Here is a 113,914-nt window from a genome sequence, read left to right as displayed (position 1 = left end):
ACACCGTCGTCGTGTTGCTGCCTCCCGTTGAGGTTACACCTGTATCCTGATCCAGCACCCATTCCGCTGCTGTCGGACCGCTCACATACGTCTCAAAGCCTCCGTTGCGCAGTACTTCTCCTATTGCCCGTACATTTACCGAGTCGCTAGCTGGAGAAGTGCTGCCTAACGCATTTTTTGCTTTTACCGTAAAGGTATACGTCTCCCCTCCGGTCAGTCCATTTACCATATAGCCGGTTTCTGTCGACGTACCCGCTAATGAGTTTCCGTTGTAAATCTCGTAGCTGGTAACCCCTCCGTCTGTCACGGCGTCCCATGCCAAGCTCACGCTTGTACCCGTAACACCCGTTGCTTTCACGTTCGTCGGTTTAACGGGAGCTGCGGTTAAATCCAATACTTGAAAATGCATATCATCGACAAGCATGCTTCCCGTCCATGCATTGTTCACGCCACGCAGCCCCACATACACACGTACCTTTGCCGTGTTGGCCGGTGTTGTACCAATCAGTTGCGCATTCTGGTAACCGCTAGTGACTTCTGTATAATCCACATAGGTCCAATCCAAGAAATTCTCGTTCGCATCCAAAAAGAATGCATAGAATCTGGCCTTCGCCTGCGTCAAGGAATCTATCTTTATTCGCCCACTCATCTTGTACGATTGATTTGCTGCCACGTTGGCAGTCTGCCAGATCCAGGTCGAGCTGTCCGTCACGGTTCCACTCGCGCTGATCTGCTGTGCATACGTTCCTTCCCACACCGTCGTCGTGTTGCTGCCTCCCGTTGAGGTTACACCTGTATCCTGATCCAGCACCCATTCCGCTGCTGTCGGACCGCTCACATACGTCTCAAAGCCTCCGTTGCGCAGTACTTCTCCTATTGCTCGTGCACTTATCGGGTCGCTGGCTGGCGAAGTGTTGCCCGCTGTATTTTTTGCTTTTACCGTAAAGGTATACGTCTCCCCTCCGGTCAGTCCATTTACCATATAGCCGGTTTCTGTCGACGTACCCGCTAATGAATTTCCGTTGTAAACCTCGTAGCTGGTAACCCCTCCGTCTGTCACGGCATCCCATGCCAAGCTCACGCTCGTACCCGTAACACCCGTTGCTTTCACGTTCGTCGGTTTAACGGGAGCTGCGGTTAAATCCATTACTTGAAAATGCATATCATCGACAAGCATGTTTCCCGTCCATGCATTGTTCACGCCACGCAGCCCCACATACACACGTACCTTTGCCGTGTTGGCTGGTGTTGTACCAATCAGTTGCGCATTCTGGTAACCGCTAGTGACTTCTGTATAATCCACATAGGTCCAATCCAAGAAATTCTCGTTCGCATCCAAAAAGAATGCATAGAATCTGGCCTTCGCCTGCGTCAAGGAATCTATCTTTATTCGCCCACTCATCTTGTACGATTGATTTGCTGCCACGTTGGCAGTCTGCCAGATCCAGGTCGAGCTGTCCGTCACGGTTCCACTCGCGCTGATCTGCTGTGCATACGTTCCTTCCCACACCGTCGTCGTGTTGCTGCCTCCCGTTGAGGTTACACCTGTATCCTGATCCAGCACCCATTCCGCTGCTGTCGGACCGCTCACATACGTCTCAAAGCCTCCGTTGCGCAGTACTTCTCCTATTGCTCGTGCACTTATCGGGTCGCTAGCTGGAGAAGTGCTGCCTAACGCATTTTTTGCTTTTACCGTAAAGGTATACGTCTCCCCTCCGGTCAATCCACTTGCCGTATAGCCGGTTTCTGTCGACGTACCCGCTAATGAGTTTCCGTTGTAAATCTCGTAGCTGGTAACCCCTCCGTCTGTCACGGCGTCCCATGCCAAGCTCACGCTTGTACCCGTAACACCCGTTGCTTTCACGTTCGTCGGTTTAACCGGAGCTGCGGTTAAATCCAATACTTGAAAATGCATATCATCGACAAGCATGCTTCCCGTCCATGCATTGTTCACGCCACGCAGCCCCACATACACACGTACCTTTGCCGTGTTGGCCGGTGTTGTACCAATCAGTTGCGCATTCTGGTAACCGCTAGTGACTTCTGTATAATCCACATAGGTCCAATCCAAGAAATTCTCGTTCGCATCCAAAAAGAATGCATAGAATCTGGCCTTCGCCTGCGTCAAGGACTCTATCTTTATTCGCCCACTCATCTTGTACGATTGGTTTGCTGCCACGTTCGCGGTCTGCCAGATCCAGCTCGAGCTGTCCGTCACGGTTCCACTCGCACTGATCTGCTGTGCACGCGTTCCTTCCCACACCGTCGTCGTGTTGCTGCCTCCCGTTGAGGTTACACCTGTATCCTGATCCAGCACCCATTCTGCTGCTGTCGGACCGCTCACATACGTCTCAAAGCCTCCGTTGCGCAGTACTTCTCCTATTGCCCGTACATTTACCGAGTCGCTGGCTGGCGAAGTGTTGCCCGCTGTATTTTTTGCTTTTACCGTAAAGGTATACGTCTCCCCTCCGGTCAGTCCATTTACCATATAGCCGGTTTCTGTCGACGTACCCGCTAATGAATTTCCGTTGTAAACCTCGTAGCTGGTAACCCCTCCGTCTGTCACGGCATCCCATGCCAAGCTCACGCTCGTACCTGAATGATTTAATACTCTTACATTTTGCGGAGCCATTACAGATCCCAATAAAGCTAAAGGTTGAGAAACAGGTAACGTTGTGAAAGATACAAGATCACTGGGTACAGAAACATTACCTGCTGCATCTCGGGCTTTAATCGTAATATTGTAAGTAGCATTAGGAATGAGTTCATACACGGAGTACGTCACGCTAGACACCGTGCCCAACAGACCGTTCCCGTTATATACGTCATAACTTACCACACCAATATTATCAATAGAGGGGGACCAGTTAAGTTTTACACTGTTGTAGCTCACATCCTGATAGTGAACGTTAGCAGGCTTACTCGGTGGGATCACGTCATTTGTGTAACCCTCAGCCGTTAAAGAATTACTGAAAAATGGAGAAACAATACTGAACATTACAAAAAACACAAGCAAACCCGCTAACTTTTTCATCATAAAAACCCCTTCATGATTTAAACTTTCACTAATGCATGGTTAATAGACATTTCCAAAAGAATATTAGTCATTATTTCCTATAATTAAAAATAACATATTAATATTACATGTATTAGTTCTTGTGGTATAGAGGTGTAATTTGTAGAATAATGTTGAAATATGTCGATTCGTCAAAACTAAAATACCTGAATCCAAGGAGATTGAGTTTAGTACAACTCCGTAATGGTTTTGGGAAATTGCTGTAGCAATAGATTACACTTCAAATTAACAATGGATGCTGACGGATCTACCTTTTCGATGAAGTCTTAATCTTGAAACAGTTCCAAGCTTACCTTGCTCCAAAGTTTTCAGCTAATAACGCTTCTGTATCACACTCGATGCAAACAAAAGCCTACAAACCACTTTGTAGAATGTGGATTTGCAGGCTTTTTCATTGTTCAAGTTTGATATACAACTATAACTGATAGCTCAATTACTGTATCTTCATTTAAAGGTGTCGCAGTACGCAACGGAACCAGCATGACAAAGGATCAAAGCAAAGGAAAGAATAGCCAAAATCTATTGAAGATGAATCAGCAGCAGTGATCCATCATCTAGCTTCATCCCCCCTCCTTAATCCTAAGCACCCTCCAAATTTTTGAACTGATTGTTAAACATGCGATTATAGGCGCCCTGTTCGTTGATCAAACGGTCATGGCTGCCTTGCTCCACAATCTCACCATGATCGATAACTGTGATTGTATCCGCATCGCGAATGGTGTTCAATCGGTGAGCAATGATAAAGCTGGTGCGCCCCTGCATAATACTTAACAAAGCATCCTGGATGTGAAGCTCAGTTCGCGTGTCAATGCTGCTTGTAGCTTCATCAAGAATCAGGATAGACGGCTTCGCTAATATTACCCGGGCAATAGCCAGAAGCTGCCGCTGTCCCTGGCTTAAATTACCGCCATTCTCCGAAAGCAGCGATTCGTACTGATTGGGCAGCCGTTTAATAAAAGCATCTGCATTGGCCATTACCGCCGCAGCCTCGATTTCCTCATCCGTCGCATCCGATTTGCCATATTTGATATTTTCCTTGATTGTTCCTGAAAATAAATATGTATCCTGCAGCACGATCCCAAAGGCTTTTCTTAAGCTGTCCCTCGTATACTCCTTGATATCTCTGCCATCAATCAGGATTCTTCCACCTGTTACATCATAAAACCTCGTTACCAGATTGACGATTGTCGTTTTTCCAGCTCCTGTTGGTCCTACAAATGCGGTGCTGCTGCCTTCCTGCGATTCAAAGCTGATATTTTTCAGAATAGGAACATCTGGACGGTACCCAAAGCTGACATTTTCAAATACGACATGTCCTTTGGCGTTTTCCAATGGGATGGCGTTCGGTGCATCGGCCGTTTCCTCCAGCTCGTCAAGCACCTCAAATACACGTTCCGCTCCGGCAACACCAGATTGCAGCACGTTAAATATGTTGGCGATCTCATTGAGCGGTCTGACAAACTGCCTGGAGTAGCTCAGAAAGCTGGCAATAATACCAACAGTGATCAAACCTTTGACAGCAAGCACGCCACCCACTACAGCAACCGCAGCAAAACCAATGTTGTTAATCACGGCGAGCAGCGGCATCAAAAAACCTGACCATATTTGCGCCTTCAGGCCCACCTCGCACAGCTTGGCATTTACGGCATCAAATTCTTCTATCGCTTTGTCTTCCCGGTTGAAAGCTTTGACCACCTCAATACCGGATATGGTCTCCTCGACATGACCATTCAGCTTGCCGAGCTGAACCTGCTGATCCTTGAAAAGCACACTCGTTCTCTTGGTAATCGTACGGGCCAATAAATAGACGAGTGGCACTGTAATCATACTGGCTAAGGTTAGTAATGGACTTAAGATCAGCATCATCACCAAGGAACCGATAATCGCGATCGAACCGCCCATCAGCTGTGTGATCGATTGCGATAAGCTGCTGCTCACATTTTCAATATCGTTGGACAACCGGCTCATAATTTCACCGTGCCTGCGGGAATCGAAATAGGCGAGCGGCAGCTTTTGCAGCTTTTCAAATAAGGCGGTTCGCAGCTTCATCACGATCCGTTGGGAAATCCCCGCCATCAACCAGCCCTGCAAAAAGGTAAGCAGCCCATCAGCCACATAAGCAGCTATTAAAGCTATAATGACCAGTTCCAGCAGCTTGAAATTGACGGTTCCCGCGCTGCCGCTGGTCATCGTATCTACAGAGACACCAATTAGATAAGGTGCGGATAATGTGAGTGCTGAATCGATAATGACAAACATAAACACAACTATCAACAGCTTTTTTTCACTGCCTACATATTGCCACAGCCGCCGCATGGTAGCTTTAAAGTTTTTGGGCTTGACTACAGCTCTCCCACGGTTCATCATTCCCGGTCTTCCCGCACCTGCCATCATGGGAATATCCGGCTGCAGGGCTGCTGGCTTCTGTTCATTTTTCTCCGGCATTTTTGAGTGTCTCCTTTCCCATCTGGGATTGGAATATTTCCCGATAAACCTCGCAGCTTTTCATCAGCTCATCATGCTTGCCTGTACCGACAATCTGACCTTGATCAAGCACAACAATCGTGTCAGCATCCATGACAGAGGTAATCCGCTGCGCAATAATGAGACAGGTGAGATCCTTGGCATACAATTTCAAAGCACGCTTGATGTTGGCCTCAGTCGTGACGTCGACCGCGCTGGTACAGTCATCCAGAATCAAAATTTCCGGCTGCCGGACCAAGGCACGGGCTATGGAGACACGCTGCTTTTGCCCACCGGAGAAGTTAACGCCATGCTGTCCCAGTACGGTATCATAGCCCTCGGCAAAAGAACTGACAAAATCATGAGCATCGGCCATTCGCGCCGCTCTCTCAACCTCTTCCATCGTGGCATCCTCTTTGCCAAATCGAATATTTTCGAGTACAGTGCCTGTAAACAGCATCGTTTTTTGCGGAACAATGGCAATCTTTTCACGTAGCTGCTTGGGATCCATGTCCCTGACATCCTGCCCATTAACCCGAATCACACCTGCGCTTACATCGTAAAAACGCGGAATGAGCGACACCAGGCTGCTTTTCCCAGAGCCCGTAGACCCGATAATACCTACGGTTTCACCAGGCAAACAGGTCATTGTCAAATTTTTAATCACAGGCGGTCCGGACGTTCCAGCGTAAGAGAAGCTTACGTTCTCAAAATCGACTCTTCCCTTTATAGCTGTCGCGTTCATGGCTCCGTAATTTCCTGCCATCCCATTCTCCTGAATAAACACTTCATTAATACGTCCAGCTGAAGCCTTGGCTCTGACAAACATATTAAATACCATCGTAATCGTCATCAATGCAAACAATATCTGCGTCATATAGTTGACAAAAGCAATAATATGCCCGACCTGCATACTGCCAGAGCTGACTCGTATTCCTCCAAGCCAGATCACGGTTACGATTCCGAGATTCACCGTCAAGGTTATTGCGGGACTGAACACAGCCATAGCCCGCATCGCTATCGTGGAACGAGACTGATATTCCTGATTGGCTTGATCGAATTTATTAACCTCATAATCAAAACGGTTGAACGCTCTGACCACTCTGATGCCGGACAAATATTCTCTCATCACACTGTTAACACGATCGAGCGCCTTTTGCACCTTGATAAAAAAAGGAAAGCCTATCTTCATATTAATAAAGATTAATATGCCGACAATCGGTACAACGACAACCAGCACCAGCGATAGATGAGGATTCAGGCGGACAGCCATAATAAGTGCACCGATACAGAGCAAGGGCGCCTTGGCAAAAATCCGCATCAGTCCGTTCGCAAAATTTTGTACCTGAGTGACATCGCTGGTCAATCGGGTGATCAACGCAGCACGATCAAATTTGTCGATATTCTCAAATGAAAGCGATTGAATTTTACGAAATAAGTCGGAGCGCAGCTCGGCAGCAAACCTTTGGGATACATGGGTCGCTAGGATGTTCCGCATGGAAGCGGATACTGCACCGACTGCCGTAATTAGCAGCATAAGACCACCCATGCGAAGGACAAAATCCAGCTGCTGTTTGGCTACGCCTACATCGATAATTTCAGCCATAACGCTTGGCAGCAGTAAATCGCATATGGCCTCTAAAGTCAGAAATGCAAAGGCAACACTGAAAAGCTTCCAATACTTACCTGCATAGCTATGTAAAAATTGCATGGAGTTACTCTCCTCCAATCGCCACAGTGTGAAGCTTTTCTTTTCATGCTAGCTGTTCAGAGCTCCTACCGTCTGCAGCCAGGCTTTAGCGATCAGTGCGTGTCCCCCTGGAGATGGATGCACACCGTCCGGTGCCCAGAAAGCAGCAGCCGCACGTGTAGAAGCCTGCGCAAATAAACCGTCCAGACAAACCAGTCTGGCTCCGAACTCAACAGCCAATTCACGAACAACCGTAATTTTCGGATCCAAATCTTCTCTCCAGCGCTTACGATCCTCCGGTACCGGCAGCAAGAATGGTTCGATCAGAACAAGTCTAGCTCCTGTCGCAGCCACCGTTTCCGTCAGCAGCTTACGATAACCTTCAGCGAATTGCTCTGTGGAGGTCGGATCATTGCGGTCATATCGACGCCATGTATCATTAATTCCAATATAGATCGATACCACATTAGGCTTCAACTCGATACAATCCTGCTGCCAGCGCTGCTGCAAATCGACAACGCGGTTGCCACTAATGCCTCGGTTTATAAATGTCGCTTGCTTTTCTGGATATAGGGCCGAAAATTGCGCAGCTGCCATTAACGCATAACCTTTGCCGAGATCATCCGATTTGTCGCGGTTCCGACCTGCATCGGTAATACTATCTCCTTGAAATAACACTACATCTCCCTGCTGAATCCATGCTTCCATCGGCTACTTCCTCCTAAGGTTCAATACGAGTAGGTATAAAAAAAGCTTTGATTATTATACCATATTTTTGAAAAGCAACAGCTACTAAATATGACTTTGATGTCGTTGTTACAAATTAAAGTTTGTCCTCTTGATTACCGTCCGTTAGTGAACCCGTTTCTGTTGGCTGAACAGCTTTGTCATCCATACTGGGATTCGGGACAGAAACCAACAATTGTTTCAAATCGTTTTGAAAATTGGTCATTATTTCTTGAAACTGAGCTGCATGCTTGGAGGCGGGTTTTTCCTGCACAGCTTCTGCTGCTCTCGCCATTAAATAAATGACTTCAGACCATTCCTTCATAAAACCTCGCAAATCACGCCTTCTATGACCACCACCGGAATGCCTATGTCGTCCGGGACGTTCCCAGTGATCCTCTGGCTGTTTGTTCTCTTTACTTTTTCTTTCGCGAAGAGCTGCCAGTCCCTCATCCGTTATTCGGTAAAGCTTCTTACCATCAGCTTCATCAATGAAGCCTACAATAAGCTTCATGTCTTCCAGCAGCTGTAAATTGGGGTAGATAGAACCTGCACTTGGGGTGTACAAGCCACCTGTCTTCTCTTCCATAGCCTTGATCAGCTGATAACCGTGCATCGGCTCCAAGGCCAACAACTCCAGTAAAGCGAATTTGAACTCCCCGCGCTCAAAAAAACGACGTTTGCCTTCCCCACGTCCACCAAAACCACCCTGCGAACCGCCATGACGGTACCTCAAAAACTTCTCTTCATGAGCAACACCTTTTCGTCCATAATGACGTCCATGGTTAAATCTCATCACAGCTTCACCCCTCAATACGATATATCGCAATAGTATAACGATATATCGTATTTGTCAACAACCTTTTGTATTCTATTTTCTTTCATACCGATATGAGCACAAAAAAGGAGATCTAAGATCTCCTTTTTTCTGTAATTCCGATGAACAAGTCAAGCTCCACAGGCGAGATTAGAACACTCTCTGATCCTCACTATGTGTGTCCTCACCGTACAATTGGCTTCTTAGGCCATATTCTCCCACATCGCCTGAGTCACTTCCATGCTTGTTTTTTCCTGCTTAAGACCTTTCAATATATCCTCGACAACACCCTCCATCAGCGCCAAATGACCTTGAACCGTAGCTCCGGCGACATGAGAAGAAAGCAGCACATTATCCAGCTTCGTGAGAGGACTGTCCGCAGGCAGCGGCTCCTTGGTAAACACATCAAGCGCAGCGAAAAACCGGCCCTTTTGCAGCTCTTCTATGAGTGCTTCCTCATCAATCACATCGGCTCGGGAAGAATTGATCAGAATGGCGCCATCCGGAATCGAAGCGATCATCTCTTTCGTCACCATTTTATATGTTGCCGGAAGCTTTGGCGCATGAATCGATATAATCGAGCAGCGCATGACCTCCTCCAGACTGGCTTTGGTAATCTGCAGCTGAGCTGCTGCTTCATCCTTTAAATACGGGTCATACACAAGCACGTTGACATGAAAGGGCGCCAGCAGCTTAAGAAATGCCCTTGCCGTCGAGCTGGCCGACACGATGCCTATCGTCTGTCCCGCTAATTCTCTGCCCTTTAAAGAACTGACACGCCATTGCCCTGCTTTCACCTGCTTATCAAAGGTTGGCATATAACGAAGTGATGACATCAACACAGTTAAACAATACTCGCCTACACTATGAGCAATTCTTGGTGCTGCCGAGAAGACACGTACCTGCTTGGAAAAAGCAGTTGGGGGGATCCGTCCTTTAACGGTACCTGCAGCGTGTCCGATCACCCGCAGCTTTGGCGCCTGCTCCAGCATGGCTTCAGTAATTGCTGGAGAACCCCAGCTGGTGAGAATGATCTCAGCCGATTCGATTAAAGCAGCGAGCTCTGCTTCGGTGTAATCAACACCCGTTTCATTCCATACTGGATCAAAATGCTCGTTGATCAAGCTTCTGCAAGTATCTGAGCATACCTCATCTAATCTGGACTTCGGTGGTAGTATAAGTGCCTTCGGTTTTCCCATTCTCCTGTTCCTTCTTTCTATAAGTTTAAGTCATAATGGCAAGCTGCGACTCCTTCACTTCAAAGCGCAGCGGTCCGTTGTTATAAAATTGCTGCAGCTCCTGTACCATCAGCGTGCCTATTCGTAAGCGTGAATCCGGATTAACTCCGGCCAAGTGCGGTCTTACGATAACGTTGTCCATGTGGCGAAGCTCGCTGTCAGCAGACAGCGGCTCCACAATAAATACATCCAGTCCGGCATAAAACCGTTTCTTCCTCAGTTCCTCAATTAATGCAGTCTCGTCAATCAAATCTCCACGCGCTGTATTAATGAGCAGAGCTCCATCTCGGAGCAGCGACAATTCCTTGTGCCCGATCATTTGATACGTTTCCGGTACCTTAGGGGCATGCAGCGACACAATATGGGATTCAGCTATCACCTCATGCAAAGGTTTTAGCTCGACATTCCATTCCTGAGCCTGTTCTGCCGACACAAAGGGATCGCAGCCAAGCAGCTTGACGCCGAACGGTTGAAGCAGCTTAATCACCTCGCGGGCAACCATGCCCAAGCCAATCAAACCAACGGTTCTTCCTCTTAATTCATAGGTTTCATATACCGCGCTTTTGGCATTTCTACCCGTTCCCATCTCTTTGTTCACAGGAATGATCTTATGTCCCAATGCCAAAATTAACGCCAGCACGGATTCACTAACCGACACGCCGATCGCGTAGTTGCTGTTCAACACCCGAATTCCACGGCGATAAACGTCTAGTGTAGGCAGAATCGGCTTCACGGAGCCAGCCATGTGAGCAATCAGCTTAAGCTGATCGGCATGCTTTAGTACCTCTTCACTGATAGGTGCGCTTCTCCAGGTTGTGATGACAGTATCCACTCCCTTGATGTGCTCGCATAGCTCCTGCTCGGTAAAAGGACGATGATGCGGGTTCCAAATGATATTGCCGAGCTGATGGATACGTTCAAGGCTTTCATCAGTGAAAAAGAGTTCGATCTGATCATGTGGAATTTGCACCAGAATGGTCCGCATTCAATCCACGCCCCCTTCCGGCCACTTATTTCTTGACGTTTTTCCCGTCGAGAGCCTTTTGGTAAATTTCCAAATATTTTTTAAGATTCATTTTATCCAGTGTGGCTACATAGTTGGTCCACTCTTTCTCAATGTCCAGATCTCCGGTAACAAAACGCGCAATGCTTGTTTTAACGTAGTCATTGATCGTTTTGTCCAACTCAGCTAGCTGTTGAGAATCGGCAGGAGAGAAAAATAAAGGTGGAATGATCTCATCGATTTTCGGTTTATAAGGATCGTAATTTTTCTTCGTAATGTCGTAATACATTTTTTCTTTATCTGGAAGCTTCAGCACCGCTTGACCTGCATAGTAGTCTTTGTCGGTACGGTAGTTCAGGCCGTATTGTGCCCAGTTCTCATTTTGTACGCGCCCGAAAGGGATAAGCAATCTGTAGCTTGCCGGGTTGCCGTCTCGACCCAAATCACCCGGTTTTGCTTTTTCCCATGCAGAGCCTTCCACACCAAAGTTCGAATACAAGGAGGCTTCAAACGTATACATCGCATCCGCCCACCGCATCGTGGCTTCCGGATATTTATTGGCATTCGTCATAATAAATTGGCCTTTACCGTTAGAAATCTTGTCGTAAGCCAGCCATGTCGTTTTTTGTACGCCGTTGGGTCCTTTGAGTGGTGCAATCGGTTGATACTCCAGCCATCTTCCGCTTTTACCTTCAACAATTGTAATATCCGAAGGAGAGTGGGCAGGAATAGCTCCGCCGATCGCAATATCCGGATTTTCGGCAATCTTTTTCAAGCCTTCCTTATCGATCGTGAATGATTGGCGGTCAAGCAAGCCGTCTTTATACAGCTTATTCAGGTACTTGAGTCCTTCCTTCCATTCAGGCTTATTGTAAGCCACATCCACTTTCCCATTATTGACAATCATCCGTTTGTTGCCATCATCATAAATGAAGGAATTCATCAAAAATACGTCAATGTCCGATTTGGAAACGCCTTTGGCTGTGCCGCCGATCAGGGCAATTTCATCCGCCTTGCCATTACCGTTCGGGTCTTTTTCTTTGAAGGCCTTCAGCATGTTATAAAATTCATCAAGGGTAGTCGGCTCCTTCAAGCCCAGCTTATCCAGCCATGGCTTGTAAACGTACATTTTGTAATCCAAGGAACAATGGAAGCAATCATTAATGTAGGGCAGTGTGTAAATTTTATTGCCAGGGGCCGTGACCGCACTCTTGGCTTCAGGCATTTCCGCAAAAATTTTCTTCGTGTTATCCCCATATTTTTCGATCAAATCCGTAAAGGAAACGAAGGTACCCTGCTCTCCATAAATCATTTGCTGTTCAGGAGAAACATCGAGATTCATCAGCACATCCGGTAAATTACCTCCGGCCAGCAATAAATTCAGCTGCTCCTGGTAGCTTTTTTCATCCAAAATCGTCCAATCGACATGGACATTCGTTTTATTTTCAAGCCATTTGGTATATCCATTTGTCTTCATGTCTTCAACCAGACTGCTGCCTCTAATCGCAACCTTCAGCGTAATTTTGTCCTTTACAACAGGGAATTGCCCCACTGGCGTTACATTAGAAGCGGTAGCGCTCTCTTTGGGCGCAGTCGTAGTGCCTGCTGCCGGGGCAGCCTGATCTTTCGTGCATGCAGATAAAATCAATGAGGCGCACATCGGTACCGCCAGCATCATGTACAGCTTTTTTCTCATACAGTCAACCTCCCTTTTCTTATCCATCATAATTGTTCGTCAATCAACATTACGACTTAGCCCTTAATGGAGCCTATCATCACCCCTTTGACAAAATGCCTTTGCACAAAAGGATAAACAATCAGCATGGGAGCGGTGGCGACGACAATTAATGAATATTTGAGCAAATCGGCAAGACCCTGCCGGGCAATTAAATCCTCTTCGCTCGTGACCATGCTGGGATCAATCTGATTCTGAATCAGGATCGTACGCAGCACGATCTGTATCGGGTATAGGCTGCGTTCCTTCAAATACAGTAAAGCGCTGAAGTACGTATTCCAATGACTGACTGCATAAAAAAGTGCAAGAACCGCAATAATCGGTCCTGATAAAGGAATCACGATCTTCCACAAAAACTTCCAATCCGTGCAGCCGTCTACCTGCGCCGCCTCAAGCATCTCACTTGGCAGTGTCGTTTGAAAATACGTTCTGGCGATAATCACATTGAACACGCTCAGTGCCGCCGGCAGCAGCATCGCCCAACGCGTATCGAGTATGCCTAAATCTTTGACCAGCAAATAATTCGGGATAATCCCTCCCGAGAACATAATCGTAAACACGAAAATAAACATAATGGCGTTACGCCCGATAAAATCTTTGCGCGATAACGGATAGGCTGCCGCAATAGTTAAGGCAACGTTAATTATCGTGCCAATTGCTGTATAAAACAGCGAGTTACCAAACCCCGTCCAGATTGCTTTATATTCAAATACGGCCTTATAGCCCTTGATTCCGGGTTCCACCGGCCACAGCCAGACCCTTCCCGAAATCACTGCATCCGTTGAGCTAAAAGAAGCGCTTACAATATAAACGAGCGGGTACAGCACAGCCAGAAAAAACAGGCTAAGTATCGTGTAATTGACAACATTAAACAACCTGTCAACGCCGGCTTCTTTCACTGTCGCATTCATTTTGTCGCCATCCTCCTTTCTACCACAGGCTGCTTTGGCCCATTTTTTTGGCAAGGCGGTTCACGGTAAGCAGTAAAATCAGATTGATCACATTTTTAAATAAACCGATTGCTGAAGAATAAGAAAAGTTCACGACTGTCGAGGCAAGACCAACTTTGTATACGTAGGTGTCAATAATCTCAGAGGCTTGAAGATTTAGTGGATTTTGCATTAAAAACGCTTTTTCAAAACCGATTTCCAGCATGCGCCCGACTTCCAGAATTAACAAAATCATCGCTATTGGTACAATTCCCGGCAGATCAACATGCCATACTCTTCGTAATTTGGTCGCACCGTCAACAACGGCTGCCTCATGCAGTGCAGGATCGATTCCCGCCAATGCGGCCAAATAAATGATGCAGCTGAAGCCAACATTTTGCCAGACGCCTGACCATACATAAATGCTTTTGAAATATTCAGCCTGACCCAGCAAGTTAACAGAGCCAAAGCCCAGAACTTTAAGCAGCTCGCTCACAAGTCCGATACGAGGGTCCAGCACCTGAAAAATGATACCGACCATAACAACCACTGAAATAAAATGCGGCGCATAGGTGACCATTTGGACCATTTTTTTGAATTTATCGTGCATCACATAGTTCAAACTCAAAGCCAGTATAATTGGAAAAGGAAACCCGGCAGCAAGCTGATAGAAGCTTAAACCGATTGTATTACCCATAATGGTCCAAAATTCATAGGATTCAAAAAAGCGAACAAAATTATCCAAACCAATCCAGGGACTTCCCCAGATTCCTTTCGTTGCCACGAAATTTTTAAAGGCAATTTGAGCCCCATACATCGGGACATATTTAAATATGACAATGTAGGCAAAAGGCAGTGCCATTAACACATATAGCTGCCACACCTTGGCCATATCCCTGATTACACTGCGACTTTTTCTTGTGTGCTTCACTGAAGACACCTCTTCAACACTTACCGATTCCACGGCCATTAGCTCACCTCCTCCAATTCACTGCCTGCTGCCTGAAGCTGAAGTGGAACCGAAACTCTACAGTCCCACCCAGCCATTCTCTTATTATCATTTACCGTTAAGCAGTGCTTGAGCAAGAATAACTTCGGCGATCTCCATCGTTTTCAAGGCATCCTTGAAATTCGATGAGGGCTGTGTTCCTGCCTTCAGACAGTCAATAAATTCACGATGTTTGGCTTGAAATCCGCCATATTGAAACAGCTCCGTGCCCCCGGCTTCTTCACGCGCATCGTATTCAATACCTGTAGTATCCCCGTCTGCATACAAGTAGCCTTTGGTTTCATGCTCAGCCTCAACACAAATATTAGGGGCATGCATTTCTACCGAAAATATTCTTCGGCCGCTTGACCAGCTATTAATTAAATATCCGGTTGCTCCCGTATCAAATTCTATTGTCGCTGAAATAAAGTTAATATCGGGAACACCTATACGTTTGGTGGTGCTCTCAATCTTGATGGCTTCGCCTCCACACATCCAGCGAATGGTGTCGATCGAATGAACCGTATCATCCATCATCCGATCACGAGCCCCAAGAAATGGTTCAATCTCCGATTTATAAAATTTGCATACCGCATGGGTAATCGGTCCACGCTTAAGACACTCGTCACGCAGCTTTGAAACCATCGGTGAACTGCGTCTTTGAAAGCTTACCTGCGTGATGCAATTATGCTGCTCTGCCGTATACACCAAAGCTCTGGCCTGATGAATCGTAATGCCGAGCGGCTTTTCAATATACAGATTCAACCCCTGTCTCAGGCACCACATCCACACATCGTACATGATGTGCGGCTGCCCGATCGCATACACAGCATCCGGCTTGGTCTCTTCAATCATCGCTTTATAATCCGTATATCGATTCTCTATTCCATACCTATCGGCAGTTTTCTTCAGTGATTCCGGATATACATCACAAATCCCGACAATATCGACTTCTTCGCGGAAAGAAGCAAGTGAAGGATAATGAACACTGTTAGCCATCCTGCCCGCTCCAATAAACACAACTCTTAGCTTGTCATTCATCTGTGCTTCCTCCCCCTCAGGCAAATAATGACTTCGCATAGGCGATATCCTCTTTGATTAAACGATCTACATCGGCTTCATTCGTATATTCGGCACTTAAGCAGATCACTCCGCTGTAATTGCGTTTTTGCAGATAAGCTGCTGCACGGGGCCAGGAAGCAAGTCCTTGACGACCTGAGGTGAAATATCTTTTCCATTCTGCCGATTCGGCTTCAGGTCCGCTCAACAGCTTATAATAAGCATTTTTAAAATTGACCATGCACAGATGCGACCATACGATATCCAGTCCAAATTCAGGCTGCTGTCCAGCTAGCGCGTCATGCGCTGTATCCCAGATCGCCCCTACATGCTCAGCATTGTAAGCTTCCAGCAAGTGAAGCAGACCCATCGAATCAACTACATTATTTCCGTAATGCTGCTGGCAGCCTATCTTCACCCCATACTTTTCACAAAGCGGCAGCAGCTTCTCGATCTGCTCACGCGCCAACTGCTCAGAAGCCAGATACCCTTGCTCATGTTTGATGACAGGCATCGTACGAATCATCGGTATACCAGCCTCTGCACATCCGGCAAACACACTTTCAGTCGGTTCACTCGCAACACTGAATATTTTCAAGCCATGATCAGCGAATTGTTGTACCAATTGGGGCAGTTGATCTGCGTTAGCAGGTTCCAGCTGGTAGCCGTCACGAAGAGGAAATTCAATACCGTCAAAACCCAAATCACTTACAAATTTCCCAAGCTCCCAAACCGTCGCCGCTTTCCAAGGCTTCGTAAATACAGAAAATGAGATCGAATCGATTGTCATATAGGGCACTTCCTTTACGTTGTAGGTTAGTTTAAAGCAGCTCAATTTGATAACGCTTTCATTGGTTGTATAACCATTTTATATTATATTTCTCAATTACGTCAATAATTAAATTATGTTTAGATCGAACTAAATATGACCTGTAATTATCTGTTAAAATAAAGTCAAATAAGCACATTTTACTCTAATTCTATTGTATTAACGAAAATTTTATAGCATGCTTCATATTCTTATGTCTATTTTTAAACTTTAATAAATTCTGCTATTGAGACGGCTCTCGTAGTAATCTGGGTTACTGCCCAGCCTTAGCAGTACAGGCTCCGTAATCTCATTCAGACGCTGAATCGTTGCCTGCGACAGCTCATAGGACGCACCCTGAATATTCAATTCCAGCTGCTTGACATTACGTGAACCTACTATCGTCGTACATACAGCTTCATTGGAAATCGCCCAGGCTAATGCAAGCGTAATGATAGGTGTGCCAAGGGTATGGGCCAGCAGACGAATTTCCTGAAGTGCCTGCTCGATCTCTGCCTCTGCCCCCTCCTCACCATGCCTTGTCCCTTCTCCTCTGCTGTGATGGAAATGGCGGGACCTGGCTTGCAGCGGTCTAAGCTCATCCAGACTTGTGACTTTATCTGTCAGCAAGCCCTGCAGCAGCGGCATATAACCGATAACGCCAATTTCGTTCTGAATGCAGTAAGGCAGCACACTTTCCTCAATAGCCCGTGACAGCAAATTGTAGGCCATTTCATTAGCTACAACCTTGACACCTGCGTCCTGCACCTCCTTCATCTGCTGCATACCATGGTTGCTGATGCCGATATGACGAATTTTCCCTTCCTTCTGCAAAGATTGAAGTGTTTCAAAAACTTCCTGAAGCTGCGGAGGATTCGCAATCAGAGCTGCATCCTGTGTGAAATGCTTAACGGATAGCGGACTGATCGGCCAGTGAAGCATATACAGGTCAATATAATCGGTTTGCAGCCGCTTCAAGCTTGCCTCACAATGAGCTCTCAGCACCGACGGCTGCGTATTCGAGGTACTGATTTTACTGCCGATAATCGCCTGAGGCCGCCTGCCTTTGAGTGAAATCCCGAGTGCCAGCTCGCTTGCCCCATCATTGTAAACCTCAGCCGTGTCAAAGTAGTTCACGCCCAGATCCAGCGCCTTGTGCACGACCTCATCGACATCCTTCTGGCTTTGCTCCCCCCAATAGGTGCCGCCGCCATACTGCCAGCAGCCCATACCGAGCACACTAACTTCGATTCCCGAGGTGCCTAAAACCCGTTTTTTCACAATTCCCCCTCCTTCATTATGGTACCGGCATACAGTCTCAATCCCTTACAACACCCTTTTTCAAAATCAGATTGCCTTTGAAAGACTTGTCACCTGTTGCGACAATAGCAAAAGCCTTGAGTGCCCGCTCGTAAAAGGAGAAACGTTCCACATAACCAAAATCCGTGAATCGACTCTCATAGGGACGGATCAGACCACGATATACTTCCCACACCTCAGGTGTGGGGTCAGCTGGCAGCAGGGACATCACAACCGCCGGATGCTCCGTCGCATGATCCAACGGAAACAACGGAATGATCGCTTGAAGCAAATCCGGAATTGAATGCCCGTCACTGCGTATCAAACGCTTCGTGTGCGAGGCAGCAGGAAAATTTCCATCCGCCAAAATAATTTCGTCGCCGTGCCCCATTTCCATCAAGGTCTTCAAAAGCTCGGGTGATAATATGGATGGGATCCCTCTTAGCATCTTGTAACCCCCAATTGCAATGACTTGTTTAACTTTCTGGAAGCGATTTCTAGATTATTCTAACATCGAGATCAACTTATGTAAAGATTTAAATTATCTTATTCTTTTTCGTTGAGATTATAGTCTTTTATGCTATAATTAGAACCAATGATTCCCGTTTTTGAGGTTTTACCGACAGAATATAAGATAGGGTGCTGTTATGAGCAACAATGAAATCAGAGATCAAAAGGGCAGTAAACTAACTATTCTACAAACACTGCGCATACAAGGCAGCATGTCGAGAATTGAGCTTACCCGAATTACCGGATTGAGCCGGGCTACCATTTCCATTTCCATTGCCGAATTAATTGAAAACGATCTTGTGTGCGAAACCGACAATCGTTTATCCACCAAAGGCAGACCTGCTACAGCTTTGGAGCTGGTTCCTAATTCCAGAGTCATAATCGGGGCCGATCTAGATAACAAGACCTGGACACTTGGCGCCTTCGATCTGCTTGGCAATGTGATCAAATCAATGAAAATTCCTCTGTATACTTTCGAGCCGGAAGAAACCTTCAAAGCCTTGGCCTTAGAAATCTCAACCTTCGTCAAAAGTCTGGACAAGAGCCCTATTCCTTTGCTTGGCTTGGGTGTTCCCGGTCTGGTCGATGCCAATCACCGTATGATTCGCAGTGCCGCTGATCTGGAATGGAATCAAGTTGATGTGGCTGGCATTATGGAAAAGGAAATCGGCTGGCCTACGGTCGTCGTAAACCGTCACCGGGCAAGGGGATTAACGGAATGCCGATACGGTGCAGGACTTTCCTATAACAATATGATTTATATCGGGGTTGGCATGGGTATTGCAGCTGGATTATATATTGACCGTCAGCTGCTGTCGGGATCACTTGGAGGAGCCGGTGAAATCGGTCATACCACCATAGAGCCGTCGGGACCACTCTGTCCATGCGGCAATCATGGATGTCTTCAGGTTCTCGCTGCAGGCCCTGCCATTGAACAGGAATTTCGCAAGCTGGTCCGTTCTTCCGAGCAGGAGCTTGTGTATCCTTATCAAAATATGGACCTTCAATTCCTGAAAATGCATGATGTATGCGCAGCTGCTGAGGAGGATGACAAGCTCGCCGTTCAGGTTATTGGCAATGCAGCTTCATACCTCGGAATTGCCATGGCGAACCTGCTGAATACGTTTAATCCAGAGGCTATTATTCTGGGCGGCACAATACCAAACGCCAGTTCGCTATTTGTAGAAACAGCCACTAGAGTCATGCGCCAACGGGCCATGCGTCCGCTATCTGCTGACACCATAGTCAAAACCTCCGTGTTCAAGGACATCGGCGGCGCACTGGGCGCAGCTAATTTTGCTTTTGACAAAAATATTTCCATTTCGATTTTTAATTAAGCACAAATAAACCAGCAAGCCATGGGCAGCTTTGGGGTCTGCACACTGGCTTGCTGGTTTATGCTTGGTATCGTTGGGTTATCAGGCTATCAGCTTGATAGCAGCCAATATAATCCCGATCAAAAATCCACAAATGGCTCCATTAACTCGAATCCATTGTAAATCGCCGCCAATTTTATCCTCCATAAGCGTAATCAGCGTTTTATCGTCAAAACGATCAATATTTTCACGAATCAGCGTACCGATTTTGTGGTGATTGGCTTCGATCCAACGGGCAATTTGCTCACGCAAGCCGCTTTCGAGCCGATCCAGCAGCTCCTCATTGTCACAAACCTGATTAACCAGCTTGCTCACCACCGGTATCACATAGGCTTCTACATAATCCTCACGGTTTACAAATTCCAATGCTTGAGCCTGCAATCGCTGCAGCATCTCAAGCAGCTTCTCCTCGAGCTTCCATTCATCCAGCAGCTGTGCCTTCCAGTGATCCATTTCGATCGCCAGCTTATATTGATTGCCCGGATTATCCAGCCAGCTGTGTATAGCACGCATGACGGCTTTACGGTTAGGATTATTAACGGATCTCAATCCATCGAGCCCATTCAGCATGAACTGTTGGATCAAGCCACCCAGCTTCTCATCATTGAAAAATCCAGCAAAAGCGTTAAGCGCGAACTGCATCATCCCGCCTGCATTCAGATTTTGCAGCGCCTGAGAAGCCATTGCACCCATCCGATCTCGTATTTCCGGTTTCATAATTAACTGCTCGGCCGTATTCAGAGCAAAGTCGAATACCTTTTCATCGTAGCCCCTGGTGTACACCTGTTGAAGTCCTTGTTTGAGCAGAACCTGTAAATCCAGTTCATCAATCATACGTCTGACTTCACGTTCGCCTAATGCGGCAAGCTTCTCAAGTGGCAGCTGACGAATCGCATATTCACTTAGTGTCACCAAACCTGCCTTGGCCGAATTTGTACTCAGCTGCCCTGCTGCACCCTGCAAAATTTTGGATACCAACGGGATTTGAGCCAGCTTGTCCGTAATGCTTTGCTTGCTCAGCAAATCCTCCTGAATGGTATTGACCAACGCTCTGGATACCTTTTCCCGATTTTTGGGCAGCAAGGCCGTATGTGGAATCGGAATCCCGAGCGGATGCCTGAACAGCGCTGTCACTGCAAACCAGTCTGCCAGTCCCCCTACAAGTCCCGCTTCAAATCCGCTTTGTAAAAACCGAACCCATATGGGACCTTCAACAAACAAGGTTCCGATAAATCCTGCCGCCATAACAACAAGCGACACTGTTGCTGTATACCTCGAACTGCTTCCCATCCTTATTGTCACCTTCCTTCATGTCAACACCTGTCTATTTAAGCAACATTATATCATTCTCCTGATCCCGTTGAAAATCGCCACCGCTAATGACTATTTGGCTGTACTGGATACGGAGGATGTCATGCCATACTTTTTACCCAATTGCTGTCCAAACAACGCAGCGAGAATTTGCTGAAACAGCATACCGGCGATAACCGGCAAGGCGACAGGAGGCGGGAAGAAGCTGATCGCAAGCACTGCGCCTGCACTTAAATTACGCATCCCTGAATTTATCGTTAGCGCAATGGTCACTTCACGGTCCCACTTCATCCAATGAGACACAAGCCAGCCCGCGATATAACCAAAAGCCGCAAGCACAAAGGCTACGATGATGATCTCCAGCAGCTTCATATTAAACTGCTTCAAGTAAGGAGCTACCACCGAGCTGTTGATCGAAACGACAATAAACAGCCCGATTTTCGAAAAAGGTGCAAGCTTGGGACCGAGCACCGGCTTGATTTTGCCCTTCGTTAGTTGATTGAGCAGCATCCCGATAATAGAAGGGACAACGACCATCCAGAGCAGCCCGCCCATAATATCCAGCGGCTCCATATGAACCTTGGCTCCTACGATCCAGGAAAGACTCAGTGGAACGATAATAGGAGACAACAGCGTATCCAACAGGATGAGGGCCAGCGTAAGCGCAATATTTCCTCCATAAATAGTGACCCAGACGAGACTCACGACTCCGGTTGGAATGACGAATAACAGCACAAAACCCGTCTGCGTCAAATCATCACCTGGAAAAAAGTAGGCCCCGGCGGCCCAGCCTAATATAGGCATGACCAAATGCAATATAAGTAGATTAGCCACAATCGGAAGTGGAAGCATCATCACCCGGCCCAAATCCTTGAAATTGGAGCCAATACTGCCCGCAAACGTCATTGCAGCAAAAATCCACGGCACCAAAAAACTGAACGAGTGCAGCCATGCGGCACCCAAGAGACCCACAAGCACACCTGTTGGTGTAAGAAATGGCATACATTTTTCCAATATTTTGTTTAATCGGTTTAGCATACTCCAGCCCTCTTCTGCCTATAAAATGAAAAAACATTTAATGAATTATCGTTACATTGTAGCATAATCACGCCAACTGCAAACGATCTTTTTTGCTATTCATCCAAAATGAAAACGCAAAAAAAGAGCAGTCTGCAGCTGCTCTGTTAAATTAAGTCTCTCTTGTTAATCCTTCCCCAGCGTACGATAGCAACGGCGAAATCTCCACTGGCCCCTGAATCTCATCAAGCGAAGCACCCGCTTTCAGCAGCCAGCTCCGATGCAGATCGTAAATAAGCTCTCTCGCTGTTTGCGGACTGTCCTCACCTTCCTTGTTTTTTACAGGTGCAAAATCATCTTCACGTTTTCCTTTGAGAACCGTAATTCCCGCTGCCCATGGAAAAAAATCAAAAATAAACCGTTCGAATTTGTACCCATTCGGCTGTGACGCTTCAATGAAGTGACCATTCACATCTACATGCCTGATTTTCTTGTGAGCGACATGGTAGGGAATGCTGCTGTTCACCTGCTGTTCGATCCAGTCACGACGAAATAAATGAATCGAGATGTTGCCAAGCCCATAGGTCAGCTTCCCTTCACTATTGCGCTCAAACATCAGATGCTGTGGCAGATCGGAATATTCCACGACCATAGGCCGATTGTTTTTCATACATAGAATACCGACCTTTTCCTCGGGGTACGCCTTATCTATAACTTTGGTCGCAATCGGGTTGTCATAATGAGCGGCAACTCCAACAAACACAGGGTCTGCCACCTTAATAAGTGCATTATCCACATTATAATAAAATAACCATTCGACACCCCGGCGCTTCATGTCGGCTAACGCTCCAGACTTGTTCAAGGCGGCGAAACACTCTCCATTTCCGCTTGGAGCCAGACCAATCTCATCCTTCTCCGATAAAAATATACGGCCATCCTCATCTACAGCAGGCATCACCCCCTGTTCAAAAAAAACGCAATCGTCAGCACTATAACCAAAATACCCAGCTCCTGCCATATAATCGACCGTTTGCTGATGATTATCCGGGCTGGTCATGATATACCAAGGGATTCGGCTGCCTGCTCGCTGAGACAGATTGAGCAATCGCTCCGCTTGAAGCTGAAACAACGACTTGTGGGAAGGCAGGCCAATATCGTAGGTCCCTTTCGGTCCTTCATGCCCCAATCGGCTTCCCTGGCCTCCGGCTACAACAATCGCTCCAACCTTGCCTTGACGCAGCAGCTCCCAACCCTTATCCGTAAAATACTGCTGCTCGTCCTCGCTGAACAGCTCCCAATCAAGTGCTTCCATGGGCGTCAGGTCTTCATAGATTGCAGGTGTCTGTGCTGCACGCACTTCTCCTAATGCTGCCCATCGGTCCCAGTTGATACTCAGAATCTGATTCAGCAGCTTCACCTGTGACGCCTCAGATAGCTCGTCATAGAACTGAAGCAGATGTGCCTGCTGGTGCCGGATAAGCAGCTCCAGCACTTGGTTATACAGCTCTTTCATTGCCCGCGCCTCCTAAAACTTAATTTCTTACGGCTGCTATGTAGCGTCTAGTGTTATTGCAGCCAACCATTTTTCTCGGCAATACTGATCGCATCAATACGGTTTTTGGCCTCAAGCTTCTGCAAAATTTCCGACACATAATTCCGTACCGTGCCTCCCGTCAAGAACAGCTTTCTGGCTATTTCATTTACCGACAACCCCGCGGCTACCAGCTTCAGCACCTCCTGCTCCCGTTCCGTCAGCGGATTTTCCGCTTCCCATAACGAAATAGAAAGTGCAGGACTGATGATCCTTCCGCCCTTGTGTATACTCCGCAGCGCGGCTGCAAGCTCGTGTACCGGCGAATCCTTTAACAAATAACCCTGAACTCCATATTTGATCGCCCGTTGGAAATACCCCACGCGAGCGAAAGTTGTCAGGATCACAACACGGCAAGAATGCCCTTGTTCCTTTAACCGCTCAGCTACATCCAGTCCTGTAAGCTTGGGCATCTCAATATCCATAATACAAATATCCGGTGACAGCTCAACAATCATCTGAAGAGCCTGCTCGCCATTTTCAGCCTGACCAATAACTTCGATATCGTCTTCCATATCCAGCAGGGCACTTAATGCGCCGCGCAGCATGTTCTGATCCTCGGCAATAATTACTCTCATGTTTGATTCTCCCTGATCTTCACATTTTTCACAACCTTCGGAACAACAAGAACCACTCTCGTTCCTTCACCCGGAGCAGAATGAAATTGAAGCTTGCCCTCAACCAGCTCCAGACGTTCGCTGATTCCCCGGAGTCCTGCACATGCCTGTGATTTCACTGATGCTGAGTAAGCGGTACCGACTCCGTCATCACGAATCGTCAAGGTAAAGGGGTCCATTGCTGCCGTGCATTCAATAAAGCATTGCTTGGCCTTACTGTGCTTCACGACGTTCGTCACCAGCTCTCTCATACACATACCAAGAATGTTTTGGATCAAGGGAGGTACCTCAGCTGCTTCAGCCTTTCCTTGAACATGCAGGTCGATTCCCGCCGCAGACAATATCTGTTCGGCATGTGCCAACTCCTCGCTAATCGTCACAGTATTGATATCCGATACGAGCTCACGAACTTGCTGGAGAGCGGCTCGAGCGGTCGTTTGAATGTCCTTTGTTTCCTGAATCGCGCGTTCGGGATTTATACCTATCATTTTCTCAGCCAGCTCGCTTTTGAGCGCTATCAGCGACAAGGTATGGCCAAGTGTATCATGCAGATCACGGGAAATTCGCTGCCTTTCCTCATTTTTGACCAGACGTGCGATTTCATCATTAGCCATGTTCAGCTTACTGCGCAGCTCCTTTGAACGGAATACCCCGCGCATGATGATTGGCAGCACGATCATCACCAGCATCGAAGGTATGAAATTGATCATATCCGATTCATCCAGCTCAAGACCATTGCCAAAAAGAACAAGCACGAACAATACAAGCTGAGCTGCCATTCCACCTATAAACTGTTTATTGGTGGGCAGCATGCCAACGATCGCAGCCGTATAAAATCCCATAAATATAAAGCTCTGATCATAATGCAAACAAAAAAAGCCGATAATGACAAACAAGCTCATCACACACAGCAATCGCCATGACGAATCCAGATAGGATAGCAGGTAGATGAGAACAAACAAGGCAAGCACAGAAAAGCCGATCCACATCTCGGAAGCCGATTTGTGGAGCAGCGCATTAATAGGTATGATCAGATAAATTAGCCAAACGAATGAAAACAACAAGCTTCCCCGTATTTTCCTGTCTAATACCGAACCGGGCTTCGTCATACCGCTTCCTGCCTTTTTATGATATACGACGATAATACCATAAAAATGATCACATATGCTGCAAGAACCGCAATACCTGCGCAATCCGGTGAGGCCCCGGCAATGATATTCCATGCCCCCTGACCGTATCGGTAAGTGGGAAGCCACAACGCGATATGCTGCATCAGCTGCGGCATAGCCTGCATGGGCATCCATAGTCCTCCGAGCGCCGACATTCCTATAAATAAAAGTTGGGCCAATACTTGTACAACCTCAATACTGCGGATCGTGCCAAGCAGCGTACCTAGCGCCATAAAGGGAACAACTCCAACCCAGATCCACAGTCCGCAGGCTATCCATTGACCCGCCGATAAATGCACATCGCGGAACAGCGCGCCTATAATAAACATCAGTACAATCGTTCCCAGATTAACGATGGATTGAGCTGCTATTTTGGAGAAAACATAGGCACCTGAAGGGAGAAGGGTGAGCTTAATCAATTGCACCCAGCCCTGCATTCGCTCCTGAGCAAAGCGCAGGCTCAGCGTATTGATACTTCCTCCAATCACGCCAAATACCGTCATGGATATTAAATAGTAAGCCTTCCAGTCTATGCCGCCTACCTCCGTATTCGGATCTATCGTACTCGTAAAAATAAAATAAAACACAGCAGGCATCAGCAAGGCAAACATAATAAATTTCCGATTCCTCAGGGTCCGCAGCAGCTCGGCTTTGCATTGTGCCAGCATCGCTTTCATAAGAACATCTCCTTTCACTTGCGATTCATAACGTTTCTGCAGGAATATAACGTTATTCCCGGACCAACGCCTGAAAAGCTTCCTCCAGACCAACACTCTGGATTTCAATATCGGTCGCATCCAGCTCCTGCCGCACAATCGCAGCGATGAGCTGATCCGTATCATTGCTGTACAGCTTGACCCTTCGCCCCTTCCACTCCGCATCTATAACCCCTGGTAGGCTGCGCAGCCGTTCTTCGGTCAGTCCGTATCCCGCTGTAAAAGACAATATTTTGCTATTTGTCGATGCTTTGATTTCCTCCGGGGTTCCGTCAGCGACAAGCTTGCCCTTGTTAATGACAACCACTCGATCCGCTATGGCATCAGCCTCATCCAAATAATGTGTCGTCAAAATAATCGTCCGTCCTTGTCCCGCCATAGCTTTGACCGTTTCCCAGAACAGCTGCCGCGAGCTGACATCCATCCCCACTGTAGGTTCATCGAGAAACAGCACGGATGGATCACCCGCCAAAGCCAGTGCGAAGCCCAACCTGCGTTTTTGTCCGCCGGACAGCGCTGTCCCGAGCTTCCCTTTCTCTTCCATGAGACCTGATATTTTGAGCAGTCGGTCTAAGGGCAAGGGCTTGGAATAATAATGACGGAACAGCTCGATCGTTTCCCCCACCTTCAAACCGTCAATGCTATGAACATCCTGCAGCATAGCTCCGATTCTGTCTTTGACAGCTCGATCCTGCGGGTCCCCGCCCAACAATCGAATTGTTCCGCTTGTTGGTTTTCTCAGACCGAGCGTCATGGCAACCGTCGTCGTTTTTCCTGCACCATTTGGCCCTAACAGGGCAACCACACTGCCTTCATGAATCGTTAACGAGATATCATCCACCGCCCGCTTGCCTTTGAACTTTTTGGTAACGTGCTGCAGCTCTATAACTGGATTCATCTCAATCACCTCATATATTCGACTTCATGCTTTTTAGTATAAACGGAATAGACATTACGCATTACCGACTAATGTCATCACTTGCACCTGACAAATGTCACATCTCATATGAATGTCTTCGCACGCAAAAAAACAACCCTGACCCACTTAGTAATAAGTGAATAGGGATGCTTGTAGTGTTAGTACCGATAGCAGCGCAAGTAACAAATCTTCTATTCAGGCTGTTCGCCAAGCGGCAGCAATTCGCTTAATTCCTTCATTGCGATGTCAGGCTGCGGATAGGACAACGGCAGCTTTTTCAAAGTATCCACAATTAGCGATAGTACCACATAATCTCTGTACCAGCGGTTATTACCGGGCACCAGATGCCAAGGCGCGTCCTTCGAGCTGCAATTTGTGAACACACTCTCGTAAGCCTTTTGATAGGCGTCCCAATAGTTGCGCTCCAACAGATCGCTCGGATCAAACTTCCATCTTTTGGATGGATCATGAAGCCGTTCCTCAATTTTTTTTATCTGAAAATCCTTCGAAATATGTAAGAAAATTTTCAATACGACTGTATCATGATCAGCCAGCAGCTTCTCAAATTGCTTGATATGCTTGAATCGCCGCTCAGCCTCTTCATCCTCAATCTGATTGTGTACACGAGTGATCAACACGTCCTCATAGTAGGAGCGGTTAAATGCCGTAATAAATCCTCTGCCCGGCGTTTCCTTATGGGCTCTCCATAGAAAATCATGTGAGGATTCTTCAGTTGTCGGTTGCTTAAATGAAGTCACCTTGAAGCCCTGCGGATTGACACCGGACAGCACTTTCTTGATGACGCCGTCCTTGCCGCTGCAATCCATCCCCTGAAAAATAACGAGCAGCGAATACTTCTTTCCAGCAAACAGCTTGTCCTGCAGCTCTGTTAATTCCTCTTTGAGCTTCTCATAATGTTCGGCAACTTCATCCTTTCCAGCAAAGGAACCCGTATCATCGGGATCATATTGGCTTAGCTTGATTTTTTTGTCCCGCGGCAGTTTAACATTTTTGGACATTTTCAACCACTCCTCTGGATTGTGATGATCTGATGATCCCCTGTACTGCGAACTTGATAACCTAACGAAGCAAATGCTCCAGCTTGTAAAAACGCAGGGCGTTATGGCCGAATATCGCCGTTTTTTCCGACTCTGTTATCCCTTCGGGCAAGGCTTCGTCCAACAGCTCCACAACTCGTTCATAGCTTGCCGCCAGCAGGCAGACAGGCCAATCACTGCCAAACATTACACGCTCTGTACCAAAAGCTTTTACAATATGTTGAATATAAGGAGTTATCTGCTCAGTCGTCCAAGCCTGATGCTCAGCTTCTGTTACCATCCCCGACAGCTTGCAGGTTATCGACGGATATGTGGCAATTTCCAGCAGCTGTGAGGCCCAAGGCTCCCATTGTCCCTGTGCAATAACAGGCTTGGCGATATGGTCAATAACCCCGCGAAGATCAGGTACCTCCTGTAGTAATTTCAGCACAGTAGGCAGCTGGTGTGAACGCATCAGCAGATCGACCGGAAAATTCTCGGCCTCCAAAAACTTCAGCGCCTGTAAACTTGCCGGCCGCAAAACCTCTTCAGCGTCCTCCATAATTTGAATCATGATCCGAATCCCAACCAATTTGGATTGCTGCCGCAAGGACTCATAATGCTCCCGGAAATCCGTGTGCTCCAGATCCAGCCAACCAACAACACCCGCAATGGAGTCGTCGTGCTGCGCCAGCTCAAGCATAAATTCCGTATCCTTCAGTGTCGGAGCTGCCTGTACGACAATCGTCTTGTCAATCTGAGTGCGTGCCAAATGCTCAGACAGATCGGCCGGAAAAAAATCCCGATACAATGTCTCTCCGTCTGCTTTGGTCCAATCATAATCTCCACGTGCCAATTGCCAATAATGCTGATGCGCATCTATTCTCAACCTGTGCGGCCTCCCTAATTACTACTCTTTTTGCAAAGCTTTGTCAGTCTTATAGAAATCATATTACAATAGAATCAATTGTTTTTACAATGACTTCAGGCATTCCATACTTTTTACAAAATAATTGATATTTTGCTGTTTCAAAAGCTAGAAGCTGGGTAATTAATCGTATCGAAACATCTTGGTGAACAAAATTAATGAAAATATCGCAAAATTGTACAATGATTTTAAGGTTATTTTAATGATGTTCATATATACTATGTATTATATCCAATTATTAGGCGGGTGAGCGTAATGAAATTGTTCATAACAGTACAGAATAAAAAGGTGCCTGTTTACTCCGATGAAAAGAACAAAAAGAAACTGAATCTTCTTGTTTCTGCTCTTGAATCCAAAGTAGTAAAGGGAAAAAGAGCAATTAAAAAATGTCTCGACTCCTTAATTAGCATCGAAATTGTCGGATGCGAAGCGATTCTTCATTCTTACAACGAAACTGACTCTTTGGCTTTATCGCTCTATTAAACTACGGTAAAGCCTTCTCTGTTATCCAACCATACATATTACAAATTAAGAAGCTGCTGCTGCGGCTTCTTTGTTGTCTATTAAGCACATAATTCCTAACGCAGGTTAATTCTTTCTGATTCTGTTATAATTCTTGCATACATAAGAACAGCTGGAGTGATAGCATGACCATTTTGCCCATAGATACGGTTCTTCCTCAATTAAAAGAAACTTTACATGTCCACTCGGCCATCGTGCTGGTAGCCCCGCCCGGAGCAGGCAAAACAACACGTGTCCCGCTGGTTTTACTGGACGAGCCCCTATTCGCAAAGCAGCGAATCCTGATGCTCGAGCCGCGCCGCATCGCCGCCCGTACTGCTGCCCGCTACATGGCCGTTTCACTTGGTCAGCAGGTCGGGGAGACCGTTGGATATCGAGTTCGAATGGATACTCGCGTAGGTCCCTCCACACGAATCGAAGTCATTACGGAAGGTGTCCTTACCCGAATGCTTCAGCAGGACCCCAGTCTGGAGGGTGTAGGTGCTGTCATCTTCGACGAATTTCACGAACGCAGCCTTCACGCAGATCTTGGACTTGCCCTGTGTTTGCAGGCACAGGCTTTACTTCGTGACGATTTGCGTATCATCGTGATGTCGGCAACACTGGACGCCCAAGCCGTTGCCGGGCTGATGAACAATGCGCCAATCCTGATTAGCGAAGGGCGAAGCTTTGAAGTAGCTACCCATTATTTGGACCGAAAACCTGAGGGACGCATTGAGCAGACGGTTGTGCGCGCAATAGTCCATGCCTTGGAGCAGCATGAGCATGGCAATATGCTTGTGTTTGTGCCAGGAACCGGTGAAATCAGACGAATTGAAGCGAGATTGCGCGAGCTGCAGCTCGGTCCTCTGGTTCAGATCACCCCGCTGCACGGTTCCTTGCCCCAAGAAAATCAGGATCGAGCTATCACCCGAGGTCAAGCGAATGAACGTAAAATTGTGCTTACCACATCCATTGCTGAGTCGAGCCTTACTGTTGATGGAATCGGGATTGTCATTGATAGCGGCCTGAGCCGTGTCCCCCGCTTCTCACCGCGCACCGGGATGACCCGTCTGGAAACCGTTCCGGTATCTCTGGCATCGGCGGACCAGCGCAGGGGGCGGGCGGGCCGCCTCGGTCCGGGTACCTGCTACCGCCTTTGGACGGAAGCCGAACATCGTCAGCTCCAACCACTAAGCAAGCCGGAAATAGCCGAGGCTGATCTGGCTCCCCTGGCTCTGGAGCTGGCAGCTTGGGGTGTAATCGAGCCTGCTGAGCTGGAGTGGCTTGACTCCCCGCCTCAGGCTGCATTTGTTCAGGCGCGTTCGCTGCTTGTCCAATTAGGAGCATTGAACAAGGACGGATCAATTACAACCGAGGGGCGCCGTATGGCAGGACTTGGACTTCATCCACGCTTGGCACATATGGTGCTTAAGGCAATTCCGCTTGGATATGGAGAGCTGGCTTGCGAGCTAGCTGCCCTGCTCAACGAGAGGGACTTCTTAAAGGGTGATGCTGCAGCTCCGAATGCAGATCTACGATTGCGCGTAGAGGCACTTCGAAGGACCATGAAGTCAAAGGATTATTCGTCTGGACCCTTATTTTATGAGGGCTTTACAGTAGATGCTGCCGCTTGCAGACGTATATGGATGGAAGCTGGCCAATGGAAAAGGGAGCTGCATATTCAGGTTGCAAGCCAACCAGAGGATGTGCAGCACTGTGGTCTGCTGCTAGCCTTCGCGTTTCCCGACCGAATCGGGCAGCGTAGATCACAGGGAGGCTTTCTGTTGAGCAGCGGACGCGGAGCACAGTTTATTCATATGCAGCCGCTAGCCAACTCGCCTTATATAGTAACTGTGGAGCTTGATGATCAAGGCACCGACAGCCGGATTTATTTGGCTGCTCCCGTTGAATGGGAAGAGCTGGAGCAGCATGTTAGCGGCAGTATTGAACGGGAGACGATCACCGCATGGGATCCAGTTGTACAAGCTGTGCGTTCCCGTCATTATATACGCATAGGGGCTATTCTTATGAAGGATGTACCGAACCCCTCACCTGATCAGGACGAGATTTTCCATGCTTTGGTCAACGGAATTATCGTTGAAGGCTTGACCCTGCTGCCTTGGACAAAAGCATCCCTTCAATTACGTGAGCGTCTCCAGTTTATGAATCATTATGATGCCAATTGGCCTGACGTGGCGGACCCTGCACTTATCGTTACTATTCACGATTGGCTGGCTCCGCATCTGCATGGGCTCAAGAATCGCAGCGACCTTCAGCGCCTGAATATGTGCACCATCCTGGAGTCCATGCTCTCATGGGAACAGCGCCGCGCATTGGACGAATCAGCCCCAACGCATATCACCGTCCCAAGCGGTTCACGGATTTCCGTTGATTACAGCGACCCCGATATCCCTACCTTATCCGTTCGGCTGCAGGAACTCTTCGGATTGGAGCAAACTCCGCGAATTGGAAGGGGCCGAGTCCCTATACGGCTTCAGCTGTTATCGCCTGCCCAACGCCCTGTTCAGGTAACGAGCGATTTGGCAAGCTTTTGGCGTCATACGTATTTCGAGGTCAAAAAAGATCTTAAGGGTCGTTATCCGAAGCATTACTGGCCCGATGATCCGCTCGTTGCGATGCCCACCAGTCGGGTACGGCCGCAAAATTTACAATAGTGAATATAATGAATTCAATAAGTTAAATGACCGTTGATGGCCAAACAAGACCAGACTGGCATAGCCAATCTGGTCTTGTTTTATCCTTTGGAATTTTTATACAATAGAAACGATTCTTATTATGTATTTTTACTCCCAAGGGAACTTGGTGATCAGGTAATCGGCAAACTTTTTACTTTCTTCCCTGCGAGCTTTTCTCATCTCCGCGCGTTTGAAGGCCGTCTCGTGCAGTTGCTTCTCTTCCTCAGTCTCCGGAATAACGGATGGAACCTTGGCCGTTTTTCTATTTTCATCAAAAGCAACAAAGGTTAAAAACGAAGTCGCTGCGATATTCCGCTCTCCCGTCTTCAAGTCCTCGGTTACTACTTTCACAAAAACCTCCATCGAGCTTGTTCCCGTCCAGGTAACGAAAGACTCCAAGGAAACGGCATCACTTGGGTTAATCGGCAGCAAGAAGTCTACCGAATCCGTTGAAGCCGTCACAACCGAGCATCGTGAATGCTTTGACGCTGCAATTGAGGCGATATCGTCGATATACGCCATTAATTTTCCACCAAACAAGGTGTTGTTGTTGTTGACATCAACCGGAAATACCCGTGCTGTTTTGTACGAACGTGACTCCTTGACAAATCGCTGCTGCTCCATATAATTGACTCCTTTTTCTTCTGAACTTTATCTACCCTAACATATCATATCCGTTTATACCTGACTATAACGCTGTTGTCAGCCACGGGCATATGCTGCCGCTCTTTTGAACTGCTCTTCGGTTGGGCGTACACCTGTATACAGAATGAATTGCTCCAATGCCTGTATAGCAAAAACCTCTGCCCCAGTAATCACTTTCTTACTCTTTAGCCTTGCATGACGGATCAGCGGAGTTTCAGCAGGGAGCGCAACCACATCAAATACGGTCTCAGCCTTATCGATAAAATCGGGTTCAAATGACAAATCGTCCGCCTCTAAACCACCAGCCATCCCAACAGGTGTCACATTCACCAACAAATCCGGACGAATCCTTCCCAGATCAGCCGTCCACTCATATCCATAAGCTTGTGCCAATGCACGACCAGTCTCTTCATTCCTGGCCATGACATAGCCTGACTCAAAGCCCGCGTCGCGCAGCGCACACAAGACAGCTTTCGCCATACCGCCGCTTCCACGTAGAGCAAATACACTATCCCGCCGCACGTTATGCTGGTTCAGCAATTGCGAAACTGCTATATAATCAGTATTATAGGCTTTCAATCGCCCCTGATCATTCACAATAGTGTTAACAGATTGAATAGCAGTCGCAGATTCATCCATCTCATCAATAAGCGGGATACAGGCTTCTTTGTAAGGCATGGAGATAGCGCAACCACGTATTCCCATAGATCGAATGCCACCGATAGTCGCTTGCAAATCATTCGTGGTAAATGCTTTGTAAATGAAATTGAGATTCAACTCGTTGTACAAAAAATTGTGAAAACGGGTGCCAAAGTTACCCGGCCTTCCTGCTAGAGACATGCATAGTTGAGTATCTTTATTAATCGATGCGTTCATAATGAATTACCTCCGTTTATTCCTTCTTCCTATTGTATTCAGCCTCTTCATAGATTACAAGCTCGCTTCATCTAAGGTCGCACCTGATAGTCTATGTTTTTCGAACTGATAATTTGTTACAATAATGGTAGATCAGTTGAATGAAAGCCAGTTATCAGACAACTTAAGAGTCTAGCAGTTGTTCATCAAAGGAGTCGCTAAACATGATATTTGTAAGTATTGGTTTTGCTCTGTTAATCGGCGTCATCTTCATCCTGTCCGGGCAATTATTAAAGCGTAAACCTCCTAAGAACATTAATGCCATTTATGGATATCGGACCTCTCGCTCAATGAAAAATTTGGACCTATGGAACGAAGCGAATCAATATAGCTCTAAAATTATGATAAATAACGGTTATGTGATGATTGTGGCTGGCTGCTTGGTTGGCATGGGTCTTGGGGTCAAATATCAGGTAGCTGCCATATTTTCAATTATGGGTATGATGCTTTTGCTAATTATTATGATGTTTATCCAGGTAGAGCGTAGATTGAAGCAATTAGACAAATAAACAAATCGCAAGGGCTACATCCATTTTTTACTTTTGAAATAAAACAGCATTCCCACCATAATCGCGGCCATTAGAATCCACACATAGAGATATCCGAAGCTCCAATCTAATTCCGGAATATCTTTAAAATTCATACCATACACGCCGGCGACAAAAGTTAACGGAAGAAATATGGTGCTGATGACGGTTAATGTTTTCATCGTTTCGTTCATACGATCGGATTTCATACTCACCTGCATTTCCAGCAAGCCCGTCAGCGATTCACGGTACATATCGATGGAATCCACAACCCGTGAGATATGATCGAAAATATCAGCAAAATAAACATCGGCATCGGGATGGGAATACGGAAAGCTTTGATGGCTGATCGTTCCTATCACGGTTCTTTCTTCAACGAAAACCCGGCGAAGGTTATGTGTGATGCGTTTTAATTGGAAAATTTCACGGGATATCGGGGCGTAGGGATCATCATGAATCGCCTCTTCCCATGTTTCCACCTTATCTTCAATATGATCTATAACTTGAACGTATTCATCCACACACCTGTCCATAATATGATACAGAATCTGAGCAGGGAACGTCATTCTTCCCTCGATTTCTTTAAATTCCTCATATAAGCTGTCAAGTAATGGAATATCATCCTTATAGACGGATACGACATAGTTTTTTCCGATTACCAAGGCAATTTCCATAGGATCATACTGCCCATTGATAGCAAAAAATGAAATGAAAATATTGTTTTTGTATCTATCCATTTTGGGGCGTCCATGCAGCTGGATACAGTCCTCTACCAAAAGGTGATGACTCTCCAGTAAGTCGGATAATACATGCTTGGTTTCGGATGACTCCGGGTTGCACAGGCGAATCCAGACCATTTCATGGTCCGCTGGTTTTCTTACTTTTTCTGTAGTTGTTCGATTTGTCAATGTATTATAAATCAGCATAAATATCCTCCGTCAGCCTTTTATTTCTTGGGTAGATTGCTCTGATTAAATTATATCACTCCATTTGTGATTAGCTAGCTCGCATGAAACAAGCCCATTATAAGGGATGTTGAAAATAAATCCATAGCTTCCTACTTACGATGCGGCTTCCAAGATTCGTTCAGTTCATACCGAATTAACAAAACAGAACGGTTTGGAGCATTGGAAATTAGCTTTGATACCGAAAAGCTTTGCCCCAGGACAACAGAATTATGATCTTGAATTCCAAAATTCGGGAGACATTTCGGTTCAAAGTGTGACTGTGTATTATAGAGTGGATACAAAGGAAAAGCTTTCAGGTACAATTGTAAAACCGGATTCAAAAACTGTGGTTTCCAAACTGGATCCAAACGAAAAGTTAACGTTATCCGATTTAAATTTGCCGATCGACACACCGATATCCGTAGAGGTGGATTGGCTCGAGGGAAATCGTATCAACAAGGGAACAGGGGTTTTAATAATAACAGAAATTAAGTAAAAATGATGACGCTTATGGTCCTGTAAGAGTAAAAAAGAGCCTCAGTACCGCAGGCTCTTCATCTATCATTTATGGAGTTGGTACTACAACCTCAGATAGCACCGCTTGGGCGATACCAATAAAATATTCGGATTCGCGACGTATGTGGTTCAGCACAGTTATCGCGGTCGGATTGTTTTTCATCGCTGCGCTTTCGGTACCCAGTTGGTTTAATAATTGTATAAATTGCTCACTTTGCCTTCTTGCAAACAAAACCAGCTCCATAATTTGCTTGTAAACCTCATTGCTCACCTGGTGCTCCATACGCCCAACCCACTCAATATATCGTACAAACATCGCTTGTGTTCGTGCCAATGCTTGTTCCCATGCTTGTAGGGCCTCTACAAATGGCTGCTCCAAATCAGGTACTAACGCACGAATCACATCCGTATGTTCAGTTTCCTGCAGCTTCCAGAATTCTCCCTCATCGAGAATTCGCAGCGGCATTTTATCTCCGTAATCAAATTGCATTTGCAGATACCTCCGTCTTTTCATCCGTTCATAGAAGTAATCTATTCTGATGAAAGACGATATATGTCTGTCTTGTTTGCTCTCCAATACAGGCTGTGTTGGAGACAAAAAAGGATACCGAATCCGGTACCCCTCATTGTGTATATCGTATAGATGCTGTTAAGCCAAGCTTTCTTGTTCAAGTATACGTACCGCGTCGCCAAAATGACCACGGCACTGCTCCAAAACCGCTCGAGCCCTATTTGAATCTATAACAAACTTAATCATCAAAATAGCTACACGAGCATCTCCATCTGCCTGTTGGGTGTATGAAGCAGCCTTATCATGATCAACTCCGGTCGCTTCACCGACAATCCGGATAACCCGATCGCGCAGCTTTTCATTCGTAGCCTGCACATTCACCATCAAATTACCGTAAACCTTGCCAAGCTTGATCATTACGGTGGTCGTGATCATATTGAGCACCAGCTTCGTTGCAGTACCTGCTTTAAGCCGTGTCGATCCGGTCACAACCTCAGGGCCAACCGGAACCTCAATCGCATATTCTGCCGCTGCACTAAGTCTTGCATTGTCGTTACAGGATACACTAGCCGTTACTGCCCCCATCGCCCGAGCGCGATTAATCGCCCCGATTACATAGGGTGTGTTACCGCTCGCCGCTATGCCTACCAATGCATCATTTGCTGTCAGACGGGCTTCGATTTCTCTCGCACCCGCTTCGGCATCGTCCTCGGCATTTTCGATAGCTGTCATAATCGCGGCTTCCCCGCCAGCGATGATCCCGGTAACCAACTCACGGTTAACACCAAATGTTGGTGGACATTCCGATGCATCCAGGATGCCGAGACGTCCGCTCGTTCCTGCTCCTATATAAAACAGTCTGCCGCCTTTGCTCATCACCTCAACAATGGCTTCAATCGCCTTGCCGATTTGCGGTAGCGCATGCTGTACGGAAAGTGCAACTGTCTGATCCTCAGCATTCATGATTTGAATAATCTCCTGCACATTCATTTCATCCAATTGACTCGTTTTCTCATTTCTTTGTTCCGTAATGGGTTGACTTTCGATGTGTTTCAACTATGTTTCCCTCCTTGTCTCCCATGCACGAATTTGTGTTTTCAATGCATCTGTAATTGCAATACCGGCCTGCTTGAGTGCAAGCACATAACAGCCTGTCACAGGCGGTACCTCGAGCTTACTTACCTTCAGCTTGCTGTTCATGATGTCTTGCTGAGACTCAAAGCAGCTTTGAAACCAGCTGTCCGAGAATAGCCCTCCACTGAGTAACAGCGGCAGCTCCGACATATCCTGGTTCGGTTGTAATTGCTGCAGTCGTGCTTTGGCGGTTATCGCGATCTGGGCTAATTCCTTGACCGCTTGATCGACGATCCCGAGAGCCACTTCATCATCTTCCTTAGCCGCTTGAAGCACGACCTTGGAGAGCACAGCGATAGCGGTTCGTATATTCGACTGTCCATACACATAGGTGACGATCTGATTGGGATCGGTTAGAGACAATTGGTCCAATATATAGGATGTCAGCTTCGTGTGGGCACCTCGGCCATCATGCTGCTTCATTACAGCAATCAACGCGTGCTGGCTCATACTGAAGCCGCTGCCCTCATCGCCTAACATATATCCCCAGCCCCCGACACGAACACTAATGGAGGCCTCAGGCACAAAGCCATACGCTATCGATCCCGTTCCCGAGATCAGCACAATCCCCGCTTCTCCCCATGTTCCGGCAGATAAGGCAGTAATCGCATCATTATGCAGCGTAATGACAACCGAAGCCGGCAGCTTTCCTTCTAATAGAGAAAGAATTTGCACCTTATCCTCTGGACGGTCTGCACCTGCCAAGCCGAGGAAAACTCCCTCAAGCTGCGACTCGGTGCTGTTGGACAACGCCAAAGCTTGTTGAATCAAGGACAGCAATACTTCCTGTACAACCTCCCTGGAGTTGGACTTGATACTACTGGATGCCCCATAACAAACAGCCAGCACATTACCCAAGCCATCACCGATCATACAGGCTGTTTTTGTACCGCCACCGTCAATTCCTATAAACCTGATATCTTTACTTGACGGCACCGGCAGTCATCCCTTCCATAAATTGTTTGGAAGCGACTGAGAACAAGATGATCATCGGAAGCGAAGATAAGGTCAAACCGGCGAACAGTACACTCCAATCCGTCGAATATTCACTGAACAGGGTAAGCATACCGACCGGAATTGTCTTTTTGACTTCATCCTGGATAAATATTAACGGAAAGAAAAAATCATTCCATACCGTAATAAAATTCATAATCATAACCGTACCGAGCGCAGGACGCATCAAAGGGGCAATGATTTTTACCAGAATCCCCAAATCTGAGCAGCCGTCAATTTTACCGGATTCCTCCAGCTCCTTAGGCAAGGTTCGGAAAAATCCGACCAGAATCAGAACGGACATCGGAATGCCAATCGCCGTATATACGAAAATCAGGGAAAAGCTTGTATTCATTAAACCAAGAGTTTTCATCAGGATAAACAAGGGAACAATACCCAGCTTGACCGGAATCATCATCCCCAGCAGGAAGAAGAAAAACAACGCCGGGTTCCACTTGAAATTAAATCTCGCAATATAAAACGAGACCAATGCCCCCGATATGAGAATCAGCGCCACAGAAGTAACACTAACAAATACACTGTTCCAAAAGTAATCGAAATAAGGCAATTGATCCAGTAATTTTCGATACGCATCAAAGGTCCAAAGCTTGGGGAACGCCATCGGATTTTTGAATATTTCAATGTTGGTCTTGAACGAAGACAGCAGCATCAGGAAGATCGGGTATAGACTGACAACCGTGAACAATATGGCAATCGCATAGTGTCCAATACGTAATCCTTTGTGTTCTTTCATCGAGACTCCTCACCTTTCATGAATGTATGAGAGCACAGCATAGTCTGCATTCCGCTTAAGCCATATCCCGTTTTCTCACATATGCCATGAAAAGGGCTGACAACACTGCAATAATAAAGAACAAAGTCACTGCCAGTGCAGAGCCAAGTCCAATAGCCACTCCATCTCCGCTTGAACCTCCAAACGCAACCCGGTAAAAAAATACAGCCAGCAAATCTGTCGAATGGTACGGCTCACCTTGAGATCCCTGCATCGCATACACGAGCTCAAACGCCTCAAAAGCCTGAACAAACGTGAAGATCGTTACAATAACAATCGACTGCGACATCATCGGGAAAATAATCGATTTAATGAGTCGGAAGCCTTTGGCGCCGTCCAAACGAGCCGCTTCAATAGCCTCTAGAGAAATGGACTGCAACCCTGCCAATAGAATCAAGATCGAGAAACCGATACCGAACCAGCTGTTAACCAGAATGATGGAGGTAAGCGCTGTAGACGGATCACCCAGCCAAGGCTTCGCCCACTCGCCAAGTCCAATTTGCTTAAGCATCACATTAATCGCTCCGAAATTCGGATTGAGCATCAGCTTCCACAGAAATCCGACTACGATGACGGAGAGCAGTCTGGGTAGAAAATAAGCCATTTTGAACAATTCGGCTCCCTTAACCTTCGTAAAAATGATATAGGCGAGCACAAACGCAATCCCATTCTGCACAATCATTTCCATGGCGAAATAGTACCAATTGTGTGCGAATGCATTCCAGAACAGCCCTTTAAAGGGTTCTGTCGTAAATAGCTTTGTGAAATTCGCAATTCCTATAAAAGCGCCCTTCTTGAGTCCAGTCCAGTCAAATAAGCTGTAACTGAACGCTGCGAGAATCGGATATACGATGAATAACGTATATACGGCGAGGGCTGGAATCGGGAATAAGTGAATGAACCCTTTACTCCAGTTGAACTTCTTATGCTTGTGCTTTGGTTCATGAGCCTGTGCATGGATCCCATTCATTACGCCTCGCCGCCTTTGTCAATCTGAATTTGTTTACTTATTTGGCTGCCGGTTTGAACCAGCTGTCCACGCTCTTTTGCAATTCTTCCGTAACCTTAGCCGGTGTTTCCTTACCCAGATACATACCTTGTAATAACTGCTCGAAGATCGATTTGGAGGTCGGGTTGCCGCCGTTAAAATGGATAACGAACATGTATGGAGTAGAAATCGTATTCGCCAAAGTAGAAATTTTGGTTACGATCGGATCATTGGATTGAACACCTGGAATCGTGCTCGGCTTCTTCAATTCGTTAGCTACCAGCGTACCGAATTCTTTGGAGGTCATGAATTCAATGAATTTCAGTGCTTCTTTCTTGCCTTTGGATTCCTTGTTGACTCCAAAAGAACCATCCACCCACGTAGTAACCGTAGCTTTCCCACCAGCAGTTGCACTTGGAACAGCGAATAAATCCATATCAAGATCCGGATTCATTTTTTTCATGACCGCTACTTCCCAGTCACCCATAACCATCATCCCGGCCTGCTCGGTCACGAACAGATTCCGCATATCGTCCATCGACAGCCCAACATAATTTTCAGGGAAATATTTGGTCAGGTCCTGCATCATTTGCACGGAATCGGTAAATTCCTTGCTCTTCAGATTCGTTTGACCTGTTGTCACTTTGTTCACGTAATCGGTTCCACCATAAATCGCAGGTCCAAGTGCGCCGTGTGTAAGTGAAAGAATCCAGCCTTCCTTGGAGCCAAATGCAAATGGAGCCACTTTATTCTGCTTCAGTGTATCCGCCGCTTTGATCAAATCGTCCCATGTCTTAGGCTCTTCAATACTGAACTTTTTGAACAGCTTCTTATTATAGAAAATTTGTGTGGAGCTGAATACCGTCGGTACACCATATACCTTGCCGTCTTTGCCCGTTGCCGCTGATAATGCTGATTTGGAGAACACATCCATGCCTTTAACAGAATCCAGAGGCTCCAGATATCCGCCATCTGCAAGTGCAATACCAGGCGCATAAGGACGCAAATGAATAATGTCTGGGGCGCTGCCCGTTTGCAGTGAAGTGTTCAGCAATGTATTGTATTCTGTATTTTTGGTAGGCTTGAACTCAATTTCGATGTTCGGATTTTTGGACTGGAATTCTTTAATGATTTTTTCGTAGGCTTCCTTGTCTTCTGTTCTCCAGCTGCCCATTGTCAGCTTAACTTTGTCTACCTTAGCGTCCGGCTTGGGCGCGGGTGTTGCACCGGGTTGGCTGGCAGTGCTGCTACAGCCTGTAATAACCAAGGTCAAAGCGGCCACCATAATTACGGAAAGCTTCATCGTACGTTTCATCTTGTAGACTCCTCCTTGGAATGTGCGAAGCTGATTGATCCGAGCGTTCGCTGTGCTGTGATGGTTTACCTATATTCAATCCCCGACAAGCGAGGAGTAAATAGCTTCATGTACAAGTGGACGCAGCTCCCGGATCGGGTTGCTTCTGCCATAATGGATCGCATTCGTCATAAAAACGACGATTAGCTCGCTATGCGGTTCTATCCATAAACTTGTTCCGGTAAAGCCAGTATGACCAAAGCTGCCAAAAGGCCATGTTTGCCCACAGCTCGGAATGACTGGTTGCCCTTGCCATACTTCCCAACCAAGACCTCTGCCTTGAAAAGGGTTGGTTACACATAGCTCGCGTTGACCTGGAGTGAGCAAGGATTCCTCTGGAGTCAGCCAGCTCCTTGCATATTGAAGCAGATCGGCGGCTGTGGTGAACATCCCGGCACTTCCCGAAATGCCCCCCATCTGAAAGCATTTCTCATCGTGAACTTCTCCCACAATATAGCCATTTCCATCGGCCTCTGTAGCCGCGATACGCTCCTTCAGAGACTCATCAGGTGTGAATGTCGTCTCCTTCATGCCCAGTGGCTGGAATATTTGTTTCGTCACAAATTCGGATAACCTCTGACGAGTCAGCTCTTCGATAACGCTTCCCAACAGAATAAATCCGAGATCGCTGTATACAACCTTCGCGCCCGTTTCATAAACCAGCTCTTGCTGCAAAATGTCCTTAACGACATCTCGCGGCTCATACCTGTCTACACGCGGCAGATCGGCTGGAAGACCTGAGCTATGCTGCAGTAAGTGCCTGATCGTTATTAGCCCTTGTCGAAAATCGGGTATATACTTCTGAACGGGATCATTCAGGGAAAGCTGTTTGTGCTGCTCAAGGAGCAGGATTGCCGGTAAAGTCGCGGTCACTTTCGTCAGAGAGGCCGCATCAAACAACGTGTTATACTTGATTTCGCGAATCTTTTGTCCATCTGAGTAGGAGCCCCACTCTTTATGCCAGTGCAGCTTGCTGCCCAAGCTAATATCCAATACAGCACCGGGGATTTGATTAAGCTCTACCCAGCTTTGTATTTGTTGTTCAATGTTATGCATTGCGCTTCGATCCTCTGACTGCTTTTCTTGTATTCTCCAGCGCCTGGATTGTCGCTTCATATGAGCGGCTTGCAATCCCGACGTACAAAATATCGATAACGTTCAGCTGGACAATTCTGGATGCCATCGCTCCACTTCGAATGCTTTGCTCCATCGAGCTCGTGAACAAACAGATATCAGCCAATTCTGAGACCGGATTATGACCAAATTTGGTCATTGCAATGATCGTGGCCCCACTCTCCTTAGCAATCTCCAACGATTGGATAATTGATTCCGTTTGACCCGAATACGATATGCCAAATGCGACATCGTGCTCGTTCATATTTGCAGCCAATGTGACCTGAGAGTCAAAATCAGACGCCATTTCACACCATCTGTTTATCCGCGAAAGCTTTTGCTTGAAATCCTGGGCAATCACGGCTGAGGCGCCAACTCCAAAAATATACACACGCTTGGCACGATCCAGACTTTCAATCGCTTTCTCCACATCCTCTACCGACAGCACAGCCAAGGTGTCCTGAATCGATAAAATGTTGTTATGTGAGATCGACTGAATCAAGGACGGAATCGACCCGTCAATCTGGATTTCCTGATAGGAGGTCCCCATACTGTTCGACGACTTAGCGAGATCAGCAGCAATTCTCAGCTTCAGCTCCTGGAATCCTTTCATATGGAGGGAACGCGCCAGACGAACAATCGTCGCTTCGCTGACTTCAGCCATCTCGGCCAGCTTTTGCACGGATGCATTCATTACCATCTCGGGGTGCTCCAAAATGTACAGGGCAACCTTACGTTCAGTAGGTTTGAGCGTATCCAGCGATTCACGGATACTTATGAGACCCTGATTCACCATGCCATCACTATCCTTTGCACTTAATTCGTTAAAGAGTCAGTAACATGTAAACTTAGCTTACAACTTCATTATAAAATAATATTTCTTTTTGTAAAGACTTTTTGTGAAATTTTATTTCTTTACAAATTTTTAAAGATGTTGTATGGCTGCAAACAAGCTGCAAAGCCCCATATCAATACCCTTTTTCATTTCAAAGCAATAATGGTAAAATAAGATCAGGATCTATGGAATTTATAGGAGGAAAATAATATGCCACAGTGGACGCATCCCGAACAATATACAGCTTTTGATAATGAAGATCAGGCATTGGCATTTTGCAAGGATTGGGGGCTGCTCCCGCAAAAAGCGACGAAGCTGAAAACCTTCAGATACAAAGGACAAAATCTGGATATCCCTTGTGAAATCGTAGGATATGCAGACCTTGTATTCGCTGTCATTCAGGTTGGCGGTGAGCTTCATAATATCCATCCTTCTTATCTACGTGAAATGCAAACCGCCCAATTTGGTAAAATTAAGCTGGAGGAAGAATCGGAGGCAAGTGAAGCAGGTGCTATTGCTAGTGAGGACCAGGCTGAGACTTCAAGCCAAAGCTTGGCAGAAGCTGCGCCCGGAGCACCTGCTGCAGCATCAGAACCGCCTAAAGCCAAAAAATCAGCAGACAAGAAAACCTCTGATAAACCGCCTGCGGCTCCTGTTGCCCTGCCGGAAGGAAAGGTTAGCGTTGAAGCGACTGTAGCAGAATTCGCCTCGGTACCTAATCCGTTCAGCGACACAGATGATGAAGTCGTGATCTTTGAGCAAATAACGTTCCAGCATGAGGGTACGGCTACATCACTGGATACTGCATGGTCCAGCCACAGCATGGCCTTGAAAAAATTGGAATTGCAAATAGGCGATCAGCTCAGCTTTGAAGCCAAATTGGTCGCCAAGAAGCTAAATAAACATCCCGTTAAATACAAAATCAATAATGCAGCCAAAATTACCAAACAAAATCCACAATAAATGATCGAAATCCATAGGACAATCTGTGATCGGCCCGTATTTTGTCACATGTAACCGTGACAAAATACGGGCCTATTACGCTATGGTTACTTTTGATATTTCCCAAGCAGCTCCGACAGGTTAGCATTCAAGCCCTTAATATCAGGCTCTTCAGCCTTCGAGTTACTCAAATGATATTTCTCTTTTAGCTTCAATATCCGGGCCACACTGGCATGTAACACAGACTCCGGGATTGTCCCATTGGATACAGCGCTCCGCAGCGCTTGGATAACTTGAACCTGCTGGTCGAAAGAATGTCCTACAAGCACAATATCCCCGCCTGCCAGCACCGATTCTACCGCGGCCTGCCCGATATCATAATTTTGAGTAATAGCCCCCATTGTCATATCATCAGAAAAAACAACCCCATTAAATCCCATCTCCTTGCGCAGCAAATCGGTTATGACAGCTTTAGAAAAGGAAGCAGGATGAGCTTCATCCAGCTTGGGCATAAGCAGATGGGCCACCATAACGGCATCGGCCCCATTATTAATTGCACTTGCAAAGGGAACTAACTCCAACTGACGAAGATGGGCTAAATCATGATTGACCACCGGAAGCCCAAGATGTGAATCCACTGCCGTGTCTCCATGACCGGGAAAATGCTTAACCACAGCAACCACTTGCGCTGACTCTATTCCTTGCATGGTCGCAACACCAAGTCGACTGACCACGTCAGCCTGATTCCCGAACGAACGGTCACCAATAACCGTATTATTCGGATTACTGAACACATCAAGGACTGGGGCAAAATCCGTATTCAATCCAAAACTTTTTAATTCCTTACCGAGAACTGCTCCAATTTCTCTTGAAAATTCACCATTATTGATCTTTCCAATTGCCGCATTCGTAGGGAGCTTCTTCAATTCGTCAGGAAGCCGGCTAACCCTGCCACCCTCTTCGTCTACGCTAAGCAATAACGGAATGCCCGTCACCGATTCGTTAGTGGATTTCAAAGAATTAAACAGGGCTAGTGCCTGTGGGGTATCTTTTAAATTCACCTTAAAAAAAATAAACCCGCCGACGTGATATTCGGATATAAGCTGTGTAGTCTGGTCATTAACGGTAAGCCCCTCCATGCCGACTACAACCAACTGACCCACCTTTTCATTGATCGACATCTTCTTGATTTGTTCAAGAACTTTGTCTGCTGGTTGGGTTGGCTGATTATCGGCTGGCGCTGGGACGGCCTCAGAGGGCGAACCCGTTTGCGTCGGTTTTGGAGTTGAATTGGGAACTGACGGAACCGCTGCAGGGGGATTGGGATTACTTGCGGATGGGCTTCCTTGGCTCATACAGCCGCTCAGCATAAGGAAACAAAGGGCAGCTAGCATTCTACAACTTCTTTTTTTGGCCGTCACAGTTCATCACCTCATGATGTCATTTGGTAGCTAGCAGTGCCCAAAACGGTTAGCGAATGAATCCGAATAGGTTCGATTTCTTACGCTTACTTCCTATTCTTTCTCAAAACTTAAAATTTTACATAAATTCAGGAGAACGAAATTTAGATCAGTTCTTTGCGCGCTCTCAAATATTTGTACAAGATACATCCCGATATAGCGCAGATTAGTGCGCACAAACCGATAAAGCCGTATCCAGCCTGAAGTCCACGCAGCAATCCTGTTTCCGCGTCCAGCCCATAGCTGTTTTTGATACCGCTTGTGATCGCTCCGATAGCATAGTTGCCCACAACGCTGCCAATCCCCATTAAAGTAACGGTGAACGTGATGGCAGTGTCGCTGCCGCGCGGATATCTTTTGGCAATAAAAGCCATGATGGTCGGATAAATCGGTGCAATTCCGACGCCTGCCGCAGCGAACAAAAATGCCAGTGATTCCCCGCCCCAGATAGCAGCAAACGTACATACGGCAGAAAAAGCGGAAAAGATGATAAGAGACAGATTAAACCCGATTTTATCGGTAACCGGACCCAGAAAAAGTCTTGCAGCCGAGAAGCAAAAAAAGAACGCAGACAGCATCCCGGAAGCCGCAACCCCATCCCACCTGTAGGCCTTTTCCAGAAAATTGACCAACCAGCCACCAACCGCCATTTCCGATACGACGCCAAATGAAAGTATGAGCACCAGCAACCATAAGGCGGGATCCCGCACAAGCATTTTCAACGGAATCCGATCCTCCAGCGGCAGATCGTCACCCGGAAAATGGCTGAGCAGCGCCGGAATCATCGGCAGCACCGACAAGGATAACATGACCAGATACATCCCGCGCCAATCCAGCATATGCCCGTACAGAGTCACCGACATCATACCCGAGGCGATCATGGGCGCCACTGTAGAGCTAAGTCCGTAAAAGAAATGGGAAAGATTCATCATCGTGCCGGTATTTCTAATAAATATTCGCGCCCCAAGTATGGCAAGTCCGATCTCCAGCATTCCATTGCCGATGTACATCAAGAAGTAAGAAGAGGAAAAAATCGGATAGCTGCGGGAGAAGAAAATCAGGATTCCCGACACCAGCATCGCACCGAAAGCCAACAGGGTCACAGCCTTGATTCCCAGTTTGCGGGTCAGGTAAGCCGTAAAAGAGCAGGCGATCAAATAACCCAGCGCGTTAAGCGACAATAGCGAGCCCAGCTGCATTTCATCCAGGTTAAAGTCGTATTGAATTCGCGGAATGGCCGGTCCTTTAATATTTTCTGATATGCCAAAAATAATAAATCCCAAAAAAATCGTCGCCAGTTGCATCACATAAGTTTTATTAAGCCCGCTTACGCGTTGGAGCATGGATTAACTTCACCCGCCATTTCATTAGTCAACTAAGAACATACTACACATCGTACAAAGCCAAAAGCCCAATCAGGTCATGGATCACCTGATTGAGCTGATTTAAAACAGGATAGGCAGGTCATGAGACACAATGGCTAACGCTAATTGATCCGCATTCCACCACGATTTGTATTTTTACCGTAAAAGATTTCGTCCATTTCCACTTTCAGCCGCTCCGTAATTTTCTTTTCTTCACCGGGCGCCAGTTTTTCCTTGGTATAACCGAATAAGTAGTTATTAATATCGAACTGCTTCAACTTGCATTTGGTATGGAAAATATTTTCCTGGTACACATTCACATCGATCATATCATACAAATTAATAATTTCTTCCGGAATGTAATTTTGGATCGAGCTGATATCATGGTCAATAAACAATTTGTTGCCGCGGATATCTCTCGTGAAGCCCCGAACCCGGTAATCAATCGTCATAATATCGGTATCGAAGGAGTGAATCAAATAGTTCAAGGCCTTGAGTGGTGAAATTTCACCACAGGTCGACACATCAATATCCGCGCGGAATGTACTGATACCTTCATCTGGATGATATTCAGGATAAGTATGAACGGTAATATGACTTTTATTTAAATGCATGACGACAGCCTCAGGAAGCGGCCCCGGCGATTCGTCAAACGATTCCTTCTTGGCTTCAACCGGCTCCTCCGAGATAAGAATAGTGACACTCGCTCCTTGAGGATCGTAGTCCTGACGGGCAATATTCAGTACATGTGCACCGATAATCTTAGTCACTGTTTGCAAAATTCCAGTCAGTCTCTCGGCGTTGTACTGTTCATCAATGTAGGCTATATAGGCCTCACGCTCTTCTTTGGTTTTCGTATAACAAACGTCATACATGTTAAAGCTTAACGATTTCGTTAAATTATTAAACCCATGTAAGGTTATTCGCTGCTCCGGCGTTAATGTCATGATGAACACATCCTCAATTCTTTTAGTCTGAATAAGCTTGAATCTACTTATATTACCCATAAAACCGCTGTGCGTATAGATGTTTTACGAATTCTTCACGAATATCAAGCTTTCGCGCCCCAAATCGAAGCCTTGTCCCCGCGATACGTCTTTCCTTGCCATACAATTGTGTGGGACAAGCAGGTACATTTGTAGCCAGTGTAACACAGTATAACGCTCTCATAAATACCAAAAAACTTTGTTCGCCAGCTCAATGACCCGGCGAACAAAGTTTTTATCCTTCAAAATGAATGATAAGCTCTATGACTTCCGACCTGCTGCCTATACGAACAGGGGGCCCCCACGTTCCAAAGCCTGAGGACACGACTGCATGCAAATTGCCTTTCTTCAAATAGCCCCAGTCCAGTTCAAAGAGGCGCCTTGTGATCAGGTGATTCGGCATCATTTGTCCACGATGGGTATGTCCGGACAACATGATATCGACACCCGCAGCCTCCGCCTTATCAAGTCGATGCGGCTGATGATCCATCAGAATCAGAGGCAGCGTTTTATCCACACTGGCAAGCAAATCATCCAGTTCCTCTCTGCCGTTCGGTCCACCATGCTCAGCAGCTTTATCTTTGCGGCCAATGACATAAAAGCTATCGGCAATCTTTACCGACCGATCCATCAGCACATCGATCCCAATAGCACTCATCTGCTCGGTAAATTCTTGAATGTGACCACCTATGTATTCATGGTTGCCCAGAACGGCATAGATCCCGAGCCGCGAACGCAGCTGCTTCATCACAGCACCCATATTATGACGAATAAAGGGCTTGATGTCATCATCGATAATATCACCTGGCAGCAGAATCAAATCCGGGTTCAAGGCATTGATTTGATCAACCAGCACCTGAAGCTTTTTGTTGCCTACAACCGAGCCCAGATGAATATCCGATGCAACAGCCACTCTTAGCTTGTTGAGCTGGCCTCCGTCTTTGGGTATCGACATCTCGTAGGTGCGAACAATCGGATTGCGTGCATTCCATAAGCCACGGGCCATGAGCAGCAGCACAACCAAACCTAATAAACTCCCAAGAATAAGTACGATTGTAGACAAAGGCACCGAGACTAACCATAGTACCAAGGCAGCCAGATCAAAAAACGGAAGCAATACGAACGTGAAATACATCACAGCAAACCAGTACGATCCAATATTTTTCAAAACGCTTGAAAGCGAGTAAGGAAGATAACGCGAGCCCAGACGTCCAATAATATAAGAAAAGGCAATTAACCAATAACAAATCCACCAGATTGTAAAATTATGGATATCAAATGCATAACTCAAAAACAACTGTACATGCCAGCCAATATAATAATTGATCAAGGCAAATATCGATAAAAATATAGTAATTACTGCTGCAAATCGCGGGTTCATCCTCTGCCACTCCTGATCATTTCCATTAGAAAATCTGATTTTGAAATCCATTCTCGCCTAGCTTGTATTCAAATTCGATCTTTATTGCGTGCTTCAATTAGTATTCCTTCTTGATATCCGATACAGCCCACTGCTCAAATGGCCGCTTATACTGGTCCGGCTTCATTTGCTTCATCACGATCGAACGCTGCTCCATAGGTAAGGCGAGCTGTTCATAAATGAAATGATCGTCAAAGTTAATAGCTGCTGCATCCTCTTTGGTACAGGCATAATAGACAGCATCGGGCCGGGCCCAATATATCGCCCCGATACACATCGGACAAGGTTCGCAGCTCGTATAAATCTCACAGCCAGTTAACTGAAAGCTGCCGATATGCTTACATGCATCGCGAATAGCTTGCACTTCCGCATGCGCTGTTGGATCATTGTTTAATGTAACCAGATTGCTGCCTCTACCGATAATTTCACCATTACGTACGACGATAGCGCCGAATGGTCCCCCTTGGCCGGTTAACACGTTCTGGAGAGCAAGTTCTATCGCCTCCTGCATGCGCTGCTCTTGTTCATTTATCATCCATGAAAACCTCCTCATTGGGTAATAATCCTACATACCATTTCCAACATATTTATAATAGAACAAATCTGGAGCATTTACAAAATAATTGCTCTTTCTACCTACCTTTGTTTCATTGTTAGATAGGAAGGTTAACAAATGGATATAAACCGCATGGCTCAGGAGGAACTCACATGCCAAAATCTACCTATTACGTATCAGTTGCAACAGGGCTTATCGAAAAGCTGCAAGCACTGAACGACAAGGCCAATCGAACACATGAATTCGTTGTAGAGGCTAACGAGAAGGAAATTGCCGTATTGCGCGATTTGTTCGACAAGCAAGCAGCATCCGAGGAATTAACGTTTAAACGTGCAACCATCCCATACAAAACTGCCGATCAGGACCCCTCTACAGAACGGTTTAATGGAGATATCCTTAACATTTATCGGTATTTGTATGAAATAGGAACCTATGAAACCAAAAAGCATATCGAAAAAATGGGTATATTACCGCGGTTGTTAAGCCCGGACTATCATCATGCTGGATATGAGGAGCAAAAGTCCAAGCAATAGCCTCGATGATTGCTCTGTAGGGCACGAGTGTCCGCCACTAAACTTCAGACTGCTTCTGACACGAAAAAGCCTCAATCCCCGTCTAACTATGGGATTGAGGCTTTTACTCGGCCGATTATCTGCCCTATAAGAGTGCGATGGATTATGAAATAGCTGACTGTGCTGCGTTCTCGCTAATTTGTTTCAATCGCTTCATAATCGGATTGGCGCCACGACCAAAATAATCGTGCAAGGTGCAATACTCTGCATATAGCTTATCGTAAACAGCCGTATGTGCAGGAATAGGCTGGAACGTCTCTTCTCTGACTCTCGCCATCTGTTCAGCGGCATCGACGATATTATCATAGCCACCAGCCGCAGCTCCAGCGGCTACTGCGCCAAACATCGCGGCACCCAAGGCAGGTGTTTGCGTGGAATCAGCGATTTTGATCTCGCGTCCGGTTACGTCCGCATAGATTTGCATCAGCAGCCGGTTGCGCTGCGGCAGCCCTCCGCATGCATACAGTTCGTTCACTTTAACCCCATTGTCGTTAAAGGCATCGATAATTTTCCTTGTACCAAAGGCTGTGGCTTCAAGCAGGGCACGGTAGATTTCCTCCGGCTTCGTCTGCAGCGTGCAGCCTATCAGAAGCCCGGTTAGATCAGCATTGACCAGCACGGAGCGGTTGCCGTTCCACCAATCAAGCGCAAGCAGCCCGGTTTCACCCGGTTGATATGCCGAAGCCTGCTGCTCTAGCCATTCATGAACTCCGATTCCCGCAGCTGATGCCGCTTGCTCGACATAAGCTGGAACTCCCTGCTCTACATACCAGGCGAATATATCGCCTACTGCCGATTGTCCTGCTTCATAGCCGTAATATCCGGGGATAATGCCGTCCTCTACAACACCGCACATACCCTCGACCTGCTTCTCGGTTTCGTCGAGAAGCAAGTGGCATATGGATGTACCCATCGCCATGACCAGCTTACCCGGTTCAACTACACCAACAGCAGGAACCGCAGCATGGGCATCCACATTGGCTACAGCAACCGCAGTGCCTGCTCGCAGACCCAAAGACATCGCCATTTCCTCGGTCAAACCACCCGCCTTCGTACCTAGTGGATGAATCGCTCCACGCAGCTTGGTACTTGCCAAATCCGCCAGCCGCGGATCGAGGGAACCGAGAAAATCAGAGGATGGATATCCCTGCTCTTTATGCCAAATAGCTTTGTAGCCCGCTGTGCAGCTATTCTTGGCGATTTGTCCGGTCATTTGGGAAACGACCCAATCGGCCGCCTCCAGAAACTGATCTGTCTGCTCATACAGCTCAGGTGCTTCATTCAAAATTTGCCATACCTTGGCGAGCATCCACTCCGAAGAGATCTTACCCCCATAACGGGCCAAAAAAGCTTCGCCCCGCTGCTCAGCGGTCTCATTGATGCGGTTCGCTTCTTCCTGTGCAGCATGATGCTTCCACAGCTTGACCCAGCTATGCGGATTGTCGCGAAGCTGCGGATCAAAGCACAAGGGCTGACCTGCTCTGTCGAGCGGCAGCATGGTGCAAGCGGTAAAATCGATACCGATTCCAATCACATCAGCAGGATCGACGCCAGACTCTCGAACGACCGCCGGAACGGACTTCCGGAGCACTTCCAAATAATCGTCAGGGTGCTGCAGCGCCCAATCCACTTCCAGACGACGGCCCGATACGGGCAGCCGTTCATCGATAACTCCATGTGGGTACTTGGTTACATGTGTAGCAATTTCCGCACCATTCGAAATATCTACCAGCAGCGCTCTTCCTGATTCCGTACCATAATCCACACCGATTGCATATGTTTTTTTCATAATGAATAAGTCCTCCCTACAGTCTACTTCTTGCCATATAAAGGACCAAAATTATCGCAAGCACGGAAATCGGCTCCTGTACGGTCACTCGTGCCAAAAGCATTCCAGGCACTTGGCTGGAACAAGCGTTCCTCTTCCACATTATGCATGCTGACTGGAATCCGCAGCATTGAGGCTAATGTGATCAAGTCTCCGCCAATATGTCCATAGCTCACTGAACCATGATTGGAGCCCCAGTTGTTCATGACCGAGTACACATCTTTAAATGCACCTGTTCCGGTCAGGTTCGGTACGAACCAGGTCGTCGGCCATGTCGGGTTGCTGCGTTGATCCAGCTTGTCGTGAACATCATCCGGCAGCTCTACTGTATAACCTTCAGCCAGCTGCAGCACAGGTCCAAGACCTGCAATCAGATTGATTCTGGCCATCGTCACCGGCATTCCCCCGCGTGTTGTAAAATCAGTTGAAAATCCACCGCCACGGAAGAAGTCAACCGCTGGGCACCACTGGGTGGCCTCCAAAGATTGCTTCACCTCTTCGGCTGTAATGTCCCAATATGGCTTCATTGCGGGTTGACCATCCACGCTTTGTGTGCCCGTTCCATCAAGTGCTGCTGGGCCCGAGTTAATCAGATGTATAACGCCATCCTTGGCTCTGCCTTCAAGCTCCTTGCCGGTTACGCGCTTCACTGCTTCAGGACTCCAATACGTACGGACGTCGGCAAAAATTTGCGCCGCATTTGTAAGTAAATGTCCGAACAGCATCGTAATCCCGTTCAGCGTATCATTTTCTGTTGCAAGTACATAAGGCTCCCGAATGCCATTCCAATCGAACGAGCTGGACAAGATCGCTTCCATAAAATCACCATTCGGGAAGAAATCCGTCCAAGCCCGTTGACCTTGAAAGCCTGCGGCTATCGCATTGTGGCCCAATGCTTCCTCTCCATAGCCCATGCCATCGAGCTGCGGATTGCCGATCATTAAATCTCTTGCAATCAAAGTCATTTTGACAACTGTTTCCCAGTCTTGATCCTTTTGTTCACGAGTCCTTGTCAGCTCAGGCGGATTCACATCCCCGCCCTCCTTGCAGTTCTCCTTCGTCCACACCAAAGCACGCTCATATTCTTCCTTATCATAAATGCCGAGCTCCATACGGCGCACAAACTCGGTCATGTCCACATACTCGTTGCGCATTCCCAGGTAGCTTTGGAAAAAGCTCTCGTCTGCAATGCAGCCAGCGATCCCCATCGAAACAGAGCCCATCGACAGGTACGACTTGCCCCGTATCGTCGCTACAACCAAGCCCGCTTTGGCAAATTGCAGCAGCTTCTGCTGAACATCGGGAGTAATCGTCGTATCGCCGATATCCTGTACGTCTTTGCCATAAATACTGAAGGCGGGAAGTCCCTTCTGGTTATGCGCAGACAATGCAGCAGCCAAATATACCGCTCCCGGACGCTCAGTTCCATTAAATCCCCAGATCGCTTTGGGTATTGTCGGGTCTGTGTCGATGGTTTCTGTCGGGTAGCACCATGAAGGAGTAACCGTGATGCTAACACCAACCCCTGCACGTGCGAATTTCTCAGCTGTCCGTGCGGCTTCCGCTACGCCACCAATACACGTATCAGCTACAACACATTCCACTGGCAATCCATTTGAATGGCGCAAATTGGACGACAAAAACTCCGCCACAGCATGTGCCATGTTCATTGTCACTTCCTCCAACGACTCTCGAATCCCGCCGCGACGACCATCAACCGCAGGACGAATACCAATTTTCGGCATACTGCCGTTCAGACGATTAACCGCTTCTACATGTTTCATACAAAAAGCTCCTCTCAGGATTCCAATTTTTTAATTACAGGTTGTAAAATATCGCGAACTACCTCTGAACTTTCCGCACCCTTCTCCAATCGATGCAAAATCGTTCTCCCAGCCTTGATACCCAATTCGTATGGCTTTTGATCCACATACACAATGCCGGAGCGCTTGAGCAGCCTTGCCGCCTCGACTTCTCCATACGAAGCAATCGCAATATCTCCGGGAATGTCCCGACCGTTCTCGGTCAGCTCCAGCAGCGCTCCAAACGTCATTTTGTTATTGAAGGATAACAGTGCTGTCGGCGGCTTTGTCATTTGCAGAAAATACCTTACAGCCTCTCTGCCACCTGCCTCCGTGAACTTGCCGTCATAATCATATGCAGCCTCATGCTCCATACCTGCTTCCGCAAAAGCCTTCTGGCAGCCTATAAATCGATCCTGTCCCGTACTGACGCCCATACAGCCATTAATCACGCCAATAACGGAGTGCCCCTGCTGAATTAACTGCTTTGTCAGCGCATAAGCTCCATTCACATCATCCTCAGCTACGAGGTCAACAGCAGTTCCGGGTAAATCCAGGCTTCTATCGACCAAAATAAACTGAATCCCAGCAGCCGACATTCGCGCCACCAGATCCTCATTGCCACCTGTGGTAGCCAGGACAACAGCGTCCACTCTTTTCTCGGTCATCAGCTGCAGCAGCTGCGCCTCTTTCTCGGGCAGCTCATCGGAGCTGCAAAAGATCAGATGGTAGCCGTATTCCTGAACCACATCCTCCAGCCCTCGGCATATCGTCATAAAAAATGGATTCGATATGTCCGGCAGCACGACGCCAATCGTAAAGCTTTTGTCCTGCTTCAGGCTTCTCGCAATGGCGTTAGGCTGGTATTGCAGCTTGTCGATTGCGAGCATCACTCGATTCTTGACCTCATCGCTGACATAGCCGCTGCTGTTCAGTACCCGCGATATGGTGGCTGTAGATACGCCCGCCTCTGCGGCTACTTGCTTGATTGTGGCCTTGGCCATAATTGCCCTCCTAAGAGATGTACTCTGTAATCGTTTACGTAATCGATTACATATAACTATAATTCGTTTTCAAAATCCGGTCAAGTGGTTTTTATCAATGAAAAAAAGAGGCCTCAGCGGCCTCAACTAAGTGAATATTTAACAACAGTTAACGTTAGACGTGTAAAGGCTCAAGCCTTTGCTGATCTATGATTCAAAGTCGGCTTTTGCAGACGGTTCCCAGTCTTCAGCTTTTCCTGCAGCCTGCCCAGGAATATATCCGCCAATATAGCCAATACAGCAGCAGGAATAGCTCCTGCATAAATTTTCATAGAGTTGCGAAGGTTAAGCCCGGAATAGATTTCCCTCCCAAGTCCATCCCCTCCAAATAACGGAGCCAGCGTGGCCACACCGATGGCTATGACAGCAGCTACACGAAGTCCTGCCATCAGAAACGGTAATGAAAGCGGCAGTTGAACCTTTAGCAGCAGCTGCCAAGGGCTCATGCCGAGCCCTTTACCGGCTTCGCTGATCCCTGCATCGACTTCCTTCAAGCCCACGTAAGTGTTGCGAATAATCGGAAGCAGCGAATACAAGAACAAACCGACTGCTATCGTTTTAAAGCCCAATCCAAGGTATAACATCAATAATGCCAATAAGGCTAAGCTCGGCATCACTTGAATCACATTTGCAACGGCCAATATGACGGATGCCAGCCTTTCATTGCGTGCGCTGACAACACCTAACGGTATACCGACGATGAGAGCGAGGCCAAGTCCACTGATTACCATGAGGATATGATCCCATGTCAAGCTCAGCAGGTGAACTGCATTTTCCTGCATATACTGAAAGAGCTCTATGATTCCATTCCTGTTCTGATTCATTGTTTCACATCCTCAACTTATTTCAGCAATCCGATTTTTTTCAAAAATTGTGCAGCTACCTCCTGTGGACTACGCTTATTCACATCCACCTCATAGTTCAAGGCAGTCATCGCTTCGGCATCAATTTTTCCTGCCAAGGAAGCAATGACATCATTCAGTTCAGGCAGCTGCTGTAAGGTATCTTTTCTAACTACTGGTGAAGCATCATAAGGCGGGAAAAATTGTTTGTCATCCTTTAAGGCTTGCAGGTTATATTGTTTGATTCCCGGATCTGTTGTGTAGGCAAGGACGACATCTACCTTTTTATCAGCAACTGCTTGATAAACTAAGGATATTTCCATCGGAAATCTCTCTCCGAAGGCAAAGCCGTAGAACTTGGTAAAGGCTCTGTAGCCATCGTTATCTCTTTCCAGCCATGTCGTATCCACACCGAGCTTCATCGTTTGGGCAAGCTCCTTCAAATCGGATACCGTGCTCAGCTTGTGTTGATCAGCAAGCTCCTTGCGCACGGTGAAGGCATACGTATTTTCAAAGCCATAAGGTTCAAACCATTTGAATCCAAACGTTTTGTCGAACCCCTCCTGCGCTTGCTTTAATACCTCTTTGCGATCCTTCGTGTCTTGAATATCAAAATATCCGTTAAAAATTTCTCCTGTATACAAAGTGGCCATTTGAATGTCATTGTTCTTCATCGATTGAATGACAATCGGGCTTGCAGCGAGGTCTGGTACAATTTTCACTTTTACCTTCGTATTTTGTTCAATTAGTGCTTTGTACATTTCGGCTAAAATTTTCGGTTCGGTGTAGGTTTGGGTGCCGATATTGATCGAAGCTGACGCCGCACCCTCCTTACCGCTGCTCGCACCTTGATCACTGCATGCAGACAATACCAACGACCCCAACAATGCGACACTAACTGTAAGCAATATTCCTTTTTTTCTCATAATTCCTCCATATATATCGTTTTGATTTATTTACATGTTCATTCAAGCCTTGGTTGCGTTCAATGACGTCGTTTGAGCTTTTCGGGAAACCCGTTTTTCAATACTGCCCAGAATTCGATCAGCGAGCAAAGCCAGTAAGATAGCGGAAACAGCCCCTGAAATAATAAGCTCTTTCTTATTGACACCGATACCCGAGACGATCAGCTCTCCAAGACCCCCGGCACCGATTAATGCCGCTAAAGTGGTCCAGCTGATAATATAGACTGTGGTGATCCGCAAACCGGACATGATATAAGGAAATGCCAGCGGGAACTGAATGAGCAGCAAGCGCTGGCTCGCACTGTAACCCATGCCCCGGGCCGACTCCACAATAGACGGATCGACAGCATGAAAGCCTGCATACGTATTTCGAAGAATAGGCAGTATGGAATATAGAAATAAAGCGAATATGGCCGGCTTCACCCCGATCCCCAGCAGTGGAATCAGAATGGCCAACAGCGCCAAGCTTGGAATCGTCTGAAATACATTCGTGATTGTAAAAATGAGGGTATGCAGCCATTTCATCTGATTCTTCGCCAGAAACATACCTAACGGAACGGCAACCAACGTACCCAGAACGATAGAAACTGCAGAAATAGTCAGGTGGTCACGCGTAGCAATTACAATATCGGGGTATCTTTCCTGCAAAAATTCAACATATTTCACAAAAAAATTAGATTGCTGCATGGGTATCGCCCCCAATGATTTCAGAAGAGTACACATCTGCCATATGGCTGACGACAGAACCTCTCGTGATAAGTCCAACGAAATAATGGTCATCACGTACAACGGCCAAATTGGATAATTGATATTCCGTCATCATGTTTAAGGCTACGGAAAGCGAGGTCCCTGTCAGCACAACATGCTCTACTGGCTTCATGACATCGGCTACGGTTTTGCTTTCTTCCCCATATTGATCAAGAACACGGTAAATCGATACCGATCCCTGCAGCTTGTTGTTTTTATCCACGATCAATAAGGAATCCACACGGCGCTTTTCCATCAGCTTCATGGCTGCAGCCAAACCTCTCGAAGGAAATGCAGTAGCCGGATTATCGACCATGACCTCATCGACTGTAGGAGCCTCCAACATATTGTGCGACTGGAGTCTTTTTTGGCCAATAAAGTTTTTGACAAATTCGTTGGCGGGATGACGCAAAATTTGCTCCGGATGTCCGGTTTGAACAATCTCTCCATCCTTCATCAAAATAATCGTGTCAGCGATTTTGATGGCTTCATCCATATCATGCGTGACGAATACGATTGTTTTTTTAATATCCTGCTGCAAGCGGACCAGCTCATCCTGTAATTGTTCACGACTGATGGGGTCCAGTGCACTAAAAGGTTCGTCCATCAGAATAACATCCGGGTTTGCAGCTAAAGCTCGAATCACACCAACGCGCTGCTGCTGCCCTCCACTTAATTCTGACGGGTAACGGTTACGGTATATATCAGGTTGTAAACCAACAAGCTCTAATAGCTCTTCAACCCTTGCCTCGATTTTGAGTTTTTCCCACTTTAGAAGACGAGGTACAACACCTACATTTTGTGCAATGGTCATATGCGGGAATAAACCGATATTTTGAATGACATAACCGATCTTTCGTCTAAGCTCAATAGGATCCAAAGTAGCAATATTATCCTGATGAATCATGATTTCACCTGACGATGGGTTGATTAATCGATTAATTAATTTCATCGTGGTCGTTTTTCCACATCCGCTCGGACCGATCAGTACCGTAATTTCTCCTTCCTTCAATTCCAGGTTAATATCGTTTAACACTTTGTGACCATCCTCATAAACCTTGTTAACTCCTCTAAATCGAATCAAGCGGGTAACCACCTTTCGTTTTCTCTACTTGCTTCACAATTACGCTGTTTGATCGAATCCCTCCTATTCACTCGGTAATTGTTGGCGCAGCCATACAAGGCTACGCAAAGTGCAGTAGTCTTGGTACATTCGTCTTATTTGGAAACAATAGTAAAATAGAAATTGCCAATAAAGCTGCGAAATAGGGAAGCACCGCTCCAATAAGATATTCATACTATACCAAATCAACAATCAACTGACAACCTTAAATTATAAATGAAGTTGTTTGTTGTCCATAAATAATCGATTACTGAAATGACAAAAAAGACTGTCCCATGGCCTAAAAAGCCACAAAACAGTCCTCTGATTATATGCTTCACTATTTATTCTTCCTGCAGAGGAATATTGAGAAAACGCTCGGTTCTTTCTTGGACTTGTCCATCTCCTACGATAACAAGAACATCGTCTTCTCTAAGAATAACATGGGGCCCCGGTGAGATGGACACTTGTGTGCCTCTGCGCAGCGCTACGATGGTCGCACCTGTATTTTGCCAAAATTGAAGATTTGCAATCGTCTTACCGACAACATGAGAAATATTTGTCACCTTTATTTCCACTGGATGGTAGGGCTTCAAATTTTGCAATCGGTCTGATGCATTGATTATTCCGGTAAGCAGCACCTCAAACTTGCTATCGATCTCTTTTTTGTGGACCAATAGCAGCTGCAATTCCTGTTTGAGCGAGTATACCGATTTCAGATAATTGTTTCTGGTTATATAGTCGAAAGCGTTTTGATCCGATACGATCACGATCTCTTTTCCCTGTGAAACGAAAACAATATTCTCATCCTTCAGCAGACCGATTGCTTTACGAATCGTTTCAGGGGAGACATGATATTGGCTTGCCAATAAGGAGCGGCCGGAAATTTTACTCTGGACGGGAAACTCCCCACTTACAATTCTTTGGGCAATATCGAGCGCTATTGACTTATAACCTGTGACCTCTTGCATCTTTCTCGCCCTTTCTTCGTGCATACCTGTATGTAGCTAAGGAACATGCACACATCGTACTACTTTCTGTTGATATCATAAGGTATTGAGAAAGCTTTGTGCAACACTCCAGCCACTCCTTAACTGGCTTTTATTTGGAAAGCTCACCAAACCGTGAAATAACAGCTAGAGCTGGGTCAATCGGGACATCAGCTCGCTGCACATTTGCCGGAATATGGATGGAAGGTGTTTGGCGGATGGATCGACCTGCGAATTGAGGAACAGACATGATCATCGTTATAAATGCACTGTTACCTTTGCTCGTTCTAAAATGTTCTCTCCACTGGTTAATTATTAGAGCCCTGTCTTTCTTGCCGTTGCCTCTATAACCTGTAATTATCATTTTCTTATATTGTTTAGTTTTGCGGGGATTTCTTTTAACGTTTGTGTATCTACCAACCCTCACTGCCTTAAGGACCGTAGGTCCGGCCGCGACGCGGTTAGGCTGTGCAGGGTTGTCTGCTGAATATGCTTATCCGAAATTCCTCATGCAGACGAAGGCTCCGTAGGAGCCGCAGTGGGAACACAGTATCAGAAGATGTTGATGACATTTTGAAATGCTTACCAATTATCATTTGCGCTATATCTACTTCTGAAGCTTTTGTGTTAATTCGTATTATAATAAGTCATATTCGTTTAAACAAGGGAGTTGAGATCAGTGTCCATTTCAAAAGATGATTTAAATAAATTAATTCAAAAATTACCTGATAATGCCCTTCCAATTGCTGCTGATTTCTTGGAGAAATTAGTTAATAATCCAAATATTCGTTATATTCCTTGGAATGATGAACCAACCACTGAACAAGATATTGAAGATATTAAAAATGCGAAAGAATCATTTGCACGTGGTGAAAGTATTAAATTGAAGGATGTTATTGATGGGTTACTCAATTGAGTTCGATAAATCCGCCTTTAAGTATCTTCAAAAATTAGATAAATCAACACGTACCCGGATTGTTCATTCTCTTCAGATATTGTCTGAAAGTCCTTTCAATTCTGAGCTTGATATTTAAAGAATGCAAGGTACAATTGATGAATTCCGTTTGCGGATAGGTTCTTATAGAATTGTGTAAATGACAAGTTACTAATTTATGTAATTAAAATAGGTTCGTGCGGCGATGTTTATAAGTCATAGAAAAAACCTATCCTCTCACCGGATAGATTTTTTCGATTATTAATATTTCATAGGTTTTCAGCAATTTCTGCTAACGTTGTTGTGTTCACGACGCCTCACCGACTTAAAGCCCAAAGGGCTGGCCGCGACGCGGTTAGTCGGTGCAGGTGTGCTGCTGAGCTTGCTCCATCGAATTCCATCTGCAGACCGAGGGCCGTAAGGCCCTCCGACGGGCTTAGGGGGCCGGATGTGGTCACTCGCTTCTCAGAGTGACCCGGAGCGTCAATATGGTGTTAGCCGAAGGAAGTTCTGGAAGCAGCCATTGTATTTAAGGCGTTTTCAAAATAGCTATATACTTCATCTGCAATTCCCAGAAACTCTTCAACAAGTACATTACTATCCAAGTAACAAGCATACAGATAATCAACTAAAGCGGAGTCAATCTCGCAATAGTTTAATATGGCATTCTTCATCTTAATAATGTCATCTTGCCATACACCTGTATCTTCTAAAACCAAAGAGTATAATGCACGAATTAATCTCTTAGAATAACCTTTAATATATCTAGTTTTCATTGTGTTATCACTAGCATTAGAAAGTAAACTATGTATACGATCCACTTCCTCCTTGGTCTCTGTATTTAAGTCTAAAATGAACTCTGGAGAAATAATTATCGGTGGTACTTTTTCACCAACGTCATGACCATATATGCAAACACAAATTATCTTAACCCAAAAACCCCACTCATTCGGTTTACTTAATACATCGTCAATCGAGCAAATTATCGTATCAATCTTAGTTACTACTGGATATTCTTCCAAAAGCCTGTCTTTAATATTTGACAATCTTTCGTAATCAACATCTTTGGGATTTACACATACAATAGTAAAGTCTGCATCTGACTTAAAAGGTTTAGCAGTTCCTTTTGGAATCGAGCCACACATATAAATGCTATGAATCTTACCTTTAAATTCGGTAAGTACATTATCTATATACTTATCAACAAAATCCTTATATTCATTTTGTATTACAATTCTATTTATAACTTTTTCTAATATCATATAGACTCCTCCTACACTAAGAACTTCTTTCGGCTAACGTTCTGTGTATTCACGAACCTGAGAGGCTTAAAGGAGCAAAGCGACTGGGTCCATCAGGACTTAGCCTCGCAAGGTTGTCTGACTGAATCCGCTTCCGAGAATCGCCTCAGGCAGACCAAGGTCGGCGTAGCCGGCCGCAGCGTGAATACGATGTTAGCGAAGTGATTGCCTTCTTTGAGCTACGAAAAAAGTTATTCCTCAATAAAAAATCTAAATCTATTTGAAAATTCAGTCATAATGTTTAGAAAGTCTTTCTTTCCTAAATCAATATGACCTTCCCCCTTTAGTTCTATATTTATCTCATGTCCTCGAAAATAAATTATTCGGTCACCCTCGCTCTCTAAATCAATATATGTAATGATCGAATCAACTTCTTTACTAAGATCTAAAAACCACTTATGAATATTAACAGAGTCTCTAAATAGGTGACTCATACTTGATGTTACAGCTGTAAAGGAAATTGAAAGTTCACCTTTCAGATTAGGCAACTTTCTTTCCCTAACGTTGATACAACCAATGTTTGCACTACCATCAGAGTTTAACCACTTTGCAATTTCTTGTCTGTCATAATGTGGACTCCAGTCATAGCCGCCTTCTAAATACTTTAAAATAAAGGAATCCACTTCAAAATTAATACACGCACAATTTCCATCTAAAGAGCCTCGCTTGTTAATATATTGAAATAGTTTTCCTCTATTTTCTTCTTTAATAATTATTATGTAACTATAATCAAGTCCCATTGTTTGTAATTCCTTTCCTAACTTGCAATTATTTCGCCTAACGTTTGTGTATCTACGAACCCTCACCGACTTAAGCCCAAAGGGCGGCCGCGACGCACGCTTCCTTGAAATCCCTCTTGCAGACCAAGGGCCGTACGGCCCGCAGCGTAGATACGGTGTTATCCGATGCTGCCACTACTTTGAAATTACCCACAATATCTTTAGTTTCTATAATATTTCCTTTACAAATGGTGTAGTTTCAATATTTTTCATATCTTTAATATTTATCCAACTAGGCCCTAAAGAATCCTGTCCATCTCCACTAGCCTTTAATACAAAATTATTACTGATTAATTCGACATCATAGATTATTCCAATATGATGTAATTCTTCTAATTGGTCTTCCTTATATGGATAAACTATTGTATATGATTTCGCTGTTCTAATTCTGGCTTCTAATTCATTTATTCCAGTTTCTTCATAAAACTCTCTCTTTAATGTATCATACGGCTCCTCACCAAACTCGATTGATCCACCTGGTAAATCCATTTACCTTTATGAGGGCCTCTAGATTTCTTTATAAGTAATATTTTATTATCATTAATGAGAATACCGTAAACACCTAAGTGAGTATATTTCTCCATAGCTACCCCACCTCAATGATTTTAATTTGTTTTTATATTTAGTTTTTAGCCCTTAACTTAGTTTAGGCAGTTTCGGATAACGTTTGTGTATCTACGAACCCTTACTGCCTTAAAGGAGCGTAGCGACTGGCCGCGACGCGGTTAGGCAGTGCAGGGTTGTCTGCTGATTCCGTTTCCTCGAAATTCCTCTTGCAGACCAAGGCCTTCAGGCCGTAGCGTAGATACGGTGTTATCGGATGGATACGCCTTCTTTGAGTTACCCGAAAATCTCTTAATTATATTTCAGCCCTTAACTGTTTCTTAAGTTCTTATATATCTCTTGACTTTAACTGTCACTTACGAATCTTTCATGTCTCTTGATCTTAACTGTCTCTTACGATCTTTATGTCCCTTGATCTTAACTGTCTCTTACGGTCTTTTATCTTCTTTGACCTTAACTAGTTCTTCCGATCTTCAGTATCATTCTATTAAGTTCCAATAATTAACATAACATTAGCATGGATATGAAAAAATGGAAATACAATTTCTCTGTATCTCCATTCATGTTTCTACATATTGCGAATCTTTCCGATAACGTTCTTGTATTCACGAACCCGAGTACCTTAAGGCAGCGCAGCTGCCGGGTCCGCTTGCGGACTTAGGTTCGCAGGGTTGTCTGCCTGATTCCGCTTCCACGAATTATCCTCGGGCAGACCAAGGACCGCAAGGTCCGCAGCGTGAATACGGTGTTATCGGATGTTAATGCCTTCTTTGAATTCACTTATAAAAATTATTTATTAAAATCGTACTTTACATACTTATCTTGCATCTCTTTATCTATATAATTAGACTTTATCCAATCAGCTTTAATCCATAATGGAATATTTATAATTCGTTCAAATTCATTTAAAGCATCACCAGAATTCTTTATTTCGAGAAAGTTTAATATGTCATTTGTGTATTGGTTTCCAAATAATTCACTTAAGACACTAATATCTCCATATTTATCTTCTAATCCGTAACCCTCTTTTGTTCCTACTGTACACGACAAATGTCCAGTAACTAGTTGACCATTCATATAAATATTCAAATCCAATACATCCTCATCAAAATATGAAACTGTCAGAACTGGTGAGTTTATATGATTAGAAATTTCTTCACCAAATGCTTCAGTTTCTCCCCAACCAAAATCTTCATTAAGTATGCTAATCCATTCATCTCGCATTTGCCCAAGATAAAATATATTTTTTGATTTAGACGATTCTTTTAAAATCTCCTCAAACTCAGGGGGTAATTCTAAACCGAAGAGAGCATGTAAATTGGGTGATGTTTTATTTCTCGCACTAACTATCTCTTTAAGTGAATTTATTAACTCATTTATATCTCTAGAATATATATGAATGTTTGAAAGTTTAGTCCCCATTGAAAAAGCCTCCTAAAGTATTTATCATATTTGCATTAATTTCCGATAACGTTTGTGTATCTACGAACCCTCACTGCCTTAAAGGAGCGTAGCGACTGGCCGCGACGCGGTTAGGCTGTGCAGGGTTGTCTGCTGAATCCACTTCCTTGAAATCCTTCCTTGCAGACCAAGGCCGTCTGGCCGCAGCGTAGATACGGTGTTATCGGATGTTCTTGCCTTCCCCGATTAATGCCAAAAAAGATCTTTACTCTATTTCCCCTAAATAAGTTTATTGTTTAATCCCCTCACTAAATGATTTGATAAGTTTTTTAAGCCCTGCTGGAAATAATGGTTCATTCTGTATAGTATCAATGTCTATCCATTCATATCCTATTTGGTTCTTGTCCATTATTAAGGTTTTAGTCTCATCTGAAATTTCGCACTTAAATATAAATTCTACTCTATGTATGTTCTTATCTAAAAAGCATTCTCTTATAAACATTAGCTCCTGAACTTCAACTATGTATCCTGTTTCTTCAATACATTCTCTAATCAAAGTTTCATTCAGTTTTCCCCCTACTTCTTGTCCGCCACCAGGTAGTAAATAGTAAATTCCGCTCTCATCATTCAGCTTAATAACAAGTAACTTATTATCTTTAAATATTACTGCTTTTGCAGAATTTCTTATCTTCATGAAAAGCCTCCGTAAATTGCTCTTTAATATCCTTTACAGGCATGCAAGAATTTCCGATAACGTTTTATTTGCGAACTTCGTAAAATAATCTTGTTTTATAGTATTTGCGAACTTCGGGAATATCACAATTTGTGACGGTTTTGTGTAAGACAGACTAAATCAGTCATCAATTTGATCAAGAGGACTTTTGATACGTCTGACATCTTTTATACTTACATGTGTGTAACGTTCGGTGGTCCGAGTACTTCGATGACCCAGCAGTTCTTGGATGTAGCGAATATCGATACCTCCTTCTAGTAGATGAGTGGCAAATGAATGTCGCAACGAGTGTACACTAACTTTTTTTGTTACTCCTGACGAAACTAAAGCTTGTTCAAAGATTTTTTGCACCGAGCGTTCCGTCAGATGCTTCTCCTTGTCTTGTCCTGGAAACATCCATATTTCGGGTTTTTCTTGCTGATGGTAGCGGAGAAACACTTCTAAAGCTGTATCGGATAGAAGGGTAAGCCGATCTTTTCGTCCTTTACCTTGACGAATATGTAGGGTTTTACGTTCTTGATCAAAATCCTGCAATCGTAAACGTACGACCTCACTCACTCGTAATCCTGAAGAATAAGTTAAATATAAGATGGCTTTATGTTTCAAATTATGGATGGCTTTTAAAATGAGCATAACTTCATTGAGGGATAAAACATTTGGAAGTTTATGCTCCTTTTTGGGTCTAATATATGGTGTAGATTCATTTTGTTTAAGAACCTTCTGAAAATAAAATTTAATCGCACTGATTGCTTGATTTACATAGGAATGAGAGCAATTTTTTTGTAACAAATATAGTGAGTAGTTATGAATTGTTTGATGATTCCAGAACATATCCTGCTCTTTAAAGTAATTGAAAAAACGTTCGACTTGGCCCATATAGGCCTTGACGGTTTTTGAACTATAACCCCTGAGAAGTAATTCATCTTTCAAGCTTTGCCTCATGACAGAATCCCACTGAGATACATTAGATAATGAATCAGAAATATTTCCCTGATCATAGGATTGAAGCAAGTAGCACTCCTCTAACAATTGTGGTTCTACATAAAATTTGCAGTCCTTAAAGGTCATCAATAGCTGATTAATCACTTCCAATGTATAAGGCAGTGACCAGATAGATTCTTCGGGAATCCATCTTCTACCAGGTACATTCTTAATCTTAGCAATGCCATCTTTATAAAAGATGATAAACTTTACGGCCAAAGTCGTTTCATTGCGTTTTGATAAGGATATCTCCATCATGACCCGCCTTTCCATTATATCAATCATTGTAAAATATGGAAATGAAAAAGGAGGCTCACAAAGTCTTTGATAGACTTTGCAACCCCCCGATGCTTTCGGTTCGATTTAAGTTGTAAAAGATAATTTAATAATATCATTGCGGATACTTGTCGTAAAGAGATGTTCATTCTAACCAATTGTTGGATGACAAATAAGTTTAGATTATGGCTTTCTTCGCAACAACGTGAGAGGCGTAAGCTCGACGAACTGCAATGTGGCTGGTCTTTGTTCAGAATTTTTTAATAATTTACTTAAGCGATTTGATGCAACGCTAGTGTCTTTCTGTTGATATCATAAGGTATTGAGAAAGCTTTGTGCAACACTCAAGCCACTCCTTAACTGACTTTTATTTGGAAAGCTCACCAAAGCGTGAAATAACAGCTAGAGCCGGGTCAATCGGGACAGTAGCTCGCTGTACATTTACCGGAATATGGATGGAAGGTGTTTGGCGGACGGATCGTCCTGCGAATTGAGGAAGCCAGGCACGCTGCGCTTCGAGCATTTCCGAAACCATCTCCCTTATCTCGTTCAATGTCAGCACAGCCGATGTCAGCGGATCAAGGGCACAAGCCTGAACGAGCGTTTCCGGATCACCGGATTTGGCTGCCAGCACCGCTAACCGCTGGACGTTAATATTGGTCAAATTTAATGCTGCACATTGTGGTGGCAAATCGCCTATAACGACACGGTTTAACCCATTACGGTCAGCAAAAATCGGGCCCTCGGCGCAGCAATCCGCAGGCAGATTTGTAATCATTCCATTATTTCGCAAATTTCCGTTGAATTTAAATGGTTTACCCGTTTCCAGAGCTTCAATGATATAGGCACAGTATTCCACGCTGCGCGGCGGAAGATCGTAGGATTCACCTGCTAATATATCCTGCTCGCCATACTTGCTGTATACGTATTTACACCAGTTGTAGTAGGCACCGGATTCGCCGCCGAATGCCGGTTCGTCGCAGTATATCTCCAGTGCCTTGGCATTTTTACGGAACCAGGGCACATATTCGGATAGATGCCCCGTCGATTCGGTCATAAAATAATTAAAATGACGGAATACCTCGCCCCTCACCTTTTCATTGACATAAAATTCTGGCTGCTCAAACCGCTCTCGCAGGATCGGGTACAAATCATAGCCACGGTGTTCAATTTTCGTGAACCAGCCCATATGATTAATACCTGCACATAAGAAATCAATCTCTTCCTTAGGTACACCCACGTAACCGGATATTAAATCCAAAGTCGTTTGTACGCCGTGGCACAGCCCCACGAATTTGACCTTCGTCTCACCCAGCGCCCAGCATACCATTGCCATCGGATTCACGTAATTCAGCAGTGTTGCCTGTGGACACAGCTCTTCCATCTCACGTGCGACTTCGAGTATAACCGGTATGCTGCGCATGGCCCGAAATATGCCTCCCGGCCCCAACGTATCCCCGATACATTGATCCACACCGTATCGAAGAGGTATCGTATAATCCGTTTCGTATACATCCAAGCCTCCGATTTGAAATGAACAAATCACGTAATGGGCATCAGCAAGCGCTTCGCGACGATCTGTCGTAATGACAATTTTTGATTTCAAGCCGTTTTCCTTGATCACGCGGTTTGCGAACGCTTCCACTTGTGACGTTTTGCCAGTGGAAGGCGCCATCAAATAAAAGGTTGTTTCCTCCAGTGCTTCTGTCGCCATCATATCCAGAATTAATGTTTTGCAGAAAACGATGCTTCCTGCACCGATTATTGCGATTTTTCTCATTCGGATTTCCTCCCCGGTGGTTGTACATTTTGGTTACCAATTAAAGCTGCCCGGCTTATTTTCGAATCCGGCTTGAGCCTGTATATTTAACTGATGCGGTGTCATGCTCTGCGGATTGAAGGGCTGTCCTTGTACGTTATGAAAATCAGCCAGAGACACACTCGTAATGCCGCGCGGCATCAGTTCTATCGTTAAATCATACTCATTATTGAGTCGTAATGTAACACCTTTCCAGACAAAATCATTACCATTGTCGATCATGATATTCGTACTGGAGAAGGTAAGAGCCGCCTGCAAGTCTGTATGGTGGATGCTTCGCTGGTTAGGCAAGTAACTGCAGGCGTTCAGCACCGACAGCAATAGCAGCAGGACAAGCAGGCTGGCTATATGTCTCATCACAGGAAGAAGACGGCCCTGTTTATCGGATTTCGTTGAGGATATTCGTATAAAGAAGGATGATCCATATCCAGCTCTCCGGTTACTCATAAGCTTCCCCCTTCCTGCGGTTTCTTCGCATTTTATTTACGGTACGTCAGGCTGGCATCAAACCAAAATTCAGGTGTCTGCGGATGACTTCCATGCACCTCGATGGCGAGCGTATTCAAGCCTTTTACAATCACATCTCTTTGATTCGTAAGTGGATAATCTTCAAATAACCCGCCCTGATGGGGAATGGCCACTGATCGGTAATCAACCAGCCCCTCCCGTATGGAATCTCTGGCAATTTCGATCCCGTTCAAATAAGCGATAAAGCCATCCTCAAATGCAACTCGTAGTATCCAATCCTTCATGTCCGCGGGATCTTCATCGACTATAAAAGTTTTACGAAAATAGTAGGCTGGCGATTGGGCCTGTGCTGGAAGCGTTGTGGCGATGCTTCTGCTTGCCAAGCTTTCCCGGGAGCGTCCGAAGGGCGCACGCGACCAGCCCCACTGCGCATCGGAATAGGCTGCGCTGCGCCAATCCTCGCGTGGCAGCGGACTCTGGGCGACGAGCGGCTGCTCGCCGGTCAGGTCGAGCCCCTGCGGTAGCACGGTGCGCACGTCGGGACCGCCGGCGTGGTACCTCCACATCGCGCCGATACTAATCGACGCGCGCTCTTGCACAGCAGCCGATTGACGCAGTCCGGCTGCATCGAGTGCCAGCCGGTCCGCTGCGCGACCGGCGCTGCCCGCAGCCGCCGCCTCCAGCCGGCTGCCGCTGCCCTGGAGCATGAGCAGCCCGCCTGCGGGGCTGCTCACGCTCCATTCCGCCCACCCTGGGTGGGCGGAGGTGCTGCTGTAACCGGCCTGCGGCCATTCGGTTACAGCAGCCTCCGGCGCGTAAGCCTTCGCGCCGATCAATACGAGCTCGGCGCCGCTAGCCGCGAGCCCGCTCCAAACCTCAGGCTGCATCGGCTCCTTGTTCAGGAGCACGACCCGATGCAGCCGCGGATTATGCTCCGCTGTCTGCTTCAACCAAGCCAGCTGAATGGCTGGCTCCGCCTCCAGACGCTCCGCATTCAGAAACCAGAACCGCGCTTCGCCATAATCAACAAAATAAGCGGTCCTGCCATAACCAGTCAGCTGCTCTTCAGGAATATGAGCAAAACGTACAGCCATATTTGCCTCTGTAGCCGACCCGTCCCAAACCGGGAAGAATGCTCGGGGAGCAGGAACAGCTCCGGAACGTTCCACTTTTCCAGCCAAAGCCGCTGGTCCGGCAAAAAACAAAACATCGCGATGCTGCTTCATTTGTTCGCTTAACGTATCCACATAAGCCGCGCCTTCATCCTGCAAATACGCCATCGTCCACACTGGGCTTTCAGCCGATGGCGTTGATTCAAATCGCCCAGCAACAGGTGGCTTGGACCCCAACAGGGTTCCAAGCAGAATGACAAACAAAAACAGACACAGCAAAGTGATCAGATAGCCGCCTCTTTTATTTATCTTATCCTCAATACGTTCCTCACGGCTCTTCATGTCTGACATCTCCTGACCTGCTCACGCTGCTATTGATATGTAAATTTCGCCTAACTGATGGCAACAATGATTCACGTTACATGTACTTCGTTACATCGGTTTTGAATAGGATCGATCCATTCAGTTCGAATCAAGTCGGCCAACCATAAATTTTGTGATACACAGGCGGCCACAGCAGCACAAGAAGTATCATCATGCCAATCGTAAAGAAAACCGTCCAGAACCGCAGACGCAGCTCAAACCATTTGAGTGTAATGAATAATATTAGCCAGCTTCCCAGCCAGACAGTGAGCGCTATGATTTCCTTGCCACCGTAGGGACCAATACGCAATCCACCTGGCAGCCAAGAGCTTAAACGTATCAGCCATACATTGGCCGCAGCAGGATCAGCCGCACTCCACCAATGGGCAGCTGTCAAAGCAGCCATACCAAGTATAGCCGCCAGCATACCCGCGACGACCTCACCGGAACGAGGCGATGTGCCGCCTCCTTTAGTCACCATGTCATCAAGCTCTCCTTCATCGTGCACCATATCCATTTCATCAGACACCCTTCCATTTGGACAGCACCAACCCAAATACAAATCCGATCAGCAAAGTAAGCCACATCATCGACAGCAGGACACCAACTGCATAACGAACTTCGCGACCACCGTCGCCACTGGAAGCAAACCTACGCAGACATACAGCGGCTGTAATTCCGCAAGGAATCGCCATCAGCGAGACAAACTCTTTATATTCCATGACTACCCAATGGCCAAATGGCAGATGCAGCTTAAACCACTCGGCAGCACCTTCCGGCGACTGATAGCCGATATACAACCAATTACCGATAATGACGGTCAGCAGCACCAGAAGATTAGTGACCAGCAGCCGCCACTCCAGCTTCAATCGTGCTCCCTGCGCGCCACGAACATACATATAGTAGGCATGCCACGTATAGGTAGCGACCAGAAGCGTCATAGAAGCACCTACTCCATGCAGGATACCTGCTATTCGATTAGCACTCGGTCCGCCTAATGCGTTGGCAAGCGGGATAAGTAGAAACAAGACAACTGCAATAAACCCTTGTGCGACCGCCAAGTCCCGGAATTGTGGACCTATTTTCATGCTTCAACGCTCCTATCGCTCAACTGTGAACGAATCAATTTCATTTTGTTGTAAATCATAAGCTTTAAAGGTTGCTTTACTGCCATCAATATCGATAACCATGTAATGATAGCTTGCTTTGGGGCCTACCACGACCTGCTTGGTTTCCTTGCCTCCATTATACAAAGGCGCACCTGCTCCACCAATTGTCAGCTGATAAATCGTGTTGTTAAAATGGTATCCACTGCCGTCAAAGTTTGCGTCCACTTTTCTGCGGTTATAGTTATGCTCATGGCCAACGAGCACAGCCGTTACTTTATATTTATCCAAAATTGACCAAAGTGCATCCCGTTCAGCAGGCTCAGCATCCAGAGAGCTTCCCAGATGGGCGCCTATCGGATAAGCAGGTACATGAAATTGTACGAATATATGTTTATTGCCGCTAGTTTTCAGCTGATTTTCCAGCCACTTCCGCTGCTGCTCATCAATAACATAGTGACCTGCGGCGTTTTTTCGATCAGAGTTTAATGTAATAAATCGGGCATTGCCATAGTCAAATGCATACACCGTCTTTCCATAACCGGGCAGCTGCTCCTTAGGCAGCATCGAAAAAGCTTCTGAAAATATTTTTTCATCATGCTCATGGTTGCCGAGTGCCGGATAGACGGAGGTCATAGGAAAATAATCACCGACTAGCCGTGCCCACGCTCCCAGCTGTTTGCCAACATCAGAGCCTCCAACAACCTGATCTCCAGTAAACATCAGAAATTCGGGTAAAGGTTGTAAACCCTTGATCTTATCCAAAAGACCGCGCAGGGTCACTTCATTAATACCATTAGATGACCCACGGCTGTCACCCATCACGACAAATCGAAATGGCTTTTGCGTGACTTGCGCTGTATCAGGACGAGCTGCTCCCGGAGCTGTCACTTCAGGGCTTCCATTATCTGGTTTCTGAATATTAGAGGCCGGTGTTCCCAAGGAGCACCCTGCCAGCATCATAAATCCGACTAACAGCCACACCCATCGGATAGTTCTGATATAGGTCACCCAGTTTTCATGAGGCTTCGTGTCCATAGCTGCGGCACTTCCTTTCTATACATAACCGCTCGGGTCCAACGTGCTGAATATGGCTTCACTCGATGTCAAAGTCACTTTTATACTAACACATTTTTCTGCACCCTACCAAGAACAAGACTCTCCGGGACTTGGAGATACAACCCTACTACCGCATTCAGCTTACATTCAGCAACTATTCAGTTGATACTCAGCGTGCTTTCACTTCACGTTCAATCTTTTTTGATAAGCTGAAGAAAGTGTGACAATTCAGAGATTGAAGCTCCTTATCCAGTTGTAAAAGATTTGTAAAATGTGCTACTTTCGCGATTTTATCCTTACAGCAGTGCTTCAAATGGGTAATAACCATTAACGAAGACCCCACAGAGAAATAGAGAGCAAGACAATCGGATAGGAGTTATAGCCATTAAGAAAGGTGGAGAATGATATGAAACGTTTATTAAAAAAAGCATGTATCCCATTCACACTGTTACTGTCGATCCTGATATCCTCACAAGCGATTCCCGCGACTCCCGCTATTGCCGCAGAGCCTGCTGTTAATGATGATTGGACCCGTTTCCCATTAATCGCCCATGCGCTTGGAGGTATTGATGGGGTCGATTACACCAATAGCCTTGAAGCGTTCCAAACAAATTATGATAAAGGGCAGCGGCTGTTCGAGGTGGATTTCTCGATTACCAAGGACGGTCTGCTTGCCGCCCGTCATGATTGGATGGGCTATCTGGCAACCAAATTCGAGCAGGATATACCTGCTAACAAGCTGGAGGAGCCCCTCACGCTTAAAGAGTTCAAGAGCTACAAAATTCTTGAAAATTACACGCCGCTTTCTTTTGCCGACGTTGCCCGCTTAAGCAAAAAGTATCCGGATGTCTATTTTATTACTGATACCAAGGAAACCGATCCGGAGCTGGTCAAGCAGCAGTTTACAGTGATTCGTGATACAGCCAATCGAATTGATCCGACAATTCTTGACCGTTTTATTCCCGAAATCTATTCTCCAGAAATGTTGGATATAGTTCGTGACATAATCCCTTTCAAACATGTGATTTTCTCGCTGTATTTGACCTCGATGGAGCCAGCTGAAGTCGTTCAATATGTAAAAGAACACGATGTCCACGTGGTTGCTATGCCTGAGGAGAGAGCTACCAAGTCCTTCATCAAGGATTTGAACGATATCGGTGTTGTCACTTATGTCCATTCCTTAAATAAGGTCAAAGATGTGAAAAAGCTGATGCGAATGGGTGTTCATGGGGTCTACACAGATTTCCTTAGCTATAAGGACCTTGGAATTGACGAAGCACCCTTGATTGCCGCGGGTCAGACCGATGCTCAGCAATCCGCTGCAAATCTTACAACGCAGGCCCCTTCCCTTACAACAGCTGCTGCTGATACGGTGACAGGACAGACCACAGCTGCCCCAACAACATGGGAAAAGATAAAGCTGCTGCTGGGACAGCTGTTTAATAGCTAAATATAAGCAAAAGAACCTTCCGATCCACATCACTTCGTGGGGAAGGTTCTTTCGTTTTTGTATGGCATCATTCAATTGCTTCAGTTACAAGGGCTTGTGCAGCGCTGCCCCAAGCTGAGCAAGCAGCCCCATCCCCATTTGAAACATGACCCTATAACCGCTCCGCTGCAATTCCTCACCGCCTTGATTGGTCTGGGAAACTCCGGTTATGAACCCATCGATGGTTAAGTATTCCTGCAGGGCTATCCAGGCCCGTTCCCCGTGAATCAGATAGCTGTCCTCCAGCAGCCCTTCTCTTGCGCCCAATACCATTGCTGCAGCAATTCCAGCCGCCCCCCCGGCTTCCGTACCTGTGGACGAATCGTCAGCAAATACAGTCCATAGGCCATCAGCCTGCTGGAAGGATGCCGCAAATCCAGCTGCACGAGCAAACTCTGCCGTCGCTTGCTTATAGAGGGTACTCGGTTTATTGTCATTCCAAGCCTTCAGCTCGATTAACGTTCTGGCAGCGCCAAGCAAATACCAGGCTAAGGCACGGGCCCAATTCAGGTAGGAGCAGTGATTCTCGGCATCTGCACGCAAATAAATCCCACGCTCCGTAACCAACCGCTCTTTGCGTGACCAAAGCTGCATTAAAGCGAGCTCAGCCAGATCGTCGCGTCCGCGTGCCGCGGCAATAGCTGCTATAGGATAACCTACCGTATAAACGCCTTCACCGGTAATCGTATCGGTTTCACGATCGTATATGGAACCATCTGCTCTTTGATAATCAAGCCAATATGCGATTAGCGAATCGATAACCGGATGATCAGGTTGAATTTTAGCCAATACGGCATAGGGTAATGTCTGTTCAATCACATCAGCAACTATTTTACCGTTCTTCACTCGCGGTCCAGTAGGCTCCTCGATTTCCTTGTTATCGTCCACAAACAGCTTCAAATGCTGCTCGACAGCCAATAAATAGTGAGTATCCTTCGTGAAACGATACATATCGTACAGTCCATCCAGCACACAGCCTTCCATCCATCCCGAGCGGTGGTAGCAGGCCTGAGATTGGAGATGGTATGAGAATAATGCCAAACGATCCGCTGCTGCATGGGCTGGAGCCAGCAGTAAGTGTGGGGAAAATACGGCGCAGTCCTCGCCCTCACCACACAATAACCATGCATCTTCTGTCCCCTTGATCATCCGCAAGCCCACGCCTTCGCGAAATATTCGTTCTCCCCCATCAAGAGTAACAGGGATTTCGAACATTTGCTTGGCATAAGCATATCTGACATCAAACAGACCGAGCCGATCCCCACTTTCATACAAAAAAGCCTCGAGCTCTACTTCCTCTCTGACATTGACCGCAAACGTGATTCGCAAGCCTTGAACGGGCTCCGTTGGCAGTTCGCCTGTAAAGTACAGTACCGTAGATGTGCCTATATGAGCAGGAGCAGGAGCGACTATCACTGCTGCTGCACTTCCCATAGGAAGATGCGAGCCGTAGAATGGACGACTCGGTGCGACGACCGAATCCGCAAATCGGTAATGCTTGTGCCAATCAAGCTGTTGCTGCTGCATTCCGCCCCTCCTCTACGATGATATTCCAGATCCAGACTTCGAGCCTGTCACCACGTATACACGGTCCTCTTCGATTATGGTTTCGTATCTTTTGAGCTTGACCGATGCATCCAGTAAAAATTGTCCTGTCTTGAGATCAAATTCCCAGGCATGCAAGGGACAACGCAATATTTGCTGATCCCTGTCATAGTGATATTCGTAGACCTGGGAAGTCAGATTGGTACCGCCGACCCACCCCTTACATATGCTGACTCCCCGATGAGGACAGACGCTTCGCCAGGCATGGACTTCTCCTTCGACCTCGTACACCCCGATCTCCTGCCCTTCAAGGACGACCAGCTTGCTCCTTGCTTCCCGTAATTCCTGCAGCGTAGCTATATAATGGCGATTCATTTGGCTGCCTCCTTGCCGACAGGCCGCTTCAAACCGAACAGCTGCAGTGCTGTTTCACCCATAACTGGTGCTCTCAAATGCTTCGGAAGACTTAACTCGACCGTTTTGGCCGCGTCAAAATCCCAATGCGGGTAATCCGAGGAATAGAGCAGTGTTTTCTCCGCATGGATCATCTCCAGAATTTGCAGGAAATACTCTTTCTTTTCGGGCTCCTCCAAAGGTTGGGTCGTTAAATAAACCTGATTAACAATGTATTCAGACGGATATTTGGTAAGCCAGGGTACCGAGGAACGCAGCGACTTGTAGTGATTATCCAACGTCCATATCACATTTGGCAGCCAGGATATTCCACCCTCCATACCAATCAGCTTAAAGCCCGGGAATTTCTCAAATACGCCTTCACAAACCAGACTGATCAGATGAGCTATATAGCTGAGACTTAAGCCTGCATGCCATTCCATGTACCTGGTCGGATAACCGGCATTGGTAGGCTCCGGTGCAATCCCTCTCCCCTCGGCAGTAGGGTGAATCGCTATCGGGAGTCCATACTGCTCAGCAGCCTCATAAATCGGATGAAAAATCCGTTGTCCATACAAGGTCCGCGAGGCGCTTGGCATCACGATCTGCACCATATCGGGATGATCGCCCCAGCGATGAATCTCCTTTACTGCGGCTGCAGGGTCGCTATTATTAATGAGGATCGAGCCTTTGAAGCGCGAATCCTCCGGAAGCCAATAGCCAGCTGTCCATTCGTTGTAAGCCGCAGCAACCGCATTGGCATAATCGGGATTATAGTATACCGAAATATTGATCGCATCCGTTGTCAGAATCGCATAATCAATGGAATTTTCATCCAGAAGCTGTTTCTTCATTAAAGCTGGGTCACTTCCCGGTGGCCCGGACTCCGGATAGGCATCCTTCCTGTACGCTCCAATCAGAGAATAATAGTGTGCGGGAATGACTCCCATCGCTTTCCATTCGTTGTGCCACGTTCTGGGCAGAAAGGGAAGCAGCTCGTCACTGCTCTTCAATGCGTGGTGAACATCAATATCGACAATAACTCTCTTACTCATACAGTTATCTCCTTTATCAGGTTTTCTCTCAAGACATCATTAGATACAGGCTGCCATCCTCTACCTTAATCTCATAACCCCGCAGCTTGGCGCTGGAATCAGGTGCCAGATGACGACCATCGGTCAAATCAAATTCCCATCCATGCCAAGGGCAGCGCAGGATTTGGCCTTCATACCCGAATTCATATTCGTACACGTCCTTGGGCAGCGTGGTTCCGTTTATTAACCCTTTGCACACCGGTGCAGCAGCATGAGGACACAGATTGCGCCACGCATAGAAACGGCCACTCACATAGAAAATCCCGATCTCTATATTTTTGATGACGACGATTTTTTTACCTAGTGCCATAACTTCTTCCTCAGAAGCTGCAAAATATGGATTCAAGACTCATGCACCTCCTCCACTTCAACAGATAGAGCAGGTAATCGATATAACTCCTGCGCGGTTTCCCCCATCACACGCCTTTTCATTTCCCGTGGCATCGGCGGCAGCGCCATCATCGGGTTATCAAAATCCCAATGCGGATAGTCTGTTGAAAACATCACCCGTTTATCGGCTCCGATCATTTGGAAAATTTGCAGCAGCTCCTTGGGATCATCCGGCTCTTCAATTGGTTGACTGGTCAAATAAATATGCTCACGAATATATTCCGAAGGGCGACGCTTCAACCAAGGCACGGTGGATCGAAGCGCCTTGAAATTCTTATCCATCCGCCACATCAGGTGAGGCAGCCAGGATATGCCGCCCTCAATGGCAACAAATTTCAATTGCGGGAATTTTTCAAATACACCCTCGCAAACCAGACTATTCACATGCGCCATATAACCAGTAGGTAAAATGTTGTGCCACTCAAAGTAACGTGTCGGATATCCCGAGTTCGTCGGGGACGGGGATATCCCTCGTCCTTCACCACCCGGGTGAATGGCTACAGGAAGCCCATTGCGTTCTGCCGCTTCATAAATCGGATGAAAAAAACGCTGACCGAGCAGCATCCGTGATGCACTCGTCATTACCACCTGCACCATATTCGGGTTAGAAGCCATTCGGTCAATTTCCCTGGCAGCAGCAATCGGGTCTGTATTATTGATCAGAATCGAGCCGCGAAACTTCGGTGAAGCCTTAAGCCACAGCTCGGACATCCAATCATTCCAGGCGGAGGCAACCACGTTGGCATAATCCGGGTCCGGGTATAAGGAAATTTCAATCCCGGAATTCAGGATCGCATAGTCGATATGATACTGTTCAAGCAGGTGCTTCAGCATAAATTCCGGGTCACTTCCCTGTCCGCCACCATTCTCCGGGACCGCGTCCTTCATGGCTCCGCCGACTGCTGAATAATAGACCCGAGCCGCTCCAATCCCCATCTCCAGCCATTGCTCGTGCCACACCCGTGGGAGAAATGGCAGCAGCTCATTTAAGTTCTTCATTCCATTGTGTACATCGGCATCGACGATCAATGATTTATTCCCCATTATGAGTCCCATCCTTTATCAGAGTTGTTTAGCTTCTAACATTACGTCCTTGCATTTCCTTATTCCTTCACGCTGCCAAGCACAATCCCTTTCATAAAAAAACGCTGGATGAACGGATAGACTAACAAAATCGGCAGTGCTCCGAGGAAAATTTGCGCAGACTTCGCAGTCCGATCTGATACCTCAGCCAGCATCTCCATATCGACACTGCCTGCCAATAACGTATCTACAGCGGTAATAACCGTATACAGATAACTCTGTAAAGGATAATTATGCGGCGAGTTCATAAAGATAATGCCATCAAACCAGGCATTCCACTGTCCAACAATGGAAAATAGCAGCAGGGTCGCCAGAGACGGCGTTGACAGCGGCACAAATATTCGCCACAGTACTGTCCAATGACCGGCGCCATCCATAAATGCTGCTTCCTCCAGCTCTTTGGGGAGTCCGCGAAAGAAGTTAAGTAAAATCAGAATATTGAACACAGGCAGTGCATGATGCAGAACCAGCGCCCAAATCGAATCCAGCAGGCCAAGCGCCTTAATCGTCATATATAACGGGATCAAACCACCGTTAAACAGCATGGTGAACACAAAGATCCATGCATATAACGTTCTTCCCTTTAATGCCTTGGCATCCTTCGATAACGGATAGGCAACCAGAATAACAAGCAACATGTTCAAGGTAACACCCAGCGCTACACGCTGCAGCGTTACCACAAGCGAGCGTATGAACTCGGGTTTTTGGACAATAAACGCATAAGCCTTCCATGTAAATTCGACCGGCCACAGCTTGACAAAGCCTGCTGCCGCAGCAGAGCTGGAGCTGAGCGAAATCGCAAATACGTTAATCAACGGTAAAATACATAAGAGCGACAAGCCGACCAGCAGCACATAATTCGAGATAATAAACAGCCTGCGGGACCACGACGGATGCTCGACCATTACGCTTTCCTCCCTTCCCTAGAAAATTCTGTAGTTAGCGAAACGATAAGCCATCAAATAAGACGTAGACAGCAGAATAAAGGAAACCACTGATTTAAACAGCCCAATGGCCGTTGCCACACCATATTGCGCATCAACGATTCCGATTCGATAAACAAATGTATCGATAATGTCCCCGCTTTCATAAACAACCGGACTGTACAAATTAAACACCTGCTCAAATCCGGCATTCAACACGTTTCCTATACTAAGCGTGACCATTAACACAATAATCGGAGCCATGCCGGGTAAAGTCACATGCCAGGTTTGCTTCCATCGATTAGCGCCGTCAATGACAGCTGCCTCATACAACGATGGGTTAATGCTCGTGATGGCCGCCAAATAAATAATCGAGCTGAAGCCAAATTCCTTCCATTCATTGGACAATACCAGTGTAAAAGGAAACCAGTGATTATCCGCCATAAAAAAAATCGGCTCTATACCCAGCCACTGCAGGCCTTGATTCACAATCCCGGAAGAAGGCGACAGGATGTCCACCAGAACCCCGCTCAAGATAACCCACGATAAAAAATGCGGCAAATACACGAGGGTTTGCACCATCCGCTTCACAAATTCCCGCCGCATTTCATTCAATAACACGGCCACAGTCAATGGAGCTATCAACCCCGCAATAATTTTCATTACCGCGATATAGATTGTATTCCAGATAACCTGATAAAAGCTCGGGAGCTTAATGACATACACAAAATTATCGAAGCCGATTAAAGGTGAACCCATAATACCCTTGGCCGGGTTAAATTTCTGAAAGGCAATAATAATGCCCAGCATAGGGCCGTAGCTGAAGATGAGTACGAGCAATAAACCCGGAATAATCATCAAATGCAGAGGAAGCTGCAGCCTCCATTTCGTATTCATTTTCATTCAACTCCCTTATGCCTCAAGACTTGATTTCGAAGGAAAGGGGCCGGGCACAGCCTCCCCGTAAGCCCACTTGTATTATTTATTTTTGCTGTAATACTCGTTAACTTCCTTTTCAATCGCATCGCCGCCAAGGCTTTTCCATTCCTTGACGAATTTATCAAAATCGCTGATCGGTGCGGCACCCATAATAATTTTGGTCACCATTTCGTTCTGAATCTTTTGGAGCGTTGCATCCTTCTCCACCATCGTGGCTGTAGGGGCGCCGGTGAAGGCATTGAACTGATAATTTTTATTTTTCAAATAGTTCGCGATAACACCGAATGATCCCTCAGGACCAAAGGTCCGCTCCGAGAACCACAGGCTGTCGTCACCCTTTCGGAAGCCGGCTACCCGGCTGAAGTGGAGCGATGCCGGAAAGTCGAGCTTGCTTCCATCACCTTTGTTTTTCAGCTCCTCTACCACCTTCAAATGTGCATTAATATTCAAGTCTGCCGGGTTAATGAGCACAGGGAAATATTTTCCGGGGTAAATACCGGTTGCTGTATCGATAATAAACGGATTTTTGGAGCCGCTGTAATCGGTCTGGAAGTAGCGTTTATTGTACAGATTCAGTAATTTGATAACGGCTTCAGGATTTTTGCTGCCTTTTTTCACGACAAAGAATGAAGTCGCCGCATCATTAGCCTGTAGAATCACCGGCTTGCTGTCTGAGGCTGTAATCGGAAATGCCTGCCAATCCGCCTTCGGATCATTTTTGCGGTTATCCTTGAAAAAGGTAGTCGCATCCGCCACATAGCCAAATGCTACACCCAGCTTACCTGCTGCCGCATCCTCAGCTACCTTTTTCCAAGGCTTAACGGAAAACTCCTTATCAATCACGCCATCCTTATAGAGCTGTTGCAGCTTTTCCAGAGCTGGCTTCATCTCCGGCTGCACCGAGCCGTATACCAGCTTATCGGAGGCGTCCTTAATCCAAAAGGTCGGGTAGGCATGGTACGCATTGAACAGTCCGATCAGTGAAGCAGGCGTGACCCCGTTATTGGCTTCCTTAAAAATATCCTTGCTCACACCAAGCCCAATCGTATCGGCCTTGCCGTTGCCATCCGGATCGTTTTTGGCAAATGCCGTGGCAATATTCAACACATCGTCCATCGTCTTCGGCTCCGCCAGATTGAGCTTCTTCATCCAATCTGTCCTGATCCAGACCATGCTGGCGGAGGCTACGCCATTGTTCTCAAAAGTCTGCGGAATCCCCATTAGCTTGCCGTTCACGGTAACCGACTTCAATGCAGCACCGCCATCCTTAAGCAGCGCTTCCTTGGTAATCGGGGTTGCGTATTTATCGTAAAGCGTGGTCAGATCCTCCACCAAATTGGAATCGATCAAACGCTGCATGACCACCCGGTCAACTGCCATAAAATCGGGCAGCTCTCCTGATGCGAGTGTAACGTTCAGCTTTTGTGAAAATTGGGAGGCATCGACAACCCACAGGTTTTTGATTTTAATGCCCAGATCATTTTCCATAATGGGGGTCCAAATGTTTTTATCCAGCGACTCACCCTCGGCAAATTTGAAGCTCGCATCTATCGCGCGAACCGTAGACAACTCTATCGTCGGACTGTATTTACCCATCGGATCTGCAGGCTTGTTATCCACTGCTGCTGCAGGTGGTGTAGAGCTTGGTGGTGTCGTATTCGGCGCTGCCGCCTCTTTGGTTGCGGTACAGGCGCTCAGCAGCAGTGGAATTGATAGCGCTGTCATAACGAGTGAATTGCGTTGTATTCTCTTCATGAACGTTCCCCCTTGATATTTATTCTTACTATCCTGATTGTAAAACGAACCCGCCTCGAAGCATACGGGACTTTCTTATGATCGTTATCTTATTTTATCCAATTCGTGGATTAGACAAGAATGATGATATCCTCACAGCAAATGGATATGAAAAAGGAAACTGCTTCGTAAGCCAGCTTCCCATTCCATCATAATTCCCGATACTCAAGCGGCGTGCTGTTCGTGATCTTTTTAAATAAACGTGTAAAATACGGTGCAGAGTCGAAACCAACTTCAGCTGCAATCTCGTGGATTTTGAGGTTCGTGCTTTTCAATAAGTGCTTGGCACGCGTTATTCTGACCTCTGTAATGTAATCCAGCAGATTGACCCCTGTAAGCTGCTTGTACAGACGGGATAAATAAGGAGGACTCAGGTACACGACCTCGGATAAACGGGTTAACGACAGCTCTTCATGGATATAATCGTGCACGTATTGATGAATGAGCCGAATCATATCGGTCGTTTTTTCTTCCTGAACATGACTGTTATGCTCCGTTATCGTTTCTCCCAGTCGACAAAAATAGCTCAGTGCCGTCTGCCAGGAGCGATGGTTTTCCAGCTGGATGTAAGTGTCCAGCTGCAGCTGTGGACCGATCCTGTCCGTCAGATTGCGTCGGTTCAGATAGGAAAGAAAAAAAGTCGATAAATGGCTGAATATTTCCAAAGTCAAATAGGTAATCTTCTGCTCCGTGAAAGCCTGCTCGTCAAACCGGGTTATGTCCTCATACAGCTGTACAAATTGGGACTTATCTCCATTATCGAGATGCGGTTCAAGCAGATCCAGCTTCCGCAGCTGATTGCGGAATTCGGTCTCAGCGAAGAAAGCACGACTGGACCGCTCTCCGCCTGTCTCGGATGAACCCGACTCGGTAATCAACATTTCCTGGCTTCTTATCCAGCCGCTGCTTAACAGCAGCTTCAGTGAATCGATCTGCCGGGCCGCCTCTTCCCATGTGCATGATCCAGAGCTCATAATCAACGAGATGGGCAGCTTCAGCAGCTTGCTGCACGCTTCCTGGATAGACTCCGAGGTTCCTCTAACGAATCGGCCAAGCCTTTCCCATTCTTCAGGTGAAGCCGAAGAGGACTGTCCATCACTGCTGCTCTTGGGCTGTATCATCCATACAAACCGGAATTTATCATAAGGGATGAAAAGGAATTCAAATTGGTCAGCCAGTAACTCCTTGACAATGTTCTGAATCGAATAGAGCATCAACGATTTGTCCGATAGCGAAGCATACTCTCTCCAATCATCCACACGGCCCAAGGCCACGAATACTGGCTGCTCGGCATCCAATCCGATCTGAAGCTCAGCAAACCTTCTTGCTCGGACAGCCACCGTGTCTCCCTCACCACGAAGCAGCTCCAACAAATAATCGCGCCGCAAGGCAGGGAGTGCCTGCTGAAGCTGCTGTTTGGCCTTAAGCGAGATATCACCCTCCATCAGCTCGGTGGTGATTTCCTGGGCTGCCTTTTCTATAGCCTGAAATATCAGTTCATCACCCTCGGTCTTGAGAACGTAATCAGTTCCGCCTTTGCGGATGGCGGTTTGGATGTAATCAAAGTCATTATAGCCCGATAAAAAAATAATTTTGCAGCGTGGCCATTGCTCTCGTACACGGTCCGCAAGCTCCAGACCGTTCATGCCTGGCATTCTGATGTCGGTGAGCAAAATATCCAGGCGCATATCGTTCATTTTATCCATCGCATGAATACCTGAATAGGCTTTGGTCACCGTCAGCTCATACTGCTTCCATTCCTGTATGGCATCGAACAAGTAATCGACAGCTAACGGTTCATCATCGACCAGCATCAAATGCAGCATGTTGTCCCTCCTGTTCCTTGGTCATCTGAATGTTCATAACTATCTGAAGTCCTCCCTGCAGTCCGGTGGACAGCGTAATTCCTGATTGTTCTCCAAATTTCAGCTGAAGCCTGCGGTGCACATTCATAATGCCGCTAACCTCCGCGTTCACCTGCTTCGAGGATAAGCGACTCCGCCAATTTGTGAGTTCTGTTTCCGACATTCCCGCTCCATTGTCTTCAATAATAATCCGCAGTTCATCAGGCCCCGACTCCAGTGATACGGACAGCTTGCCATCCGTAATTGTGTGCTCAAGCCCATAATTATAGGCATTCTCTACCAACGGCTGTAAAATAAGTCGTGGCACTTGAAACGCTAGCAGCGCTTCCGGCAGCTCATCGATGCTCACCTGAACACGGTTGGAAAAGCGGACGTTCTGGATTTCCATATACATCCGAACATGATGCCATTCATCGGCAAGACGAACATCATCCCCCGTCTTCTTCGTAATGTAGCGGAAATAATCGCCCAAATATTTGGTGAATCTTAGACTGTTATCATAATCCTCTGCTTTGGTCATTCTGTACAGTAAATACAAGCTGTTATACAAAAAATGCGGATTGATCTGGGACTGCAGCTGATTAAGCTCGGCCTGCTGCGTTTGCAGCTTCTGCTCATAAACCTCGTAGACAAGCGTATTAAGCTTCGCCGTCATCACATTAAACTGATGATACAAGTAGCTGAATTCATCTCTGCTTTTATGATGCAGGGATACCGACAAATTACCCGATTCCACCTTGCGGAAGGCACGAACCATTTTGGTCAAAGGCTTGTGAATAACCTTATACACCCAGTACGAAACGAAAATAATCAGCACCACGGTGACTATCGACATCAGGATGATGTAGCTCTTATATTTGTTGAGAGGTCCGAGCAGGTCCGCTTCCTGTATATAAACCATCAGTGTCGTATCGGTATCCGGTAAATATTCGTAAGCGGTAATGTAGCTCTGCTTGTTCAGGGTGATCGTCTCGATGCCTTGCGTCCCTTCCGCCTTATTCGCCGCCCAACTGCGAATATTAACCGCTATCGGGTCCAACTCGGGCTGTCCCTGATCGCCTGCAATGATCCAGCTCGTATGCAGCAGCGCTGCCCCGCCCTTGGAGCCGGAAATTTGCCGCAAAAAATGCCGCAATTCTTCTACAGAAACCTCGGTCTCCAGTACAAATAACGGATCACGCTGGGCAGAAACAGGTAAACTCGGATAATATTCACGAAGCAGCAGCCTACCTTCCTTATACAGCAACGGGGAGGTATGGGGAAGCTCGCGTTCAACCTTCAAATGGTTCGTCATTTCTGGGGATAACGCCTCCGACAGCTCGTCCGTGGAAATCACCCGTTGTATCGGAGGAATGTAAACGCTTGCTTTTTTAACGTAAATACCTGAGCTTTTCATCAATTCCAGCTTTTGCTGAAATTGCTTCATCTGCGCCGTGCGTTCATAGAAGGTCAAGCCTTCTGCAATCACACTTAACGAGGTCAGATCATTGTCATTCACATACTCGCGCTGCAGCCTGACCATGCGATCAATTTCCTTATTCAAGGAATTGCTGTAAAAGTGGATTTGCGAAAGCAGCGATTTGGACACCTCATCCCTTACAATTTGAGCACCCAGATCGTTCATCTGAATCGCCAAAGCGTAAACCGGAAGCACAACAATAAAGAACATCGCCAGCAGCTTGGTGAATATCGAAAACCACCATTTTTGCCAGTTTACTTTCATAAATATAGCCTCACCCTCCTGAATGGCTGCACAGCTTTGCGTTCATCGTAGATGAAGCGTAATCACAAGTCAATAAGAACTTAACAAGCGGCACAGTCCAGCTGAATACAACTCACAGCACGAAGAACAGCCACAGAGTAGGTCCTGTGGCTTGTTCCTCGCATCTTTATTTGGTTGTAAATGACCATACATCCGATCGGCTGAAGCCTCCAAATTCATCTCGTGCTATCGCGAACCAGGAATAGCTTTGACCCGGCTGCGTATTCGGATAGGGAACTGTCGCCGCACTTCCGCTCGGAACCTTCGATGCTTTGCCGATCAGCTCATTTGTTCTCGAATAAATACCGATGTAATCGGTTGCCACCTGCTTTTCTATCGGTTTCAGATTCAGCGGCAGCACGAATTCATCCTCGTCCGGCTTGAAAAAGTTGTACTTATTCAAATAGGGCGAATACGTATTGACGAATAGCTTTTTGTTCTGCAAATCGAATTGCAGGAAACGCATGTAGCCCTGACCGCCTTCAGGCCCATTCTGGTAATCGCTTAGCAATTCCAGCACCTTGCGATCCCCTACCTGCTTGATATTATAAGCAACCCCCGGATTATGGCCACCCAGCACCATGAACACATTCGGGTTAGGCTCCACAAGTCGCTCATACACCCAACGCCCTTGACCATAATAAGCCTTGCTCGGCTTCAAGTATTCATGTGTCGCGATGATAGCATTGCGGTCCGCATATTTCTTGAGCACACTATTGGCCCAATCGAACGTTTTTTGATCGATCACCCAACCGAGATAAACGATAACAAAATCGTTGCCCTTGACCGAAACCAGATCGTAATGATCGCGGTTATTGTTCAGATCCCCGCCAAAGGTAGGCTGCTTGATATACCGCTCACGACCAAAATACTTCCAAAACTCCTCATAATTGCCGACATCATAAGCAACATCATGATTACCAGCAACGATACCATAAGGGATACGGGCATCATCAAGGGTTTTCATGCTTTTCGAGGCATTTTCCCATTCGGACTTGCTGTTCCAATTATTCACGATATCCCCTGTGTGCACCATATAGCTGAACTTTTTTTCCTTCCAGTGATCAACGGTCCACTTGGTCATCAGATCATATATTTTGGGAAACGACTCCGAATAGTACTGGGTATCGGTCATCCATAGAAAGGCAAAATCATACTCACCCGCCGACGGAATACGATCCTGCACAAGCACCTCTACCTTGCCGCCGCGCACCATCTGAGCTGGCTTGATTCTCCCTCTTAATGTAAAGTCCTCTGTCCCTCTGTTGGAGTCAATGTCTTCCCATAGCTGCGTATCAAAATTCCATACATACATAGTGACTAGTCGATCCGGCAGCGAATGCCCCGTCCAGACGATATCGGAATCGGTTAACGGATCATTGCCCACCTCAAAGGTAAAACGGTGATACGGAAACTTCTCCTTGTTATCATTCACTAAATACTGACCATCCTTGACGGCAACCAAGGCTCGCTGCTCATCGGTCATCATAGTCTCACCCTGCGGTACCAATTCGAGCGGCGGCTCGCGATCAACGGCATGGGTCAATGCCTCATGCTTGCCTATATCACTCATATCGTAACGCCGAGCTTTGTAAAAGGACACATCCAAAGGATCCTTGGTAGAATCATCCACCTGCACGCTCAGCTTCAGCTCAGCGGTTGAAATCGAAGAACGATCGGCTGGTGCAGGCTGGTTCGGCAGCTCAGGCGTTTCATTCAAAACCTGAAAGTTGACGGCACTACTGCGCTCATTGCCCGCTTTATCCGTCGTACTCACTTCCAGCTTATGTGCACCAACCGGCAGCTCCGTTGTTTGCAGCTCAGCCGGCAGCTCGATCACCTTTCCGTCCAGCTTGGCGACAACAGAAGCAGTACCGGATATCGCATCGTTGGATTTGACATTAACAGCAATTCGATTCTTATAGGTTCTGCCCTCAATAGGTGAAACGATCTCAAGCACCGGAGCAGTATTATCGACTTGAACGATAACCGTTTTGGCTTTTTTGCTCGTTCCCTCCTCTGCGATTAATTCCACCTTATGATTGGTTTCAGGCAGTTCCAGCGTATCCCACAAATAATAAACACTGCGATACTTATCATCTTTGATCACATAATTAAATTCCTTTTGGAACGTGCTTGGATCCTGCGCCGCACCTGGAGCAGATCCGACTGTATACACAGTAGCTGTCTTATAATTCGGATCATCCAGAACCGTTCCGTCCCCAAGCTCGAACTTCAGTGCGCGGAATTTCCACACATCGTGCTCGCCTTCCTTGTCATCAGGTGTTTTTTTGCTGCCAGCACGCAGCGTTATTTTATTATTTCCCTGCTGCAGCAGCTCCGCATTGATGGGAACGGTCAATTTGGTAAAACCCGCGATATTTTTATCAAAGGTATAGGCAAGCTTGTCGTTCACCCATATCGAATTTTTGTATCCGTCACCTGACTTCATCCCATCAGCTTCAAAGGTGAGCATAGCTTTTTGCTGCATAACCGGTTTGGCTATCACCTTCGCATCATCAATAAGTAGGCTCAGCTTGGTCTCCGGCTTGCTCCCTGACGCTATGATCCCTTTACTCCCTCTAACGATATCTCCATTATCCAGCGAAAGGGTAAGACTCGTATCGTTCGCCGATACCTGCGGAATACCTATCTGAAGGAAGCCATCTATCGCGAGCCAACGAATTATCCACAGTAATCCGATCAGAGCGAGCGCGGTGAACAGGACCAGCACAGTTTTTTGCATGCCATTAAACCGCGGTTGATTCTCCATGATGAAACCTCCCTCTGTTAGCACAATCCATGATGGATTTTATTGTATCCCAACTTTCCGGCAAATGATAGACAAACAACCCACGCTACAAACTACAGCGCGGGCTGCTGCTTGATGTTATTCCCACTGTTCCGTTTGAATATGCCGATTATTTGACACTAACATCAAAGGAGGCTGTTTGGCTGCTTGGTGCCACAATGTTAATTTTAAAGCTGGATACGTCTCCGGCAGCACCTGTATATTGAACTTTACCCATGTTATCTATAGTAACAGCACTTGGCTTGCTGCCTTCTACGTTGCTTATAAAGAAACTCAACTTCAGTACTTCATTACCGTTCGTTCCTGTATTTCCGATTTTAAACAAATCGTTACGCGATACAGCCGCCTCCTCGCTCAAAGCCCCAGGTGCACGCTCTGCTACAAATTCACCTGCGTATTGATCGGTAACCGTTATTTTCTCTGCCAGCTTTGAATCCCAAATATACAGCCCTGCCTGAAGCTCCGCCAAGGCAACCTCCTTGCCCGTTTTGTTCAGCACGATGCTGCCTACAACCGGACCTTCATTCTTGGAAGTTACATCGATCTTCGAATTGGCAATTTCATTCCGGCCATTGTTATACAGAATGCTGAGCTGGGCTGTTCCCGCCTTGCCTCCGGCAACGAACCGACTGCCATTCAGATCAGTAGATTTGCTAGCTGCATCCGCTACCTGGTTGTTGCTGGACGTAACGGAAACAACGGAAGAAGGCACCTTGACGATTTCGCTATCGTTCAGCTTTGCTCTAATTTTGACCTCCTTGGCAAACCCGCGGTAGTTGTCATAGACGGTACTTGCTCCTGCCGCCCCTGTTCCTGTGCTCAAATAGTCATCGGTCGCCAATAAAGTGTTGTTTGAATGGTCCAGATAAGCCTCGTAGGTCAGCTTATTCGCAGAATCGTTAGGATCAATAACACTCAATGTCGTTGAAACCGAATCAATTTCTGCATAGTTCACCCCATTCACGGCAATGCCGCCATTCGTGTCCGCCTTCAACAAGGAAGCCTTGAACAAATAATTTGCAGCCTTTGCACCAGTTCCAGTGTAGAAGTTAAACGATTTGTCAAACACGGAATCGACACTCATATCGGACGAATCATGAGCCAGCTTAAAGTCCAGGTATACCTCCTGCCCCAAAGTCATCGGCTGCAAAATATATTTTCGCGGCGATGCGCTGTTAGCCTGATCCGTCCGCTGTGTGCTTGCAAGACTGGTAACACCGAGCGTTGCGGCATCGCCTGAATTGGCTTTCAAGGAGTAGCGAACTACATATTGATTAGCAGCATCGTACTTGAGCTCGCCGCCAAATTGGTCATACACCTTGATTTTCAATTCATTATTAGTGCCAGCTGTCATGTATTTGGCTGGAGTAATGGCAAAACGGATGTCGTCGGCCTTGCGTTCATCGTTGCCGTTAAGTGTCAGTTGGGCTCTCACATCCGGACTGTCCTTGAGCTGGATAGTAATCGTTGAATTATCTTTGTTAATCACACCTGTAATTGCGATCATACCCTTATGCGAGCCATTATTGGATATAGGATCAGCAGCCAGTGTTACACCGCCGTTGGAGAAAATATTGAATTTGGCCCGTTGATCATAAATTTCCTGTGGCGTCAGCTGATTACCCTCGGAATCCTTCACTATAATCGGCACATAAAACTTCGCATCGGTCACTTCATCCCCTGTTGGGACATCACCCTTGGACAAGCTGTAATTGTAAGCGCCAAATGCCACACTAGCTGCGGATTGGTTGCCGGATATTTTCACTACCTTCGTATAGGTTTGACCCGACCCATTGGCAATAAGGGAAATGGTAACCTCCTTCGTCTTATCGGATATCGAGCGCAGCTTCAGATCTGCGGCCGTATCCCCGATCACATTGTCAATAAAGGCCAGATTCTCGCCCTCATTACCTTTTTCCAGATCGGAATCATTCGTCAGCACCACAATACCTGCATTCAAATCCGCTTTATTTTCCATACGAATACCATACTGGTCATACGCCTTCACATTCAGATAAGCATAGCCCTTGGAAGCAATCGCAGCCAGCTTGTTGCCGGAATCATTAACAAGCTGCCCGATCTCCAGTCTGGATACAGTGCTTTTATCACCGATTTGAAATACTTTATTGCCCTGTATACTCGTTGACTCATAGATGACCGTGATGGATACCCCTTCGCCCTTAACCGTACCTTCAGGTAAATCCAGATAAAAGGCTTGCTCCCCGCCAATAACCGTTGTTGTACCTTTGCTGGTATAAATTTTAAAATTGCTCGCCGATAAGGAGGATTGGCCGCCATACTGATTAGCTGCTTTAAAATCAATACGAATCCGTTTACTATTAGGCAGCGTATCACCAGCAGCCATGAAGCTGATGCCTGTGATTTGTTCCGCAGTCGTCGTGAATTGTGCGGTTCTGGCCGACTCCTCCAGATTCGATACGCCATCCAGCGTAACGCCCCATGCTGCCGCGTCCCATTTATTATCCAATGTCAAGGTTGCTGTTGTGTTATCATCATTCCAACTGGTCGTATATCCGCTCGTAACTGGTGATCCATTACGAGTCAGAATCAGCTTGGCTGCCGAGGTATCAGGCAGAGCTCCGTTTAATTGAACGGTGAAGGTATTGAAGTTGCTCGCCTTGAAGGAAATGATCCCAAACTTTCCGTTAAATATCGGCTTATACTGCTGAAACGTTTCATAGGAGGATAACACAAGCAAATCACGCGTTGCCGGTGTCATGCCGCCAAACGTACCGTCCGCATTCGCCTGCAGCAGCTTCAGGCTGATCGCCAAAGCCGCATAGCTTTGAGCCCAGGTGGATACGGTTGGGTCGTTCAAACCAGCTGTTGCTTTCGCCTGATTTTCCATACCCAGTCCGCGAATGAGGAACGCAGCCAGCTGCTCTTTCGTTACTTCACCTGCCGGATTGTATTGACCTGGCGCGAAGCCGTCCGTTATCCCCGCTTTCACGATAGCTTCTATATAAGGTAATGCATAGCCATTGGCCGGATCGCTAGCTTTCACATCCGTAAAGGTGGAGGCTGTCAGCGTGTTGTCTACCTTCAGCTTGAATATCAAAGCGGCTACTTTTGCAAATTGGGCGCGGTTCATTTTGTCTTTCAGGCCAAATGTGCCTTCACTAACACCATCAAAAATTCCCGCACTGATCAACGCATCAAATTTGGCTTTCGTCGCAGCATCCAGATCCTTCAAATCATTGAAGTCCGCTGAGGATTTGGCAGATACGGCACCTCCGACAGCAAGAGCAGAGAACACGACGGACAGAGACACAATAACCGATAAGCTTTTTTTCATACACATTTCCCCCAATAAATTCGATTTTTTAACCAATGGTTTGGTAAAGCCTATGTAATAAGTGCGGCGTTCGTATCTGGATGGTATTCATAAATTTTGATGAACAAACACGCGAGATAATACTTATTACCCATTCTGTGGAAACTGAACATTATTCTGCATTGTTTTTGTATACGCTAATAGCAAGACGACTTACTCGTTCTGGTATGTACGCAAAAAGCAGATCCCTCAAAACTGTCGTCTCAGGGTATCTGCTGTACATTCAATCTCTGATCGCATCCCGCTCCATTCATCTAACCCTGACGGCCGGGAGTGTTACGGTGAAACTCGTTCCTTCGCCAAGCGTGCTGCTAACCTCAATGGTACCGTGATGGGCATCTACAATCGACTTCGCAATAGCCAGCCCCAGACCATGTCCGCCCATCTGTCGGGAACGGGATTTGTCCGAGCGATAAAAACGCAGAAATATTTGCTTCTGTTCTTCATCCGCAATCCCGATTCCATTATCTTCAACGACTATGATGAGCTTGCGATGGAGATCGTTGGCATTTATTGAAAGCCTCAATGTGACCTTGCCGCCGCTCGGCGTATACTTCAGCGCATTATCCAGCAGGATAATGAGCAGCTGCTTATAGCGCTCCATATCTCCCTCGATTTCAAGCTTACCCGAGGCAACCATCTGCAGATCTATTTGCTTGGAACCGGATAAGCTTTTCATGGATTCCACAATCATTTCGGCATATGGTTTCAAATCAAAAGCTTCCCAATGTAAAGCATATTCCGGCGTATCCGAACGAGCCAGCAGCAGCAGATCACTAACAAGTCGCGACATGCGTTTTACCTCATCCTTCATATTAACCAGCAGCCGGCGCACAAATGGATCCGTATCCTCCGTCTGTTCCATTTCCAAGGAATCGATGGACGACAGCATGACACTTAACGGTGTTCTCAACTCATGCGAGGCATCAGCTACGAATTCACGCTGCCTCGTATAGGATTGTATGATCGGGATCATCGCCCGTCTTGACATGATATGGCTCATATATAAAGCTAGTCCAAAAAACAATACAGCCAATCCGCCAAAAATATATAATAACCAATTAAACAACTCATAATTATAGGAAATGTTTTTGCCTACATATAAAGTACCAACCTGCTTATTCCCCTGCATAATCGCTTTCCCTGCTGCCAGCAAACGAATTTCCTGAGTATTCTCCTGATCCAAAGGTTTGTTGTACCCACGAGGAAAACGGCGATCTCCAAATCGTTCCTTGGATAATCTCAGCTTGTCATAGCGCAGTTCATTTTTTTTGGGTGTCCAGCCCTTTAACAAACCTACCAGCTGAGGACGCAGCCCCCGACCGATATCATTTCCATATAGCAGTTGGCCATTTGGACCTATAATGTAATTAAACAGCTGGTCCTGGGAGGGTCCGATTACACCCTGGATCTCCAGCATTCGCGTGTCCAGTGTTTTATTCGTATTCATATGCTCCTCGATCAGCCGCACCTCTTGTTCAACCATCGCTTCGATTTCACGTTCCTGATCATTGAGGATGATAAAATAGAGCAATGCATACACAATCACAATAAAAATAACAAGAAAAAGCATCAAAAGTCCGCTATACACAAGCGTCAAACGGCTTTGTGTGCGCTGAAAGATATCACTCCCCCAACGCCTGACGATCCACTTCAACCATTTATCCTTCAAGCTTATATCCCACCCCGCGAATACTTTGTATGAGTTCCTCCGAACCGAATGGTTCCAGCTTTTTGCGAAGCAGCTTGACGGTTGCATCCACGATCTTGGCCGAAACATCGGTATCATAACCCCATATCCGATCCAAAATCACTTCCCGGGTCAGCACCTGACCCTTATTGTGTGCCAACAAATCCAGCAGCTGAAATTCGCGTGGGGTTAACTGGATCATGACTCCACCCTGTTGCACGGAATATCCGGTACGATTAAGCTTCATATCTTGAAAATGGACAACCTCTTCCGTAATCGGTGCATAGTTGCGGCGGGATAACGCACGTAATCGAGCCAACAGCTCAGCTATTTCGAAGGGTTTAATAAGATAATCGTCTGCCCCGGCATCCAATCCCTCGACCCGATCCTCCAATGAATCCTTTGCAGTCAGCATCAGTATTGCACCTGAATATCCTGATTTCCGCAGGGTCCGACAAGCATCAACACCATTGCCATCAGGCATCATCCAGTCCATAATGATGACATCATAATGAGAAGCCAGGGCATAATCGCAGGCATCATTACCTGTCATCACCCAATCTACCTGATAACCGGCTTTCCTCTTCAGCATATGTACGATCAGCTCGCCAAGACGAGCATCATCTTCGGCTAACAAAATATTCAATGCGCTGCACCCCTTTCTCTATAGAAGAAAGCATACCATGATTACATGAAAAATCAGTGAAAACTTTTCATTCGATTCCTATTCGCAGACAAAATTTTTTTTATGTAGGAATAATGTTCCTTTCACCTAATTTTCACTTTGCAAGGATATATTAAGAATGCGCCAAGAAGCGTAACCAAAATAAACCAATCAGGAGTGATTTCTAGTATGAAAAAGAAACTACTGCCCATTACTTTAGGACTTGCCCTTATGGCACTTGCCGGTACAGCATACGCACAGTCAGCTACGACGTCGACATCCACCGATACATCAACTGAACACAAGGCACAAGGATTCAAAGGTGGAGACAAGGTGAAGTTTGGCGGTATCGCCAATCAGGAGCTATTGACTCTTTTAACTATTGATGAAGCTACCCTTCATACCGAATTGAAAGCAGGCAAATCGTTGGCGGCTATTGGAGAAGCCAAAGGCATAGCCAAGCAGCAAATCATCGATCTTCTTGTGAAGCAGGATGCTGATAGATTGGCCAAGGCAGTTACAGACGGCAAAATCACACAAGCACAAGCTGATGAAAGAAAAGCTAAGCAGCTGGAGGAGATCACCAAGAGAGTGGATCAAGCCGGAGCGTTTGGCGGTAAAGGCGGCCCAGGCGAACGTGGCGGCAAGGGACCTGAGGGACACGGTGGCTTTGGAGGTCCGGGCGGCGGCCTGGAGGCAGCTTCCTCGATTATCGGTCTGACAGCCAAGGAGATCGGGGATCAATTGAAGGCTGGTAAGTCTCTAAGCGAAATCGCTCAGGAAAAAGGAGTTAGCAAGCAGCAATTGATTGATGGCCTTGTCAAGAAAGAAACGGAAAGAATCACCAAGCAGGTTGATGAAAAACGCCAACCAAAAGCATCCTCCACGACTCCAGCGGCTGCAGCAGCTAAGTAATTCGTCACCTTCAAGGTGAGCATTATACTTAAAATAAGGGACAATCCCCATAATCCTCGGATTATAGGAGATTGTCCCTTTTGTCATTATTCATCTACCGCATGACTACTGACTGAACTTTTGCTACAATGTCATAGAGGTGTGGATATTGATTCATACATAAGTGGAGGAGAGAATACAATGGCACAAAATCGCCGACTGGAAACCGATCAGGAATTTAATGAAGCCATGGACAAACAAGCTCTCATCCGAATCTTCAAAGATGATCATATTATAGATTCCGGAGTTGTGATTACCCGCTTTGACGATCAAACCATCGTTGTGCAATCCGGCGTCAGTGGACTCTTTTATTACCCGAGAACAGCTTGTGAGTTTTTCGAGACCAAACAGCGTTAATTTGCTTTAAACCGGGAAGGCCTCATCAATTTGTCGCGTGTGCTCCTCGCTAAGGCTCCAGCCTACAGCACCTACATTTTCATGCAGCTGCTCAAGCTTACTCACGCCAATAATGGCAGCTGAAACTGCGGGACGATTCACAATCCAGTTCAAGCTGACCTGTGCAGGTGTTTTGCCAAGCTCGTTGGCGATGTCCTTTAACAACTGAACACCCTCCTGAAATTTCTTAGCTCGTTCCGCAACGGCCGGTTCCTCGGCTCCACGGCTTCCCCTTGGAATGTTGGACTCATATTTACCGGATAAAATACCGCCGCCCATCGGACTGTAGAGGATCATTCCTATTCCTTGATCGACGCACAATGGCTGCAGCTCTTTCTCCACCGCCCGGTTTGCGAGACTGTAATTAGGCTGCACCGAGATAAAGCTGGCAAGCTTATTCACATCGCTGACCCAAAGTGCTTTCGTCAACACCCATGCAGGGAAATTCGAGCAGCCAATATAGCGAACCTTACCTTGTCGGATTAAATCATCATAAGCGCGTAAGGACTCCTCCAGCGGAGTTTCATAGTCAACGTTATGGGCCTGGTACAAATCAATATAGTCAGTGCCCAGCCGCCGCAGGCTGTTCTCGACCTCCTGCATAATATGCAGACGGGATTGGCCTCTGTTATTAATGCCTGGACCTACGTCACCATGCACCTTGGTAGCCACGACAACCTCGTGACGACGCCCCTTGATCGCTCTGCCAAGGATTTCTTCAGCCTCTCCACCCGTATAGCGGTTAGCGTTATCGAACAGATTAATCCCGAGATCGATAGCCTCACGGATAATACGAAACGAATCTGTAGGCGTCACCTTACCCGGCTTCCCCCAGGGAGGAGTTGGACTCCCGAAATTCCAGCAGCCCAAGCTAAGTCTTGACACTTTCAGTCCTGATTTACCTAATCTGACATATTCCATTTGTTTTCCTCCTTAGAGCTTTGCCTTGGCAAAGCTTTCTTCGTAAGCTTCTACTGAGCTTTGCTTTGGCAAAGCTATCTTCGTAAGCTTCTACTGAGCTTTGCCTTGGCAAAGCTGGCATAATGAATCTAAAAGTCCGGTGAATAAGTCTCGCTGCACTTCTAGGATTCCTATCTTATCGATTGAAGTAAGCAGCTTGCTTCAAGAAAACGCTTTCTATCCGTTCAACAATAGCACCGTCCAGCTCTGACTCGTTTTTAGCCTTTTGCCATTCCGGATCGTTTCTGAAAATCTCGAATTTGGCATCTCTTTCTTCACGGCTGGCAAATTCCATCAAGTAATACAATTTGTTGCTCTCTGTATCCGTGTCTTCCCAAAACTCAATAACCTTCATCCCGATCCTAGAAAAAATATTCAAGGTGTGATTCGCGAAACGGTCGTTGATTGCTTGCATCCTGCCAGGATGAATATAATAAATTCGAAGCTCATACAGCATCAGATCGTCCTCTCTTCCCCATTATATGACCTATCCATCTTATTATAAGTGACAAATCCACTATCGAAAATGACTGAATTGTTTGAAACTTAGTTTCGTGAAGTAAAGTACCTCTGTCCTTTTACGCAGAAGTGGCAGTTTTTTTATCCCATGTATTCACGATCAGGACACTAACAACGCAGCCAAGGGCAATCCACCCGTTATAAAAAAACACTTCTTTCATTCCAACCGCCTCGCTGGCATATCCCCCGATAAAGCTGCCAATAATTCTGGCAACGCCCAAACTGAGCAGACCGTTCAAAGTCTGGCCACTGGCTTTTAGCTCCTTGGGAACCTCCTGATTGATATACATCGCCATCGTCACAGAAAGCACAATAAAGATCAATCCATGCAGAAGCTGGGCAGGCAGCACCCAAAGTGGATTATCCGTAAGCGAAAATGCAAACCAACGAAGGGCTGTTGCGATACTGGCAATCAACAATATATGTGTCATCCGTACCCGCTCAAATACGCGCTTTGCCACCAGCAAAAAAGGAATCTCACTTATCGAGGAGATCACCATGGACCAACCAAGAAGAACGCTATCGCCCCCCATTGACTTAAAATATACGGGAAAGAACGTATAGTAATATCCTAATGTTATTTGCAGGATCACATTGATCCCCAAATAAATCATCAGCTTTCGCTGTTTGAATAACACCCATATCCGCACTTTATCACCAGTCATCCGGTAGCCGGGGGCCATCGGGAAACGAAGTAAAAGCAGCAGGGCGACTAGCATGATCAGCGAATAGACTGGAAATAAATAATTGATGTTCAGCTTCGCTATAAAGCCAAAAGCAATCGACATCAAAGCAAAGCCAACCGTTCCACCCATGCGGATCAGGCCGAATGACCAGCGCTTTTGCTTTTCCAGCTCCTGTAGAGTAATCGCATCACTAATGGCAAAGATCGAGGTGTGAAAGAATGTAAACAAGCATACCATCGACATTAAAAACACATACATAGTGGACAACGGAAAAAACAGCATGATACTGCCGCATCCGATGATTAAAATCATCAGTATCGTGTTTTTATTGTTGGCATGGTCCCCACGCGAACCCCAGAAGGGCTGGGCCAGCAGAGCAACTAACGGTCCCAGGCTTAGCAGCGTACCGATTTCTGAAGGTGTTGCTCCAACAGATTGAAAGTAAATCGGCAGAAACGTACCATACACCGCATTTCCCATATAAATAACCATATAAAAAAGCAAAAAGTAGACCACGCTTACATCCCTCTCGACGCTCAGACATTTCCCACTATTGTATCAAGAGCGGCGGGCTGTGGGAAGACATTTGGGTTCTGAAATCGAAAAAAGCAGCCCTAGTGGCTGCTGCGTATGGCTTATTGCTTGGTTGGGCAATACAATGTGGCTACTGCTTTCTCACCATGTCCATTAACTACCTCTTCCGGATAGCGATTAACCCATTGAGCGATGCCATTACTCTGGAGCTACCGTCAAAGGGGATCGTTAGTTTTACTAGCGTGCGCACGATCGGTACTGCCGCGTTCGCGATCATGTCCGTATTGGCCGGCTGGCTGTTTGCACGAAACATTCAAGATATTTTTCTCGTGACATCTCTGTTCACGTTAGTGGGCTTTTTCCTATCGCTTAAACCGTTCCAGTTCTAGCAGAGCCGCTTCCTCGGTCGCTGCTTTGTAGATCGGTTTCAGATCGGCGGTGACCTTCTTTAAATCATTATACAACACGTAGCGGACCGAATTGCGGATTTGGTGGATAATGCATTTCTGGATTACCGTTTGGGGGTAGCAGGCGGCAATGGCCTGGAAAAAGCCCGTCAGATTGTCGACGCAGGTGATCAGAATGTCTTGTACGCCGCGGTTTTTCAGTTCCGTTAAGACGCTTAGCCAGAACTTCGAGGACTCATTTTCACCAATATGCCCATGTTTCGTTGTTTTGTTACACGTTTTGTTTTACAGATCTTCGTAGACGTCTCACTTTCCGCGCCGGGCACATTTTTACCCGGCTCGTTTTCCGTACCAAAAAACGCAAAGAATGAACGATAATTCGCATACAGTAAGGGAACTGCAATAGAAGATTACCATGCGTTTCAACCAATTTTTGTTCGTTTTCCACGTCTATGTTTACATCAGGGTAAACCTTATGGAATTGGTGAAGAGTATACTTTTTCTGGATATTTTTTGAGTTCTTCTGCCCATCATTTATTAATGATGGATGTTTCTATGCTTGGGTGTGTTTACGGCTCAAAATTGTTTCCTTATTTTTCCAATATAGCGATCGCTTCGATCTCGATTAAAAGATCAGGACTGACAAGTTCAGACACTCCGATATGAGAACGAGCCGGTCTGTGTCCATTGAAAAAGGCGTTATAGACTTCGTTTACTTCATTTTGCAAATCCATACGCTTATTAAAGATGGTTGTCTTAACAATATCGTTGATCGTACCTCCAGCGGCTTCCACGACAATTTTGAGATTTTCAAGAACAATTTGCGTCTGTTCTTTAATCGAGCTCGGCAGAGACATACCCGTATCGCTTCTCTCGGACTTTGGAACCCAACCAAAAGAGGGGTGATTGTAATACAGAGGATAGGCCGTTGCACCCGAGAGGTATAAGGTTGTTGCTCCATGCTTCACTTCATATCCTAACGAAAATGGCATATCGTCAACATAACCAGGCAAAACAATCGTTTTTTTCATTTTTTAATAAAGCCTCCTTTTTGAAATCTGGAACTGCCGTTTCGAATGCGATCAAGCCTCGTTTTATATAATCAACGCCTACCGGGCTCAAATTGGAAGATGTGATGATGATTCTACCGGTAACTTTCTGATTCTGGCCGTAATCATTGAAAAATGCCGCCTCGCCACTCATTTTAAACATATGTATTATGTGCTACAATATAAGAAAAAACACACCTGTACCGGTACAGATACATCTCGGGCTTATTTTGATGCATAAACTTTTGCTAGTAGGGGTCCCCCCACTATACGGAAAAAATCGTACGCTAAGAAATTCATTTCATGAAAAAACCGGACCCTTTATCCCACTCTGACTCCAACGATCACAGTGCAACAACTCCTTTTTGCAATCCCCACGTATTATCAATGTTAATCCTCTCAAAGGATAAAAACACCACTCGTGTGGGAATGGTGTAAATTGTAGCGTTATCTATGTTCGGTGATAATAAAGTAATAGACCGGGGTTCCTTATCTATGAAAGGAATCCCGGTCATTTTAACCTCCAAAAAACATTTATAACGTTTTAGACTCTGAAGCGTGATATTCCCCTCTGACCCTCATAAATGAACCCGAAAATAGGAAGGAGGACTTCATAGACATGTTGGGCTTATTCCCGCTAAATTATGCGACGGCCATCCCCATGTTATAAAAAGACCTAGGCTCCAATATATAGGTAAATGCGACTCAGTATCAATGATTTCTAAATCCGGCAACATTCCAATTAGGCACTCATTATGCTTCGACCTATCTCGCTCCGTTTAGCCAGATTTCAGCAGCCCCAGTTCAAACAGACTCTGGGCCGTGACGAGAACCGCTTCCCTCGGGCTCCTCGGCATCCAACCCTGTAGGCGACATGCCTTATCATTGAACGCATTTTTGTTATTACCCAGCTCGGGCATAAAACCTCTGACTTCGGCATCGAATAGCGCGGCCATGCTCATAAGCAAGTTGGGAAAAGGACGGGGCGGAACTTTGCGGCCAACGTCGCCAGCGCCATCCTTGAGCGATTGGCTATCTGGCGAACACTCATGAAATCCCCACTTGTGGCAAGAAACCGTTCGCCTCGTGCGGCTGGGTGGGTCATAGCCTTGAGGTGTAGATCGGCGACGTCGGTTGTTTAGTAAGAATTAAGTTCCATCCCTTCCCTCCGCCTCTTCGTTTAGCCATTCGAGCAGGAGGTTATTAAGTTCCTTCTGCATTGCGATTTCGAACAACGGCTCAAACCGACTGTTGCCGGGATGCATCATGTATTTGCGGAATCGAAAAGAATCATATTCGCGGCCACTACTGTTTTCCAACCCCATTCGAATGACGATCTCGGTATCGGTAGATAGGATACGTATATTTTTTGGCTATTCGGAATTTGTGGTGGAAATGCTCTTCGCGACATTGTTTATAAAATCAGATTATATGGTGGAAAATTCTGAATAACTCATCCTCTGAGATAATTTGAGCGGACATCGAGCCGTGCCCACAGCGAACGCGACGATCTTCCAGGAAGATGAACAGCAGCGGCTCGACAGGCCAATAGGAACTGGAGGAAGAACAGCAATTAGATCAAGCTCGTTGAATCCATATATTCATCACTTGTGATACAAGTCCAAACCATTTATCACATAAGGACGAACAATCTTTACGAGTAAATCAGTTCGATCATTTTCCCCGTCCGTAAACCAACGAAATGCACCACTATAGATCGCTGAGCTTGTCATGGCCGAAATGATCTTTATATAATCGTAGCCTGGTAATTGGTGATTTTCCCCTTTTATAAATATGCCCTCAATTGTTTGCTCTAACATTTTCTTTATTTTATCATCGACAAGTTTAGCAATAGATTTGGAATCCATTCTGCATATTCGATAAAAGTCTACAATATAGCTATGTGTCATCAATATCAATTGATCGCATATTTCTCCTGTGAATTCCTCCGCTAACATCACTTCTTCAGGGATCATCCCATGAAAAGCCTGTTCAATTGTCTCGTCAAGCAAAGCATATTTATCTACATAATGGTCGTAGAAGGTAGCGCGGTTAATGGTAGCATTCTGAGCTATATCATTTATCGATATTGCATCAAATCCTTTACTCCGTAATAATTCCCTGAATGCTTCCCTTATTAACTGTCGTGTACGCAATACCCTTGGATCCTGCATATTCACCAAATCAAATCCCTCCTTAAACATCAAATATCCTAGAGTGTTGTTTAAACTACTTTCCACATCATCTGCTAGTTGAATTCATAAGAGTGCGGTATTAACATCATAACCAGCAGGTGTTGCTTAAGCAAACTCTGACTATTTAGCTGAAGGAAGGATTATAATGGGAATAAGACAAAATAGACTCTTGATATTCGGCGCTGGTGTGATTGGCAGTCTCTACGCTCTCCGATTTACACAGTACGGACTGGACGTAACAGTCTTGGCACGCGGAAAGAGATTGGATGAGCTGAAGAACGGACTACGATACAACGATAATGGAACGATCAAGCAAATATCGATCAAGACGATAAATAAGTTAGAAGATGATGACGTTTATGATTACATTTTTGTTCCCGTACGATATGATCAGGCCGAATCTGCCTTAACTGTTATTAAGAATAATCAGAGCAAGACCATAGTCACCTTGACCAACACCATGGGATATGATCACTGGCTTAAAATCGTGGGTGATCGGTTACTCCCAGGATTCCCGGGTGCCGGTGGAGACATTAAAGAGGATGTTCTATACGCCCAATTCGGATCCGAAAAACATCAAGGAACCATTTTTGGTGAAATAAATGGACTGATAACCGAAAGAGTAAAAGATCTTGCCCATATATTTGAAACGGTGGGTTTGCAATATGAAATTCAAAAAAACATTTTAGCATTCCATATCTCTCATACTGCTTTGGCTATCGTCAACAAGCATTTCTACACAGAAGACGGAATGGTGGATGTAGAGACAGCCAAAAGTGAAAGCATTCTACGTAAGATCGCAGCTGATATTAAACAAAACATTCAACTGGTAGAACAGGCCGGAATTCCGGTTATCCCAACCGATACGAGGGTGATGGGAAAATTACCTGACATCGATATTATTTCTCGTTACCGTCAGATGTTGAGTAATGACTTTATCATTGATGTTAAGCTTGGTAATCATGCCGTAAATCAAAAAGCAGAAATCATGTTATTGGATGAAACGTTTCACAAAGTAATGGCACAACGTTAACGTTCAATAAAACAGCAGCAGCTTCGGAATAAATCCCAGGCTGCTGCTGTAGTTTTTTTATACAATCACACCCGTAATGGCTTCGGCTGCAATTTGCTACCTAGAACTGCAGCCGGAACGTCTTGATTTCATAGGGCGCGATCTCGAATTGAATGTCACCCTGGCCCTCGCTGCCTCCCGGAATTGCATTCTCGAGCAAATCGGTTTCTTCCCAGATGGCAATCGGCAATCCGCATGAAAGGTCTGTACACCCTCTGCTGCATGCAAATTCATGAAGGCGTATAATCAAACCCTCACCCTCCTCCGCCAACTTGACGGCATCGATAAACACATTAGGCGCAGAGACCGTAAACAAGGACTGCTTACTGACAGACGGTTTGCCCAATACGGCTGACGGAGGGTTATTCAAACACCAAGCCTCCTGCACAGTCTCCCCTTCAAACCAATCACCTTGATGTGGATAAAGCGCGTAGGTGAATTGATGTTCACCCAGATCAGCCGTAGGATCGGGTATAAGGGCAGACTTGATTAAGGTCAATCGCATCACGTGATCCTTGATATCGTAGCCGTACTTGCAATCGTTCAACAGGCTAACGCCATACCCGCGCTCGGACAGATCCGCCCATTGATGGCCGACGGTTTCGAACCGAGCGTAATCCCAGCTTGTATTCCAGTGAGTCGGCCGTTTCACATTCCCGAATTGAATATCATAGGTGGCTTCCGTTGCCCGAATATTGACTGGGAATGCAACCTTCAGCAGCTGGCGCTGCTCGTTCCAGTCTACGGTCGTCTGAAACTCAATCCGGCGGCTATGAGAGTAAAGGACCATGCTCTGGACGATGCTGGAATTCATATAATTCCATGTGAATCGTACCACCGCTCGGAGCGGCCCCGCTTCAACAAGCCGAACCTCAGCGCAATCGCCGACGACCTTTCGCTTCTCCAAATAATAAAGATCGATATCCCACGCCTCATGCCGGCTCTTCGGCTTATCCTCGAACACCTCAAACACGTTTCCGCATTGACCCGGCAGGAGCACTTCTCTTCCGGCGGCTTTATCGTATATGCCGGTGAGGTGCCCCTGCCCATTCCACTCCAACGTATAGTAAGGAGTTTCGATTCCGTTCTCCGAGAATTGGAAGGGCACGGATTGCGGCGACACAGCCGGCCTCTCCGAATCTGCACCTAATACCGTCGTATACCCCATCGGGGGGATGTTGCTTATATTCACAAGCCAACCGCCCTCGGTACGCTGAGTCGAGCAGGTCTCGCCGGAGCCGGTCACCCATTCTACCCGCTCCGAGCCATCGGTAAGTGGAACGAAGACGAGATCATTTCGTTGCCATGGCGAGCTGTTAACGACCGTCCAAGCCGACGGCTCCGGCTGCAGCAAGGCCCGGTACGACTCGACTCGGCTCGGCTGCGCTCTGCGAGCTGTAATGCTTCCGCGTACTCTTCTTTGCTATCTTCATAGACCTCGCGTATCGAAGACCCAGGAATGATATCATGGAACTGGTTGCGCAGGATGATTTTCCAGCCCTCCGCCAAATCCTGAGCAGGTGTGAGGGACTTATCCGTTCCCCTGCTGAGCACCTGAAGAAATTCCGCCTCCCGGTACATAAGCTCCAGCTTGCGGTTCATTCGTTTCGTGTATGCCTGGCTCGTATAGGTGCCCCGGTGCAACTCCAAGTACAGCTCGCCGTCCCACGTATGTACATATTGATCCGTATTGCGGACCGTTTGCTCCAGCTCGGCGAAATAATCGTCCGCCCGGCCTGTCGTCACATGAGGGAGCCCCGGAAGCTCTGCAAATCGTCTGCGCATCTCCAGCATCTCGCGATTTACGCCCCCGCCACCGTCTCCGTATCCATAGGCAAGCAGCAGCTTTTGATTAACTCCCTTGTCACGGTACCCGTTCCAGATGCCCTGTACCGATTGAGCGGAGATCCCTCCGTTGTAGGTGTAGAAAAAAGCACCATTCTCCGAACGGCTCGGGTCCGGCGTCGTAATGAAATGAGTGATCACCTCGGAGCCGTCAATCCCCCGCCAGACGAATGTATCGTGAGGCATGCGGTTGTATTGGTTCCAGCTGATTTTCGTAGTCATGAACATGGTGATGCCGCTCTTCCTTAAGATCTGTGGCAGGGACCAGCTGTAGCCGAACACATCGGGGAGCCACAAATAATTGCACGTTACCCCGAATTCCTTCTGCAAAAAGCGGGTGCCATACAAAATGTGCCGCACCAGCGACTCACCCGAGGACAAATTGCAATCCGCTTCGAGCCACATGGCACCCCCGGCCTCCCATCGCCCCTCGGCCGCCCGAACCCGGATTTGCTCATAAAGCTCGGGATAGTCCTGCTTAAAATATTCGTAAAGCTGAGGCTGCGTCTGGAGAAACACATATTCCGGATACTTCTCCATCAAGCGAAGCACCGTAGAGAAGGACCGGGCCGCTTTCTCCCGCGTATGCTGCAACCTCCACAGCCAGGCAACATCGATATGGGTATGGCCGATGCATTGAACGACGACAGCGTGCGTCTTGGGATTCTTCAGCAAATCGTCCCGGAACAGATCAATCGCTTCTTGAACCGAAAGGTAGAACGCTTCCGATCCAGGTCGCGACCAATCGATCCGTAAAAAGGCGCGATCCAGCATCCGAAGCAGGCTGTGGTACTCGGGTCTGTTTTCATCCAGTACGCTTAAGGTCTGCAATACCGCCTTGGCCGTGAAATAAAGGTCGTCGGTCGCTTCATCAAGCAGGCACAGCTCCGCCCGTTGAATTTTATATTCAATTGGAGTCGGTGCAGGGTTGTATCCATTCAGTCCGGTCCACAGCCTGAAACGAAGCGCTGCCGTTGTTCCTGCCAAGCTCGATTCGAAAAACATTTCCTGATGATTGCTGTCCACACCCTGGTACGGCGATCCGTTTACGAAAAGGAGAGACTCGAAGCCGCTGATCGCTCCTCTTCCCGAGACGCCCATATCGAAGACGCCTACAATTGTGCTCGAATTCCATTCTTCCGGTACAGTGGCATCCACGGCAATCCAGAAATATTGATCATAGCCTTGCCATCTGTCTCCCAGGCCGATCGGGCTCCAATCACCGCGTTCTTCAGGGTAAAGACCGGTCTGTGTATCCAACTCCTCCTTGATCCGCATCCCCCCAAGCTCCAGCTTGTCCCGGTATCGAAACGGCTCTAATTCGCCGGTGCGCTTTTCCAGCTTTTCAACTGTATGAAACATATGGTTCCCCCAATATATAGTAAATTGCTCGTAGTGGACTATGCCCATCTTGTTTAAGAGTCAGGGGCTATCCTTTGACAGCTCCGGCGGTGATGCCTTTAATGAATGTTTTGGATCCCAGCACGAAAACGATCAATACAGGAAGGGTCGCCATTGCAAGAGCGGCCATTTGTGCGGAGTAATCCGTCCGGTAAACGGCACCCAGCGTCGAAACGAATACGGGGATAGTGTACCATTTCGCATTATTGATAGTGACAAGCGGCAGCAAGTAGCTGTTCCACGACCACAGAAAGACCAGTGTAGACAATGTCGCCAATCCAGGTTTAATCAACGGCAGAACGATCCGGATGAATATCGAGGGCTCGGAGCAGCCGTCCATTCGTGCGCATTCGATGATTTCATTCGGAACGGTGTCCTTAATAAACTGAACCATGAAAAATGCCCCGAAAGAAGTACCCGCCCAGCTAAGAATGACCGGCATCAAGGTGTTGCCCATGCCCAAATTTTTCATTTCAATAATATATCCGATTAATCCTACTTGAGAGGGAACCATCATCGTTACGATAATGAAGTAATTCAGGAATCGATTCATCCGGAATTGAAATTTGGAAAGGGCATAGCCGATCATCGCGCTGATCGAGACCGCTATCAAAACCGCGCTGACCGATACAATTAAACTATTCGTGTATACCCGAAAAAAATTGGATTTAAATACCGTTTTCAGATTCTCCAGCAGATAATCGCCGGGAAGCAGAGGTATGCCTGAGTAGATATCTTCAGTGAAGTAGGTGGACATCATCAGCATAACGTAAAAAGGGATTAAAGACACAATCGTTATAATACCCAATAAAAGCCACAGCAAAATTCTCATAGCTTTTCCTCCCTTCCGGAAGACAATTTATAACTGGCGATAGAGAAAATGATGATGATAACGAATAAAGTATAAGCTATGGCCGAGCTATAGCCGAATCTGTTATTGGAGATAAACGAATCGTCGACAAATTTCCAGATTACGGTAAGAGCTGCATTTTCGGGGCCGCCGACGCCACTGCTTCCTGCCCCATCGTAGAGCAATTTTGGCTCATCGAATAACTGCCATCCTCCGATGATAGAAGTAACGACAAGGAAAATTGTAATGTTCTTTAGCAAAGGCAGCGTAATATGCGTAAACAAATGGAAGCCGGATGATCCGTCCACCCTGGCCGCTTCGTACAAATCGTGAGGAATCGCTGTCATTCCGGATAAATAAATGGCCATAAAGTAGCCAAGAAATTTCCATATGACCATAAACGCAATGATGCACCTTGCTGCCCAGGGCTCCTGCAACCAGTAGACCCCTTCTTCCATCCATCCAAGCTTGACAATCAATTGATTGACAAGGCCGACTTTCCAATCAAACATAAATGAGAAAATAAAGCCGATAGCGACAGGGGTTGTAATATACGGCAAGAAATTGACCGTTTGAAAAACATGCCTTCCCTTTGTCAAGTTAAATATGATATATGCTAGCAGCATGCCGAGAAAAAGGGTTACCGGAAGCGACATCAGCATAATTAAAAATGTATTGTAGAGTGATTTGTAGAACAGGGGATCGTTGGTCAGCAGATTCACATAATTTTTGAACCCGACAAATGTCTTTGGACCCACTCCGTTCCAGTCATTTAAGCTTAAATAAAAGGAGTAAACGACCGGGTAAAAATGAAAAGCCAAATATGTCACAACGAACGGAAGGGAAAAGATGTAGGGCCACTTCTTTATTCCCGTAAGGCTCTTTTTAGAAGTTCTCAGGAGGGTCTTGTCAAGTGTTGTCCTGGTTTCCATAGTCAAACTCACTCCTCCTTTTATATTTGGATATAAAAACGAATTAAGCAGCACGTAACAGAGGTGGAGTAATCAAGTCGCTCACGGCTGCTTTATTCGAGCAAATCAGTAATTATTTATTTTACCGTAGCTTCAGGCGCTTTATTTTTTACTTCGGCTTTAAACTTTTCTAGAGCGCTGCCGGCGTTGATAGATCCATCTTTCGTCCAGAGCGGATACAAGGTTTTAAAGACGCTGTTCACTATAGATTCGTATTTCGTTTGACGCTCGCCTTTTACATCAGGAACAATCTTTTCTAAAAAGTACTTCGTTAGGTTTTGACCGCCAAAAAAAGGATCGTTTTCTGAACCTTTTTCAATAAGGTCCCTATTCTTTTCATAGAATGACTTGATACCCGGAATGTTCCCGAATTTTTGGAAAGTGATTTTGGTTCCTTCATCAGTCAAATAGCAGAATTGGATATATGCCCATGCCGCTTCTTTAACTTTACTGTCCCTATACAGGCTGATCGATGTTCCACCTCGTGTAAAGCTGCCACCCGGCGCTTTCACCAGACCCCATCTTCCTTTGCCTTCCTTGTCATTGGAGGCGATTTCCCATTGAGCACTCCATGGCGCAAACAGATAGAAAATGTTTTCACCTTTGGACATGGAAGCTGCCCAGCCTGGAGTGTTCATCTCGTATTTGCCAAGAATTCCGGTATCTCTCATTTTAAACACCGTCTCCAGTGGCTCCTTTAAACGGGAAGTCAGGTCGATCTGCGTGCCATTTACATATTCTTTGGCAGCTTGTCCTTTGAGAACCGTATATGCATCCCCAACACCAGGAAGCATGGTTACAGTGCCTCCACTCTTCTCTTTGGTTTCAACTCCTTTGACAATGAACGCATTCCAATCGGGAAGCAACTTTTCCAATTCTACCGGATCGTCCGTTCCGAAGTATTTTTTAGCCAAATCTCTGCGATAAGCGAGTCCTGCGGGAGTAATTGACTGCTCTACACCGACCAATTCATTTTTACTGTTGGACATAAATGGAACAACATAATCGAGCAGTTGTTCTTTTTTTAAATTGTATGGGGTTTTTTCCAGGTTCTCGAGTATATCCAGATCGAACAGCTTCCCGCGGGAACCAACTTCGCCAAGAATGACGTCCGGCACATCGGAGCCCGAGGCAATGCCGCTTTGCAGCTTCTGTAAGTAATCTTTACTCGGCACAACCGTATATTCCACTTTGATGTTTGGATACACCTTATTAAATTCCGGTATCATCGTTTTAAGAAACGTTTCATCCCAGTCCCACACTTTAATGGTCGCTTTGAGATCCTCGGTTTTTTTCGCTTGTTCCGCTACTGCCGGCGTGCTTGGTTCGTTGCTGCCGCATCCTGTGAATATGGCTGTTAGAAATACGAGCGTCAAGAGCATAGTCAGCCCTTTTTTGGTCTTTCCTTGAATCATTTGATCCCCTCCATAGTGATTAATAGCGCTTACATGCCTTATCTTAACATCACCCTTTTCAAGGAGGAACTATACAATCCGGCTATTTTGTATAAAATACCGGTACTTTTTTAAGCGCTTTCTTTGGTCCGTAATTAGGGAGCCGGAAGCTGACGACCGTACCTGCAAGGGGCGCGCTCCGGATGTTTAAATCGCAATCTTCTCCATAATGAAATTGAATCCGGTTTTTAATATTGGAAAGTCCGATTCCCCTTATAGAGTCTGCATTATTACCATTGTGGGAAAAGGTTTGGACCTGCTCCAGCGTCTGTTGTTCCATTCCGATTCCATTATCCTCCACGGATAGTATGATATGTTTTTCCTCAAGCCGGGCACCGATGCTGATAATTCCGAAGTTTTCGGACGCACATATGCCGTGAAACAGGGCATTTTCCACAAGGGGTTGGATCAGCATTCTCGGAATGATAATGTCCATTAGATTGTCGTCGATAGCCCATTCCAAACGAAATTTTTCGGGGTAACGGTATTGTTGAATCTCCACGTATTTATGAATGATGCTCTTTTCTTCTCTTAGAGTGGAAAAAACGCCCCCTTCTCCTGTTTTAATCGTATCCTGCAGGATATCAATTAGCGCTGTTGTAATCTTCGCCACATCCTCGTTTCTTCGGGCCTCTGATAAATAGATGACAGTATTCAGCGTATTGTACAGGAAATGCGGGTTGATCTGGGACATCAGCAGATTGATTTGCATTTGGCGCTTCAACTCTTCATGCTGTATGGAGGATTCGATCTGATGCTTCAATTGAGTCACCATCAGGTTGAAGCCTGAACCGAGAATCTCCATTTCGTCACCGCTCTTGATTGAAATTTGTGGAATGAGGTCTCCCGTTGAAACACGTCTCATCGCTTGTGTGAGCTTCAATATCGGCTTGGTGATGTTAAGTATGAGCGGCAGGATCATAATTAGGATAAATAAAAAACTGGATAATAAAATAAAAAGCAAATAAATATACATTTTATTGATTTTGTCAAATAACTTCGTTTTGGAGATAATACCTGCCTGCATCCAGCCATCCTTCATGACGTTATCGGTGATTGCAATATAATCATTGTTTTCGAAAAAGTTTTGATTGGATAGAAAGGTGTGTCCGACATAATCTTCATACTTGCGGTCAGACCGGCTGTTGAAAAGGATGTCGGCTTCTTCGTTAAATAAAAGAATTTGTTCGAAATCGTTCTGGCCTTTACTGAAGGCGTTCGCGATTTCGGAATAGCCGATATCAAGCACGAGGAAATATTTCTCCGACGTTTTGTCCTCGCTGTTTCGGTAAGATACGACATAGCTGATCACTTTCTGGAGCCCGTTAGAGAAAAAGAAATTGTGCGGAATCGAGAAGCCCCTCTTTAAGCGATTTTCTCGGAAAGGGACAAACCAAGACTCCTGCAAATACCCAGTGAAGTAATCCCCGTAGCCCGAGTTGCTAGAGAATACTTCCCCGTCATTCCGAACGATCATCACATTCAAAATTGAAATGTTTAAAGCGGTAAACCTTTTTAATTTTTCCTGGATGTTGTACTTTTGGAAATAGGTCTGCTCGAGACTCGCGCTGGAATTTGGGATAATCAGTGTATTGATCTCATTGTCAGATACGATATATTCCGTGGTTTTAACCGCCGTATCCTGGACCTTCTGAATTTGTGACGATATTTGGGCCAGTTTGGTCATGCTGTCCTTGATGGCTTGTTCCCTTAGGATCCGAGTTACATAATTGTTAGTAAAAAGACCGCTCAATATCAAAGAGACCGAAACAACCATTAATGTACTTGCGATAAACTTGGTTCTAATTTTCATTTTCATGGGTGTAATTCACTTTCCCCTCCAAAAATTCCAAGGGAGTCATTCCCGACATCTTCCGAAATACCTGACTGAAATATTGGCTGCTGCTATAACCGACCATGTCGGCGACTTCATATATTTTATAACGTCCGTCCGCCAGCAGTTTTTTCGATTGTTCCATGCGGACTTTCGTGATATATTCCAAAATCGTCTGACCGGTTTCTTCTTTGAACAGATGCCTGAGACGGTCGCCTCTTATCGCCAATTGTTCGGCAAGTCCTTCCGCTGTCAGATCTTCGGCATAGTTATTCTGGATATATTCGACGGTCTGACGAACTTTACGCGAGTATTCCGGAATCTTTCTACAGCGAGCTTCGTGCAGCGAATCTTTAAAAATCCCCACAAACCAATCGCGAATGCCATTTACCGTAAACCACTGGGAACAGTCGATTAACCCGTGATTCAATTGCTCCTCCAAGTCAGTCATATGATGCATTGCTCTGAATTGATTTAATATCTCGATTAATTTGCGGCATAGGGTGTGCAGAAGATCAGCATCAACATATTTCGACACCATCTGAAAAACTTCCTCAACATTATGAACCAGTAGGCTCGTATCGTCAGAGTCTAGCTGCTTCCCAATGCTTGAGATTTGATCTTTCAATGAAGCATAGGCCGAATCGGGTGCCATCGTGAAATTGTGCAGCTGCATGAACTGATTCCTGCCGAAAAATACGGTTTTGTGCACAAACCGTTCCGCTTGTTTTGCGATAGCAAATAGCTCGAAAAGATCGGAAAACGGAAAAGAGAAAATAATAGAAGCTGTATCGCCGTTTTCGAAGCTGTATTTTTTTTGTAAGTCTCGGCAGAAGGCAAACAACAGGTCGTTGAGCTGTTTTTGGCTGTGAACCTTTGGACAAGCCACCAGAATTCCCAAGCATTCCCCCACAAACGGCAATATTTCAACAATTGCAAATTCGGTGCTTGAGGGCGATTCAATCTGTATTTGTCCCGCTTGCTTTTCATGAGGACTCATGATAGGGAAAGGTGTGTCTGGCTTCAGCAGAAAAAAAACGAACTGTTCCCCTGCGGACCGTACCGATTCCAACGCCGGAGCGCTCTGCTGTCCTGCGGTTAATCGCCCGGACAAGATATCGGTCAGCAGTTGCCTACGGATCATGCTTTCGCGAATCTTCTCCCGCTCCAGTTCAAGCTTGATTTTAGACAATACGGCCAGCAGGGTATCGGCATGTACCTCATGTTTCAGCAAGTAGTCAAATACGCCGATATTTATGGCCTCCTTTGCATACTCAAATTCCTTATAGGAGGTGAGCAGGACGATTTTGACCGGGTAACCGGAAGAGAGTACTTTCTTGCTGAATTCCAGTCCGTTCATCACCGGCATTCTGATGTCGACTAATATGACGTCCGGCTGCATCTGTTCAAAATAAGCCAGGGCGATCCTGGGATTAGTGGCTTCACTTACAACAGCAAACCCGTACTGCTGCCAATCTATCATTTTTTTGATATGGTTTATGGCCAATATTTCATCATCCACAATCATAACTTTCGTTGTCATAAAGTTTATATCCCCTCTCTAACTTCAGTTGTCCAACCTGATCATTATATAATGAAATGCTAGGAGTGGGTAGAATACAGAATAGGACAAAAAAAGATGGAGCTCCGGATAAGGGCGCTTCATCTTTTTTTGATGATTATTAAAGCTCTTCCAAATCTCTCGCGCCATGTTGGCAAACAGCAGCGACTGCATCCAACGGTTGCTGAATTCCCTGCTGCGCCCGGTTAGCCATGAGTACTCGCAGCTCCTCGTATTCGGAGGAGTGGAAACGGACAGGGGAGCAGTAACCGTTTTTCACCATGTCGGCAATAACTATATAGATTGAACTGAAAATCTTTACGCCCGAACCAGTAGCCGATCAATCAATTCAAGAGGGCTCTGATTAACCCGTTTCATGAAAGCTGCGACATGAGTACGGATGACATAATACTTATGAAAA

At 46.2% G+C, this 113,914-nt stretch carries 103 protein-coding genes and 2 pseudogenes; 13 read left to right on the top strand and 92 right to left on the bottom strand.

The genetic code is table 11. The features are described from left to right. The 14 genes from LRL21_RS35745 to LRL21_RS35680 form a co-directional block, all read right to left on the bottom strand. Positions 1 to 3,037: fibronectin type III domain-containing protein (locus tag LRL21_RS35745; protein ID WP_240420587.1), on the bottom strand; the 3,037-nt coding region annotated here is incomplete at its 3' end. A gap of 618 nt (positions 3,038 to 3,655) precedes the next feature. Further along, entirely contained in the window at positions 3,656 to 5,470 is a 1,815-nt protein-coding gene (locus LRL21_RS35740; protein WP_240420589.1) for an ABC transporter ATP-binding protein, read from the bottom strand. 34 nt (positions 5,471 to 5,504) lie between these two features. After that, positions 5,505 to 7,250, bottom strand: coding sequence for an ABC transporter ATP-binding protein (locus LRL21_RS35735; protein ID WP_240420586.1), 1,746 nt, complete (start codon positions 7,248 to 7,250; stop codon positions 5,505 to 5,507). 48 nt (positions 7,251 to 7,298) lie between these two features. Continuing rightward, entirely contained in the window at positions 7,299 to 7,937 is a 639-nt protein-coding gene (locus tag LRL21_RS35730) for an SGNH/GDSL hydrolase family protein (protein ID WP_240420585.1), read from the bottom strand. A gap of 115 nt (positions 7,938 to 8,052) precedes the next feature. Further along, entirely contained in the window at positions 8,053 to 8,751 is a 699-nt protein-coding gene (locus LRL21_RS35725) for a PadR family transcriptional regulator (protein ID WP_240420584.1), read from the bottom strand. Between the two features lie 224 nt (positions 8,752 to 8,975). Next, the gene (locus LRL21_RS35720; RefSeq protein ID WP_240420583.1) at positions 8,976 to 9,971 is read right to left on the bottom strand and encodes a hydroxyacid dehydrogenase; all 996 of its coding nucleotides are present in this window, start codon (positions 9,969 to 9,971) and stop codon (positions 8,976 to 8,978) included. 25 nt (positions 9,972 to 9,996) lie between these two features. Then, positions 9,997 to 10,995 (bottom strand): hydroxyacid dehydrogenase, encoded by a 999-nt coding sequence (locus LRL21_RS35715; RefSeq protein ID WP_240420582.1) that lies wholly within the window; start codon positions 10,993 to 10,995, stop codon positions 9,997 to 9,999. A 25-nt stretch (positions 10,996 to 11,020) separates the two neighbouring features. After that, complete coding sequence (locus tag LRL21_RS35710) at positions 11,021 to 12,709, bottom strand: type 2 periplasmic-binding domain-containing protein (RefSeq protein WP_240420581.1); 1,689 nt, start codon at positions 12,707 to 12,709, stop codon at positions 11,021 to 11,023. 56 nt (positions 12,710 to 12,765) lie between these two features. Then, entirely contained in the window at positions 12,766 to 13,659 is an 894-nt protein-coding gene (locus LRL21_RS35705) for a carbohydrate ABC transporter permease (RefSeq protein WP_240420580.1), read from the bottom strand. 19 nt (positions 13,660 to 13,678) lie between these two features. Next, complete coding sequence (locus tag LRL21_RS35700) at positions 13,679 to 14,647, bottom strand: ABC transporter permease (RefSeq protein ID WP_240420579.1); 969 nt, start codon at positions 14,645 to 14,647, stop codon at positions 13,679 to 13,681. 87 nt (positions 14,648 to 14,734) lie between these two features. Then, entirely contained in the window at positions 14,735 to 15,706 is a 972-nt protein-coding gene (locus tag LRL21_RS35695) for a Gfo/Idh/MocA family protein (protein WP_240420578.1), read from the bottom strand. Positions 15,707 to 15,722: 16 nt separating this feature from the next. Continuing rightward, a complete protein-coding gene (locus tag LRL21_RS35690) occupies positions 15,723 to 16,514 on the bottom strand; it encodes a sugar phosphate isomerase/epimerase family protein (protein WP_240420577.1) in 792 nt (263 codons plus the stop codon). 249 nt (positions 16,515 to 16,763) lie between these two features. Next, on the bottom strand, positions 16,764 to 17,813 hold the full coding sequence (locus LRL21_RS35685; RefSeq protein ID WP_240420576.1) for an aldo/keto reductase: 1,050 nt from the start codon (positions 17,811 to 17,813) through the stop codon (positions 16,764 to 16,766). Positions 17,814 to 17,850: 37 nt separating this feature from the next. Further along, on the bottom strand, positions 17,851 to 18,279 hold the full coding sequence (locus tag LRL21_RS35680) for an RbsD/FucU family protein (RefSeq protein ID WP_240420575.1): 429 nt from the start codon (positions 18,277 to 18,279) through the stop codon (positions 17,851 to 17,853). A 199-nt stretch (positions 18,280 to 18,478) separates the two neighbouring features. On the opposite strand from LRL21_RS35680, the gene LRL21_RS35675 reads away from it, so the two are divergent. Beyond that, a complete protein-coding gene (locus tag LRL21_RS35675) occupies positions 18,479 to 19,678 on the top strand; it encodes an ROK family protein (RefSeq protein WP_240420574.1) in 1,200 nt (399 codons plus the stop codon). Positions 19,679 to 19,759: 81 nt separating this feature from the next. Here LRL21_RS35675 and LRL21_RS35670 read toward each other — a convergent pair whose 3' ends face one another. The 9 genes from LRL21_RS35670 to LRL21_RS35630 form a co-directional block, all read right to left on the bottom strand. Continuing rightward, positions 19,760 to 21,007: a DUF445 domain-containing protein gene (locus tag LRL21_RS35670; protein WP_240420573.1), complete on the bottom strand. Its 1,248-nt coding sequence runs from the start codon at positions 21,005 to 21,007 to the stop codon at positions 19,760 to 19,762. A gap of 93 nt (positions 21,008 to 21,100) precedes the next feature. Next, positions 21,101 to 22,066: a bile acid:sodium symporter family protein gene (locus LRL21_RS35665; protein ID WP_240420572.1), complete on the bottom strand. Its 966-nt coding sequence runs from the start codon at positions 22,064 to 22,066 to the stop codon at positions 21,101 to 21,103. Positions 22,067 to 22,217: 151 nt separating this feature from the next. Next, a complete protein-coding gene (locus LRL21_RS35660) occupies positions 22,218 to 23,558 on the bottom strand; it encodes a UTP--glucose-1-phosphate uridylyltransferase (RefSeq protein ID WP_240420571.1) in 1,341 nt (446 codons plus the stop codon). Between the two features lie 53 nt (positions 23,559 to 23,611). After that, positions 23,612 to 24,214, bottom strand: coding sequence for a response regulator transcription factor (locus LRL21_RS35655; RefSeq protein WP_240420570.1), 603 nt, complete (start codon positions 24,212 to 24,214; stop codon positions 23,612 to 23,614). Next, positions 24,211 to 25,362 carry a sensor histidine kinase gene (locus tag LRL21_RS35650; RefSeq protein ID WP_240420569.1) on the bottom strand — a complete coding sequence of 384 codons (1,152 nt, stop codon included), beginning with the start codon at positions 25,360 to 25,362 and terminating at the stop codon, positions 24,211 to 24,213. Before LRL21_RS35650 ends, LRL21_RS35655 begins: the two co-directional genes overlap by 4 nt. Then, on the bottom strand, positions 25,359 to 26,099 hold the full coding sequence (locus LRL21_RS35645) for an ABC transporter permease (protein WP_240420568.1): 741 nt from the start codon (positions 26,097 to 26,099) through the stop codon (positions 25,359 to 25,361). Before LRL21_RS35645 ends, LRL21_RS35650 begins: the two co-directional genes overlap by 4 nt. A gap of 52 nt (positions 26,100 to 26,151) precedes the next feature. Beyond that, positions 26,152 to 27,036, bottom strand: coding sequence for an ABC transporter ATP-binding protein (locus LRL21_RS35640; RefSeq protein WP_240420567.1), 885 nt, complete (start codon positions 27,034 to 27,036; stop codon positions 26,152 to 26,154). Positions 27,037 to 27,248: 212 nt separating this feature from the next. After that, on the bottom strand, positions 27,249 to 28,076 hold the full coding sequence (locus tag LRL21_RS35635) for a PPK2 family polyphosphate kinase (RefSeq protein ID WP_240420566.1): 828 nt from the start codon (positions 28,074 to 28,076) through the stop codon (positions 27,249 to 27,251). A 61-nt stretch (positions 28,077 to 28,137) separates the two neighbouring features. Continuing rightward, positions 28,138 to 28,983 (bottom strand): amidohydrolase family protein, encoded by an 846-nt coding sequence (locus LRL21_RS35630; RefSeq protein WP_240420565.1) that lies wholly within the window; start codon positions 28,981 to 28,983, stop codon positions 28,138 to 28,140. A 294-nt stretch (positions 28,984 to 29,277) separates the two neighbouring features. Between LRL21_RS35630 and LRL21_RS35625 the strand changes: the two genes are divergently transcribed. Continuing rightward, the gene (locus LRL21_RS35625; protein ID WP_076236971.1) at positions 29,278 to 29,505 is read left to right on the top strand and encodes a 3-dehydroquinate dehydratase; all 228 of its coding nucleotides are present in this window, start codon (positions 29,278 to 29,280) and stop codon (positions 29,503 to 29,505) included. Between the two features lie 164 nt (positions 29,506 to 29,669). Continuing rightward, positions 29,670 to 32,201 carry an ATP-dependent helicase HrpB gene (gene hrpB / locus LRL21_RS35620; RefSeq protein WP_240420564.1) on the top strand — a complete coding sequence of 844 codons (2,532 nt, stop codon included), beginning with the start codon at positions 29,670 to 29,672 and terminating at the stop codon, positions 32,199 to 32,201. A gap of 129 nt (positions 32,202 to 32,330) precedes the next feature. On the opposite strand, the gene LRL21_RS35615 is transcribed toward hrpB, so the two are convergent. Both LRL21_RS35615 and LRL21_RS35610 read right to left on the bottom strand, forming a co-directional pair. Further along, the gene (locus tag LRL21_RS35615) at positions 32,331 to 32,846 is read right to left on the bottom strand and encodes an acyl-CoA thioesterase (protein ID WP_240420563.1); all 516 of its coding nucleotides are present in this window, start codon (positions 32,844 to 32,846) and stop codon (positions 32,331 to 32,333) included. A gap of 78 nt (positions 32,847 to 32,924) precedes the next feature. Next, on the bottom strand, positions 32,925 to 33,743 hold the full coding sequence (locus tag LRL21_RS35610) for a shikimate 5-dehydrogenase (protein ID WP_240420562.1): 819 nt from the start codon (positions 33,741 to 33,743) through the stop codon (positions 32,925 to 32,927). 203 nt (positions 33,744 to 33,946) lie between these two features. On the opposite strand from LRL21_RS35610, the gene LRL21_RS35605 reads away from it, so the two are divergent. Continuing rightward, on the top strand, positions 33,947 to 34,291 hold the full coding sequence (locus tag LRL21_RS35605; protein ID WP_240420561.1) for an SdpI family protein: 345 nt from the start codon (positions 33,947 to 33,949) through the stop codon (positions 34,289 to 34,291). Positions 34,292 to 34,305: 14 nt separating this feature from the next. Here LRL21_RS35605 and corA read toward each other — a convergent pair whose 3' ends face one another. Beyond that, on the bottom strand, positions 34,306 to 35,235 hold the full coding sequence (gene corA, locus LRL21_RS35600; RefSeq protein WP_240420560.1) for a magnesium/cobalt transporter CorA: 930 nt from the start codon (positions 35,233 to 35,235) through the stop codon (positions 34,306 to 34,308). A 193-nt stretch (positions 35,236 to 35,428) separates the two neighbouring features. Between corA and LRL21_RS35595 the strand changes: the two genes are divergently transcribed. After that, positions 35,429 to 35,752, top strand: coding sequence for a hypothetical protein (locus LRL21_RS35595; RefSeq protein WP_240420559.1), 324 nt, complete (start codon positions 35,429 to 35,431; stop codon positions 35,750 to 35,752). Between the two features lie 69 nt (positions 35,753 to 35,821). Here LRL21_RS35595 and LRL21_RS35590 read toward each other — a convergent pair whose 3' ends face one another. From LRL21_RS35590 to LRL21_RS35555, 8 genes are all read right to left on the bottom strand, one after another. After that, positions 35,822 to 36,262 carry a DUF2935 domain-containing protein gene (locus LRL21_RS35590; RefSeq protein WP_240420558.1) on the bottom strand — a complete coding sequence of 147 codons (441 nt, stop codon included), beginning with the start codon at positions 36,260 to 36,262 and terminating at the stop codon, positions 35,822 to 35,824. A 159-nt stretch (positions 36,263 to 36,421) separates the two neighbouring features. Then, positions 36,422 to 37,339: an N-acetylmuramic acid 6-phosphate etherase gene (murQ, locus tag LRL21_RS35585; protein ID WP_240420557.1), complete on the bottom strand. Its 918-nt coding sequence runs from the start codon at positions 37,337 to 37,339 to the stop codon at positions 36,422 to 36,424. Continuing rightward, positions 37,340 to 38,353 (bottom strand): N-acetylglucosamine kinase, encoded by a 1,014-nt coding sequence (locus LRL21_RS35580; RefSeq protein ID WP_240420556.1) that lies wholly within the window; start codon positions 38,351 to 38,353, stop codon positions 37,340 to 37,342. Beyond that, positions 38,340 to 39,164, bottom strand: a complete 825-nt coding sequence (locus LRL21_RS35575; RefSeq protein WP_240420555.1) for a carbohydrate ABC transporter permease — start codon at positions 39,162 to 39,164, stop codon at positions 38,340 to 38,342. The genes LRL21_RS35580 and LRL21_RS35575 overlap by 14 nt, the downstream gene beginning before the upstream one ends. A 55-nt stretch (positions 39,165 to 39,219) precedes the next feature. Further along, a complete protein-coding gene (locus LRL21_RS35570) occupies positions 39,220 to 40,173 on the bottom strand; it encodes a carbohydrate ABC transporter permease (RefSeq protein WP_240420554.1) in 954 nt (317 codons plus the stop codon). Between the two features lie 37 nt (positions 40,174 to 40,210). Beyond that, the gene (locus tag LRL21_RS35565; RefSeq protein WP_240420553.1) at positions 40,211 to 41,506 is read right to left on the bottom strand and encodes an ABC transporter substrate-binding protein; all 1,296 of its coding nucleotides are present in this window, start codon (positions 41,504 to 41,506) and stop codon (positions 40,211 to 40,213) included. Positions 41,507 to 41,581: 75 nt separating this feature from the next. Continuing rightward, complete coding sequence (locus LRL21_RS35560) at positions 41,582 to 42,601, bottom strand: serine hydrolase domain-containing protein (protein WP_240420552.1); 1,020 nt, start codon at positions 42,599 to 42,601, stop codon at positions 41,582 to 41,584. After that, positions 42,594 to 43,454, bottom strand: a complete 861-nt coding sequence (locus LRL21_RS35555; RefSeq protein WP_240420551.1) for a MurR/RpiR family transcriptional regulator — start codon at positions 43,452 to 43,454, stop codon at positions 42,594 to 42,596. Before LRL21_RS35555 ends, LRL21_RS35560 begins: the two co-directional genes overlap by 8 nt. 249 nt (positions 43,455 to 43,703) lie before the next feature. On the opposite strand from LRL21_RS35555, the gene LRL21_RS35550 reads away from it, so the two are divergent. Next, on the top strand, positions 43,704 to 44,456 hold the full coding sequence (locus tag LRL21_RS35550) for a hypothetical protein (protein WP_240420550.1): 753 nt from the start codon (positions 43,704 to 43,706) through the stop codon (positions 44,454 to 44,456). A gap of 86 nt (positions 44,457 to 44,542) precedes the next feature. Here the strand turns inward: LRL21_RS35550 and nagZ are convergent, their stop codons facing one another. The 5 genes from nagZ to LRL21_RS35525 form a co-directional block, all read right to left on the bottom strand. Further along, positions 44,543 to 45,805, bottom strand: a complete 1,263-nt coding sequence (nagZ, locus tag LRL21_RS35545) for a beta-N-acetylhexosaminidase (protein ID WP_240420549.1) — start codon at positions 45,803 to 45,805, stop codon at positions 44,543 to 44,545. Between the two features lie 194 nt (positions 45,806 to 45,999). Beyond that, positions 46,000 to 47,238: an MFS transporter gene (locus LRL21_RS35540; RefSeq protein WP_240420548.1), complete on the bottom strand. Its 1,239-nt coding sequence runs from the start codon at positions 47,236 to 47,238 to the stop codon at positions 46,000 to 46,002. A gap of 143 nt (positions 47,239 to 47,381) precedes the next feature. Further along, positions 47,382 to 48,206 (bottom strand): adenosylmethionine decarboxylase, encoded by an 825-nt coding sequence (speD, locus tag LRL21_RS35535; RefSeq protein ID WP_240420547.1) that lies wholly within the window; start codon positions 48,204 to 48,206, stop codon positions 47,382 to 47,384. A gap of 274 nt (positions 48,207 to 48,480) precedes the next feature. Next, the gene (locus LRL21_RS35530; protein WP_240420546.1) at positions 48,481 to 49,626 is read right to left on the bottom strand and encodes a metallophosphoesterase; all 1,146 of its coding nucleotides are present in this window, start codon (positions 49,624 to 49,626) and stop codon (positions 48,481 to 48,483) included. Between the two features lie 97 nt (positions 49,627 to 49,723). Beyond that, complete coding sequence (locus LRL21_RS35525) at positions 49,724 to 50,200, bottom strand: nucleoside deaminase (RefSeq protein WP_240420545.1); 477 nt, start codon at positions 50,198 to 50,200, stop codon at positions 49,724 to 49,726. Between the two features lie 173 nt (positions 50,201 to 50,373). Between LRL21_RS35525 and LRL21_RS35520 the strand changes: the two genes are divergently transcribed. After that, complete coding sequence (locus LRL21_RS35520) at positions 50,374 to 50,754, top strand: hypothetical protein (RefSeq protein WP_240420544.1); 381 nt, start codon at positions 50,374 to 50,376, stop codon at positions 50,752 to 50,754. Between the two features lie 142 nt (positions 50,755 to 50,896). On the opposite strand, the gene LRL21_RS35515 is transcribed toward LRL21_RS35520, so the two are convergent. The 9 genes from LRL21_RS35515 to LRL21_RS35475 all read right to left on the bottom strand — a co-directional run bounded on the left by LRL21_RS35515 (position 50,897) and on the right by LRL21_RS35475 (position 60,475). Further along, positions 50,897 to 52,582 (bottom strand): ribulokinase, encoded by a 1,686-nt coding sequence (locus LRL21_RS35515; RefSeq protein WP_240420543.1) that lies wholly within the window; start codon positions 52,580 to 52,582, stop codon positions 50,897 to 50,899. A gap of 23 nt (positions 52,583 to 52,605) precedes the next feature. Further along, positions 52,606 to 54,405: an L-fucose isomerase gene (locus tag LRL21_RS35510; RefSeq protein WP_240420542.1), complete on the bottom strand. Its 1,800-nt coding sequence runs from the start codon at positions 54,403 to 54,405 to the stop codon at positions 52,606 to 52,608. 14 nt (positions 54,406 to 54,419) lie between these two features. Continuing rightward, entirely contained in the window at positions 54,420 to 55,427 is a 1,008-nt protein-coding gene (locus LRL21_RS35505) for a LacI family DNA-binding transcriptional regulator (protein ID WP_240420541.1), read from the bottom strand. A gap of 170 nt (positions 55,428 to 55,597) precedes the next feature. Continuing rightward, complete coding sequence (locus LRL21_RS35500) at positions 55,598 to 56,290, bottom strand: ABC transporter permease (RefSeq protein WP_240420540.1); 693 nt, start codon at positions 56,288 to 56,290, stop codon at positions 55,598 to 55,600. Positions 56,291 to 56,307: 17 nt separating this feature from the next. Continuing rightward, entirely contained in the window at positions 56,308 to 57,234 is a 927-nt protein-coding gene (locus tag LRL21_RS35495) for a glycine betaine ABC transporter substrate-binding protein (RefSeq protein ID WP_240420539.1), read from the bottom strand. A gap of 42 nt (positions 57,235 to 57,276) precedes the next feature. Continuing rightward, the gene (locus LRL21_RS35490) at positions 57,277 to 57,960 is read right to left on the bottom strand and encodes an ABC transporter permease (protein ID WP_240420538.1); all 684 of its coding nucleotides are present in this window, start codon (positions 57,958 to 57,960) and stop codon (positions 57,277 to 57,279) included. Further along, the gene (locus tag LRL21_RS35485) at positions 57,947 to 59,104 is read right to left on the bottom strand and encodes an ABC transporter ATP-binding protein (protein ID WP_240420537.1); all 1,158 of its coding nucleotides are present in this window, start codon (positions 59,102 to 59,104) and stop codon (positions 57,947 to 57,949) included. Before LRL21_RS35485 ends, LRL21_RS35490 begins: the two co-directional genes overlap by 14 nt. Before the next feature lie 362 nt (positions 59,105 to 59,466). Beyond that, positions 59,467 to 60,093: a TrkA C-terminal domain-containing protein gene (locus LRL21_RS35480; RefSeq protein ID WP_240420536.1), complete on the bottom strand. Its 627-nt coding sequence runs from the start codon at positions 60,091 to 60,093 to the stop codon at positions 59,467 to 59,469. Between the two features lie 130 nt (positions 60,094 to 60,223). Next, the gene (locus LRL21_RS35475; RefSeq protein WP_240420535.1) at positions 60,224 to 60,475 is read right to left on the bottom strand and encodes a hypothetical protein; all 252 of its coding nucleotides are present in this window, start codon (positions 60,473 to 60,475) and stop codon (positions 60,224 to 60,226) included. A gap of 315 nt (positions 60,476 to 60,790) precedes the next feature. Between LRL21_RS35475 and LRL21_RS35470 the strand changes: the two genes are divergently transcribed. Next, positions 60,791 to 61,027 (top strand): hypothetical protein, encoded by a 237-nt coding sequence (locus LRL21_RS35470; RefSeq protein ID WP_240420534.1) that lies wholly within the window; start codon positions 60,791 to 60,793, stop codon positions 61,025 to 61,027. A 512-nt stretch (positions 61,028 to 61,539) separates the two neighbouring features. Here LRL21_RS35470 and LRL21_RS35465 read toward each other — a convergent pair. The 12 genes from LRL21_RS35465 to LRL21_RS35410 form a co-directional block, all read right to left on the bottom strand. After that, positions 61,540 to 62,307 (bottom strand): nucleotidyltransferase domain-containing protein, encoded by a 768-nt coding sequence (locus LRL21_RS35465; RefSeq protein ID WP_240420533.1) that lies wholly within the window; start codon positions 62,305 to 62,307, stop codon positions 61,540 to 61,542. A 230-nt stretch (positions 62,308 to 62,537) separates the two neighbouring features. Next, the gene (locus LRL21_RS35460; protein WP_240420532.1) at positions 62,538 to 63,086 is read right to left on the bottom strand and encodes a hypothetical protein; all 549 of its coding nucleotides are present in this window, start codon (positions 63,084 to 63,086) and stop codon (positions 62,538 to 62,540) included. 207 nt (positions 63,087 to 63,293) lie between these two features. Continuing rightward, a complete protein-coding gene (locus LRL21_RS35455; protein ID WP_240420531.1) occupies positions 63,294 to 63,614 on the bottom strand; it encodes an NUDIX domain-containing protein in 321 nt (106 codons plus the stop codon). Between the two features lie 864 nt (positions 63,615 to 64,478). Beyond that, positions 64,479 to 65,111: a hypothetical protein gene (locus LRL21_RS35450; RefSeq protein ID WP_240420530.1), complete on the bottom strand. Its 633-nt coding sequence runs from the start codon at positions 65,109 to 65,111 to the stop codon at positions 64,479 to 64,481. A 268-nt stretch (positions 65,112 to 65,379) separates the two neighbouring features. Continuing rightward, on the bottom strand, positions 65,380 to 65,784 hold the full coding sequence (locus LRL21_RS35445) for an NUDIX domain-containing protein (protein WP_240420529.1): 405 nt from the start codon (positions 65,782 to 65,784) through the stop codon (positions 65,380 to 65,382). A gap of 159 nt (positions 65,785 to 65,943) precedes the next feature. Next, positions 65,944 to 67,089, bottom strand: coding sequence for a tyrosine-type recombinase/integrase (locus LRL21_RS35440; protein ID WP_240420528.1), 1,146 nt, complete (start codon positions 67,087 to 67,089; stop codon positions 65,944 to 65,946). Between the two features lie 358 nt (positions 67,090 to 67,447). After that, positions 67,448 to 68,860: an alpha-galactosidase gene (gene melA, locus LRL21_RS35435; RefSeq protein WP_240420527.1), complete on the bottom strand. Its 1,413-nt coding sequence runs from the start codon at positions 68,858 to 68,860 to the stop codon at positions 67,448 to 67,450. Positions 68,861 to 68,893: 33 nt separating this feature from the next. Next, complete coding sequence (locus tag LRL21_RS35430; RefSeq protein WP_240420526.1) at positions 68,894 to 69,346, bottom strand: hypothetical protein; 453 nt, start codon at positions 69,344 to 69,346, stop codon at positions 68,894 to 68,896. A 32-nt stretch (positions 69,347 to 69,378) separates the two neighbouring features. After that, positions 69,379 to 70,821, bottom strand: coding sequence for a hypothetical protein (locus LRL21_RS35425; protein WP_240420525.1), 1,443 nt, complete (start codon positions 70,819 to 70,821; stop codon positions 69,379 to 69,381). A 130-nt stretch (positions 70,822 to 70,951) separates the two neighbouring features. Further along, a complete protein-coding gene (locus LRL21_RS35420) occupies positions 70,952 to 71,359 on the bottom strand; it encodes a hypothetical protein (protein WP_240420524.1) in 408 nt (135 codons plus the stop codon). A 4-nt stretch (positions 71,360 to 71,363) separates the two neighbouring features. Beyond that, a complete protein-coding gene (locus tag LRL21_RS35415; protein WP_240420523.1) occupies positions 71,364 to 71,930 on the bottom strand; it encodes a hypothetical protein in 567 nt (188 codons plus the stop codon). 12 nt (positions 71,931 to 71,942) lie between these two features. Then, entirely contained in the window at positions 71,943 to 72,986 is a 1,044-nt protein-coding gene (locus tag LRL21_RS35410; protein ID WP_240420522.1) for a metallophosphoesterase family protein, read from the bottom strand. 427 nt (positions 72,987 to 73,413) lie between these two features. On the opposite strand from LRL21_RS35410, the gene LRL21_RS35405 reads away from it, so the two are divergent. Continuing rightward, on the top strand, positions 73,414 to 74,457 hold the full coding sequence (locus LRL21_RS35405) for a phosphatidylinositol-specific phospholipase C/glycerophosphodiester phosphodiesterase family protein (RefSeq protein ID WP_240420521.1): 1,044 nt from the start codon (positions 73,414 to 73,416) through the stop codon (positions 74,455 to 74,457). A gap of 84 nt (positions 74,458 to 74,541) precedes the next feature. Here LRL21_RS35405 and LRL21_RS35400 read toward each other — a convergent pair whose 3' ends face one another. The 14 genes from LRL21_RS35400 to LRL21_RS35335 all read right to left on the bottom strand — a co-directional run bounded on the left by LRL21_RS35400 (position 74,542) and on the right by LRL21_RS35335 (position 94,787). Continuing rightward, positions 74,542 to 76,023, bottom strand: coding sequence for a glycoside hydrolase family 88 protein (locus LRL21_RS35400; RefSeq protein ID WP_240420520.1), 1,482 nt, complete (start codon positions 76,021 to 76,023; stop codon positions 74,542 to 74,544). A 12-nt stretch (positions 76,024 to 76,035) separates the two neighbouring features. Beyond that, a complete protein-coding gene (locus LRL21_RS35395; RefSeq protein ID WP_240420519.1) occupies positions 76,036 to 76,416 on the bottom strand; it encodes a Rieske (2Fe-2S) protein in 381 nt (126 codons plus the stop codon). Further along, positions 76,413 to 77,489: an amidohydrolase family protein gene (locus tag LRL21_RS35390; protein ID WP_240420518.1), complete on the bottom strand. Its 1,077-nt coding sequence runs from the start codon at positions 77,487 to 77,489 to the stop codon at positions 76,413 to 76,415. The genes LRL21_RS35395 and LRL21_RS35390 overlap by 4 nt, the downstream gene beginning before the upstream one ends. A 28-nt stretch (positions 77,490 to 77,517) precedes the next feature. Beyond that, a complete protein-coding gene (locus LRL21_RS35385; protein WP_240420517.1) occupies positions 77,518 to 77,874 on the bottom strand; it encodes a Rieske (2Fe-2S) protein in 357 nt (118 codons plus the stop codon). Next, complete coding sequence (locus tag LRL21_RS35380; RefSeq protein ID WP_240420516.1) at positions 77,871 to 78,962, bottom strand: amidohydrolase family protein; 1,092 nt, start codon at positions 78,960 to 78,962, stop codon at positions 77,871 to 77,873. The genes LRL21_RS35385 and LRL21_RS35380 overlap by 4 nt, the downstream gene beginning before the upstream one ends. A 59-nt stretch (positions 78,963 to 79,021) precedes the next feature. Next, positions 79,022 to 79,906, bottom strand: a complete 885-nt coding sequence (locus tag LRL21_RS35375; RefSeq protein ID WP_240420515.1) for a carbohydrate ABC transporter permease — start codon at positions 79,904 to 79,906, stop codon at positions 79,022 to 79,024. 18 nt (positions 79,907 to 79,924) lie between these two features. Beyond that, positions 79,925 to 80,821 carry an ABC transporter permease gene (locus tag LRL21_RS35370; protein ID WP_240420514.1) on the bottom strand — a complete coding sequence of 299 codons (897 nt, stop codon included), beginning with the start codon at positions 80,819 to 80,821 and terminating at the stop codon, positions 79,925 to 79,927. 81 nt (positions 80,822 to 80,902) lie between these two features. Then, positions 80,903 to 82,618: an extracellular solute-binding protein gene (locus LRL21_RS35365; RefSeq protein WP_240420513.1), complete on the bottom strand. Its 1,716-nt coding sequence runs from the start codon at positions 82,616 to 82,618 to the stop codon at positions 80,903 to 80,905. A gap of 188 nt (positions 82,619 to 82,806) precedes the next feature. Next, positions 82,807 to 84,483 carry a response regulator transcription factor gene (locus tag LRL21_RS35360; RefSeq protein ID WP_240420512.1) on the bottom strand — a complete coding sequence of 559 codons (1,677 nt, stop codon included), beginning with the start codon at positions 84,481 to 84,483 and terminating at the stop codon, positions 82,807 to 82,809. Next, on the bottom strand, positions 84,458 to 86,245 hold the full coding sequence (locus LRL21_RS35355) for a sensor histidine kinase (protein ID WP_240420511.1): 1,788 nt from the start codon (positions 86,243 to 86,245) through the stop codon (positions 84,458 to 84,460). Before LRL21_RS35355 ends, LRL21_RS35360 begins: the two co-directional genes overlap by 26 nt. A 166-nt stretch (positions 86,246 to 86,411) precedes the next feature. Continuing rightward, positions 86,412 to 89,057, bottom strand: coding sequence for a metallophosphoesterase (locus LRL21_RS35350; RefSeq protein ID WP_240420510.1), 2,646 nt, complete (start codon positions 89,055 to 89,057; stop codon positions 86,412 to 86,414). Between the two features lie 148 nt (positions 89,058 to 89,205). Beyond that, on the bottom strand, positions 89,206 to 92,412 hold the full coding sequence (locus tag LRL21_RS35345; RefSeq protein ID WP_240420509.1) for an S-layer homology domain-containing protein: 3,207 nt from the start codon (positions 92,410 to 92,412) through the stop codon (positions 89,206 to 89,208). Positions 92,413 to 92,701: 289 nt separating this feature from the next. Then, on the bottom strand, positions 92,702 to 94,123 hold the full coding sequence (locus tag LRL21_RS35340) for a sensor histidine kinase (RefSeq protein WP_240420508.1): 1,422 nt from the start codon (positions 94,121 to 94,123) through the stop codon (positions 92,702 to 92,704). Continuing rightward, positions 94,113 to 94,787: a response regulator transcription factor gene (locus LRL21_RS35335; RefSeq protein WP_240420507.1), complete on the bottom strand. Its 675-nt coding sequence runs from the start codon at positions 94,785 to 94,787 to the stop codon at positions 94,113 to 94,115. Before LRL21_RS35335 ends, LRL21_RS35340 begins: the two co-directional genes overlap by 11 nt. 207 nt (positions 94,788 to 94,994) lie before the next feature. Between LRL21_RS35335 and LRL21_RS35330 the strand changes: the two genes are divergently transcribed. Together LRL21_RS35330 and LRL21_RS35325 are read left to right on the top strand one after the other, a co-directional pair. After that, positions 94,995 to 95,720 (top strand): hypothetical protein, encoded by a 726-nt coding sequence (locus tag LRL21_RS35330; protein WP_240420506.1) that lies wholly within the window; start codon positions 94,995 to 94,997, stop codon positions 95,718 to 95,720. Between the two features lie 180 nt (positions 95,721 to 95,900). Further along, a complete protein-coding gene (locus tag LRL21_RS35325; protein ID WP_240420505.1) occupies positions 95,901 to 96,116 on the top strand; it encodes a hypothetical protein in 216 nt (71 codons plus the stop codon). Positions 96,117 to 96,122: 6 nt separating this feature from the next. On the opposite strand, the gene LRL21_RS35320 is transcribed toward LRL21_RS35325, so the two are convergent. The 3 genes from LRL21_RS35320 to LRL21_RS35310 form a co-directional block, all read right to left on the bottom strand. Beyond that, a complete protein-coding gene (locus LRL21_RS35320; RefSeq protein WP_240420504.1) occupies positions 96,123 to 97,076 on the bottom strand; it encodes an aldo/keto reductase in 954 nt (317 codons plus the stop codon). Positions 97,077 to 97,251: 175 nt separating this feature from the next. Beyond that, a complete protein-coding gene (locus tag LRL21_RS35315) occupies positions 97,252 to 97,572 on the bottom strand; it encodes an NIPSNAP family protein (RefSeq protein WP_240420503.1) in 321 nt (106 codons plus the stop codon). A gap of 121 nt (positions 97,573 to 97,693) precedes the next feature. Further along, on the bottom strand, positions 97,694 to 98,836 hold the full coding sequence (locus LRL21_RS35310; RefSeq protein ID WP_338044724.1) for an MFS transporter: 1,143 nt from the start codon (positions 98,834 to 98,836) through the stop codon (positions 97,694 to 97,696). A 260-nt stretch (positions 98,837 to 99,096) separates the two neighbouring features. Between LRL21_RS35310 and LRL21_RS47375 the strand changes: the two genes are divergently transcribed. After that, the gene (locus LRL21_RS47375) at positions 99,097 to 99,243 is read left to right on the top strand and encodes a hypothetical protein (protein WP_240420501.1); all 147 of its coding nucleotides are present in this window, start codon (positions 99,097 to 99,099) and stop codon (positions 99,241 to 99,243) included. Here LRL21_RS47375 and LRL21_RS35300 read toward each other — a convergent pair. The 7 genes and pseudogenes from LRL21_RS35300 to LRL21_RS35270 form a co-directional block, all read right to left on the bottom strand. Beyond that, positions 99,226 to 99,510: pseudogene (locus LRL21_RS35300) on the bottom strand (transposase); the annotation flags it as partial. The gene LRL21_RS47375 and the pseudogene LRL21_RS35300 overlap by 18 nt on opposite strands. Beyond that, a pseudogene (locus tag LRL21_RS35295) lies at positions 99,477 to 99,818 on the bottom strand (hypothetical protein). The pseudogenes LRL21_RS35300 and LRL21_RS35295, both read right to left, overlap by 34 nt. A gap of 33 nt (positions 99,819 to 99,851) precedes the next feature. Continuing rightward, entirely contained in the window at positions 99,852 to 100,292 is a 441-nt protein-coding gene (locus LRL21_RS35290; protein ID WP_240420500.1) for a RidA family protein, read from the bottom strand. Continuing rightward, positions 100,258 to 100,473: a hypothetical protein gene (locus LRL21_RS35285; RefSeq protein ID WP_240420499.1), complete on the bottom strand. Its 216-nt coding sequence runs from the start codon at positions 100,471 to 100,473 to the stop codon at positions 100,258 to 100,260. Before LRL21_RS35285 ends, LRL21_RS35290 begins: the two co-directional genes overlap by 35 nt. Before the next feature lie 616 nt (positions 100,474 to 101,089). Then, positions 101,090 to 101,272 (bottom strand): hypothetical protein, encoded by a 183-nt coding sequence (locus LRL21_RS35280; protein ID WP_240420498.1) that lies wholly within the window; start codon positions 101,270 to 101,272, stop codon positions 101,090 to 101,092. A 186-nt stretch (positions 101,273 to 101,458) separates the two neighbouring features. Continuing rightward, on the bottom strand, positions 101,459 to 101,635 hold the full coding sequence (locus tag LRL21_RS35275) for a hypothetical protein (RefSeq protein ID WP_240420497.1): 177 nt from the start codon (positions 101,633 to 101,635) through the stop codon (positions 101,459 to 101,461). A 279-nt stretch (positions 101,636 to 101,914) separates the two neighbouring features. Beyond that, positions 101,915 to 102,484: a TetR/AcrR family transcriptional regulator gene (locus tag LRL21_RS35270; protein WP_240420588.1), complete on the bottom strand. Its 570-nt coding sequence runs from the start codon at positions 102,482 to 102,484 to the stop codon at positions 101,915 to 101,917. Positions 102,485 to 102,650: 166 nt separating this feature from the next. On the opposite strand from LRL21_RS35270, the gene LRL21_RS35265 reads away from it, so the two are divergent. Further along, entirely contained in the window at positions 102,651 to 103,538 is an 888-nt protein-coding gene (locus tag LRL21_RS35265) for a ketopantoate reductase family protein (protein WP_240420496.1), read from the top strand. Between the two features lie 100 nt (positions 103,539 to 103,638). Here the strand turns inward: LRL21_RS35265 and LRL21_RS46460 are convergent, their stop codons facing one another. The 8 genes from LRL21_RS46460 to LRL21_RS35230 form a co-directional block, all read right to left on the bottom strand. Beyond that, positions 103,639 to 104,931, bottom strand: coding sequence for an alpha-mannosidase (locus tag LRL21_RS46460; protein ID WP_338044722.1), 1,293 nt, complete (start codon positions 104,929 to 104,931; stop codon positions 103,639 to 103,641). Next, positions 104,829 to 106,784: an alpha-mannosidase gene (locus LRL21_RS46455; protein ID WP_338044721.1), complete on the bottom strand. Its 1,956-nt coding sequence runs from the start codon at positions 106,782 to 106,784 to the stop codon at positions 104,829 to 104,831. Before LRL21_RS46455 ends, LRL21_RS46460 begins: the two co-directional genes overlap by 103 nt. Before the next feature lie 67 nt (positions 106,785 to 106,851). Beyond that, positions 106,852 to 107,655: a carbohydrate ABC transporter permease gene (locus LRL21_RS35255; protein ID WP_240420495.1), complete on the bottom strand. Its 804-nt coding sequence runs from the start codon at positions 107,653 to 107,655 to the stop codon at positions 106,852 to 106,854. Then, complete coding sequence (locus LRL21_RS35250; protein ID WP_240420494.1) at positions 107,652 to 108,605, bottom strand: carbohydrate ABC transporter permease; 954 nt, start codon at positions 108,603 to 108,605, stop codon at positions 107,652 to 107,654. Before LRL21_RS35250 ends, LRL21_RS35255 begins: the two co-directional genes overlap by 4 nt. A 116-nt stretch (positions 108,606 to 108,721) precedes the next feature. After that, complete coding sequence (locus LRL21_RS35245) at positions 108,722 to 110,059, bottom strand: ABC transporter substrate-binding protein (RefSeq protein WP_240420493.1); 1,338 nt, start codon at positions 110,057 to 110,059, stop codon at positions 108,722 to 108,724. Between the two features lie 82 nt (positions 110,060 to 110,141). Then, a complete protein-coding gene (locus LRL21_RS35240) occupies positions 110,142 to 111,911 on the bottom strand; it encodes a sensor histidine kinase (protein WP_240420492.1) in 1,770 nt (589 codons plus the stop codon). Next, positions 111,901 to 113,475 (bottom strand): response regulator transcription factor, encoded by a 1,575-nt coding sequence (locus LRL21_RS35235; RefSeq protein WP_240420491.1) that lies wholly within the window; start codon positions 113,473 to 113,475, stop codon positions 111,901 to 111,903. The genes LRL21_RS35240 and LRL21_RS35235 overlap by 11 nt, the downstream gene beginning before the upstream one ends. A 139-nt stretch (positions 113,476 to 113,614) precedes the next feature. Next, the gene (locus LRL21_RS35230) at positions 113,615 to 113,776 is read right to left on the bottom strand and encodes a hypothetical protein (protein WP_240420490.1); all 162 of its coding nucleotides are present in this window, start codon (positions 113,774 to 113,776) and stop codon (positions 113,615 to 113,617) included. Between the last annotated feature and the right edge of the window lie 138 nt (positions 113,777 to 113,914).

Source organism: Paenibacillus periandrae (assembly GCF_022458865.1).
Taxonomy (GTDB): domain Bacteria; phylum Bacillota; class Bacilli; order Paenibacillales; family NBRC-103111; genus Paenibacillus_S; species Paenibacillus_S periandrae.
Note: the sequence above shows the minus strand (reverse complement) of the source record. Positions and strands in the feature narration are given on the sequence as shown.

Excerpts from the sequence above, each read along its gene's own strand:
- LRL21_RS35715 (WP_240420582.1), bottom strand. The coding sequence starts at position 10,995 with ATGCGGACCATTCTGGTGCAAATTCCACATGATCAGATCGAACTCTTT.
- LRL21_RS35480 (WP_240420536.1), bottom strand. The coding sequence starts at position 60,093 with ATGCAAGAGGTCACAGGTTATAAGTCAATAGCGCTCGATATTGCCCAA.
- LRL21_RS35325 (WP_240420505.1), top strand. The coding sequence starts at position 95,901 with ATGGCACAAAATCGCCGACTGGAAACCGATCAGGAATTTAATGAAGCC.
- LRL21_RS35460 (WP_240420532.1), bottom strand. The coding sequence starts at position 63,086 with ATGGGACTTGATTATAGTTACATAATAATTATTAAAGAAGAAAATAGA.
- LRL21_RS35240 (WP_240420492.1), bottom strand. The coding sequence starts at position 111,911 with ATGAAAATTAGAACCAAGTTTATCGCAAGTACATTAATGGTTGTTTCG.
- LRL21_RS35290 (WP_240420500.1), bottom strand. The coding sequence starts at position 100,292 with ATGAAAAAAACGATTGTTTTGCCTGGTTATGTTGACGATATGCCATTT.
- LRL21_RS35360 (WP_240420512.1), bottom strand. The coding sequence starts at position 84,483 with ATGCTGCATTTGATGCTGGTCGATGATGAACCGTTAGCTGTCGATTAC.
- LRL21_RS35525 (WP_240420545.1), bottom strand. The coding sequence starts at position 50,200 with ATGATAAATGAACAAGAGCAGCGCATGCAGGAGGCGATAGAACTTGCT.
- LRL21_RS35615 (WP_240420563.1), bottom strand. The coding sequence starts at position 32,846 with ATGGAGCAGCAGCGATTTGTCAAGGAGTCACGTTCGTACAAAACAGCA.
- LRL21_RS35255 (WP_240420495.1), bottom strand. The coding sequence starts at position 107,655 with ATGAGAATTTTGCTGTGGCTTTTATTGGGTATTATAACGATTGTGTCT.
- LRL21_RS35390 (WP_240420518.1), bottom strand. The coding sequence starts at position 77,489 with ATGAGTAAGAGAGTTATTGTCGATATTGATGTTCACCACGCATTGAAG.
- LRL21_RS35245 (WP_240420493.1), bottom strand. The coding sequence starts at position 110,059 with ATGATTCAAGGAAAGACCAAAAAAGGGCTGACTATGCTCTTGACGCTC.
- LRL21_RS35370 (WP_240420514.1), bottom strand. The coding sequence starts at position 80,821 with ATGAATACGAAATGGAGGCTGCAGCTTCCTCTGCATTTGATGATTATT.
- LRL21_RS35450 (WP_240420530.1), bottom strand. The coding sequence starts at position 65,111 with ATGGGGACTAAACTTTCAAACATTCATATATATTCTAGAGATATAAAT.
- LRL21_RS35730 (WP_240420585.1), bottom strand. The coding sequence starts at position 7,937 with ATGGAAGCATGGATTCAGCAGGGAGATGTAGTGTTATTTCAAGGAGAT.
- LRL21_RS35550 (WP_240420550.1), top strand. The coding sequence starts at position 43,704 with ATGCCACAGTGGACGCATCCCGAACAATATACAGCTTTTGATAATGAA.
- LRL21_RS35330 (WP_240420506.1), top strand. The coding sequence starts at position 94,995 with ATGAAAAAGAAACTACTGCCCATTACTTTAGGACTTGCCCTTATGGCA.
- LRL21_RS35445 (WP_240420529.1), bottom strand. The coding sequence starts at position 65,784 with ATGAAGATAAGAAATTCTGCAAAAGCAGTAATATTTAAAGATAATAAG.
- LRL21_RS35740 (WP_240420589.1), bottom strand. The coding sequence starts at position 5,470 with ATGATGGCAGGTGCGGGAAGACCGGGAATGATGAACCGTGGGAGAGCT.
- LRL21_RS35405 (WP_240420521.1), top strand. The coding sequence starts at position 73,414 with ATGAAACGTTTATTAAAAAAAGCATGTATCCCATTCACACTGTTACTG.
- LRL21_RS35235 (WP_240420491.1), bottom strand. The coding sequence starts at position 113,475 with ATGACAACGAAAGTTATGATTGTGGATGATGAAATATTGGCCATAAAC.
- LRL21_RS35720 (WP_240420583.1), bottom strand. The coding sequence starts at position 9,971 with ATGGGAAAACCGAAGGCACTTATACTACCACCGAAGTCCAGATTAGAT.
- LRL21_RS35505 (WP_240420541.1), bottom strand. The coding sequence starts at position 55,427 with ATGGCCAAGGCCACAATCAAGCAAGTAGCCGCAGAGGCGGGCGTATCT.
- LRL21_RS35475 (WP_240420535.1), bottom strand. The coding sequence starts at position 60,475 with ATGATAATTACAGGTTATAGAGGCAACGGCAAGAAAGACAGGGCTCTA.
- LRL21_RS35635 (WP_240420566.1), bottom strand. The coding sequence starts at position 28,076 with ATGTCCAAAAATGTTAAACTGCCGCGGGACAAAAAAATCAAGCTAAGC.
- LRL21_RS35705 (WP_240420580.1), bottom strand. The coding sequence starts at position 13,659 with ATGAATGCGACAGTGAAAGAAGCCGGCGTTGACAGGTTGTTTAATGTT.
- LRL21_RS35425 (WP_240420525.1), bottom strand. The coding sequence starts at position 70,821 with ATGAAGAGCCGTGAGGAACGTATTGAGGATAAGATAAATAAAAGAGGC.
- LRL21_RS35660 (WP_240420571.1), bottom strand. The coding sequence starts at position 23,558 with ATGAAAGAGCTGTATAACCAAGTGCTGGAGCTGCTTATCCGGCACCAG.
- LRL21_RS35365 (WP_240420513.1), bottom strand. The coding sequence starts at position 82,618 with ATGAAGAGAATACAACGCAATTCACTCGTTATGACAGCGCTATCAATT.
- LRL21_RS35520 (WP_240420544.1), top strand. The coding sequence starts at position 50,374 with ATGCCAAAATCTACCTATTACGTATCAGTTGCAACAGGGCTTATCGAA.
- corA (WP_240420560.1), bottom strand. The coding sequence starts at position 35,235 with ATGCTGATTTATAATACATTGACAAATCGAACAACTACAGAAAAAGTA.
- LRL21_RS35665 (WP_240420572.1), bottom strand. The coding sequence starts at position 22,066 with ATGCTAAACCGATTAAACAAAATATTGGAAAAATGTATGCCATTTCTT.
- LRL21_RS35675 (WP_240420574.1), top strand. The coding sequence starts at position 18,479 with ATGAGCAACAATGAAATCAGAGATCAAAAGGGCAGTAAACTAACTATT.
- LRL21_RS35270 (WP_240420588.1), bottom strand. The coding sequence starts at position 102,484 with ATGCAGGATCCAAGGGTATTGCGTACACGACAGTTAATAAGGGAAGCA.
- LRL21_RS35465 (WP_240420533.1), bottom strand. The coding sequence starts at position 62,307 with ATGATATTAGAAAAAGTTATAAATAGAATTGTAATACAAAATGAATAT.
- LRL21_RS35285 (WP_240420499.1), bottom strand. The coding sequence starts at position 100,473 with ATGTTTAAAATGAGTGGCGAGGCGGCATTTTTCAATGATTACGGCCAG.
- LRL21_RS35610 (WP_240420562.1), bottom strand. The coding sequence starts at position 33,743 with ATGAACGCATCGATTAATAAAGATACTCAACTATGCATGTCTCTAGCA.
- LRL21_RS35680 (WP_240420575.1), bottom strand. The coding sequence starts at position 18,279 with ATGCTAAGAGGGATCCCATCCATATTATCACCCGAGCTTTTGAAGACC.
- LRL21_RS35315 (WP_240420503.1), bottom strand. The coding sequence starts at position 97,572 with ATGCTGTATGAGCTTCGAATTTATTATATTCATCCTGGCAGGATGCAA.
- LRL21_RS35500 (WP_240420540.1), bottom strand. The coding sequence starts at position 56,290 with ATGAATCAGAACAGGAATGGAATCATAGAGCTCTTTCAGTATATGCAG.
- LRL21_RS35515 (WP_240420543.1), bottom strand. The coding sequence starts at position 52,582 with ATGAAAAAAACATATGCAATCGGTGTGGATTATGGTACGGAATCAGGA.
- LRL21_RS35695 (WP_240420578.1), bottom strand. The coding sequence starts at position 15,706 with ATGAATGACAAGCTAAGAGTTGTGTTTATTGGAGCGGGCAGGATGGCT.
- LRL21_RS35650 (WP_240420569.1), bottom strand. The coding sequence starts at position 25,362 with ATGACGAAGCCCGGTTCGGTATTAGACAGGAAAATACGGGGAAGCTTG.
- LRL21_RS35410 (WP_240420522.1), bottom strand. The coding sequence starts at position 72,986 with ATGGACACGAAGCCTCATGAAAACTGGGTGACCTATATCAGAACTATC.
- LRL21_RS35690 (WP_240420577.1), bottom strand. The coding sequence starts at position 16,514 with ATGACAATCGATTCGATCTCATTTTCTGTATTTACGAAGCCTTGGAAA.
- LRL21_RS35320 (WP_240420504.1), bottom strand. The coding sequence starts at position 97,076 with ATGGAATATGTCAGATTAGGTAAATCAGGACTGAAAGTGTCAAGACTT.
- LRL21_RS35430 (WP_240420526.1), bottom strand. The coding sequence starts at position 69,346 with ATGAGTAACCGGAGAGCTGGATATGGATCATCCTTCTTTATACGAATA.
- LRL21_RS35605 (WP_240420561.1), top strand. The coding sequence starts at position 33,947 with ATGATATTTGTAAGTATTGGTTTTGCTCTGTTAATCGGCGTCATCTTC.
- LRL21_RS35275 (WP_240420497.1), bottom strand. The coding sequence starts at position 101,635 with ATGGGGTTGGAAAACAGTAGTGGCCGCGAATATGATTCTTTTCGATTC.
- LRL21_RS35655 (WP_240420570.1), bottom strand. The coding sequence starts at position 24,214 with ATGAGAGTAATTATTGCCGAGGATCAGAACATGCTGCGCGGCGCATTA.
- LRL21_RS35230 (WP_240420490.1), bottom strand. The coding sequence starts at position 113,776 with ATGGTGAAAAACGGTTACTGCTCCCCTGTCCGTTTCCACTCCTCCGAA.
- LRL21_RS35440 (WP_240420528.1), bottom strand. The coding sequence starts at position 67,089 with ATGATTGATATAATGGAAAGGCGGGTCATGATGGAGATATCCTTATCA.
- LRL21_RS35575 (WP_240420555.1), bottom strand. The coding sequence starts at position 39,164 with ATGAAAGAACACAAAGGATTACGTATTGGACACTATGCGATTGCCATA.
- LRL21_RS35735 (WP_240420586.1), bottom strand. The coding sequence starts at position 7,250 with ATGCAATTTTTACATAGCTATGCAGGTAAGTATTGGAAGCTTTTCAGT.
- speD (WP_240420547.1), bottom strand. The coding sequence starts at position 48,206 with ATGACATTAACGCCGGAGCAGCGAATAACCTTACATGGGTTTAATAAT.
- LRL21_RS35565 (WP_240420553.1), bottom strand. The coding sequence starts at position 41,506 with ATGAAACGTACGATGAAGCTTTCCGTAATTATGGTGGCCGCTTTGACC.
- LRL21_RS35555 (WP_240420551.1), bottom strand. The coding sequence starts at position 43,454 with ATGGTGAATCAGGGTCTCATAAGTATCCGTGAATCGCTGGATACGCTC.
- LRL21_RS35640 (WP_240420567.1), bottom strand. The coding sequence starts at position 27,036 with ATGAATCCAGTTATAGAGCTGCAGCACGTTACCAAAAAGTTCAAAGGC.
- LRL21_RS35490 (WP_240420538.1), bottom strand. The coding sequence starts at position 57,960 with ATGCAGCAATCTAATTTTTTTGTGAAATATGTTGAATTTTTGCAGGAA.
- LRL21_RS35710 (WP_240420581.1), bottom strand. The coding sequence starts at position 12,709 with ATGAGAAAAAAGCTGTACATGATGCTGGCGGTACCGATGTGCGCCTCA.
- LRL21_RS46455 (WP_338044721.1), bottom strand. The coding sequence starts at position 106,784 with ATGTTTCATACAGTTGAAAAGCTGGAAAAGCGCACCGGCGAATTAGAG.
- nagZ (WP_240420549.1), bottom strand. The coding sequence starts at position 45,805 with ATGCTGAGCGGCTGTATGAGCCAAGGAAGCCCATCCGCAAGTAATCCC.
- LRL21_RS35670 (WP_240420573.1), bottom strand. The coding sequence starts at position 21,007 with ATGGGAAGCAGTTCGAGGTATACAGCAACAGTGTCGCTTGTTGTTATG.
- LRL21_RS35455 (WP_240420531.1), bottom strand. The coding sequence starts at position 63,614 with ATGGATTTACCAGGTGGATCAATCGAGTTTGGTGAGGAGCCGTATGAT.
- LRL21_RS35510 (WP_240420542.1), bottom strand. The coding sequence starts at position 54,405 with ATGAAACATGTAGAAGCGGTTAATCGTCTGAACGGCAGTATGCCGAAA.
- LRL21_RS35540 (WP_240420548.1), bottom strand. The coding sequence starts at position 47,238 with ATGCTCCAACGCGTAAGCGGGCTTAATAAAACTTATGTGATGCAACTG.
- LRL21_RS35590 (WP_240420558.1), bottom strand. The coding sequence starts at position 36,262 with ATGCAATTTGATTACGGAGATAAAATGCCGCTGCGAATTCTCGATGAG.
- LRL21_RS35345 (WP_240420509.1), bottom strand. The coding sequence starts at position 92,412 with ATGAAAAAAAGCTTATCGGTTATTGTGTCTCTGTCCGTCGTGTTCTCT.
- LRL21_RS35380 (WP_240420516.1), bottom strand. The coding sequence starts at position 78,962 with ATGGGGAATAAATCATTGATCGTCGATGCCGATGTACACAATGGAATG.
- LRL21_RS35350 (WP_240420510.1), bottom strand. The coding sequence starts at position 89,057 with ATGGAGAATCAACCGCGGTTTAATGGCATGCAAAAAACTGTGCTGGTC.
- LRL21_RS35355 (WP_240420511.1), bottom strand. The coding sequence starts at position 86,245 with ATGAAAGTAAACTGGCAAAAATGGTGGTTTTCGATATTCACCAAGCTG.
- LRL21_RS35725 (WP_240420584.1), bottom strand. The coding sequence starts at position 8,751 with ATGAGATTTAACCATGGACGTCATTATGGACGAAAAGGTGTTGCTCAT.
- LRL21_RS35280 (WP_240420498.1), bottom strand. The coding sequence starts at position 101,272 with ATGAGCATGGCCGCGCTATTCGATGCCGAAGTCAGAGGTTTTATGCCC.
- LRL21_RS35415 (WP_240420523.1), bottom strand. The coding sequence starts at position 71,930 with ATGAAAATAGGTCCACAATTCCGGGACTTGGCGGTCGCACAAGGGTTT.
- LRL21_RS35625 (WP_076236971.1), top strand. The coding sequence starts at position 29,278 with ATGAAATTGTTCATAACAGTACAGAATAAAAAGGTGCCTGTTTACTCC.
- LRL21_RS35250 (WP_240420494.1), bottom strand. The coding sequence starts at position 108,605 with ATGGAAACCAGGACAACACTTGACAAGACCCTCCTGAGAACTTCTAAA.
- melA (WP_240420527.1), bottom strand. The coding sequence starts at position 68,860 with ATGAGAAAAATCGCAATAATCGGTGCAGGAAGCATCGTTTTCTGCAAA.
- LRL21_RS35395 (WP_240420519.1), bottom strand. The coding sequence starts at position 76,416 with ATGAATCGCCATTATATAGCTACGCTGCAGGAATTACGGGAAGCAAGG.
- LRL21_RS35495 (WP_240420539.1), bottom strand. The coding sequence starts at position 57,234 with ATGAGAAAAAAAGGAATATTGCTTACAGTTAGTGTCGCATTGTTGGGG.
- hrpB (WP_240420564.1), top strand. The coding sequence starts at position 29,670 with ATGACCATTTTGCCCATAGATACGGTTCTTCCTCAATTAAAAGAAACT.
- LRL21_RS35560 (WP_240420552.1), bottom strand. The coding sequence starts at position 42,601 with ATGCATAACATTGAACAACAAATACAAAGCTGGGTAGAGCTTAATCAA.
- LRL21_RS35265 (WP_240420496.1), top strand. The coding sequence starts at position 102,651 with ATGGGAATAAGACAAAATAGACTCTTGATATTCGGCGCTGGTGTGATT.
- LRL21_RS35420 (WP_240420524.1), bottom strand. The coding sequence starts at position 71,359 with ATGGATATGGTGCACGATGAAGGAGAGCTTGATGACATGGTGACTAAA.
- LRL21_RS35400 (WP_240420520.1), bottom strand. The coding sequence starts at position 76,023 with ATGCAGCAGCAACAGCTTGATTGGCACAAGCATTACCGATTTGCGGAT.
- LRL21_RS35700 (WP_240420579.1), bottom strand. The coding sequence starts at position 14,647 with ATGGCCGTGGAATCGGTAAGTGTTGAAGAGGTGTCTTCAGTGAAGCAC.
- LRL21_RS35645 (WP_240420568.1), bottom strand. The coding sequence starts at position 26,099 with ATGAAAGCGATGCTGGCACAATGCAAAGCCGAGCTGCTGCGGACCCTG.
- LRL21_RS35375 (WP_240420515.1), bottom strand. The coding sequence starts at position 79,906 with ATGGTCGAGCATCCGTCGTGGTCCCGCAGGCTGTTTATTATCTCGAAT.
- LRL21_RS35530 (WP_240420546.1), bottom strand. The coding sequence starts at position 49,626 with ATGAACCCGCGATTTGCAGCAGTAATTACTATATTTTTATCGATATTT.
- LRL21_RS35570 (WP_240420554.1), bottom strand. The coding sequence starts at position 40,173 with ATGAATGGGATCCATGCACAGGCTCATGAACCAAAGCACAAGCATAAG.